A 109353-nucleotide genomic window follows, 5' to 3' on the forward strand; every position below is an offset into this window, starting at 1 on the left:
CTCGCCGCCGCCTCGCGCGGGGCTCTCGCCGTACGGGGCTCTCGCCGTACGGGGCTCTCGCCGTACGGGGCTCTCGCCGTACGGGGCTCTCGCCGTACGGGGCTCTCGCCGTACGGGGCTCTCGCCGTACGGGGCTCTCGCCGTACGGGGTACGAAGGTCCGCGGGGCGTCCGGTCACGGGTCGCCCCCGGCCGGGGGCGGGGACGAATCGGGCCTTCCACCACGAAAAGCGGCCCACCCGAGGGGCGGGGAGTGGCGCCTTCCTTGATCTGGGTGAATCCGCACGCCCCCAGCGTGCCAACTCATCCAGATCATGGAAAATCCCCGATCGTCACCACCACGGCCCCGCCTCCACGCCCGCCATGACCCGCTTTGCCCCCTCCCAGAGCTCCACCGGCCCGCCCCCGGTCACCCACACCCGACCAACGCCCGCCACCACCCCGCACGACGCGTTACCGGTGCGCGGCCCCACACCACTCCACCACCCCCGCCGCGCTTTTGACCTCCCACCCCGCACGACGCGACACCGGTGAGCGGCCCCGAACCACTCCACCACCCTCGCCGCGCTTTTCCCCACGGACGACGCCGCGCTTTTCAACGGCGATCAGCCAGGCGCGACGTAGGTACCGATCTCAAACACTCGTACACCACCTGCGCGGACGCGACCTCTACGGCCCCGCACCGCGCGGTGCTCACCTCGTCTTCGTACCGGCCGCCCGGCCCGTACGGCGCGCCCCTCCATGTCCTTGCCCACCCCATGAAGCGGGCCCGTCCACCGCTGCGAACGACCGGACGGGCCCTTGATCGGATGGAGGTCCAATCAGTGAACGATGCTAAATCCACCGAACCCGAGCCCACCATCCCCGGCTGGCGACTGATCCTCAGCGATGCCGGACGACTGTGGGCCAGCCGGGAGCAGCCCTTCCCCCTGGTCGCGTTCCACGCCGGAGCCGAACGGACCGTCGACGCCGACACCCTGGAGGCCCTGCGCTCCGAGACCGACCGGCAGGAGACCATCGCCCAGCAGGCGCAGGAACAGGCCGCCGGGCAGGTGATCTCATGATCCGCCGCCGCCCACCCGCCACGCGCGGACGCCATCGCGACGGCCAAGCCACCGCCTCGCTCCCGCACTACACCTGGGACCACGAGGCCCGCTCCGAAGCCGCCATGTGCAGATCACCCGGCCGGGCTGGGTCGTGCTCTACGGCACCGGCAGCCGTCTCTTCCAGGCCATCGCCACCTGGCCCACCCCCGAACCGCTGCTGCTCTGCGACCGGACCGCCGAGGGCCTGAAAACCCAGATGCGCGAGGCCGAGGCGACCGCGCTCCTGCACCGCTTGGCCCTCACCTCCACCTCGGCCACTGTCGACCACTTCTGAGCGGGCACGGCGGCCTCCCTTCCCCGGTCCGGGCCGCCGTGCCGTGGCCTCCCTCGCGACGGCGGGTTCTGGGTCGCCGTGGTCGCCCTCTCGCCGCCGAACAGGCTCTCAGCGGTGCCCGTCGCTTCCCGGCGTGTTTGTCAGGACAGCCTTGATGCGGCTCTTCCGGCGGCGGTCACGAACCGACGAGGTTCAACGGCGCTTACCGTCTCCGCCGAACAGGTAACCGATGAAATCGCCGATTCGGCGGAGAACACTGCGATCCTGGCCGGAGTCGGAGGTCTTGCCCTGGCTCTGCCAGCGGTACTGGCCGCGTTGGGCCTCATCGCTCTCACACTTGCGGCGGTCGACGAGCCGGTGGGTGCCGTCAGCCTGACGTGAGCTCGTGTCCACGCACTGAGCGGTCGACCTGTTGTCGCCACTGGCTACGGGCTTCTTCCAAAAGGTGATTCCCACCAGGGCGATCAGGACAACGATCACGACTGTGACGAGTATCGCGGGGATCCGGCGGCAGCCTTGTGGCTCCTCACGCGGTGGCTCCTCACGCGGTGGCTCCTCTGCGGGGTCGGAAAGCCTTCTGGGCACATACGACTCGTGCTCCGACGCGGTCATGTCTCTTCCTGTCACGCGGACGCGGAATCGAGGACCATACGGCCCACGACAGGCCTACCGGCCCCTGTGACATCCAGCCTGGCGACGGCTGCTTGCAATTCGCTTGGACATCGGTGCAGAAGCTGGGCGGACGCTCGACAACCGGTCGTCGACGGTGGACCATGAGCCGTACTCCTCGGGCAGGTCCCGCCACGGGCTGCCGGTGCGAGACCGCCCGTCACCCCGTCGAACCGCCGCCGCGGATGACGTAGGCGCGCAGCTCCGCGGTCAGGCCCGGCCGAACCGCCGCCGCGGATGACGTAGGTGCGCAGCTCCGCGGTCAGGCCCGGCCGAAGGCTCAGGAACAAAAGTCCGCGACGGTGTCGGTGAGGATCTCGGCCACTCGGTGCAGGGAGGCGATGTCGGCCCACTCAGTGGCCGCGTGGGCACCCCCGCCGTCGACGCCAAAGAGCAGACAGGGAATGCCGGCCCGATCCAGCAGCGCGCAGTCGGTCCAGAACGGCTCGGCTCGCACCACCGGCGAATGGCCGAGGACCCTTGTCGCGTGGCGCGTGAGGGTGCATACGACCGCGGCCTGCGGGTCGGCCTCGAAGGGCCGGCGATACAGACCTCGGGACAGCCGGTAGCGGAAGTCCGGAACCACGGCGGCCAGGCGGTCGAGGACCGCGGTCAGCTCCCGTTCCACGGTGTCGGCGTTCTCACCGGGTACGGTGCGACGCTCCAGCGTGACGCGGCAGCGCGCCGGGTAGGTGGACGGCTCCTCCCCACCCTGGATAACGGAGGCGTGTACCGTCCCCGTCCCCAGAAGCGGGTGCGCCGGCCCCTGGGCGAGGCGCTGCCCCAACTCCTCCAGCGCGACGAGGAAGTGACCGGCCTTGACGATGGCGTCGATGCCCAGCTCGGGACGGGACCCGTGAGCCGCCCGCCCCTCGATCTCCACGTCGAACCAGGCGAAGCCCTTGTGCGCGAGGGTCACCTCGAGATGACTCGGCTCGGTGACGATCGCCGCGTCGGCGCTGAAGGACTTGAGTACCTCTTCGGTGCCCAGGCTGCCGTGTTCCTCGTCGGCGACGCAGGCGAGGATGACATCTCCCCGGAGGTGCCCCTGTGCCGTGGCGCGCGCGGCGGCGATCATCATGGCCGCGATACCGCTCTTCATGTCGAAGGCACCGCGGCCGAACATCTTTCCGTCACGGATCCGCGGTTCGAGCGGGTCGCCCTCGTAGCCGGCCAGGCCGACGGTATCGAGATGGCCATTGAGCATCAGTGACCGTCCGCCGCCGGTGCCACGAGCGATCGCGACCAGCGAGGGGCGACCGGCGCGCTTCTCCAGGCGGTGCACCTCGAAGCCACGGGTGGCCAACCATTCACCGCAGAAATCGGCGATGACCGTCTCGCCCACACCGCCGGGCACCAGCTCGGGGTTGACGGAGTCGATGGCGATGAGCCTGGCGAGGAGGGCACCCGGGTCTGATGTGTCGGGAACCGCGGAACTCGCGGGAGTTTCAGAGAGCATGCGGACCTTCCGAAAGCACTGTCGCCTCCCTGGCACGGGAATGGGCGAAACGGCGCGGCCTTGGCCATGCGCCAGATGGTGACGCTGAGTTCAGACATCCGGAGAGGCATGCGGATTGGCCGCGCTCCCCTCGGTGCACAGCAACACCACCGTCGAGGCAAGGCCAAGACCCAGTGTGGTACGGCGCTCGCCGGCGCCGTCACCGGTGAGCACGGCGCGGACGCCGGCGAGCGAGGCCGCACCGCAGGGACCACAGGAAACACCGAGAGCGGCGAGGTCACCGGCCGCGCGGGCGCTGTCGGCATCGGCGATGGCCACGGCGGCATCCAGCCCACCGCGCAGGTAAGGCCAGGCGATACTGGAGGGTGTGCCGCAGTTCAGGCCGACCATGATGGTCTCACCGGTGGTAACGCTGACCGGTTCGCCACGCACGAGGCTCTCGATGACACAGGGGGCGGCCGTAGGTTCCACCGACAACAGCGCCGGAGCCGGCCCGGCCGGACGGCTGCGGTAGTGGGTGACGACGGCCTGGGCCAGCGAGCCCACGCCCACCGGGATGGCGACGAGATCGGGCATCCCAGCTCCAGCGGCCATCAACTGCTCGTCGATTTCGGCACAGAGGGTGGAATAGCCCTCGACGATCCAACCGGGGATCTGCTCATAGCCCGGCCAGGCGGTGTCCTGAACCAGAACCGTATCCAGCGCGACGGCCGCCTCGGCCGCCCGGCGCACCGCCTCGTCGTACGAGCCCTCGACCTGAACCACCTCGGCCTGCTCGGCGGCGATGTCCGCCACAGCCCTCGGATGAACACCCCACGGAATGAAGACGCGGGCGCGCCGGCCGAGCAGACGTGCCATATGAGCCACAGCGCGGCCGTGGTTGCCGTCGGTGGCGGTCACCAACGTGACCGGATCCACCCGCTCGGCGAGGGCGCGGTGCACCGCCCAGGATGCGCCCAGCACCTTGAAAGCGGGCAGGCCCAGACGAGACGACTCGTCCTTGACGAAGACCCGCCCAACCCCCAACTCGACGGCAAGCCAGGGAAGTTCGATCAGTGAAGTAGGGGCGTACCCGGGCAGGGAGGAATGGAACCCCCGCACCTCAGCGGGGGCGGGCGCACAGGTCCAGAACCTGGCGGCGGGCCGCGCGAACCACGGCAGCGTACGGACGGAAGCAGCGATCTCAGACATCACAGTCAGCGTGCGACATACACCTCTAATCGGTCCAGCGAATGTTTCCAACTTATATTCATCAGAAAAACCAACTAATCAAAACTCTCCGCGACGACGAAGAGAACGGTCCGCCGATGTTCGACCTGCACCGACTACGCCTGCTGCGCGAACTCAAACACCGCGGCACCCTCGCGGCCGTCGCCGACGCCCTCTCCTACAGCCCTTCCTCCGTCTCCCAGCAGCTCTCCCAACTGGAGGCAGAGGTCGGCGTCCGACTGCTGGAGCCGATCGGGCGACGCGTGCGGCTGACCGAGCAGGCGGAGATCCTCGTCGCCCATACCGAAGCGGTGTTGAAGCGTCTGGAGCGCGCCGAGGCGGACATCGCCGCCTCCCTGACCGATCTGACCGGGACCCTGCGCATCGCCTCGTTCCAGACCGCCACCCTTGCCCTGATACCCAGGGCACTGAGCATCCTGCGCGATCTCCACCCCGGCCTTCGGCCGCACGTCACACAGATGCCGCCGGAAACGGCCCTGCTCGCACTTCAGGCCCGCGACTTCGACCTGGTCATCGCCGAGGAGTACCCGGGCAACCCCAACCCCCGGCCCGCCGAACTGGAACAAGAAGACCTGCTCGACGACTCCCTCCACCTCGCGCTGCCCGAACCAGCCGATGACGCGGACGGCGCCACGGCGTCGCTGCGCTCACTCGCCGACCGTCCCTGGGCCATGGAACCCGAGGGTACGGCCGCCCGCCACTGGGCCATGACCCTGTGCCGGAACGCCGGTTTCGAACCCGACGTACGGTTCGAGACCACCGACCTCCTGATCCACCTTCGCCTCGTCGAACAAGGCCACGCCGTCGCCCTGCTCCCTGACCTCGTATGGATCGGACAGTCCCCGACCGTCGCACTGCGGCAGCTCCCCCGCGGCCAGCGGACACGCCGCATCTTCACCGCGGTACGCCGAGGCCGCAGCCGACACCCCGCCATCAGGGCATGCCGCCACGCGCTCCGGCAGGCGGTCACAGAGGCGACGGCCCCGATCGATACCTGAAAGGGACGGTACGCAATCGCGACTCTTGTTTGTGGGGCGGGTCTTCAATGAGGTGGCCGTCCTCGCGGGTGCCCGCCGCGACCAGCCATATCCAGATCTCGGTGTCGGCCTCTGCCGCACGCCAGGCCGCCGCACTCCTCCACCGAGGCGTAGAGGTCGGAGGCGTTTCGAGGCTTCGCCGACGGCGCTGTCCAGCCTCCCCTCCGATGCTCCCATCGACGTCGCTTCACCTCAGAATTGCGCTGGGGAGCGCAGCTCACCCCCTGAACCCGCGGATTAAAAGTGGAGGGCTTCCTATGTAACGTTTGGTGTCATGGCCTGCAGCTTCGCGTCTTACCAGGTATGGCAGGCCGAGATCGTTCCGCGCATGTTCCGGATCTTCATGAGCCAAGGGTGTCAGCGGTAGGGGTAGATATGGTCGGTGGATCCGATCAGAGCCGGACTGGCGAAACGGGCGGAAGACAGGTGGACGCCCGTGGCGCGTTCGGCAAGGGCCAGAGCGCTGGAGACGGAATCGTCGGGAAAGCCGAGCTGGTCGCCGTCGATGTCCATGCCGAGGTCCTCGACATCCGCCTGGAGTCGGTCGGGGTCGGCCCCCTCCCGAAGAGAATAGGCGTACAGGCTGAACGTGGTGATCCGCCGGCCGTCGACGCAGTAGGTGAAGCCGTCGTTCTTGATGTTCATGAACACCGAGGCCGCGGCTGTGCCTGCGGACAGTAGATAGGCCTTGTCGTAGATGGTTATCGCCCAGCCGTATTCAATCAGGACGGTTCCGCCGTTGGCCGCGTAGGCCGCGATGCCCTGTCCCGACTCGCTCAGAGGGCCCGGGGTGACGTGGACCCGCCGCAGAGCTTCCCGAGGAGACAGGTCCCGCACGAAGCCGACGCAGAGCCAGGTCTCGTCGGCGTCGTCGGTGAACTCCTCGCAGAGCCATTCATAGGTCACTGCCGTGGCGCCGCCCATTCATCTGCCTTCCATGGAAGTCGTATCGCGATGATCATGGCAGAGGGAGCCGACAACTCCACTCGTTGTCCATGCGCTGCCGGCTTGGGAACCGACTACTGATCTTGCAGTGCTGAGCTGCGAAAACCAGGGTGCAGGTCAGAGCGGACCGGTTGGCCGTGAGTCCTGTGAGTGATCCCGTGCTCGCCGCCACGATGCTGGGCAACGGGCGGCAGGTCAGCGCGCACGACACGGTGCCCTTCACCCTCTGGAGCGCCGCCCGCGAACGCCGGGACTTCGAAACGGCCATGTGGACCACCGCGGCAGCAGGTGGTGACATCGACACCACCTGTGCCATCGTCGGCGGCATTGTCGCGGCCTCAGGGAGCGCCCGTCCGCCTTCGGAGTGGAGAAGGCGATGCGAGCCGCTACCGGACTGGGCAGGCGCCCCGCCCCTTGACCGTGAACCGGACGCCCCAGACGGTTCTCAGACGTGGGCTGAACACTGGAGGAGTGATGATCGATTCTGATCCCGGGGGAGGACACTGGGAAGGATCAGCCGCAAACACCCGGTGTCAGCCGTAGACGGCCGGGCATGAAAAGCCCTCACATTGACAAGAACACCTCAAGATCCATCCCGCGTATATCCCGCGAACACCGGCCGAGAGCCGCTCACGGTGACCTACGGCTACACATCCCGGAAACGATCAACGGCGCCTCACCAGGATTGAATGCCTGGTCAAACGCCGTTTCCGGTGCTCAGCGGAGAGCGTGGGATTCGAACCCACGAGACCGGTCACCCGGCCTAGCGGTTTTCAAGACCGCCGCCATCGTCCACTAGGCGAGCTCTCCTGGTGACACGTCCCAAGAACGTGTCAGATTGCACACTAGTCTCTCATTGGCCCGGACGTGCCCGAGACCCGGCAGGCGCTGCACAACAAAGCGGAACATCAGCCTGCCGGGGGGTGGGTCAGGGTTGGGGACCGGCGAAACCGTCGCCGACCGAGGCGGCCAGGCGAAGGTAGGACTCGCGGGTGGCGGGCTGGAGCCTGTCCAGCTCGATCTCCGCGCCCTCCTCCAGGTGCGTGTCGTAGGGGACCCGGATGACGGCGCGGCAGCGGGCCGCGAAGTGGGCTTCCAGGCGGTCGATGTCGACGGTCGACTTCGACCTCGGCCGGACGCTGCACAGCACCACGGTGGCGGAGCGGACCAGCTCCTCGTAGTGGTGGGCCTCCAGCCAGTCGAGGGTCGCCGAGGCTGCGCGGGCGCCGTCCACGGAGGGGGAGCTGACCAGGACGAGCTGGTCGGCCAGCCCGAGCACGCCGGACATGGCCGAGTGGAGCAGGCCGGTGCCGCAGTCGGTGATGCAGATCGAGTAGAAGTTCTCCAGGACCTGCGAGACCGACTGGTAGTCGGACGCGCTGAATGCCTCGGACACCGACGGGTCACGGTCCGAGGCGAGGATCTCCAGGCGCGACGGGGCTTGGGAGGTGAAGGCCCTGATGTCGACGTACCTCTTGATCTGCTGGCGCTCGTTGAGCAGGTCTCGGACCGTCGCGGAGGTTTCGAGCTCGACCTTGTCCGACAGGGTTCCCCGGTCGGGGTTGGCGTCGACCGCGATGACCCGGTCTCCGCGTACCTGGGCGAGGGTGGCGCCGAGGCCGACCGTGGTGGTGGTCTTGCCGACACCGCCCTTGAGGCTGAGCACGGCGACGCGGTGGTGGCCGGTGGCCACCGGGGTACGCGCACGGCCGACCAGTTCACGGCGGCGACGTACCTCAGGGGACTCGCCCGGCTTGATCAGCCCCGCCGACGCCTTGTAGACCAGCTTCCGCCAGCCCCCTGCGGGCGCGTTGCGACGCCCACGGAGCAGCGACTCCGGGTCCAGGCTGTCGGCCGACTGCCGAGGGGCCGTGCCCGGGGGTTGCTGCCTGGCCGTCGTGCCGAAGGCGGCTGCCGAAGCCGTCTGGCGGCGGCGTGCCTGGTACGGCTCCCGCACCGGTTCGGCCGTGTCCCTGCCGGGCGCGAAGGGGTTCTCCCGCTCCATGCGCTCCTGGGCCGAGGCTGCCTCCCGCCCGGGGGCGGCAGGCGCGTCCTTGCCGGGCGTGAAGGGGTCCGTACGTTCCTGGGGTGAGCCGCTCTCCCGGCCGGGTGCGAAGAAGTCCTCCCGTTCCGTGTGCTCCCGGCCGGAGGAGGGGTCCGAGAAGGCCGAGAAAGTGGAAGGGGAGGACGCCGCGGAGCCGAAGGAACGTTCCGGTGACACGGCCGGCTCCGGCCTGTCGGTGCCGAAGGACTCGGGGGCCCGGAACGGCTCGACGTGCTCGGGATCGGGCGCGTGGGAGGACGGGGGAACGGGCGCCTGCCTGGGGGACTCCTTCGCCGCCGGTGTCACCGCGGATTCGCCACCGGTGGGGAACCGGTCGGTTTCCACCGAACCGAACGTGAAGCGGTCGCCGCCGTCCGCGGTGGCGGACGTGGACAGGTCACCGCCGACCTCGGCCGCAGGCCGGTCGGACCCGCTGCTCTCCACGGAGAAGTCTCCGCTTCCGAAGGAGAAGGCCGTACCTCCTGCGCGATCCTGGTCGCCACCGCCGAAGGAGAACCGGCCGGGGTCGGTGCCACCAAACTCGTTACTCCCGAAGGAGAACCGCTGGGTCTCCGAGGACGTCGAGGTGGCCGGCTCCGGGTCTGCGGACTCGGTAGGGGCAGGGGAAGGGGCGGGATCGGAGGACTCCGCCTGGCGCTGGGGTTGCTCGAACAGGCCGCGGGACGGCTCGTGCGCGGGCGCCGCGAACGGGGTGCGGATGTGCGGCTCGGTGAAGTCTCCCAGACCGCCGTCGTCGGACTCCTGGCGTGGCAGAGGCTTGAGCTGCGCGAGAAAGCCGTCGTTGTCCTGCTTACCGGATGCCGGGGCGGGCACGGTGAAGGAGCTCACCGTGTCGGATGCCTCCATCCACTCGGCCGCGTCGGCGTCCTCGGCCGGCGGTTCGGTCGCCGACGAAGTCACCGACGGAGTCACCGACGAGTTCGTGGCCGGGTGAGCCGAGTCGACGGCCGCGCGAAACAGCGGCGAGGACGCCGTGTCGGGCTCGGCCGGGACCAGACTCCAGGGATCCTTCGGGTACGGCGAGATGACGGTGTCGTCCACCGTGGTGGCCTTCACCGCCAGGGCCGGCGCCTCCTCCTGCTCCTTGATGGCGTCAAGCCATGCGAGCTGTTCCTCGAGAGATTCCTCACGATCGTGTCTTGCCACCGTGTTCCCCCTCGGGATGGGCATAAAAGGGCAGCAAACACATAGCAGGTTAACGCCCTGTGTTCTTGTCAACGCGAGCAACCACCAAGTTGGCTCGGCGGATACCTTTGCTCACATGCGCGCCATCGTGATCGATAAACCAGGTGGACCGGAAGTTCTGACGTGGCGGGAGGTTCCCGACCCGTTACCAGAGCGCGGCGAAATCATCATCGACGTGGTGGCCTCCGCGGTCAACAGGGCCGACGCGCTACAGCGGCAGGGTTTCTACAATCCGCCCGCCGGCGCCTCCCCGTACCCAGGGCTGGAGTGTTCCGGCGTGGTCAGTGAGGTGGGACCGGACGTCGAGGGATTCGCGCCGGGTGACCGGGTGTGCGCGCTGCTCAGTGGCGGCGGGTACGCGGAGAAGGTCGCCGTGCCCTGGCAGCAGGTCATGCGGGTGCCCGACGGCGTCGACCTCGTCGAGGCGGCCGGCCTGCCCGAGGTGGCCTGCACCGTCTGGTCCAACGTCTTCATGACCGCGCGTCTGCGGAAGGGCGAGACCCTCCTCGTGCACGGCGGCGCCAGCGGGATCGGCACGATGGCCGTCCAGCTGGCGAAGGCGTTCGGCTCGCGCGTGGTCGTCACCGCCGGGTCACCCGAGAAGATCACCCGCTGTCTGGAGCTGGGCGCCGACGAGGGGATCGACTACCGGCGGGAGGAATTCTCCGAGAAGGTCAGGGCCGATGTGATCCTCGACATCATCGGCGGCAGATACCTCCCGGGGAATATCAAGGTTCTCAAGACGGGCGGGCGGCTGGTCGTGATCGGCCTGCAGGGCGGCGCGAAGGGCGAGCTGGATCTGGGAGCCCTGCTGGCGAAGCGGGCCTCGGTGCACGGCACCACCCTGCGTGCCCGGCCCGTCGACGAGAAGGGCGTCATCGTGCGCGGAGTCGTGGACAACGTCTGGCCCCTGATCGATGCTGGGGCGATCCGGCCCGTGGTGCACGCCCAGGTGCCGATGAGCGACGCGGCCGAGGCCCACCGGATCCTGGACTCCGGGGAACACACCGGGAAAATCCTGCTAGTAGGTTGAGGCTATGAACACTGAGGAGAGCACTCCGCACATCGTGGTCGTGGGTCCCCAGGGCTCTCAGGAAGATGAGAACTCCGAGGGTCGGTCGATAGCCGACCTGGTCGAGCAGCCCGCCAAGGTGATGCGCATCGGCAGCATGATCCGTCAGCTCTTGGAGGAGGTCCGGGCGGCTCCGCTGGACGAGGCCAGCCGTAAACGGCTCAAGGAGATCCACCAGAGTTCCATCAAGGAGCTCGAGGACGGTCTGGCGCCGGAGTTGGTCGAAGAGCTGGAACGGCTGTCACTGCCGTTCACCGAGAACGTCAACGGCACCCCGCCGAGCGACGCGGAGCTCCGGATCGCCCATGCGCAGCTGGTCGGCTGGCTTGAAGGGCTGTTCCACGGCATACAGACCACGCTCTTCGCCCAGCAGATGGCGGCCCGCGCCCAGTTGGAGAACATGCGCAGGGCCCTGCCCGGTGGAGTCTCCCTCCAACAGCAGCAGGAGGGCCACCCGGGCGGCAACCCCGGCCCCTACCTGTAGGGGATCGCGGAAGCTTTCGAACGCCGTGTCAGGGGCCCGGGTGGACATCCCCGGGCCCGCGGAGCCCCGTCACGATCCGTAGAGCCTCTCAAGGACTCCGGCGACCCCGTCGTCGTTGTTGGCCGCGGTCACGTGATCGACCGCGGCCAGCACCTCCGGGTGGGCGTTGGCGACGGCGTACGAGGTGCCGGCCCACCGGAGCATCGGAAGATCGTTGGGCATGTCACCGAAGGCGATCACTTCGTGCGGCTCGATGTCGCGCGTCATGGCGAGATGGGCCAGCGCGGAGGCCTTCGTGACGCCGTGCGCGCTCATCTCGATCAGTGCCCGGCCGCTGGAGTGGGTGGGAGTGACCAGGTCACCGACCAGCCCGCGGACCGCCGCGTGGAGAATGTCGGGATCCATCGCGGGGTGAAGTGCCAGGAGTTTGGCGCAGGGCCGCGAGGTGAGCGTGGCCGTTCCCACGCGGAGTCCGCCGACCGCCCTGTTGTCCCACCCTCCGAGACGAAAGTCCGATTCGTGGGCGAATCCGCCTTCGTATTCCACTGAGAAGGCAAGGTCGGGAACCTTTTCCCTGAGTCGTCTCACCACCTCTTCAAGCACGTCCGGATGGATGAGATGGGATTTGACGATCTGCTCGGTGTGCAGGTCGTAGACGAGGGCTCCGTTGGCGCATATGGCCAGCCCACGATGGCGCACGGCGCCCGCGACAGTGTGCATCCAGCGGGGTGGCCTGCCGGTCACGAAGACCAGCGCGGCTCCGGCGTTCTCCACAAGCGCAAAAGCGGCGGCTGTACGGGGGGAGACGGTGCCGTCCGAGCGCAGAGCAGTGCCGTCGAGGTCGGTGGCGACCAGCCTGGGGCTTCGCATAACAAGTCCCAGTCTGCACTGTGATGGCCGAGGTGTCGGCCCCCAGGATCCTGTCCTAGGAATCTTCCTGATGGCGGGAACACGCATGCGCCGGATAGTGTTAGATGTGATGGCGTTGTATTAGCTGAATCCCGTTGTGAAAACCAGTTTGACTGAGCCACCCCGGGGCCCGCTGTACGACACATGGGGTTCATGAGGTGTGAATCCCAAAGTTTCAAATCCTGAGGGAGAGCTTTAATGGCTCAGGGAACCGTCAAGTGGTTCAATGCTGAAAAGGGCTTCGGCTTCATCGCACCGGATGGCGGTGCACCGGACGTGTTCGTGCACTTCTCCGAAATCCAGGGCAACGGCTACCGTAGCCTCGAAGACGGCCAGCGGGTCGAGTTCGAGATCACCCAGGGCCAGAAAGGCCCGCAGGCCTCGCAGGTCCGCGCCGTCTGACGCATAGACCTCTTGGTTGAACCTGTTTGACCGGAAGGCGGGGTTCGCTCTTCGCGAACCCCGCCTTCCGCATTTCCAGGGCACCTCGGAACGCCCGGCCGATCGACCATTCGGCCTTCCGTGTGGCCGTCCGTGTGGCCTTCCGTTGGTCCCGTCGCCCTCGCCTGCTGACACCGTTCCACCGGCAGACACCGCCCTCACCGGCGGACTCCCCCGGCGGTCCCGCCTCAGACTCGGCGGTGTGGCGGCCCAGATCCGCCTGCCCGCCGCTGAGAGCGATCGTGAGGGCCTGGGCCGGGGCGTGGCGTTCCCGGATTCCGGCGTTCATTCCCTGCCCTCCTGCGGAACTGTGGAGGTGTGCGGCGTCACCACCTTCGTGTTGCTTCACGGGACGGTGGAACCAACCGGAACACCGTGTCGGAGCCAGAGCGTCCTGGTCGGCTGGGCGGGCACGAGGGAAGTGGTGGAACGTCCGGCGTGAACGCGACAGGGCCCCGCCTGGCGGCGGGGCCCTGTCGCGAACGGGCCTACTTGACGGGTTCGAGCACGTCGAGGCCGACGTACGGGCGCAGAGCCTTGGGGAGCACGACGGAACCGTCGGCCTGCTGGTGGTTCTCCAGGATCGCGACGATCCAGCGGGTGGTGGCCAGCGTGCCGTTCAGGGTGGCCACGTGCTGGGGCTTGCCACCGGATTCACGGAAACGCACCCCGAGGCGGCGGGCCTGGAAGTCGGTGCAGTTGGAGGTCGAGGTGAGTTCGCGGTAGCGACCCTGACTCGGCACCCACGCCTCGCAGTCGAACTTCCGGGCGGCCGAGGTGCCCAGGTCTCCGGCCGCGGTGTCGATCACCCGATAGGGCAGCTCGACCTTGGCCAGCATCTCCTTCTCCCAGTCGAGCAGGCGCAGGTGCTCGGCGTGCGCATCCTCTGGCCGGACATAGGAGAACATCTCCACCTTGTCGAACTGGTGAACCCGGATGATGCCTCGGGTGTCCTTGCCGTACGAGCCGGCCTCGCGGCGAAAACACGAGGACCATCCCGCGTAGCGGTACGGGAGCGCGGAGCCGTCGAGGATCTCGCCGCCGTGGTAGGCCGCCATCGGCACCTCGCTCGTGCCGACCAGGAACAGGTCGTCGTCAGGCAGGTGGTAGATCTCGCCGGCGTGGGCGCCGAGGAAGCCGGTGCCCTTCATCGACTCCGGCTTGACCAGCACGGGCGTGATCATCGGGACGAAGCCCGCCTCGATCGCCTGCTGCATGGCCATGTTGAGCAGCCCGAGCTGGAGCCGCGCACCGACGCCCCTCAGGAAGAAGAACCGCGAGCCCGACACCTTCGCGCCGCGCTCCATGTCGATGGCGCCGAGCAGCTCGCCGAGCTCCAGGTGGTCCTTGGGCTTGAAGTCGAAGGACGGCTTCCCACCGATCTCCTCCAGGACGACGTAGTCGTCCTCGCCGCCCTCGGGAGCCCCCTCCTCCACCAGGTTGGGCACCGTGTAGATCAGCTCATCGAGCTCGGCGGCGAGCTTCTCCGCCTCGGCCTCGGCCGACTTGACCTGTGAGGAGAGGTCCTTCGCCCGCTCCAGCAGGGTCGCCTTCTCCTCTCCCGAGGCGCGGGAGACCGACTTGCCGACGGTCTTCTGCTCGGCACGGAGCGTCTCGAAGCGGCTCAGCGCACCACGCCGGCGCTCATCGAGGTCGAGCAGCGTTTCGACGACAGAGTCGTCCTCACCGCGGGCACGCTGCGACGCCCGTAGCCGGTCGGGATCCTCACGAAGGGTACGCAGGTCAATCACAGTCACAGGCTACCGATGTACGGCTCGCGCCCGCGCCCGGATTAACCCGCCCGGCCCGATAACGGTCGGTGATCAGCCCTGGCCGGTACGGATCCTGCCGAGCCAGGCGGCGGCCTCGGCGAAGTCGTCGTCGTTTGTACCGGGCTTGATCTGCGGGACGAGAGCGTCGGCGCGCGGGTAACTGCCCAGGAAGCGCACCTTGGCGGAGATCCGGTGGAGACCGGAGATCGCCTCGCCGACCCGGGCGTCGGCGACGTGGCCCTCGAAGTCGAAGTGGAAGAAGTAACGGCCGATGCCGTCGCCGGTGGGCCGCGACTCGATGCGGGACAGGTTGACGCCGCGGACGGAGAACTCGGTCAGCATCTCCAGCAGCGCGCCCGGATGGTCGTCGGCCAGGAAAACGACCAGCGAGGTGCGATCGGCACCGGTCGGCTCGGGCAGCGGTCCTGGACGTGACACCCGGACGAACCGGGTCACGGTGTCGGTGCGGTCACCGATCCCGGTCGCGAGCGGGACGAGGCCGTAGTGCTCACCGGCGATGCGCGCGGCGATGGCGGCGTCGTACGGCGAGCCGGGGGTCGCGACCTCCTGCGCCGCCGCCGCTGTCGACGGGGCGGCGACCACCACGGCGTCGGGCAGCTCACGGGCCGTGAAGTTGCGGCACTGGGTGATGGCCGCCGGGTGGGTGAAGACCCTCTTGATGTGCCCCATCTCGGTGCCTGGGCGCACCAGGAGCGAGAACTCGACGGGGAGCAGCAGCTCCGCGGTGATGAGCAGCGGCTCGCCTTGGGCGAGCTCGTCAAGTGTCGTGGTGATGGCGCCTTCGAGCGAGTTCTCCAGCGGGACGACTGCCCCCTCCGCCTCGCCACGCCGGACCGATTCGAGGGCCGCGGTGATGTTCGGGCTCGGCAGACGCTCGGCCTCCGGCGCCAGGATGCGCAGGGCTTCCTCGGTGAAGGTTCCCTCCGGTCCCAGGTAAGCGAGTTTCGGCATGACCTCAGGCTATCCGGCGACTGTCGGAAAATGTGCCCAGGATCGCACGCTCGGGCCGTCCGCCCTCCCCGCGACCGCCCGGGTCGCTCCGCATTGGGTCATTTCACGCCATAGATCACATCAAATCTGGTTATTTCACACCGCAGGTCGCTTCACCACCGGCCGCTTGACGCCACAATTCACCTCACGTCAGCGGAGTGCCCGAAATGTCGCTCTCCGTCTGGGCAGCCACACCCCCAGCAGCCAGACCAGGGCCAGCGCGCCCAGCCCGAACCCGTTCTGCACGATCTTGCCCAGCACGGGACTGAGCACCGGGATCTCCGCCGCCTTGATCGTCACCCCCCACCAGGGGATCGGCAGCACGTAGTAGAGCCAGACCCCGGCGGCCACCCGGACCCTGACCGGGTCGCGCCCGTCACCGACCAGCGCCCCGAGCACCACGACCACCCAGGCCAGGTGGTGGATCCAGGCGACCGGAGAGAGCAGCACCGCCATCAGCCCGACCAGGGCGACCCCGGCCACGAGGTGCCCGTCGAGCAGCGCCCTGCGGGCGTGACGGAAGCCGTACCAGGCGACCACGGCGACCAGCGCCACCCAGAGCACGCTCGTCAGCACGTCGGGCAGGTAGAGCCGGATGAGCATGCCGCGCATCGACTGGTTGGTGGTCGCGGCGTTGGCACCGAGCCGCTCGGGGTCGAGCAGCGCGCGGAACCAGAAGTCGGCGGCGTCCGCCGGGATCACCAGGAACGGCAGCAGGGTCAGCAGCGCGGCGGTGAGCGCGGCCATGAGGAAGGTGTCGCGCTGCTCCCGCCTCGCCCCGGGGCCGAAACCGGTGATGAGGAGGTAGATCAGGAAGACACCGGGAGTGAGCTTGACCGCCGTGGCCAGGCCGATCAGCATGCCGCGCGGCCACACCGGACGCCTGGCCACACAGTCGGCCAGGCAGAGCGCGACGAGCAGGATGTCCACCTGGCCGAAGCGGACCTGGTCCCTGACCGGCATCAGGTAGGTGCACGCGATCATCAGGACGGCGAACAGCAGCGGCGCCCACAGCCGGTCCATCCCGCGCAGCCTCTCCAGGCCGCCCATCCCGCGTGACCGGGTACGCGCGCCCTCCGGTGGCACGCCCGCCCGTGCCGGGTCTCCGGCAGGCGTACCGGGAACGGCCCCCGGCGAGGCGGACACCGCGCCCTGCGTGCCCGTCGTGGCCGGTACGGTGCCCGGAACCGGGGTGTCCGTCCCCCCGAGCACGGCACGGAAGGAGAACCCGACGGTGACCGCCAGCGTCAGGAAGATCAGAGCTGTCCAGGCCCACTGCGCCGCCGGCCACGACACCGCCGCCAGCGGCGTGGCCAGCAGCGCCGCCACCGGCGGGTAGGTGAAGGGCAGCAGCTGCGGCGCGGCCGTGACGAATCCGTAGACGGACCTGCCCTCCAGGACCGCTTCTCCGCCGGTACGGTACACATCCAGGTCGACCAGGCGCTGGTCGTCCACGTTGCCCAGCCAGTAGAGCACCAGCGGGGCCACCGCCGCGGCGACGAGCAGCAGCGCGGGCAGCCACGGCAACCACCTCGACCACGTCGGCCACGTCGGCCACGTCGGCCACGTCCACGTGCGCCGTTCGGTCGTGGTCACCTCGCCAGTCCTCACGACCAGGCAGGCTACCGTGGGGCCGGGGAAACGGCTGCCCGACGGATACGGACAGGGGAACGGATGGCTTCGACACCGCGCGGTCGCGGGCCCGCGCTCCCGGCCGCCACCGGAACGCCCGGCGCCGCGACACGGCCAACGGGGTTCTCCAGGACCGTTCTGATCACCATGTCCCTGCTACTGGCCGCGGTCTGCGGGCTGCTCGGCGCCTCGGGGGCCCTCGGCGTCCTCGGTGCCGGTACGGCGAGCGCCTCGGTGGCGAGGGCGCTCCCCGAGAGGGTCGTGCTCGTCGGGGTACCGGGGCTGGAGTGGAGCGACCTGGACCGGGAACGGACCCCGAACCTGTGGAGGCTCGCGGGCGAGGGCGGGTCCGCGTCCATGTCCACCCGGGCGGTTCCGCCGCCGGACCGGGGGATCACCTGCCCGGTGGCGGGCTGGTTGACGATCTCCGCAGGCCAGCGGGCGGGCGCCCCCGGCACGGGCTGCGAGTTGCCGCGCACGCCGGAGGCGACCTCCGACGGCGGGGCGAGCGTGCCCGGCTGGGCTGAGCTGTCCGCTTTCAACGCCACCACCTCCTACCGGCCGGTTCTCGGGCAGCTGGGCCGGCTCGCGGCCGAAGCGGGCCTGAAGGTGGCCGCCGTCGGGCCGGGGGCCGCACTCGCCGCCGCCGACGAATCAGGAAAAATCGCGAAATACGCGGCGAACATCGAGGAACTCGGCGAGCTGTCCCCGTACCGGCTGATCGTTGTGGAGGCCGACGACCTCGCCAGGGCCTGGATCGGCGGCGGCCTCGCCCCGGACGGCGTCCCGGTCTCGATGACCGGCCAGGCCAGGCGGGAGGCAGTGGCCAGGGCCGACCGCGCGGTGGGCACGGTCCTCGATCGCCTGCCCCCCGCACGCCCGGCCGCCACGGACCCGGCGGCCCCCCCGCTCCCCGCGCAGACCCCGGAAACCACGCAGACACCCGAAGCCGGACAGGCTCCGCCCGCCGCGACGGCCGGCGGGGCCGGGACCACGGTCCTGCTCAGCGGCCTGGCCGACACCTCGATCGCGCCGCACCTGCACGTGGCGATCGCCCGGGGCCCGGCCCCCGGCGGTGAGCCGTACCCGCGTGGCTACCTCACCGCCACCTCCACCCGCCAGGACGGCCTGGTCACCAACACCGACCTGACCGCCACCGCGATCGACCTGCTGGGCCTGCGATCCCCGAACGGAGTCGTGGGGCGCGCCTGGCAGGGCGAGGGACCGAGCGGGGAGCCGGTCGCGGCGACCGTGGAGAGGCTGGCGGACGACGACCTGGCGAGCCAGGTGCTGCGCGAGGTGAGAGGGCCGTTCTTCGCGGTGTTCGTGGCGGTACAGATCCTGTTTTACCTGCTGGCCGCCGTCGCGATCCGGCGCGGCTGGGGCGGCTCGCGAGCCCTGACCGCCGTCCAGGCGGTCGCCGTGGTCAGCGGAGCGATCGCGGTCTCCACCTTCCTGGCGCAACTCGTTCCCTGGTGGAGCCTGCCCGCCCCGATGGTCTCGGTGATCGTGACGATCCTCGGGTTCGCCTGCGTGATCGCGGGAGTGGCGTTCGCCGGGCCGTGGCGGGCGCACCCGCTGGGCCCGCTGACCGTGGTCGCCGCCATCACCTCGATGACGCTGCTGGCCGACGTGATGACCGGCTCGGTGCTCCAGGTGAACGCGGTCACCGGCTACGAGCCGGTCACCGGCGGGCGCTTCTACGGTTTCAGCAACATCGCCTTCGCCGTCTACTCCGCCGGTACGATCCTGGCCCTGGCCGGGACGGCCCAGTGGCTGATCTCACACGGCCGGCGCGGGCTCGCGCTCGCGGTGTGCGCGGCGTACGGAGGGCCGGCGGTGTTCGCCGACGGCTGGCCCGCGTGGGGCGCCGACTTCGGCGGGGTCCCGGCGTTCCTGGTGGGGGTCGCCGTCTTTGTGATCCTGCTGTCCGGTGGGCGGGTCTCACCGGTCAAGCTGGGTCTGGCCGCCTTGGCGGGTGGCCTGCTGATCGGCACCATCGCGGTGGTCGACTGGCGCAGAGCCGCCGACCAGCGCACCCACCTGGGTGCCTTCGTCCAGCAGGTGCTGGACGGGGAGGCGTGGACCGTGGTCGGCCGCAAGTTCGGCGCGATGATCGGGGTCACGGTCGGCAACTGGTCGCTGTCCCTGCTCACGCTGGTCGCACTGGCGTTCCTGTTCCTGGTGCTCGACCGCCCGTCGCGATGGGGGGCCTCGGCCCTGGGCCGGGCCTACGCGCTCGCGCCCGCGCTGCGCGCCGGGCTGATCGGCGCGCTGGCCTGCGCGCTGATCGGCTTCCTGATGAACGACTCGGGCATCGCGATCCCGGCGATGGCGCTCACGGTCGCGGTTCCGCTGACGCTGGCCGCCTCCGTGCGCGCCCTGGCGCTCTCGCCGCCCACCACGCCAGGGCGATCGTCAACGCCAGCAGCGTCCACGGCACCACCCGCTCCCTGAGCAGGGTCTTCATCCAGAGCAGGTCCTCGGGCCGCAGCGCCTCCCTGGCCGGAAGGTAGCCCAGCGACAGCACGACGACCCTGGCCACCATGAAGCCTTCCAGCGCGGGCCAGGACGCCATGGCCAGCAGCGCGAAGGCCAGCCCGTCGTACCAGGGCAGCGCGTACGGCGCGGCGAACAGCCAGGCGACCACCATCACGGCGGCGACCGCGGGCGCGCTGTCGGCAGGCAGTGCCCGCAGCACCAGCCAGGCCAGACAGACCATCAGCAGCAGGGAGCCGATCTGGATCCAGGCCGAGTACGCGCCCGGCCCGAAGAGCGACTGGAGCCCCACCTTGACGAGCTGCCAGGGCGTGGCGAGCGAGACCTTCCTGCTGGCGGCGCTCACCTGGTCGAGCACGTGCGGCCCGGCGACGGCGTAGATCGCCACCACGGTGGCCGTCGCGGTCCCCGCCACCACGGCGAGCCTGCCCGGCGAGCGGCGCAGCTCCCATGCCGGGCCGAGGGCGACGAGCCCCGTGTTGAGCTTGACCCCGATGCCCACCCCGAGCAGCAGCCCGGAGGCGGCCCCGCGAACCGTGAGCGCGGCGACCATGCAGGCGATGGCGAGGGTGTCGATGTGCATCCCCGCGGCCAGGTGATAGATCATCAGCGGGTTGGCCGCCCAGAGCAGCGCCGCCCGCCGCTGCAGGCCCGCGTCGCCCCTGGCGAAACGGTGCAGCAGCAGCGCCGTACCGATGAACGCCGCGGCGTTGACCGCGGCCATCACGAAGATCGTCAGCCTGACCGAGTCGCCGCCCACGAGACTCGCCAGCGCCTGCACGGCGGTGGCGACCGGGCCGTAGACGCTGGTCACCCCGGCCCACTCCTCCACCGCGCCGGTGACCGGATCGTGGGGCAGGAGGGCCGGGGTGATCGCGTAGGGGTCCTGGCCGAGCGTGACCAGGCGGCCGTACGCGGCGTAGTTGAGATGGTCGGCCGAACCCGAGGGCGGCAGGAAGGCGAGCAGGCCCGCGGCGGTGCAGCCCGCCATGAGCAGCCATCGCGGTTCCGGCCTCCACCGGGACCTGAGCGCGGCGGCGAGACCGAGCCCGCCCAGGACGATCGCGGCGGCGCCCATGGCGATGACCAGATGGGCGCTCACGTGGGCGTCCAGCGAGTACGGTGGCTGCCAGGACGGCCCGGGCAGCCTGGGGACCATGGCAGAGGGCCCCAGCAGCCCGATCAGGACCGTGACCGCCACCGAGAGCCCCATGGCCCCGAACGCGGCGATGTCGAGCCTCCGCGGCATGCCGCCGGCGGGGCCCCGCCTCCTGTCGCCGACCGGCGCCTCCAAGCTCACCCGCAGATTCCAGCACATCCCACAGGTGCCCGGTGCGGCGGCGGACCGGGCGGTGCCGCGAGGAACGGCGGGCGACCTGCCCTCCCGGCGGACCGGGCTATCCCCGCATTCCGCACATGACCTCGATCGGCCCGCGCTGACGCCCCGCACCGCCGACCCTCGCATGGCGCCTGACCTGCAAGGGCGTCGCACATGCGGAGACCGCGAATCCTCGCCGGACCCGCGACGACCACTCCGGCCAAGCCCGTGGCCGGAGGTCGAGGATCACTCAACCGAGTGAACGTTCCCGTGCCCGGCGTCGGACCAGGAGGGCGCGGGCGACATCGCGGAACTGCCTGGCCCGATGGAGCTGGGCCCTCCAGTCGGTGCCGGTGGCCCGGTGGGTCATCTCCACCGGGACCTCGCGCACGCGAAAGCCCTTTCTGAGCAGATCGATCGTGAGACCGGTCTCCACACCGAAGCCGTGTGCCAGTGGCCGGGCGGCTTCGAAGGCCGCCCGGGTCAGGCAACGCTGGCCGTTGAGCGGCTGGACGGGCGTCCATCCGGTGGCACGCTCGACGCCCTCGCGGGCGAGCTTCACGACGAACCCGTGCCCGCCGAGCTTCACGCGGGTGACGAAGGCGGCGATCGTCATGTCGACCTCGCCCGCCGCGACCGGCTCGATAAGCGGCGCGGCCGCGCGTGCGGTCTCGCCCAGGTCGGCGTCGAGGAACAGCAGGTGCCGAGACTCCTCGCCGTCGAACAGGCGCACTGCCTCGGCACCGCTCTCCATGGCGGCGGCCTTGCCCCGGTTGCGGCTGTGCCGCACGACGTGGGCCCCGGCAGTCCTGGCCACCCGCCCCGTCTGGTCGGTCGAGCCGTCATCGACGACCACGACGAGATCGACGCCGGGCAGCGCCAGGGCCGCGGCCACGGTGGCCCCGATCCGATCGTCCTCGTTCTTGGCGGGAATGATCGCCGCCGTGCCGGTCATCGAACACCTCCAACGTGGAAACCCCAGGCCTCAGCCATGGGGAGAGGGTCATCCCTGGGATTCGGAGGTCAGCAGCTTCTCCGGCAGGGTCTCGTGCACGACAAAGACCGAGTCTAGGCCCGTAACCTGAAGGATCTTGCGTACGGCAGGCCGGGGCGCCGCCACCTCCAGCGTGCCGCCGCGCTCGCGCAGCCGCTTGAGCGCGGAGAGCAGCACGTTCATGCCGGTGGAATCGCAGAACTCCACGGCGGACATGTCGAGGACTACGAGCATGGTCTGGCTCTGCCCGAGCAACCGGGTGAACTCGGCCTGCAGGCGAGGCGCGGTGTATAGGTCGATTTCACCAACGATGGTCACGACGGTGTGCCCGGCATGAGATCGAGTTGAGACTTTTAGCTCCACAGCGGGCACACTAGCGGCGCGGGGGCCGCCGGTCACGTTCTCTTGAACAACCCGAGTCGTCCGCCCTTTGTCCCCCGTTTCGGCCTCACGGAAACCCTGAGTGCGGGAAGCTTGACACTGCGCAACACCGGCTTGGCCGAAAAAGGGAGAAGACCCGACACCTCCCGATCGTCGCCGCGCTACGGCAGTGACAGCCGTTGAGTTACAGGAAACGGGCTCGAACGCACTCATGAACACCGACCTACCCGAGGATCTCCAGCGGCAGCGGCTCCGGGAGCACCTGGAGTCCATGATCACTCGCACCGACAAGGCCACCTCGTGGCGCGACGCGGCGAGTTCGCTGCGGAAACTAGTGAACCACGAGGGACACGTCCCGATCAGAACCAGCCTGTCGATCGAGGACCTCGACTTCCTCGAAGGGGCACGCGAGGAGCTCCTCGACTTCGCCACGTTCGGCGTCAGGCTGCTCGACCTGCACCAGCCGCGTGACGCGGGTGGCATCACCAGCGACGCCGCGCACCCGATCCTGCGCTGTCGCAGCTGCATGTGGCGCTGGCCGTGCCCGACGTTCCGGGCGATGGTGGAGTCCCTCGGCACCACCAGGAGGCTGACCTCCTGCCAGCATGTCGAAACCGACACCGGGGACGACGAGTGCGCGCAGATGACCCTCATGGTCTCCGTGAAACCCGAAAGCGACGCCACGACCGCGCCGACCTCCAACGGCACCGGCCCGAACTGACGGCTCGCCGGATCCGGACCGGAAGAACCCGGACTGCCCTGCGCCGGATCGAGCGGATTCAGACCGGTGCTGCCGCCCAGGCGGCGATGAGCACCGTACGCGCCTGTACGTCGCGGACGTCGCACACGTCGCGGACGTCGCACACGTCGCGGACGTCGAAAACCGGCGCCGGGCCGGTGCTGCCGACCAGGCGGCGCCCCCGCGACGACGGCCGGGCGGTGCCGTTCATGCGGAGAGCGGCAGACGGATCTCGAAGCGGCAGCCCGGACCGGAGTTGACGACGCCGATCGCTCCCTCGTGGGCCTCGACGATGCCGCGCGCGATCGCCAGGCCGAGGCCCGCGCCGGCGCCGGCGCCGTCGGCGTTGGGGGTACGGGCCGCCTCGCCACGGAAGGCGACGTCGAAGACGCGGGGCAGGTCGTCCGCCGGGATGCCGCCGCAGCAGTCGGCCACGGACAGGCAGGCGATCCGACCCTCGACCGAGGCACGGACCAGGACGGTGCCGTCGCCGGGAGTGTGCCTGATCGCGTTGACCACCAGGTTGCGCAGCGCCCGGGAGAGTTCGGCCGCGTCGGCCTGGACGGGGATCACCGGGTCGACCTCGCCGGCCAGCAGCACCCCCTTGGCCCTGGCAAGTTGCTCCACCCCGGCCAGCGCGTCGGCGACCAGATCGCTGAGGCCGATCCTGCTGCGTGACAGGCGCAGCGTCCCCGCGTGGATCCTGGACAGCTCGAACAGGTCGTCGACCATTCCCGACAGCCGGTCCACCTCCAGGCGGATCTGCCGGTGGTAACGGCCTACGGTCTCCGGGTCGGCGACCACCCCGTCCTCCAGGGCCTCCGCCATGGCCCGCATACCCGCCAGCGGGGTGCGCAGGTCATGGCTGACCCAGGCGACGAGCTCGCGGCGCGCGCTCTCCAGGGCGCGCTCGCGCTCGTGGCCCAGGCGCAGTCGCCGGTAGGCCTGATCCAGGCTCCCGGCGATCGTGCCGAGCTCGGCGGGAAGACCTCCGGGCGGTGTGAACTCCCCCGAGGCGGGCACCGCGTGCACGGCGTCGACGAGCCTGCGGCTGGCCGCCACGACCCGGCGGGCGAGCACCGTCGCGACGCCCAGCCCGACCAGACCGCCCACCGCGACCACGCTGATCACGATGTCCCTCGACGTACCCTCAATGATCATTTTCAGGGTGATGGCGACCACGCCGCCCACCGTCGCCACCACGGTCACCACGACGACCACCGCGAGCATCGCGCCGATCGACCGCTCGCGCAGCAACCACATCGCCCCCAGCCCGGCGACTGCGACCAGCAGGCCGAGGCCGGCGGTGACCACGACGATCAGCAGTATCTCGGGGGTCACGGCTCCACCAGCGGCTCGTAGCGGTAGCCGACGCCCCACACCGTGACGATGCGCCTGGGAACGGTCGGATCGGGCTCGATCTTCTCGCGGAGGCGGCGGACGTGGACGGTCACCGTGGAGGAGTCGCCGAAGGACCAGCCCCAGACCTGGTTGAGCAGTGCGGAGCGGCTGAAGGCCTGGCGGGGGTTGCGCATCAGGTGGGCCAGAAGATCGAACTCGCGGGCGGTCAGCATGATCTCGTCATCTCGGAACCGCACCTCGTGGGCACCGACGTCGACGGTCAGATCACCGTCCCTGAGCACCCCGGTGCCGGTCGGCAGTGCGGCGCCCCGCGCGCGCCGCAGCACCGACTGCACGCGCAGAGCCAGCTCCCGGGGGCTGAAGGGCTTGGTGACGTAGTCGTCGGCACCGGTCTCCAGGCCGACGACCCTGTCCATCTCCTCGCCCAGCGCGGTCAGCATGATCACCGGAACCGGCCACCGCTCCCTGAGCTTCCTGCACACCTGGAGCCCGTCCATCTTGGGGAGCATCAGGTCGAGCACCATCAGGTCCGGCGGATTGGACAGCGCGCGCCTGAGCGCCTCGGCGCCGTCTCCGACGCACTCGACCACGTGACCGTCGCGTTCCAGGTAGCGGGCCACGACCTCGGCCACCATCGGATCGTCGTCGACCACCAGAATCCGCGCGCTCATGGTCACAACGGTAGGCCCGAGAGGGAGTGATCCCTAGCCGTGTCACCGGTCCGTAAGCACTCGATCGTTACGATCAAGGCGCCCACCCCCTTCTCTGCCAGCGTACGGTGGAGTACATGAGTCGTATCGTGCTGGCGGTCCTGGGCGCCCTGCTCGCGCTCTACGTGGTGTTCGGGCTCGTGCTGCCCGCCCTCTTCGGGCTGCTGAAGTTCGTGATCGTGCTGGCGGTCGTGGCCTTCGTGGTCGTCGCCCTGGTCACCGTGGTGTCCAAGTCCAAGAGGTGAACCTGCTCCTCGCCGTCCAGACACTGGCGGTCTGGATGTTCGACGGCGGTGGCGTCCTGACGGCGACCGCCGTGGTCGGGCTGGGTGTGCTCCTGCTCGCCTGGGCACTGCGCCCGGCGCCCATCACCTCCGGTGCACGGGCGCGGTCGCCGCTGTCGCGGCGTGATCGGGCCAGGCGGACGATGTTCGTCCGGCAACGCGACCCCGACGCGGCCGGGAGGTCCCGGCCCAGAGCACCCTCCGCGGGCCCGGCGCCCGCGTAACCCCCCGCGACCACCGTGTGCCGCGTGCACGCGCCATGAAAAACCTCCGCGATGCGCGGGCGTCCTCTGAGCCGTCTCCACTCCGGTCAGAAGGGCCCCAACCATGTTCGACCCCGTCATCGGGTTCACCGCCGACCTCATCACCGCGCTCGCGGAGCCGCTGGGCTCCACCGCGCTCGCGATCGTCGTGTTCACCGTTCTCGTCCGGCTCCTGCTGCTTCCGCTCAGCGTCATGCGGGCCAGGGGCGAGCGGGCCAGGATCCGCCTCGCGCCGGAGGTCCAGAAACTCAGGAAACGCCACGGTCGCCATCCTGAGCGGCTCCAGCGGGAGCTGGCAGCCCTCTACGCCAGGGAGAGGACCTCACCGCTGGCCGGTTGCCTGCCGTCCGTGGCACAGATGCCGTTCCTCATGGTGACGTACCAGGCGTTCGTCTCCTCGACGATCGCCGGGCAGGCCAACGCGCTGCTGACCCACGGGCTCCTCGGAGTGCCGCTCGGCCAGCAGTTCGCGGGCACGGTGGCCGGGTTCGGGCTGCTCAGCGGTCCGACCCTGGTCTTCGCCGGGCTTTTCCTGCTGCTCGTCGCCGTGGCGTGGGTCATGTCCCGCCAGGCGCGGAGCACGATGAGCGAGGATGTCCAGCCCGCGGCGCTGCGCCGGGTGCTGCCCCTGCTGCCGTATCTGACCGTTCTGGTCGCGGCGGTGCTGCCGCTCGCGGCCGGGATCTACCTGCTCGTCACGACGGCCTGGAGCGCCGGGGAGCGGGCGGTGCTGTATCGGCCCGCGTTCGCCGGAGGCTGACGGCGTTCCGGGCGGCGACGGAGGAGGTGCCGTCCCGCTTCATGACAGACGAAGCGGGACGGCACCCGACGGAAGAACTATCCGCATTCCCTGAGGGCAGGCTCGGGGGTGGAAACATGGCCGTTACCTACCGTGTTGACCGCCGTTACCACCGCCCAGACCGTGGTGATGTCTCCCTCGTGTCTGACTCCCCATGTTGAGGCCAGATATTCGACGATTCCGAGGCCTCGCCCTCCCAAGGAGGAGAGCGTCGGGCGCCCTGCCCTTGGTTCGGTGGCCGCGCCACCGTCACTCACTGCAACCTCGACCTGCTCTTCGGTCCAGTGCCATGACACCCTGATCTGCCCCGACGGCAACGGATGCGCGTGACGCAACGCATTACTCAGCAACTCGCTGACCACGAGCACCGCGTCATCTATGGCGGTCTCGTACACACCCCGTTCCTGCAGGTCAGAGCAGAGGCGTTGGCGTGCGACAGCGACGCTGGACGGTGCATACGGCAACAACACGACGCTCGACGCACTCACCTCCCCGTATGCCTTTCCCCCCTGAGGAACTCACCCCAGTACGACCGAAATGCCCCGTTAGATAGCCTCGGAAACCGGGCAGCAATTACAGCTTGTGCACATTCGACAATAGATCAGCGGATCCGTTACCGACTCGTTACCGGCCTGGCGTGTCGATCAGGTAAGAGCGCCCGGCGTGTCGGCGATACGGAGAGCCAGCCTCATCCGGGTGCCGCCCGCGGGGCGTGGATGCGCCGACACCTCTCCTCCCTGGGCCCGCGCCAGGCTCCGCACGATGTAGAGGCCAAGGCCGACTCCGCCGAACCTGCGGCGGTCACCACTGTCCGCCTGGACGAAGCGGTCGAAGACGCGCTCCCTGCTGGCGTGGTCGATTCCCACACCCTCGTCGTCCACGACCAGCACCACCCGGTCACCATCCACCCATGCCTCTACCCTGATCAGACCACCGTCCGGCGAATATTTGAAAGCGTTCTCCAGCAGCTGGGCCAGCAGGATATCGGTGGCCAGCGCGTCGCCGGAGACCAGGGGCAGGTCATCGGGGACGTCGACCTCGACCCGGTGCAGATCCGACAGGATCGGCAGGCCCAACGTGGCGCCCCGCACCAGCTCGGCCAGGTCGAAGCCCTCGATCCTGAGCGTGAGCTCGCCGGCCCCCGCACGCGCCCCCAGCAGCAGGTGGTCCATGAGCTGGCCGAGGGAACGGGCCCGCTCGGCGATGATGCGCACCGCGGCGCGGCGCTCGGCGTCGGTCATGCTGTCCCAGCGGGCGTCGAGGGTACCGGCGAAGCCGCGGACCACAGTGATCGGGGTGCGGAGCTCATGGCTGGTGGTGGCCAGGAAGAGATCCTTGGCCTCCTCCAGTTCCTTGGCGCCGGTGACGTCGCGAAAGTCGACCACGATCTCGCCCGTCTCCACGATCTCCGCGCAGAGCACGTCCAGCCAGGTGCCCGACGGCAACTGGATGGTGAGCTTTTCCCCGGGCCCTGGAAGTTGGAACGGGGGCGGCCCGCCGATCACCTCGGCGGCGTGGAAGCCGGTCAGCTCGCCGGCGGCCGGGTTCCACTGGACGACCTGGCCCAGCTCGTCGAGAACCGCTATGCCGTCGGCGCTGGCGTCGATTACCGCCCGCTCGTGGGCGCGCTGCCTCAACGCCTCCTGGTAGGCCATCGCGTTGCCCACGGCGATGCCCGCGTGACCCGCGAGGAGCTCCAGCAGCTCCAGCTCCAGATGCCCCACCTTGCGCTTGGCGAAAAGCGCGTACAGCGCGCCGTACGGCCGCCCGCCCATGGCCGCGAGACCGAGCGCGATGGTGTGCAGGCCGGGCAGCTGCGACCAGATCAGCTTGTCCAGCCGCCCCTGGTCGCCGGTCTCCAGCAGGACGGTTCTACCTTCACGCAGCAGCTTGCCGACCAGGCTGCTGCGGAGGTCCGCCGTGGAGTTGCGCATCGAGCCGGGAAGGTTGTGGCGGGCCACGAGACGGAGCCGGTCACCCTCGATGAGCACGAAGCCGCCCGCGTCGGCCCCGGTCAGGTCGGCGAGACTGGCCGCGATCCGGTCGAGCACCGCGGGCAGCTCCAGCTCGGCGTTGATATCGGCGACCACGTCGGTGAGCCGGCGGACGAGCTGTGCCCGGCGGGCGTTGCGGTCGTTGGCGCTCTCGTCGTCCCGGGCCAGGTGGTAGACGCTGACGTAACCGATGAGGGTGCCGTCCCGCGAGCAGAGGGCGCCGGTGTCGACCCGCAGGTCGAGCAGGCTGCCGTCCCGGTGGAACCGCTTGGTCCGCAGCGACACCTGGCCGCCGGTGCGGACCTTCTCCAGGACCGCGTTGTGCTCGGCTGTCAGCTCCTCGGGAACCACCGGAACCCGCCTGCCGATCGTCTCGGCGTCCGACCAGCCGAAGAGGCGCTCGGCGGCGGGATTCCAGGCGATGACCGTCTGTTCGCGATCGACGGCGACGATCGCGTTGGGCGCGTCGGCGACGACCGCTCGGCCGATGCCCTTGTCATTGTCGGCCGTGTAGTCCACCACACACCCATAGTGCCGTCTCAACCGGTCTGATCTTGGCACTTTCGTCCCGCACGTGTTGCCACTGGCCGGGCGATCCGTCCGATACTCTGCGGTCACCACACACCTGGATACGAAAGGGTGGGGCCATGTCATCCGGCGACATCGATGCATTGCTACGGGTGACCTCGCCCGACTATGTCGGCACGAGCCATCCCGACATCGCGTTCGGCACGCTCGACGGACCGCTGGGGCGTCTCACCCTCGCCGTTACGGGCCGGGGTGTGGTGGCCTGCAGTTACGAGGACGAGAACGTCGTCTTCGAGCGGATCAGCAGGGAGGTCGGCACCTTCATCGGGCCGGACCCCCGGCGGCTCGACCCGGTCCGCCGGGAGCTGGACGCCTACTTCTCCGCCCGGCTCCGCGCCTTCACCACCACGGTCGACCTGCGCCTGGCCACCCAGTTCTCCAGGACCGTGCTGCAGATGATGCTCTCGGTGCCGTACGGGACGGTGACGACCTACCGTGAGATCGCCGAGCGGATCGGCAGGCCGCGGGCGCTGCGGGCGGTCGGCAACGCGCTGGGCAGCAACCCGGTGTGCGTCATCGTGCCGTGCCACCGGGTCGTCGAGAGCGAGGCGGTCCTCGGCGGGTACGCCGGGGGGGCGGCCGCCAAGGAACGCCTGCTGCGCATCGAGTCCCGCGCGTAGCGCGCTTCCACCAGGTCAGGGGCGGCGCCGGAGCGCACCGATGCCCAGGGTGAGGAGACCCGCGGCGAGGAACGCGCCGACGGCCGCGCTCATCCACGGCTGCGGGACGAAGCCGAGCAGGTCGCGGGCACCGGTCCAGAACGAGGTCCACCAGGCCAGCTCCGGAGCGACCGGCAGCACGGCGAGCATCCACCAGGCCGCGAAGCCCAGCACCCACGGGATCACCATGAGCCAGCGCGAGGGCGCGCTCTCGGAGGTGTCCCAGCGCCTGGAGGCGCCGAGCAGGAAGTAGTCCACGGCGAGCACCGCGAACATCGGCACGAAGACCGCTCCGATCAGGCTCAGGAACGCGGTGTAGGTGTCGACCTTGACGAAGATCGCGAGCAGGGTGACCAGCACCCCGATGACCACGGAGATGACCCGGCGGTCCAGCCTGGGCATCAGGTTCTGCAGCGACATGGTGGTGGAGTAGACGTTCACGAACGACTGGTCGGTCTCGCGCAGTACCAGGATGCCGAAGAACAGCGGGCCGAGCGCCGCGGCCACGAAGGGGTCCCAGACCCGTTCGGTGTCATTGCCGACCAGGGCGAGGGCCGCGATTCCCAGGACCAGGCAGGCGACCTGGGCGATCGTGTAACCGCCGACGACGCCGGTGAACGTGGCCCTGCCGGACCTGGAGAACCGGGCGAAGTCCGCCGCGACCGGCACCCACGAGACCGACAGCGCGATCACGTAGTCGACCGAGGGCGCGAACGCCTCCCACGATCCACCACCGATGGACGGCTCCCTGCTGAACAGGGCGACCGTGAACCAGATCATCGAGACGACCACGCCGGCGGTGACATACCGGCGGAGCAGCCGGACCGCTCCCAGCGGCCGGATGGTCAGCGCGGTGGTGATCACTCCTCCGATGACCACCCAGACCGCATACGGCACCTCGACTCCGAAGGATCCGGCGATGGCCTGGGCCCCCTGGGCGATGACCCAGAGCTCGAACGCGCCCCAGCCGAGCATCTGGATGATGTTCAGCACGGTCGGCAGGTACGAGAGCCTGGCACCGAACAGCCCGCGGAGCAGGACCATCGCCGGAGCACCGGTTCGCTGTCCGGGAATGGCGGCCAGGCCGACCATCGCGGTGCCGATGACGCTGCCCACGACGGCGGCCAGGATCGCGGCCACGAAGCTCAGCGGCCGGTCGCCGAGCGGATTGATCAGCGCGATCGCACCGGAGAATCCAAGCAGGCTGACGCCCAGGTTGGCCCAGAGCGCGCCCTGGTCGAGCACGCCGAGTTCCTTGGGCGGAGCCTCGTCGAGGGTGAGGGGGGCCTCGGCTGACTTGGAGTCAACGACGGCAGACGACATCACACGCTCCCTACGCCGGCATTACCCGGACAGGTTCATGCGGTCGGCGGCGCGTCAGAGGGTCTGTGAGACCCTCTGCGTGGTTCCGCCCTCTCAGCCCGGTCACGCCCGAGCTCCCGCGGTAGATAATTCGCCCTGATTATGCCATTTTTTCCTCTCCTGGCAAGGACCGTCCCTGGCAAGGACCTCTCCTGGCAAGGGCCACCCTCTCGACGGGCGCCCGCTCAGACCGCGCTCAGGTCATCCGAGCCGATCGGGATCCGTCCAGGCCACCGCGGTCGCCGAACCACTGAAGCCACTCAGGCCACTCAGGCCACTCAGGCCACTCAGGCCACTCAGGCCACTCAGGCCACTCAGGCCACTCAGGCCACTCAGGCCACTCAGGCCACTCAGGCCACTCAGGCCACTCAGGCCACTCAGGCCACTCAGGCCACTCAGGCCACTCAGGCCACTCAGGCCACTCAGGCCACTCAGGCCACTCAGGCCACGAACGGGTCCCGACCGCTCTCGGCGACCATCGAACGCCCCGCGATCTCCCAGGACTGCATACCGCCGCCGACGTTGATCGCGTCCCAGCCCACGTGGTTGAGCCAGGCGGTGGCGTTCGCGGAACGGCCGCCGACCCGGCAGACCACGTAGACGGGCGCACCCTTGGGCACCTCGTCGACCCGGGACTGCAGCTCACCCAGCGGGATGTGGACGGCCCCCGGCGCGTGCCCGGCACGCCACTCGTCGTTCTCGCGTACGTCGAGCAGGAACGCGTCATCCGGCACGGCCTGTGCCTCGACCTCAGGAACACTCATGCGTCCATTGTCCCAACTCCCGCATCTGCTGGGGCGCAAAGCCCATCGGACGCCCTCATCCGGACTCTCAATTTCCCCTGATAGTGAGCCAATTCACCACAACTGACCGGCTGGGCCGCCCGAGCCGCAGCGTCCCCGGCCGGGGGCCGGCCAGACCGGTGACGGGGAGAACGGGACCGAAGGCCCGGGAGACCGAGAGCCCGGGAAAGGCGAAAGGCGGCGGGCACGGGGAGACGGGTTCAGGGCACGTCCCAGAAGGCGAGTTCGTGGGCCATTCCCTCGGTGAACAGCTTCTCCGCCCTGCCGGGGTCGGGTGCCGCCTCGTCGATCATCACGGCGATGCGCTCGGTCAGCTCGGCGAAGGCCGGGTGGGCGTAGGTGTCGACCCAGGCGCGGTAACGCGGCTCGTCGGGCGGGTTCTCGGCCAGGACCCGACCGAGCGTGGAGTAACCCCACATGCAGGGGTAGAGCGCGGCCAGGCCATCGGCGTAGACGGCCGCGGAGTCGAGCAGGAAAGAGGTGTAGGCCACACAGGCCGGCCCCTTTCTCACCCCGCCGAGGTCGGCACCGAACTCCGCGGACAGTGAACGGTGCAGGTTCAGCTCCTCGTGGAAGGTGGCATGAGCCAGGTCCACCAGGTCGCCCAGGTGCCCGTCCGGGGCCTGCCACGCGAGTCGCGAGAAAACGCGGACGTAGTCGAGCAGGAACAGGTAGTCCTGCTCCAGCCAGGACCGGAACACCGGCTCGGGCAGGTCTCCTCGCGCGATGCCCGCCACCGTCGGGTGTGCGAGTTGCACCTCGACGAGCGGGCGGCCAATGGCATGCAGTTCCTCAGAAACCCTCATAGCTCGGGCATTGTGTCAGGTGAGGGCGGCGGCACCGAAGGAGACACCGAAGCGCTTGCACCAGATGGTGACGGTCTTCAGGCCGTCGAGATCGGCCCCCGCGGGGATGGCGTAGTTGGCGTTACCCCGGTTGCCCTTCAGCTCGCCGAGTTCGAGGTGCTTGCCGTCGTCCAGGTTGAACCATCCGGCCCTGCCCTCCTTGACGGGCTGGTCGCTCAGCCGGACCCGCAGGTCCGGGCCATCAGAGGTGTTCAGGTCCTCGATCCGGAGGACCCGGCTCCCATCCGGGAGCTCCAGCACCCGCACCTCGCCCCTGGTCTCGTGCTCGTGGGAGATGAACGTGCCCTTGGCCAGGCTCTTCGGCTCCCGAGGTGCTTTGGCGGGCTCGCTCGCCGTGTCTCCCACCGAGGTCGGCTCCGGCCCGGAGGTCACGACCACGGTCGGCAACGCCTCGTTCACCTCGACCGTGGTGAACAGGCGCCAGGGCTGGAACAGATAGAGGGCGACGCCGAACGCGACGGCACCGAGCGCCAGAACGCCCCACGTGACGGGGTGTCGGAGCAGTCTCTTGATTCTCATCGAATACCTCCGGTGTGGGGCCCCGGTGTCGGTCCCGGAGAGGGGGCCTAGATCTCCCTCCGGCTTCGGAGCCGACGCTACCCCCGCCGCGGTCGCGCGCCGCTTACGGAGTGCTTACGACCGCGGAACGCTCACGGCGTGGTGGGCGCCTACTTGGCGAGGACGTCCTTGGGGACGGGCTTGTCCTGGGCCAGCGCCTCGAACATGCGCAGCGCCTTGGCCCGATCCCACTTGACGACCGCCTGACCGTTGATGGTGGGCAGGGAGCCGACGGGGACAACGGTGGTGACCGGGTTGTCGCCCATGGCGAGACCAAGGGAGAGCAGGTCGAAGGCGCCGGTCTCCTCACCCACGGACACCGAGTCGGCGGCGCTCAGCGCGAGCGGAATGGAGGTGAAGGGGTTGATCAGAACCCCGGGGCTGGCCGCCTTCTTCACCACCGCGGAGAAGAACTGACGCTGGCGCTGGGTCCGGTCGAGGTCCGGAATGGCACCGGTGGCGCGGGTGCGGACGTAGCCGAGGGCCGTCCCCCCGTCCATGAGCTGGAGGCCCTTCTTCAGGTTGATCCCGGCCTTGGGATCCTTGATGGCCTGCTTGACATTGATCTCAACCCCGCCGATGGCGTCGACGATGCCCACGAAGCCGCCGAAGCCGATCTCCATGTAGTTGTCGAGCCGCAGCCCGGTCACCTTCTCCACGGTCTTGGCCAGCAGCTTGGGGCCGCCGTCCTGGAAGGCGTAGGCGGCGTTGAGCTTGTCGCTGCCGTGGCCGTCGATCGGCACGTAGGAGTCGCGCGGCAGGCTGACCAGGGTCGGACGGCCGTCCCCGTCGGGGATGTGCAGCAGCATCATCGTGTCGGTCCTGCGGCCCACGGCCTTACCCGTGGCGAGCTTCTTGCGCTGGGCCGCGGTCAGGCCCGCCCGGCTGTCGGAGCCGACCAGCAGCCAGTTGGTGCCGGGGGTGTCGGCGGGGCGGCCCTCGTAGTCGGTGAGCGCCTCGATCCGGACCAGTCGCGAGTTAATCATGAAATATCCGCCGATGGCCACGACCAGCAGCACGACGAGCAGCCCGGCGAGGATCCGCACGACCAGCCTGCCGGGGCGTTTCGGGCGCCAGCCCCGCATGCGCGGCCCGCCGCCGCCCGGACCGCCGGAACCCGCGCGCGAGGCGTCGGGGGAGGCACCCCGGGGCTGCGCGGAGGAGGCGCTCAACGGCCTGACCGGGCTGGAGCCCGACCTGGCCTTGCCGTACACCCGCGAGCTTCCCCGAGGACTCGGCACCTCCCGCTGCGCGTTCTCCTGGACGCGTGTCTCCTCTTCGGCGGATGCCCCCCGCCGTCCTGACGCGGCCGACCCTCCCGGCGAGGGATGGGCGGGCTGCCCGGCCGCTCGCTGCGGCACGGACCCGGGCGTGGGCGACCGCAGCGCGCGAGTGCGATCGTCATCTTCGGGCCAGTCAGCCACGTCGTGTCCCGCCACTTCTTGATCTCATGGTGAAAACGTCATTATCGACGCTACGTCGCGGTTCACGTGCATGCCGCAGAGTCCCCAAGGTTTCCCTATGTAAAAGTACTCAGACAGGTTGTTAGCGACCAACAATGCGATCGTCGGCTGATCCGGAAACATCAACCCCTACCCGGATCGTTACGGTAGAGAACTACCTCTGCTCGAAAGGATGATCGTGTCCACTCCGGACTCGTGGAGTACCTGCCCGTGCAAACGCACGGGAACCGCTGAACCGACCGGGAGAGCTACCCGGTGAACACGGCTCTGGGCCTGTTGTCCATACTCCTGCTCACCCTCGCCACCGGCTATTTCGTCGCCCAGGAGTTCGCCTTCGTCGCGGCGGACCGCGGTGTGCTGCGTGAGCAGGCCGACTCGGGCGACGTGGCCGCCGAACAGGCGCTGAAGGTGACGGGACGTCTGTCGTTCATGCTGTCGGGCGCGCAACTCGGCATCACCGTCACCGCGCTGCTCGTCGGCTTCATCTCGGAACCCGCCATCGCCACGGTCGTCCGCCCCTGGCTGGAGGCAGCAGGAGTCCCTTCGGCGGCCGTACCCGGCATCGCCGTGGCACTGGCCATCGTGGTCGCCACCGTCATCCAGATGGTTCTGGGCGAGCTCGCCCCTAAAAACCTTGGCATCGCCCGTCCCGAGCCGGTGGCGAAGTTCCTCGCCCGCTCGACGCTGATCTACCTGCGGATCGCCGGGCCGGTCATCCGGCTGTTCGACTCGGCCGCCACCGGCCTGCTGCGCCGGGTCGGCGTCGAACCGGTGGAGGAGATCGAGCACGGCGCCAGCCCCGAGGAGCTGTCCCGGATCATCTCCGAGTCCGCCACCACCGGCGACCTGCCGCCACGGCTGTCGGAGCTGCTTGAGCGCGCGCTGGAGTTCGGCGACCGTACCGCCGAGGACGTCATGGTGCCGCGCCCCCGCGTGGTGCTGCTCAGGGAGGAACGCCCGATCTCCGACCTGCTTGACGCCGTCCGCAGGAGTGGTCACTCCCGCTATCCGGTGCTCTGCGACCGGAACGGCGACGACGTGGTCGGCGTCACCGGCGTGCGCGAGCTGCTCAAGTCGGGGCTGACCGACGGGACGCTGGAGAAGATCACCCGTCCCGCGCTCCTGGTGCCCACCTCCCTGCCACTGCCCGCCGTGCTGGAGCGCATGCGCGCCGCCCGCGACGACATGGCGTGCGTCATCGACGAGTACGGGGGCCTGGCCGGCGTGGTCACCGTCGAGGACCTCGCCGAGGAGCTCGTCGGCGAGCTCATCGACGAGAACGACCCGGAACCCGCGGGGGTCGTCGCGGGTGAGGATGGCACCTGGGACCTGCCGGGCACGCTCCGGCTGGACGAGATCGAGCGGGCCACCGGGCTGCAGCTTCCGGAGAGCGACGACTACGACACCGTCGCGGGTCTCGTGCTCGCCACCCTCGGCCGGATGGCCGAGCCCGGCGACCAGGTGACCGTCACGCTGACCCTGCGGAACGACCCCCTGGAGAACGACGGCGCCGACGAGAAGGACGCGATGCTCACCGTGCTGTCGGTGAACCGCAGGGTCCCCGAGTGGGTGCGGCTGTCGCTCGCCGTACCTCGGGAGGCCGGTCCGGCGGAGGACGAGACGCCGAGAACGGCGGGGAGAGAGAATGATCCGGCGATGCCCCCGCCGCAGATGATCGAGCGCGCCCCGGAGACTCCCATGATCGAGCGGAGCGAGGTGAGGCGACGATGAGCACCACCGCCGCCCTGCTGATCGGCGTGGCCCTGCTGATCGGCAACGCCTTCTTCGTCGCTGCCGAGTTCGCGGTGATCTCAGCTCGCAAGCACCGCCTGGAGGAGCTCGCGGGCAAGGGAGGCCGGTTGACCCGGATCGCCGCCCGCGCCGCCGTACGCGGTGGCAGGGAGCTCTCCCTGATGCTGGCCGGCGCGCAGCTGGGCATCACGCTCTGCTCGCTCGGTCTGGGCATGGTGACCGAGCCGGCCGTCGAGCATCTGCTGGAACCGGTCTTCGGCGCGGTCGGTGTGCCCGAGTCGCTGCGGGTCCCCATCTCGCTGATGATCGCGCTGGCGATCATCACCTTCCTGCACATGGTGGTGGGCGAGATGGCTCCCAAGTCGTGGGCGCTGACCCACCCCGAGAGCGCCGCGATGGGTCTGGCCCTGCCGTTCCGCGGCTTCACCTGGGTCGTCAGGCCGGTGCTCGCCTCGCTCAACGGTCTGACCAACGGGATCCTGAAACTGTTCGGCGTGCATCCCAAGGACGAGTTGGCCACCACCAGGACCCCTGTCCAGCTGGCGATGCTGGTCGGTGAGTCGGGCCGGATGGGGCTGCTCGACCGTGACGAGCACGACCTGCTCACCCGGGCTCTGCGAGTCCACCAGCAGCCGGTCGAGCGGTTGATGCTGCCGCTGGCGAAGGCCACCTCGGTGCCCGGCGACGCGACGGGCACGCACATACGCGAGGTGGCCGCGCGCGACGGGCACCTGCGCCTGCTGGTCACCTCCGGCAAGCCGGGCGACGTCCTGGGTGTGGTGCACGTCAGGGACATCCTCATCCGGCCGGAGGCCAGCCCCGCGGAGCTCGCCCGGCCGGTGCCCCGCCTGGACAAGGCCACCACGATCCCCGACGCCGTCTCCGCTCTCCAGGACGCCCACGCGCACCTGGGCCTCGTCACGGACGGCGGAGGCGAGGTGATCGGCATGGTGAGCCTCACGGACCTGCTCGGCGAGATCCTGGGCGTCCGGGTGCTCGCGACCCGTTAACCCGGTATTTCGGCGGGCCTGCGAGCGCCACGGGCCGGGGGAGATCCCTCCCCCGGCCCGTTTTCTCTGTCAGCGTAATCAGTCAGCCGGTAAACCGGTGCAAGTCATCCGAATTTTGGGCTCGCCTTGGCCGGCCCCCGGGTGTGTCGTCACGTGCGTTCGGGGTGGCGGGGTTTCGGGCGGCGTCCCGGTGGCTGCCGGGGCTCGGGGCGGGGCGGCAGAGGTGGTGTGGGGTGTTGTTGCGGATGCCGGCCGTTGAGCGTGACCGGCCGCTGGTAGTGCCGGATCGTCAGATCGGCTCCGTTGAGCAGGCGGTAGGTGGTGCAGGTGCAGGGCGGTCTCCCGCAGACTCCACGGCTCGACCGCGTACGAGGGATGGCTGATCATCACTCCTCCCGAAGCAGCTCGGCCAGGTCCCTCACCACGACGTCCGCGCCGTGCGCGCGCAGCGCGTCCGCCTGATCGGCCCGGTCGACCCCGACGACGTAGCCGAATCCGCCCGCCCGGCCGGCCTCCATTCCGGCCGGCGCGTCCTCGAAGACCGCCGCGCCGGCAGGTGGGACGCCCAGGTCGCGCGCCGCCGCGAGGAAGGTGTCGGGGTGCGGTTTGCCCGCGAGCCCCCGTTCGGCCGCGACCACGCCGTCGATCCGGGTGTCGAAGAGCCGCTCGATGCCCTGTGAAGTGCTACATCGTGCTGTGGATCGTCGATGACCCCGAGGCGTGGGCGGCCAGGATCGAGGCCGACGCGGACGCGCTGGTGGCCAGGTATGCGCCGCCCCTCTCGCGCCGGCCAGGAAGAAGTACTGACATGAGTCCCTGGTCAGAAGGGGATTAGGACTCTGGGCGGGACAGCAATCGCGATGGAGGCTCGGATCGTCTTCCAATGCCCGGGCGGGCCGTCTGAGTAGAACCATCAGGGGAGAACCATGGCTCGGTTGCACGATTTCCTCGGCCGGTTCCGCCCGGCTGGGGCACCTGGGGCGGCGGCGCCGGCGGGGGTGCCGGCCGACCCCGAGGCGGAACGTGCCGCCGAAGCGGCGCCGATCTTCGCCGCCCTGGCGGATGTCCACACCCGATGCCGGGAGATTCAGGTGCGGGCGGAGCGGGACGCCGAGGAGATGCTCGCCCAGGCCCGTGAGCAGGCGACGGCCATCGTGGCGACCGCGCGAGGCGGAGCGGGGGCGAAGCGCGCAGAGGCCGCTGCCCGCGCCCGTGTCGCGTTGGACGTGGAAGGCACCGAAGTGCTCGACGCGGCCCGCCGTGAGGCGGAGGCGATCCGCGAGCGAGCGGCGCGACGTATGCCGGGCGAGATCGATCGGGTGATGGGAATGATCCGATCGCTGGCGGGCGGTCGATGAGCGCGGCATGGGTGGCCGGGACGACGCGAGCACGGGCGCTGGCTCGGCGGCGCCTGGGGAAGGCCGGGGCACGGCGGGTGGCACTGGCCGGCTCGGCCCAGGAGGTGGTGTCCGCGCTCGCCTCCACCCCGTACGGACACGACGTGCGCGCCGGGCAGAGCCTGGCCGAGGCCCAGCAGTCCGTCCTGGCCTGCCTGCTGTGGCACCTGCGGATCCTGGCCGGATGGCTGCCCTCGGAGGGCACCGTCATGATCCGACTGCTGGCGCGGTGGTTCGAGATCGCCAACGTCGACGAGATCCTCGCGGGGGGCGGCCGGCGGTTCAGCCTCGGAGCGCTGGCGACGGCCTGGCCCCGGGTGCGGGCCCTCACCGCGCCGGCCGACATCCGTGCCGCGCTCGCCGCCTCCCCCTGGGGCGACCCGGGTGGCGCGCGTCCCCGGCAGATCCAGATCGGCATGCGGCTGTCGTGGGCCTGTCAGGTCAGCGACCGTATCGGTTCCGCCTCGGCGTGGGCGGCGGGGGCGGCCGCCCTGCTGGTCGCTCGCGAGCACTTCCTCGAAGGGCGAGGTGTCGAGCCGCCGATCAGAGGCAAGGCCGAATCCCTGCTGGGCCGGCGCGCTCTGGACGCCACCTCGTTGCCCGGCATGACCGCCTGCCTGCCTTTCCCCGCCCGCTGGGCACTCACAGGGCTGGAGCGGCCCGAGGATCTGTGGCGGGGTGAGCCGCGCTGGTGGGAGCGCGTCGAGCGGGACGGTACGGCGATGTTGTTCGGCTCGAGTTTCGGGCCTTCGCCGGTTCTGGGCACGGTCGCGGTGCTCGCAGCCGACGCCTGGCGGGTGCAGCGGGCCGGTGAGACGGCCGTACACCAGGGGGATCCAGATGAGCTGGCGTGAGGCGCTGGCGCCGGTCCGCATGCGGCGGATCGCGGTGGCGGCCCCCCAGGACGCGCTCGGTGACGTGCTCGCCTTGGTGGCCGATGCAGGATGCGTGGATCTTGACGGCGCGGCCGGCATCGAGGAGTGCGCGGACCACGCGGTTATCCGGGACGGGGTGGCGGTCGTCGCGGGATGGACTCCGGCACAGGCGGTCGACGCCCTGTCGCTGACGCTCGCCACTGCCGGAGGCGCGGTGGTGCCGCTCCCCCACCCTCCTGGCGCGGAGGCGCCGTCCCTGCTCCGCGGCCAGGGGCTCAGAGGTTCGGTCAACCCGCTGGTGGAGACGTACGGAACGGTGCCGTACGCCGACGTCGACCCGGCCCCGCCGGCGGCACTCGCCTACGTGCTGATGTTCGGGATGATGTTCGGCGACGCGGGTCACGGGTTGATGCTGCTGGCCGTGGCGGCGATGCTCCACGCCGGGTGGCCGGCCCGCCTGACGCGGTTCCGCGGGGCGTGGCCGTTCGTGGCCGGTGCGGGTCTGGCGAGTATCCTGTTCGGCCTGCTGTACGGGGAGTTCTTCGGCCCGACGGGGTTGGTTCCAGTGCTCTGGCTGGACCCGATGTCACATCCCGCCTCGCTGTTGCTCCTCGCCCTCAGCGTGGGGGCCCTGCTTCTCGGCGGCGCCTACCTGCTCGGCGGTGTCAACAGGTGGCGGGAAGGAGGGTTGCCGCTCGCCTTGTATTCGCCCGCCGGGATCGCCGGAGGTGCGACGTTCATCGGCATGGGTGTGGCGGCCGGTGGGTGGTACCTCGCCGAGACATGGCTGACGGCGGCAGGGCTGGTGACGGCCGTCACCGGTCTCGGATTGATTCTCACGGGGTTCCTCGCCGAAGGCGGCGGCCTCACACAAGCGGTGATCCGGTCGGCCGACGTGGTCATCCGTATCGGCGCGAACGTCGCGTCCTTCGCCAGGCTCGCGGCCTTCGGCCTCACTCACGCCGCGATCGGCTGGATCGTGTGGAAGGCCACCCTCGGCCTGTGGCCGACGGCTCCCGCCTTCGCGGCGCTCGTCTTCACTGCGGGCACCCTGCTGGCCTTCGCTCTGGAGGCGCTGGTGGCGGCGGTCCAGGCCCTGCGCCTGGAGTACTACGAGTTGTTCTCCCGGATCTTCCAGGCGGAGGGGCGTCCCTTCCGGCCTTTGCGCATCCCGCTCCCCGCTAAGGAGGCACCGCGATGTCCATTTCGGCACGGCGAGGGATCATCGCCTTCAGCGCGCTTGTCCTCTTGACTGCTCTCGGCGTCCTCATCGTGGCCGCGCTCGGCGGGCCGGCAGGGGCGAACGGCGGCCCAGTGGACGCTCACGCCACCGCGGGGCAGGCGAACTGGGCGGCGCTGATCGGCGCGGCGATCGCGGTGGCGGCCTCCTCGATCGGCGCGGGCGTGGCCGTCGCCTACACTGGCGCCGCCGCACTTGCGGCGATGAGCGAACGCCCGGAACTGTTCGGCCGCGCGATCGTCATCGTCGGCCTGGCGGAAGGGATCGCGATCTACGGGCTTGTCGTCGCCGTCATCCTCATCGGGCGGGCGTGACCATGGGCGGCGTCGTGGCCATCGGCGAGCCTTCCCGGCTGGCGGGCCTCGCCCTGGCGGGCGCCATCGTGCTGTCGGCCGAGGATTCCGCGGGCATCCGTCGGGCCTGGAGGTCCTTGCCGGAGGGCGTCGATGTGGTGATCCTCACCGCGTGGGCGGCCGAGATCCTCGGTCCCGTCGACGATCGGCTCACAGTGGTCATGCCCGGCGCACTGTCCGCCCGGCGGGCGGTGCGCGAGCCGTGACCGGGACCGCGGTCGAGCAGGCTCTCGCCCCATTGGAGGCGGAGCTGCTGCGCCGGGCCGGGGAGCAGGCGGCACGGACGACCGCGCGGGCAAGGGACGAGGCGGCGTCCGTCATGGCAGCGGCCCGGCGGGAGGCGGAGGCCGTACTGGCCGAGGCGGGCGCGCAGGGATTGGCGGAGCACGCCGCCTACGCCGCCACGGTGCGGGCGGACGTCGGGCGACGGCGACGGCGGGTCGTCCTCGCCGCGCAGTGCGAGATGCTGGAGGAGTTTCGCCGCCGGGCGCGTGAAGAGGCCAAGGATCTCCGCCACGCCCCTTGCTACCCGGCCCTGTTGCGCCACCTGTCGGAGACGGTCAGACGGCGCGGCGGGGATGACCTGGTGATCGACGAGCATCCGGACGGCGGCGTGGTGGCGCACGGTCCGGGACGGCGCCTGGACGCCACGCTGCCCGCTCTCGCAGACCGGATGATCGACACCCTCGCCGGGGAGGTGCAGTGCCTGTGGCTGTCGTGACCCGCGTCAATGGCCCGCTCGTCGAGGTGAGCGATCTGAGGGGCGTCGCCATGTTCGATCAGGTGACCGTGAAAGGACTTCCCGGCGAAGTCGTGTCCCTGCGCGGCGAGCGGGCGACCGTCCAGATGTACGAGTACACGGGCGGCCTGATGCCGGGACTCCCGGTCGAGGCGACGGGGATCCCGCTGTCGGCGCCTCTCGGGCCTCACCTGCTCGGCGGGGTGTTCGACGGGCTGCTCCGGCCGCTGGAGCAGGCGTCCATGTGGCTGGATCCCCGATCCCGTGAGGGCGCGGAAACCCGTTCCTGGCGGTTCACCCCGCTCGTCGCCGAGGGGCGGGCTGTGGAACCAGGCGCCCCGGTCGGTGCCGTCACCATGGCCGGCGGGCTGTCCTACCTGGTCCTCGCCTCCGGCGGCACCGTCGGCTCGATCCGGCCTGCCGGAGAGTACCCTGCCGAGGCCCCGATCGCCACCGTCGGAGGCCACGAGATGACGATGGTCAGGCGGTGGCCGATCCGCCGGGCCCTGCCCTACCGGGAGCGTCTCGCAGAGCCGGTACCGCTCATCACGGGGCAGCGGGTACTCGACCTGCTGTTGCCCGTCCAGCGAGGCGGAACGACCGCGGTGCCCGGGGGATTCGGCACCGGCAAGACCGTACTGCTCCAGCAGATCGCCAAATGGTGCGACGCCGACGTCGTCGTCTACGTCGGCTGCGGCGAGCGCGGCAACGAGATGGCCGACGTGATCTCGGAACTGGGGCAGCTCGGCGACCCGCGGACGGGCGGGCGGCTGGCCGACCGTACCGTAATGATCGCCAACACCTCCAACATGCCCATGATGGCCCGTGAGGCGAGCATCTACACCGGGGTCACCGTGGCCGAGCACTTCCGTGACATGGGGTATGACGCGGTGCTGATCACCGACTCAACGTCCCGGTGGGCCGAGGCCAGGCGCGAGTTCGCCTCCCGCAGCGGGGCGCTGCCCGCCGAGGAGGGCTACCCCGCCGATCTCGCCTCCGCGATCGCCGCCTTCTACGAGCGAGCGGGACGGGTGACGACGCTCGGTGGGCGGACCGGGTCGGTGACGATCCTGGGGGCGGTCTCCCCGCCGGGCGGGGATATGACCGAGCCCGTCACCACCCACACCCAGCGGTTCGTACGCACGCTCTGGAGCCTGGACCGCGACTTGGCCTACGCACGCCACTACCCGGCGGTGTCTTGGGAGGCGTCCTTCTCCCGCGACGATGAGTCCCTGGCCCAATGGCACGACAGGACCGGCCGGGAAGGCTGGGCGGCGACCCGCGCGCGCATCAGCGCGCTGCTCGCCGAGGCGGACCACCTGTCCGGGATCGCCGAACTGGTCGGCACGGCGGCGTTGCACGCGCGCGAGCGCGTCGTCCTGCTCGGGGGGCGCCTGCTGCGCGAGGGCCTGTTGCAGCAGAGCGCGCTCAGCCCCACGGACGCCTACTGCACACCTGAGCGCACCATCGCGCTCGCGGGCACGGTGCTCGCCGCGATCGACGACTGCCTGGCCCTGGTCTCCGGTGGCGTGCCGGCCGACGAGATCGAGAGCCGGGATTTCTCCGCCGTCCTGCGTGCCAAGGAATCCGGGTGAGGCCGAGCCATGATCGAGTTGGAGTACACCGACGTGGCCGAGCTGCGAGGCCCACTCATCGTCGTGCGGGGTGTCGGCGGCGTGGGGTGGGACGAGTTCGCGTCGATCCACCTGCCCGGCGGCGACGTACGGCACGGGCTGGTCCTGGAGGTCGACGGGGATCTCGCGCTGGTCCAGGTCCTCGAAGGGACCTCAGGCATGACGCCCGGAAGGATCGGCGTGGCGTTCTCGGGGACCCCCTTCCGAGTGCCCGTCGGCCCCGGCTGGCTGGGGCGGGTCTGCGACGGCCTCGGCAGCCCGCTGGACGGCGGACCGCCGATCTTCGGTTCGACGACCATGCCCGTCAGCGGACTTCCGCTGAACCCGGCGTGGCGGGTCCCGCCCGCCGAGCCGATCCTCACCGGTGTGTCGGTGATCGACGCCCTGACCACGCTCGTGCGCGGTCAGAAGATCGCGGTGTTCTCCTCGCCCGGTTTGCCGCACCTCGATCTCGCCGCCCAGATCGCGGCACAGGCTCACGCCTCCGGAGGACCGTTCAGCGTGATCTTCGCCGCCATGGGGCTCACGCACGCGGACGCACTCGGAGTACGCGACGCGCTGGAGGCGCGAACCGCGGCCGCAGAGCTGGTGCTCCTGCTCAACCTGGCCGACGATCCGGTGATCGAGCGGATCTTGACTCCGCGGATCGCGCTCACCGTCGCCGAACACCTCGCCTTCCATCTCGGCCGGCACGTTTTGGTCGTCCTGGCCGACATGACCAGCTACTGCGAGGCACTGCGGGAGGTGTCGTCCGTAAGGGGGGAGATCCCCGCCCGCAGGGCGTATCCCGGCTACCTGTACAGCGACCTCGCCTCGATCTACGAGCGCTGCGGGAAGGTACGGGGCCTGCCGGGCTCGGTGACGCTGCTGCCCGTGCTGACCATGCCGGCCGGGGACATCACCCACCCCGTACCGGACCTCACCGGATACATCACCGAAGGGCAGATCGTGCTTTCTCGCGATGTTCCCGGCTATCCGCCGGTCGACTCGCTGGCGTCGATCTCGCGGCTGATGCGACATGGGGTGGGGGCCGGCCGTACCCGGCGGGAGCACGTCGACCTGGCGGCACAGCTCCTCGCAGCCCTGACGCGGGCCAGGCAGGCGAGGGAACTGGCCGAGTTCGTGGGTACCGACGCGCTCAGCTCGCTGGACCGGCGGTATCTCGACCTGGCCCGCGCCTTCGACGAGCGGCTGGTCGCCCAGGGCCGGGAGGAGTCTCACGGCCTGGAAGAGACCTTCGACCGGGCATGGCAGGTGCTCTCCACGCTGCCACGCACGGAACTGACCATGCTCGACGCCGCCGCCGTGGACGCCAACTACCGGGAGGCGCGATGAGGATCTCCGTGCCGCCCGGCCGCGCGGGCCGCCTCTGGCTGCGGCGCCGGCTGGCCACCGCTGAACACGGCCTCGACCTCCTCGACCGCAAGCTGCGCCTGCTCCGCCAGGAACAGGACCGTCTCGCCGCGGTCGCCGCCCAGACCGGGGAGCGCTGGGCGGAAACGATGGCCGAGGCGGAAATCTGGACCTTCCGCGTGGCGACCCTCGGCGGGGAGCGGGCGCTGCGGCTCGGCGCCTCCGCCGGGCAGATTCACGTCGAGATCGACTACGCCGACGTGATGGGCACGACCTATCCCTGCAGCGTAGCTTGCCACTTCCCCGCCGCCCCGGAACAGCCGGCGCTCACGGCCGCCCTCACCCCGGCCAGATCGGCCTGCCAGAGGGCCCTGGAAGCAGGAACACGACACGCCGTAGCACTCAGGGCCGTCCGCATCGTGGAGGCAGAGGTCCTCTGGACGCGGCGCCGGATCCGTGCCCTGCGCGAGCGCTGGATACCCGGCTTGGAATCGGCGCTCGCCGAACGCGAGCTGGCCCTGGAGGAACAGGAGCGCGCCGACTGTGCCCGGGTACGGCGTGCGACCAGGGACGGAAGCCTCCATTACCGGTGACCTTTGGCCATGTTCAGAAGAGTCGCTTTTGGAAAGGGATGAGAGGGGATATAACTCCCGCCGTCTGAAGCGTGAGGGGGAACGCCGATGGACGCCCTTGTGACACCGTCGCTGGAGCCGCTGATCGAGGCCCTGCGATCGGTCGGCTATACCGTCGTCGGCCCCACCGTCAAGGACGGAGCCGTGCGGATGGCCGAGATATGGTCGGCCGAAGAGCTACCCGCGGGTGTGGGAGACGCACAGGAGCCCGGCGGCTACCGGCTGACCGAGCGCGACGACGACATGGTGTTCGGCTTCGCGGCCGGCCCGGACTCGGCCAAGCGCTACACCCAGCCGCCCCGCCAGACGCTGTTTCGAATGCGTGACCAGGAGATCGAGGAGGTCGAACCCGAGGCGCCCCGCGTCGCGCTGCTCGGGGTACGCGCCTGCGATCTGGCCGCGATAGCCGTCCAGGACAGGGTCTTCCTCGGCAGACATCCCGACAGCGCCTACCGCCGCCGACGCGAGGCGCTGTTCCTGGTGGCCGTGAACTGCGCGGTTCCCGGCGGCACCTGCTTCTGCGCCTCCATGGGGACCGGACCGAAGGCCACCGCCGGCTTCGACCTCGCGATCACCGAGCTGGCCGCACCGCACCGGTTCCTGATCGAACCGGGCAGCGAACGCGGCGCGCAGATCCTCACGGCGATCCCGCACCGCGCGGCCGAGGAGGACGACCTGGCCGCCGCGCAGGAGGTGTCCCGCACGGCCGCGACCCGGATGGGGCGGCAGGTGGACACCACCGGCATCCAGGACTGGCTGCCGGCGGCACACGACCACCCCCGGTGGACCGACGTGGCCTCCCGCTGCCTGAGCTGCACCAACTGCACCATGGCCTGCCCCACCTGCTTCTGCAGCACCGTCGAGGACATCACCGATCTCTCCGGCGACGTCGCCGAACGGTCCGAACGGTGGGACTCCTGCTTCACGCTGGACTTCACCGAACTCGGCGGCACACCGGTGCGCGGCTCGGCCCTGGCCCGCTACCGCCAGTGGCTGACCCACAAGTTCGCCACCTGGTACGACCAGTTCGGCGTGTCGGGCTGCGTGGGCTGCGGCCGGTGCATCACCTGGTGCCCCACCGGCATCGACGTGACCGAGGAACTGTCGTGCATCCGATGACGCCCGCTCCGTACCGGGTGCGTTCCCGCCGTCCGGACCGCGCCGACACCGTCACCTTGACCCTGGAGCCGGTGCGGGGCCGGTGCCCGGCCTTCCTACCAGGCCAGTTCAACATGATCTACGCCCGGGGAGTCGGCGAGATACCGATCTCCCTCAGCGGCCGGGCCAGGTCAGGGGCGCTCATGCACACGATCCGAGCGGTGGGCGCGGTCAGCCACGTCTTGTGCGATGCCAGGCCCGGCGACGTCGTGGGGCTCCGCGGCCCGTACGGCACCGCCTGGGACGTGCCTGCCGCGGCCGGGCTGGACGTCGTCGTGGCGGCCGGCGGCCTGGGACTCGCGCCGCTGCGCACCGTCCTTCGTGAGCTGGCCGCGCACCGTTCCCGATACGGCCGGATCAGCCTGATCGTCGGCACCCGTACCCCGATGACCCTGCTCTACCCGCGAGAGCTGGCCCGGTGGCGAAAGTCGCACGACGTCGACGTCCAGGTCATCGTCGACCATCCGGACCACGCCTGGCAGGGCCCGGTCGGACCGGTCACCAGGCTGATCGACCGGATCGTCTTCCAGCCGCGCCGTACCGCCGCCTTCGTGTGCGGACCCGAGGTCATGATGCGCGCCGTCGCCGACAACCTCGTACGGCGCGGCGTCCCGGCCGCACGGGTGGCGCTGTCGCTGGAGCGCAACATGAAATGCGGCGTCGGCCGCTGTGGGCACTGCCAGCTCGGCCCGCTGCTCCTTTGCTTGGACGGCCCGGTGGTGGACTACCAGCGGGCGGCCAGGCTCCTCGCGGTGCGGGAGCTGTGATGGGCGCCCCCAAACCCGCCTCCCGGCCGCGGCTCGCGGTCTGGAAGTTCGCCTCATGCGACGGCTGCCAGCTCACCCTGCTCGACTGCGAGGACGAGCTGCTGTCCCTGGCGGCCAAGGTGGAGATCGCCTACTTCCTGGAGGCGTCGAGCGCCCCTGGTCCCGGCCCGTACGACCTGTCGCTGGTCGAGGGGTCCGTCACCACCCCAGAGGACGCCGAGCGCATCCGGCACGTACGCCGGGTCTCCAAGCACCTGGTGACGATCGGGGCCTGCGCCACCGCAGGCGGGATCCAGGCCCTGCGCGACTTCGCCGACGTACGCGAGTTCGCCTCCGTCGTCTACGCGCGGCCCGAATACATCGCCACCCTGGAGCGGTCGACGGCGATCTCCGCCAACGTGCCGGTGGACTTCGAGCTGCGCGGCTGCCCGATCGACAAGCGCCAGCTTTTGGAGGTCATCACGGCGTTCCTGACCGGTCGGCGCCCTGTCGTCCCAGGGCACAGCGTGTGCGTGGAGTGCAAGGCCCGGGGCAACGTCTGCGTCTTGGTGGCGCACGGCACGCCCTGCCTGGGCCCGGTCACCCAGGCCGGTTGCGGGGCGCTCTGCCCGGCGTTCAACCGGGGCTGCTACGGCTGCTTCGGCCCGTCCGAGACCACCAACTCGGCCGCCCTTAACGGCCGGCTGCGCGAACTCGGGATGAGCGACCCGGAGCTGGTGCGAATCTACCGGACCTTCAACGCCACCGAGGAGCCCTTCCGGCGAGCGTCGGAGGAGGCCGAGGGTGACGCATAAGACCATCCGCATCGGCGGCCTGTCCCGGGTCGAAGGCGAGGGAGCACTGCTGGTGCGCGCCCGCGACGGCCGGATCGTCGACCTTCAGCTGAGGATCTACGAGCCGCCCCGGTTCTTCGAGGCGCTGCTGCGCGGCCGCTCGTACACCGAACCTCCCGACATCACCGCCCGCATCTGCGGCATCTGCCCTGTCGCGTACCAGATGAGCGCCTGCCAGGCCATCGAGGCGGCCTGTGGGGTGGAGGTGACCGGACCGCTGCGGGACCTGCGGCTGCTCCTCTACTACGGCGAATGGATCGAGTCACACGCCTTGCACATCTTTCTGCTGCACGCGCCGGATTTCCTGGGCTACGACAGCGGTATCGCCATGGCCGCCGACCATCGCGTCCACCTGGAGCGCGGCCTGGCGTTGAAGAAGGCGGGAAACGAGCTGGTGGCCGACCTGAGCGGCCGGGCGATCCACCCGGTCAACGTCCGGGTAGGCGGCTTCTACCGGATCCCGCGCCGCCAGGAACTCGCCGGTGCGGCCGAGCGGCTGCGCCTGGCACGGGAGCACGCCCTGGCCACCGTGACCTGGGTCGCCGGATTCGACTTCCCCGACGTGGAACACGACTACCGGTTCCTCGCGCTGCGGCACCCGGACGAGTACGCCATCCTCTCCGGTTCCGTCGCCGTCAGCGACGGAACCGGGTTTCCGGTCTCGCACTGGCCCGAACACGTTGTCGAGGAGCAAGTGCCCGGCTCCACGGCGTTGCACGCCCGGCTCGACGGAACCGGCGGCTACCTGGTGGGCGCCATGGCCCGATACGCCCTCAATTCCGGGCTGCTCTCCCCGCTGGCCCGCTCGGCGGCGCGCGACGCCGGGCTCGGCGAGGTGTGTCGCAACCCCTTTCGCAGCATCGTGGTCCGGGCGGTGGAAATCGTGCACGCCTGCGACGAAGCCCTGCGGATCATCGACTCCTACGCCGAGCCCGACGCGCCCGCCGTCCCCGTCGAGCCGCGGCCCGGCGTCGGCCACGGGGCGTCGGAGGCCCCGCGCGGCACGCTCTACCACCGCTACCGCATCGACGATGACGCGCTGATCGTCGAGGCGGACATCGTGCCGCCGACCTCTCAGAACCAGGCCCGCATCGAGAAGGATCTGTGGGATCTGGTCGAGCCACGGCTCGCCCTGCCGCAGGAGGAGCTGGCATCGCTGTGCGAGCGGGCGGTACGCAACCACGACCCGTGCATCTCCTGCTCCACCCATTTCCTGGATCTTCGTCTCGATGCGCGCTGACCGAGTCGTGATCGGGGTGGGCGGCGACTCCCGCGGTGACGACGCGGCGGGCCTGGAGGTGGTACGGCTACTCCGCGGCACGCTCCCGCCCTCGGTGGTCCTCACCGAGAGCTCCGGGGATCCGATGCATCTGGTCACGGCCTGGAGCGGCGCGCGGCTGGCGATCGTGATAGACGCGGTGTCCTCAGGCGCGGCACCGGGGACCATCCACACGGCTGTCCGGCCAGGCCCCGCGCCCGCCTGGCGGGCGAGCTCTCATGCCCTTGGCCTGCCCGACGCGATGGCGCTCGGTGAGGCGCTCGGCCTGCTCCCGGACGAACTGGTCGTCTTCGGCGTCGAGGGCGGCGACTTCGGCCTCGACACCCCGGTCACCCCACCGGTGCGCGCGGCGATCCGCGAGACGGCTGAGGCTGTCCGGCAGCGGCTGGATGATCTCCGTCAGCAGGAACAGTGACAACAGGCCCTGACTTCGAGGGGATTAGGCCCCTGGGTCGAGCATCATCGGTGACGCACGCTCGGGTCATGCTCCGCTACGTGGACGACGAGTGCGACGTGCTGCTGCGTGACGGCGGAATCGCGCATGTCCGGCCGTTGCGCGTTTCCGACCGGGACGCCATGCACGCCCTGGTCGACCGGTCATCCGAACGCTCGGTGTACCTGCGGTTCTTCACCGGCGGAGCCGACACGGCCCACGCTTACGTGGACCGCCTGACCAGCCCTGGGTACCAAGGTCATGCACTGGTGGCACTCGCCGCCGGCCGGGTGGTCGGCGTCGCGGAGTACATCCCCGACGCTCAGCGCCCCGAGGCCGACATCGGGATCCTGCTGGATGACCGGATACATGGCTGTGGACTCGGCACCCTGCTGCTGGAGCACATCGCTCTCGACGCCGCCCAAAGGGGGATCGAGCAGTTGACGGCCACCGTCCTCGCGGGCAACCGGCAGATGCTGCAGGTACTCGGCGATCTGGGCCTGCCGGTCGAACGGCGGTGCCGGCAGGGCGAGATCGAATCGCGTATCGCCCTGCGCCCCACGGCTCATCTGCTGGAGCAGATCGAGAAGCGGGCGCACGAGGCCGAACGCAACTCCCTGGCCCACATGTTCTCCCCTGGTTCGGTCGCCGTCGTAGGGGCTGGCCGGAACCCGGCAAGTGTCGGACACCGCATACTGCGCAACCTGATCACCGGCGGTTTTCCCGGGCCTGTGTATCCCGTGAATCCCAACGCCACGCAACTGTGCGGCCTCCCCGCCTACCCCACCGTGGCTGCCATACCGGGACCGGTGGAACTCGCCGTGATCGCCACCCCGGCCGACACAGTGCCAAAGGTCGCCAAGGACTGCGCGCGACACGGTGTCCGAGGGTTGGTGGTGGTGAGCGCCGGATTCGCCGAAGCCGGGAAAAAGGAGCTGGAAGCCCGGCTACTCAAGATCTGCCGGGAATCAGGAATACGCCTGGTAGGTCCCAACTGCCTGGGTATCGCGAACACCGCCGCTTCACTGAACGCCGGCTTCATGCCCAGCCTGCCCAGTGAAGGCAGGCTCGGGCTGATGTCGCAGTCGGGGGCCGTGGCGGTCGCCCTGATCGAACGAGCCGGCGAACTGGGGCTCGGCGTCTCCTCGTTCGCGTCAGTCGGCAACAAAGCCGACGTCAGCGGCAACGACCTGCTCGAATACTGGGAGGACGATCAGGCCACCGCAGTCATCGCCATGTACCTGGAGTCCTTCGGCAACCCGCGCCGCTTCGGCCGCATCGCCTGCAGGGTCAGCACGCGCAAACCGATCATCGTCGTCAAGAGCGGGCGCAGCGTCTCCGGCGGCCGTGCCGTCCGCTCACACACCGCCGCCGCCGCGACGCCCGACAGGGCGGTGGACGCGCTGCTGCGGGCATCAGGCGTGATCCGCGAGGACAGCGTCCAGGACATGCTCGATACCGCCAGGCTGCTCGCCTCCCAGCCCCTACCCACCGGCCGGCGGGTCGCGGTCGTGGGCAACTCCGGCGGCCCGGAGGCCATCATGGCCGACGCCTGCGAGCAGCGAGGGCTCAGTGTCCCGGAACTATCCACCGTCACACAGAACGCCCTGCGAACCCGTCTTCGCGCGGCAGCCGCCGTCCCCAACCCAATCGACCTCACCGCCGACGGCGACGCCAGGGAATTCGCCGCGGCGATCGAGATCGTCCTGGCCGATCCGGGGATCGACGCCCTGTTCGCCGTATACACGCCCCCGTTCGGCTCGGGCATGGAAGCGACGCGAGATGCCATCGCGGCCGCCACCGTGGGGTCGGCCAAGACAGTGCTCGCCTGCGTCATGGGACAAGACGGGATCATCGACGGCCGAATCCCCTGCTATGCATTTCCCGAGCAGGCGGTCCACGCCTTCGGCCGCGCCGCCGACTACGCCGCTTGGCGAAAACGGCCCCTGGAGCCGCCGGAGGAAACCAACGGAGCGGACGTCAAAAGGGCTCGGGCGATCGTCGAACGGGACCTCGCGGCGCACCCCCAAGGACGCTGGCTGGACATCTCTCTCGCGACCGCTCTGTTGTCCTGCTACGGCATCTCGGTGGCCGAGTCCGTGACAGTCGATGGCCCTGAGAGCGCCGCCGAGGCCGCCGCCCGGGTCGGCTTCCCGGCGGTCGTGAAGGCCACCGGCCCGCAGATCGTCCACAAGACCGACCTTGGGGGCGTCCGGCTCGGCCTGCGCACGCCGAAGGAGGTCCGGCAGGCCTACCGGGACTTGACCGAGCGGGTCGGCCCTGCCATGTCCGGTGCGATCGTGCAGCACGTGATGACCGGAGGCATCGAGATGATCGTCGGTGGCGTCGCGCACGAAGCGTTCGGGCCCCTCATCATGGTCGGTCTCGGCGGCACCATCACCGAGCTTCTCTCCGACCGCGTCTTTCGGGTGCCGCCGATCAGCCACGCCGAGGCCGCACGAATGATCGGAGAACTTCGATGCGCGCCGCTGCTTTCCGGCTATCGGGGAAGCCCTCCCACAGACGTGAAGGGACTGGAGAATCAGATCGTGCGGCTCGGTCATCTCATGGACGACCTGCCGGAGATCGCCGAGATCGACCTCAACCCCGTCATCGTCACACCGACCGGTGCCACAGCCGTAGACGCACGCGTCCAGCTAGCGCCCGCCACCGCCCGGCCGTCTCTGCTCCGCCGCAGACTACGCTGAGCCGCGACCGCACCCATGCATCGGCTGGGAGATCACCCCAAACCGCTTCCGATGGCCCTGCACGGATGATCACTTCCGGTGAGGTTCCCCCAAGGCCAGGTAGTTAGCGTTTTCGGGTGCCTGTCAAGGGTGTCAACGGACACGCCGTAGTCTTGGTGGGCGGTCGGTAGTTCTCCGGGCTGACGGTCAGCGGAATTCCAGGCCGATGGCCAGTTGATCTATGGTGGGTGGTCAGGTCAGCGGGACGACACCGCGACCGGAGAGGGCCTCGGCGAGGCGGTGGCTGTCACCGTTGGTCTGGACGAGGTGGGCATGGTGCAGGAGCCGGTCGACCGTCGCGGTGGCGAGATGCGAGAGATCGCTTTGACGTTCACTTACCCACGGGTTAACGGATCGCTCTCAGGGGGAGCGCGAGAAAGGTGTTTCGCAAAGCCGGAATCGAGTCCAAGGTGGCCGATAATTAGAGACAGCAAAAGGCTGACATGGATTCCACGACGGGAAGTCGGCTGCTAATCGCTGCACGTCGGGATCGGCGCAGGCAGGAGTGGAATTTGCTTCGACACGCTGCTTTATCTTCCGGGTGCTGCCTCACTGCGAATGCAGTGCCGTCTCATGCGGGATCAGTACGGCATCCAGGAGGCCGCTCCTGTTTTTCTGCACGCACTCCATCATGCACGCGGCTGCTGGGAGAGGGCTCATCATGCGCTAGCCAAACTTGAACGTGATATTGACCGGGCGCGCGAGGAGATCACCAAACCGGAGACCACCATGCATGCTCTGGAGCACTGGGAAAGCGCGGCGGCCTCTCACACACCGCTCCCGGAAACCTCCCAAGGTCAGAGCGCTGCCCAGCCCAAAGCAGCCGACACGGCGACACCGCGCAGAAGAGGCAGGCCCGCCAGCCCACGAATGATCAAAGTCCTGGACCTACTGAACATGAAAGCTCGACGTGACACGCGATCATGCCTCTGACCTGCAGTGACAGGCACGTTCCGGGTAACGTCGACCTTTGATCATCAGTACTCAAGCAGGACCCAGCCAGTCGGTGGAAAAACCGTCAGATCGCCGACGCCATCGGCGAAGACCCACGGCTCCTGCGAATGACACTCAGCTACCTGGTTGACGACGGGCGTCTTCTCAAGAATACAAACGCCTGCTATCGATACAGCGGCGAAAATCAGAAAGCCGAGCAGCACTGAGCAGACAACCGCCATGTGAACACGATTTCCCCGCATGTGCGAGGAGAAAGAAGGGCCGCCGTCGAGAAGCAGCTCGACGGCGACCACAACGACAATCCCAGATACCCATCTGACACGGCCCCGGCATCTTGGAGCTTTGACCGGGTTTGATTCCTTGTGTGTGGCTGGTAACGGCGTTCACTTCAGGGGACGGCCAGGCCACCTATCTGTTTCGACCCGGCCATCACGCCCGCGGCAAGAACACCGTCACCGGCTTCCTGTCTCGCACCCACGACGCGCCCGGCACCCCCGCGCTGAAGATGGGACGGCTGCGGTCCGGCCGGCTGGTGGAATTGATGGAGAGCGGCGTTCCACTGACCACCATCGTGGCCGCCGCCGGTGTCGACTCCCTGCACGCCCTGTCACGGGTGCTGCCCTTCGTCCGCGGCGTCAGCGTCGACCAGGCGGTGTTGCCCAGACCGCCGCGATCACCGACCTTTACCGGCGCCAGATCGCCGCCAGGACCGCTTATGAGCTCGCGCCGAAAGGCAGACCCGACAGCGAAGGTCACGAGCGCCTCACCTGCCCTGCGGCGGCCGGGAAGGTCCGGTGTCCGATCAAGCGCACCGGCATCGGCACCAACCCGCGTCTGCCGCTTGTCCATCCAGCACCCAGCCCGGTCGGCCCACCGAAGATCTGCCGCCAGCACAGCATCACCATCGCCCCCGAGCACGGCGCCAAGCACACCCAGGCACTGGCCTATGGAACCACCGACCAGCAACGGGTCTACCACCGGCTGCGTAACAGCACCGAAGGCTTCAACGGCTATGCCAAGGACGACGCCCACGAGGCCATCGAGCGCTCCCAGGGGCGCCGCATCCGCGGCATCGCCGCCCAGAGTCTGCTGCCGGCCTTCCAGCTCGCCCACGCCAATTTTAGAAAAATTTTTAGCCGACTTGACTCGCTGCCCCGTGCCAACGGCCGGCCCCGCAGGCGCATCCGACGCAGAGCCACCAAGCCTCTGGCCGATTGGAAGCCCTGAACGATCACCATTGCAGGTGAGAGCCGTACAGCACCGCTAGACCGGTGCCAGTAGGCCTGGCGGCCGTCTCAGCCGTGGGCGTAATGCACGCAAGCCAGACGAAAGTGATCTGCAAGCCGGTCGGGATAGACATCTCCGCGTGTCCAAACGCCGCGCGGAACCCCGTACAAGCAAAAAAGCCCCGGCTCTTGCGGAGCGGGGCTCTCTTTCGTCACTGTGGAGCCACCAATTTCGTCGGTGACCCCTTGTGGGCGAGGAGGGATTTGAACCCTCACGTCCTTTCGGACACACGGACCTGAACCGTGCGCGTCTGCCGTTCCGCCACCCGCCCTTGTTGGGTGCGGTCGAAACATTAGCACGTATCAGCCGGTACCCACGAACCCGGATACGATCCTCCTAGATGCGAAAGCGGAGCAGCTGGGTGCGAGAGAGCGAGGACCGAGCCAACGAGCCCCCAAGCGGCCGCGACCACATAGACGGAGGAGGGGAGGTACCCGGTGGGAGTCCTTCAGCGTTTCGAGCGGAGGCTCGAAGGCTTGGTTGAAGGGGCCTTTGCGCGGGCGTTCAAATCTGACCTTCAGCCGGTAGAGGTCGCCAGTGCGGTCCAACGGGAGATGGACGAGCGGGCGGCGATCGTCGCCCAAGGGCGCACTCTCGTGCCCAACGACTTCGTGGTCGAGCTGTCCACGACCGACAGCGAGCGGCTGGAGGTCTACGCGGACAGCATCGGCCACGAGCTGGCCAACCTTGCCAGGGAGTACGCCAAGGAACAGGGCTACTCCTTCGTGGGGCCGGTCAGGGTCCGCTTCGAGACGGCCGACGACCTCGCGGTCGGCCTGTTCCGCATCCGCTCGGGCGTGATCCGCGGCGCGACGGTCGAGCAGGACGAGATCCGCCAGCCGGTGAGCGACGTGCCCACCGCGAAACCACACGCGTTCGGAGGTCGCCCCCGCCTGCTGGTGTCCACCCAGGACGACCCGCAGGGCCAGCGGTCCTTCGACCTGACAACACCGGTGACCCTGCTCGGCAGGGGCACCGACTGCGATCTACGGCTGGTCGACCCGGGTGTGTCCCGGCACCACGCCGAGCTGCGGGTGGAAGGCCCCCAGGTCGCGCTCGTCGACCTCGGCTCCACGAACGGCACCTTCGTCAACGGCCAGCCGGTTCGCCGGGTCGAGCTCCAGAACGGCACTCGCGTGACGCTGGGGCGAACGACTCTGGTTTTCCGGCGCGATTAAAGGTAAATAGACGGTCCATGTCCGAGCTCACGCTGCTGCTGATCCGGCTCGCTTTCCTCGCGGTGCTGTGGTTCTTCGTGATTGCCGCGGTCGGCGTGATCCGGACGGACTTGTTCGGATCACGCACGGCCGCCACCGTCCCCGCGCGCAAGGTTCCCAAACCGGCGAAGCCCGCGGCCAAATCCAAGAAGGGGGAACCACGGCAGATGGTCGTCACCGGTGGCCCCCTGCAAGGCACCACCATTACCCTCTCGGAGACGCCCATCACCATCGGCCGGGCGAACGACGCGACGCTGGTAGTCAGCGACGACTACGCCTCCAGCCGGCACGCCCGGCTCTTCCCCCAGGACGGTCAGTGGATCGTGGAAGATCTCGGCTCGACCAACGGCACTTATCTCGACCGCTCAAAAGTCACCCGTCCGACTCCGGTGCCGCTCGGTGTTCCGATCCGCATCGGCAAGACCGTCATCGAATTGCGCAAATGACCATCGCACTCCGTTACGCCGCCCGCTCTGACGTCGGCCTCCTCCGCGAAGGCAACGAGGACTCCGCCTACGCCAGCGGCCGCCTGCTCGCCGTCGCGGACGGCATGGGCGGCCACGCACACGGCGAGGTGGCCAGTTCGGTCGCCATCGCCGCGCTGTCCTCACTCGACGCGGACGCCCAGGGAGGTGACCTGCTCAGCGCCATCGAGGCAGCGGTACGCGACGCCAACCGCAAGCTCCACGAGATGGTGGGCCGCGACCCCGGCCTCAAGGGCATGGGCACCACCCTCACCGCCATGCTCTGGTCCGGGACGAGGGTCGCCCTGGTCCACGTCGGCGACTCCCGGGCCTACCTGCTGCGTGCGGGAGAGCTCTACCAGATCACGCACGACCACACGCTGGTGCAGTCACTGGTGGACGACGGCCGGATCACCGCCGAGGAGGCCGCCACCCATCCCCAGCGGTCCATCCTGCTGCGGGCGCTCGACGGCAGCGGCGAGGTCGATCCCGACCTGTCCCTGCGCGAAGCCCAGGTCGGCGATCGCTACCTGCTCTGCTCCGACGGCCTGTCCGGGGTGGTGAGCGCGGAGACCCTGCACCACACGCTCTCCACGATCGAGGATCCCGACGGGGTGGTCCGCACCCTCATCGACCTGGCCAACCGGGGCGGCGGTCCCGACAACATCACCTGCGTCCTCGCCGACGTGCTGGAGGTGGCCGAGACCTTCGTGCCACGTACCGAGGCCGCCGTGGTCGGCGCCGCCGGCTCCGGCATGCCGAGGTCACAGCCACCGGACACCCCGGCGGGGCGCGCCAGCGCGGTCACCATGCCGCAGCCGGTCATCCCCGACGACGATCCCGACGAGCCGATCATCAGGTCCGTGGCCCGACCGGCCAAACGTCGCCGGCTGTGGCCTCTTGTCGCCGTGGCGGGCGGCGTCGTCGTCATCGGAGGCGGCCTAGGCTGGTACTTCGGGGGACAGTGGCTGGATGATCAGTACTTCGTCGGGGCCAAGGGTAACGAGATCGTGGTTTTCCAGGGTGTGAAGACCAACCTCGGCCCCTTCGAGCTTTTCGACGTCGCCCGGAGCACCACGGAATCGATTTCGACCCTTGGCGCGTTCCAGCAGGGCCAGGTCCGCGACGGCATCCCCGTCCCCACCGTCGAGGCGGGCCTGGAGAAGATCGAAGAGCTGAAGTCGTCCGCGGCCAAGGCCGACGAGAAGGCCGACGAGAAGGCCGAGCCGACCACATCGCCGAGCGCCTCCGCGTCCTCCACGCCCCCCGTCCCCAGGGCCCCCGAACCCACAAGGACACAGTGAACACATGAGCACCCCTAGCGCCGAGCCTGTCCCGCTTCCCGCCAAACGGCGGGTGGCCCAGCTGGCGATGCTCGCGTTCGCGGTCGCCATCGTGATGCTGGCGTACGCCAATGTGGGGTTGGCCCTCGACAAGCAGGTCCCCGCGGGAATGCTCACCTACGGCCTCGGCCTGGGCGGCCTCATGCTGGCCGCCTACCTGGTGCTGGCCAAGTTCGCGCCCTGGGCCGACCCGCTGATCCTGCCGCTGGTGACATTGATCAACGGCCTCGGGCTGGTGATCATCTACCGGCTTGAGGCGTCCGGCATGGACGGAGCCTCGGCCACCAACCAGCTGCTGTGGACCGCCGTCGGGGTTGTCATGTTCTCCGTGACGCTGATCGTGCTGCGCGACCACCGCGCGCTACAGCGTCTGACCTACACCGCGGGTGCCGTCGGCCTGGCCCTGCTGGTCTCGCCGCTGCTGCCGTTCATCGGCCAGGAGATCAACGGCGCCCGCATCTGGATCGGCATCGCCGGCTTCACACTCCAGCCGGCCGAGTTCACCAAGCTCGCCCTGGTCGTCTTCTTCGCCGGTTACCTGGTCGCCAAGCGCGACGTGCTGGCCCTGGCCGGGCGTCGGCTGCTCTTCATCGATCTGCCCCGGGCCCGCGACCTCGGTCCGGTCCTCATCACCTGGGGCCTCAGCCTGGGCGTGCTGATCCTGCAGAAGGACCTCGGCTCCTCGCTGCTGATCTTCGGCACCTTCATCGCGATGCTCTACATCGCCACCCAGCGCACCTCGTGGGTGCTCATCGGCATCCTGCTCTTCGTCGGCGGGGCGGTGCTGGCGGGGCTGATCTTCGATCACGTCGCGGCCCGCTTCGAGGTCTTTCTCAACCCGGAGGACCCGGAGCTGTACGAGCGCACGTTCGGCGGCAGCTACCAGCTCATGCAGGGCCTGTTCGGCATGGGCCAGGGCGGTGTGCTCGGCACCGGGCTCGGCCAGGGGCATCCCGACCTGATCCCGCTGGCCTTCTCCGACTTCATCTTCACCGCCGCCGGCGAGGAGCTCGGCCTGACCGGGCTGATGGCCCTGCTGATGGTCTACGCCCTGCTGGTGGAGCGCGGCCTGCGCACCTCGATCGCGGCCCGCGAGCCGTTCTCCAAGCTGCTGGCGGGCGGCCTGTCGTTCATCCTGGCGTGGCAGGTCTTCATCATCGTCGGCGGCGTGACCAACCTGATCCCGCTGACCGGCCTGGTCACCCCGTTCATGTCCCAGGGCGGATCGGCGCTGCTGGCTAACTGGATCCTTATCGCGCTGCTGGTACGCATGTCGGATACGGCGAGGAAGCCTCCGCCCCAGGCCATCCAGGACGAAGGAATGACGCAGGTGTTCCAGCGATGAACGGTCCCCTCAAGCGCGCCGCCTTTGCCTGCATGCTCATGTTCGGCCTGCTCATGATCAATGTGAACTACCTGCAGGCCGTACGGGCGGAGGATCTGCGCGACGACTCGCGCAACACCCGCAACTTCTACGCGCGCTACGAGGTCGAGCGCGGCCGCATCACCGCGGGCGACAAGGTCCTCGCCGAGTCGGTCGACACCGGCGACCCCGAGTTCCGCTTTCAGCGGCGCTATCCCGAGGGCAAGATCTACGCGCCCATCACCGGGTTCTTCGCGCCCGAGAGCGAGCGCGACATCGAGCGGGCCGAGAACAGCCTCCTCGACGGGACGAGTGCCGACCTGCTGATCCGGCGCAGCATCGACCTGTTCACCGCCAAGCAGACCAAGGGCGCCAACGTCGACCTGACGATCAACCCCAGGGCGCAGGAGGCCGCGTACAGGGCGCTGGGCGCCAGCGGCAAGAAGGGCGCGCTGGTCGCGATCGAGCCGAAGACCGGGGCGATCCTCGCGATGGTCTCGATCCCCACCTACGACCCCAACCCGCTCTCCAAGCCCAGCAAGCCCGACGTCAACAAGGCCTACAACAAGCTGGACGAGGACGAGGACAAGCCACTGGTCAACCGGGCCATCGAGCGCACCTACCCGCCGGGGTCGACCTTCAAGGTGGTCACCATGGCGGCGTACCTGGAGAGCGACGACAGCATCGGCCCGGAGACCCAGGTCGACGCCCCGCAGGTGCTCGACCTGCCCAACACCACCGCCGACCTGCCCAACTACGGTGGCGCGGCCTGCGGTGCCGGGCGCGTGACGCTCTCGTTCGCGCTGGAGAAGTCCTGCAACACCCCGTTCGGCAAGATCGCCATGGAGCTCGGCTACGACGCGCTGCGCGACCAGGCCGCCAAGTTCGGCATCGGTGGCGAGCCGTTGTCGATCCCGCTGCCGGTCGCGGGGAGCGGGATCGGCCCCGAGGAGGACCAGGCGGCCCTCGCCCAGGCGTCGATCGGCCAGCGCAGCAACCAGATGACCACGCTGCAGATGGCCATGATCGCCGCCGGTATCGCCAACAACGGCGTGGTCATGAAGCCGTACCTGGTGAACAAGATCGCGGATGCCGAGGGCGGCGAGATCGAGGCCGCCGACCCCGACGAGCTGGACACCGCGATGAGCGAGGACAGCGCGCGCAAGCTCCAGGAGATGATGGTCAACGTCGTCAACAAGGGCACGGCGAGCGCGGCGCAGATTCCGGGCGTGACGGTCGGCGGCAAGACCGGCACCGCCGAGACCGCCAGGGGCCAGGACCCGCACGCGTGGTTCATCTCCTTCGCCCCCGCCGAGGACCCCAAGGTCGCCGTCGCACTGATCGTCGAATCCGGCAGCGCCGGCAGCGACGCCTCCGGTGGTCAGACCGCCGCCCCGATCGCCAAGAGCGTGATGGAAGCGGTGCTGGGTAGATGACCGCGTTGCTCGGGGGCCGATACCGCCCGCTGGGGCGTATCGCGTCGGGCGGCATGGGCGAGGTATGGCGGGCCAGGGACGAGTTGCTCGGCCGCGAGGTCGCGGTGAAGCTGCTCCGCGCGCACGTGGCGGAGGATCCCGCCTTCCGGCTGCGCTTCCGCTCCGAGGCCCGCATCGCGGCCGGGCTGTCCGATCCGGGCATCGCACAGGTCTTCGACTACGCCGAGACCGACGGCGTCGCCTACCTGGTGATGGAGCTGGTGCCCGGCGAGTCCCTGGCCGGCATCCTGGCCCGGGACGGCTCGCTGAGCCCGAAGGTCGCCCTCGACGTGGTCCATCAGACCGCCAGGGCCCTGCAGGCCGCGCACCGTGCGGGAGTCATCCACCGGGACATCAAGCCCGGCAACCTGCTGGTGACCGAGGCGGGCGTGATAAAGATCACAGACTTCGGCATCGCCAGGGTGCTGGAGGCCGCGCCGGTCACCCAGACGGGAGTCCTGCTCGGCACCGCCCAGTACGTCAGCCCCGAGCAGGCGTCCGGCGACCCGCTGACACCCGCCACCGACATCTACTCGCTCGGGGTGGTCGCCTACGAGTGCCTGGCCGGCCGGGCGCCGTTCCTCGCCGAGACGCAGGTGGCGATCGCTCTGATGCACATCGGCGAGCCCCCGCCGCCGCTCCCGGCGAGCATCCCGCCCGCGGTCCGTGACCTGGTCATGGCGTGCCTGTCCAAGGACCCGCTGCGGCGCCCGGCCGGTGCCAGGGAGCTGTCGGAGCGGGCGGACGTGCTGCTCGACGCGCTGGCCGCCACCGACGTCACCGGTCTTGGCATGCTCACCGACCCCTCGGGCTGGCGCGCGGAGCCCGCGACCGAGTGGCCGCAGGAGATCACCTCGGCCATGGCCGCCCCCATCGCCCCCGGGCCGGTCCCCGGTTCGGGCTCGTACGCGGACGCGGGTTCCGGCTCGTACGCGGACGCGGGTTCCGGCTCGTACGCGGACGCGGGTTCCGGCTCGTACGCCGGTGCGGGAAGAGGTCCTGGTGAGGGCGCCGGCGGGGGTGCCGGAGCAGGCGGGACGCCCCCGGGTGCCGTACCGGCACCTCATCGGCGCCGTCGCCTGCGCAGGACGACGGCGATCGTCGCCGCGGTCGCGGGATGCGCCGCCGCGGTCGGGTTGGGCTCGCTGGTGGCCCGTGAGCTGGCGAGCCAGCCCGGCGGCAGCGCGCCGGAGAAGCCGGTCGTACGGTCGAGCCCGGCCACCAAGCCGCCGACGGCCAGACCGAGCGGGAGCACGCCTGCGGCGAGCAGACCACCTGCCCCGCCGACGAGGACGGTCCGCCCCTCGGCCACGCCGTCGGCTACGGTAAGCACATCGGCCACGCCCACCGCAAGGCCGAGTACGCCGCCACCGCCCAGCCCCAGCCCGAGCCCGACGATTCCCACCCCTACGCCCACCACCACGACGGTGACACCGAGCCCCACACCGAGTACGACTCCCGAACCCGGCGATACAGACCAGCCGAATGAGGAGACGTGATGCGGCAACGGGTCGATGATGGACACCGGTGGCCCAAGAGCTCACCGGCACCCAAGATGAACGGTAAGGGACAGTGCAGGAAATGACTCAGCCCCGACGCCTCGGCGATCGCTACGAGCTTGACGGCGTCGTCGGGCGTGGCGGCATGGCCGAGGTCTATCGCGCCCGAGACATCCGGCTGGATCGGATCGTCGCCATCAAGACCCTCCGCGCGGACCTGGCCAGGGATCACATCTTCCAGGCGCGTTTCCGCCGGGAGGCTCAGTCCGCCGCATCGCTGAACCACCCGTCCATCGTCGCGGTCTACGACACCGGCGAGGACGTCTCAGAGGGTGCGCCTGTTCCCTACATCGTGATGGAGTACGTCGACGGCCGCACGCTGCGCGACCTGCTCCGGGCCGACCGGCGGCTGCTGCCCGAGCGTGCCGCCGAGCTGGTCGACGGGATCCTGCGGGCACTGGACTACAGCCACCGTGGCGGCATCGTCCACCGGGACATCAAGCCGGCGAACATCATGATCACCCGTAACGGCGACGTCAAGGTCATGGACTTCGGCATCGCCCGCGCGATGGCCGATTCGGCCGCGACCATGACACAGACCGCCCAGGTGATCGGCACCGCCCAGTACCTCTCGCCGGAGCAGGCCAGGGGCGAGCGGGTCGACGCCCGCAGCGACCTCTACTCCACCGGTTGCGTGCTGTACGAGCTGCTGACCGGACAGCCCCCGTTCACCGGCGACTCGCCTGTCGCGATCGCCTACCAGCATGTGCGCGAGGAGCCGATCCCTCCGTCGCAGATCGACCCCGACATCCCCCCGTGGGCCGACGCCATCGTGCTCAAGGCGATGGCCAAGGACCCGGCGCACCGCTACCAGAGCGCCGGGGAGATGCGGGCCGACATCCAGCGGGCGATGTCCGGCATCCCGACGGACGCCCAGACCATGGCCATTTCCAACAACTACGGCTCGGCCACCCGGACGATGCAGGCTCCCGGGCCCGGAGGCCCGGCCACCCAGCGCACCACCGCCGTCCCGGCGTACGAGTACGGCGAGGAGGGGGGCGGGCGCACCGGCGAGCGCGGTCGGCGCCGGCAGCAGAGCAGCAACACCGCGGTCAAGACCGCGGCGTGGATCCTCATCCCCCTGCTGGTCATCGGCGCCTTCATCGGCGTGGGCTACATGTTCCTCAGCTCCCCCGGCACCCCCGTCGCCTCGGGCAAGGTGAAGATCCCTCCGCTGGCCTCGCAGACCGTGGAGGCGGCGACCAAGGCGCTGACGGACCTCGGCCTGAAGGTGAAGACGCTCCAGGCGTTCGACGAGGAGATACCGAAGGGTTCGGTGATCGACACCGAACCGGCGGCCGACACCGAGGTGGACAAGGACTCCGAGGTGACGCTCAAGGTCTCCAAGGGCATTGAGAAGGTCGAGGTGCCCTCCGTGCTCAACATGACCGCGGAGGACGCCAAGAGGGCCCTTGAGGACGCCGGCTTCGAGGTCAGCCTGCAGAGCAAGCCCTCCAGCCGGAAGCAGGGCGTCGTCTTCGAGACCCTGCCCGAGGCGGGTAAGAAGGCCAACAAGGGCAGCACCGTACGAATCTACGTCCCCAAGGAGGCGGTGGAGGTTCCGGGCGTGGTCAACCTCACGGTCGGGGACGCCAAGAACATGCTCAAGGAGGCGGGCTTCAAGTGGAAGGTCGTCGAGCAGCCGAGTGACCTTCCCCAGGACACCGTGCTGAGCCAGTCTCCCGAGGCGGGTGGCAAGTACCAGCCGGGGACGACGATCACGCTGATCGTGTCGAGCGGGCAGCCGCCCGAGCCGACCGAGCAGCCGACCTATCCGTCCGAGGAGCCGACCATTCCCGAGGAGCCGACGGAGGACATGCCCACGGAGCCCGACGACGGCACCATCTTCGATGAGTCGCCGCCCGACGGGACCTGACCCGGAGCACATGAGGAAGGCCCCCGCGCGATCACGCGGGGGCCTTCCTCATTCCCGTGATCTTCCGGCATCACTCGTGCGAGAGGTCTGGAAATCACCCGTGCGGGAGGTCCGGAGTTCGCCTGTGCGAGAGGTCTGGAAATCCCCCGTGGAGAAGCCTGGAAACGGGGAAGAGCCCTTCCGCCACTCGGGGGCGATGGCGGAAGGACTCTCACTGGTCAATCGCCCAGGAAGGGCGCCGCGTTACAACAATCTTTCAAGCCAGTTCCCAAGTAGCCGATGACCGTGCTGGGAGATCACCGATTCGGGGTGAAACTGCACCCCCTCGACGGGGGCCGTACGGTGGCGCAGGCCCATGATCACGCCGTCACCGGTGGTCGCGGTCACCTCAAGGATCTCGGGAACCGTCCCGGGCAGGACCGCCAGCGAGTGGTAGCGCGTCATGGTCGCCGGCGACGGCAGGCCGGTGAAGACCCCGCGCCCGTCGTGCGTGATCGCGCTGGTGCGACCGTGCACCAGTTCGGGGGCCCGCGACACGGTCGCGCCGTGGGCGACGGCGATGGCCTGATGCCCCAGGCAGACACCGAGCAGTGGGATGCCGTGGGCCTCGCAGTAGCCGACGAGCGGGACGCTCACCCCCGCGTTCTCCGGGGTGCCGGGGCCGGGACTGATCAGAACCCCGTCGAAGCCGGAGGCGTCCTCGACCCTGACCCGGTCGCGCGGGCGCACGTCGCAGGTGGCGCCGAGCTCACGGAGATACTGGACGATGGTGTGGACGAAGCTGTCGTGGTTGTCGACGACGAGGACACGGCTCATAGGCCCACGCCGGTCAGGTCGAGGGAGATGCGGGGTTCGATCCAAGGGAACACGACATACCAGAGTACGGCCGCGACCAGGCCGACCAGTACGGCGGCGGTGAACACCCTGACCGCGAGGTTTCCAGGAAGCAGCCGCCAGATCCAGCCGTACACGAGACTCCTTCTCCGGGTTGTCGGGGTTGGTTGTCGGGTTCTCCGGGTTGTCGGGGTTGGTTGTCGGGTTCTCCGGGTTGTCGGGGTTGGTTGTCGGGGCTATTCGGGGCGTTCGAGGCGGTTCTGGCTCCTGTCCAGCTCGCCGAAGACGACGAGCCGCTGGGCTGCCGAGTACTCCGGGTGGCAGGTGGACAGGGTGATCGTCGCCTTGGTCGGCGCCTTTCCCGGTCGGTCGGGGACCGGGGCGATGACGTCGACCTCGGTGGGGTCGACGACGCGCCTGCCGGTGACGCGGTAGGTGTAGCGGGCCTCGCGGGCGTCGACCACGATGCGATCGCCCCACCGGAGCTCGTCGATTCGGCCGAAAGGAGCGGCATAGGTGGTCCGATGCCCTGAAAGAACAAAATTACCGATTTTTCCTGGCATGGCGGTGCCGGGGTAGTGCCCCGGCCCCATCATCAGCCGGTCCTGGTCGACGCCCTCCACGACGGCGTACCGGTAGTCGTCGCCGAGCCTGGGAATCGACAGCAGCGCCACCGCCCCGCCCAGCCGGACCGGGCCTGGCCCATGCCCGGGACCATGCCCGGGACCGGCCTTAACACCCTCGATGAGCTGCCTTTGCAGCAGCACCTGCTGCTCAGCGGTGTAGGAGCCGGTGCCCCACAGCAGGTAGGCGCAGAAGAGCAGGACGACCAGACCCGTGGTGACACTCAGATCGCCCATGGCCCTCAACACGGCTCTCACGGAGTCAGGCTAACGAGCGGGACACCCGCCCGGCGGGAGCGGATCACGGGCCCGGCAGAACATTTGCCGCAGGATGGTGCCTCACGGAATCGCCATGGCCCACCTGCGCGGACTATCCTTACACGGGACTTCACTCACCAGCGACTACGCTAATCGACATGGCCTGCGCACGGTCCGGATCGCGCAGGGTTGACGCAGGAGAAGAACCCCAGTGCCCAAGCCCAAGACTCGCAAGAAGCCGGTATACACCCCGCCGCAGACATCACAGCAGATCAAGATCAGCCCGCGTTGGCTGGCGCCGGTCATGGTGACCTGCTGGATCGTCGGCATCCTGTGGATCGCCGTCTACTATGTGGCGCCCACCGCACCCGTTCTCGGCACCCTCCAGAACTGGAACCTGCTGGTCGGGTTCGCCTTCATCATCCTCGGGGTGATCCTGTCCACCCGCTGGCGTTAGCCTTTTCCACAGGCATTATCCACACCCTGGGGAAGCATCAGGGTGTGGATCAACCGTAGATGCCGAGTTGGGCCTGGAGGGCGAACGGCGGCAACGCCAGCACCAGCACGACCAGAACGACCAGCATCGCCGCGCAACCTCCCCACTGGACGGCATCGCGGCTCCTGGCCGGGGCGAAGGCGAACACCGCCGCGACCAGGGAGCCGGCGATCAGGCCGCCGAGGTGCCCCTGCCAGCTGATGCCGGGGACCACGAAGGTGATCACGGCGTTGATGCCGATCAGCCAGAGCACACCCTGGACGTTGTAGCCGAGCTTCCTGCCGAGTACGAACAGCGCGCCGAACATGCCGTAGATCGCACCCGAGGCGCCGACCGCGGCGATGCCGAACAGGTAGATCGCGACGGACCCGCCGAGCGCCGCAAGGAGATAGAGCGCCAGGAACCTGGCCGAGCCGAGGCGCCGCTCCAGCTCCGGGCCGATGGCGTAAAGGGCCCACATGTTGAACACGATGTGGGTCAGGGCCCAGCCGCCACCGCCGAGCGGCATGTGCAGGAAGGCCCCGGTGATCAGGCGCCACCACTCGCCGTTGTAGGCGACGGCGTAGGAGTTCATCGCGAAGTTGTCCAGCACCCAGTCGGTGCGCACGGTCTCGGCGAAGTAGGCCAGGACGTTGAGAACCAGCAGCGCCCAGGTGACCCGGGGCGTGACGACCGCCCGGCCGCCGAACACGGACTGTGCCTGCCGCATGCCCCTGTTGCCCTCCGCCACGCACTCGGGGCACTGGAAGCCCACCGAGGCCTCGCGCATGCAGTCGGGGCAGATGGGGCGCTCACAGCGCTGGCAGCGGACGTAGGTCTCACGCCCTGGATGCCGGTAGCAGTTGGGGACAACGGTGTTGGGGTCGCTGGACGGCTGGGTGGTCATGGTCTGTGGCTGGCCCCTTCGCGCGTTCTGTTATCCCCAGACTGCCAGCCTATTCACGATCCCGAGTGCCCGTACACACACAAACAGTGGCTGAGCGGCATCGGCCGGAAATGCGAACGGCGGCCTCCGGGGGAGGCCGCCGGGCGAAAGGTCAGCTCTGAACGCGCTCGATGGTCACCGACTCCAGGACCACGGGCTCGGTGGGGCGGTCCCGGGCGTCGGTATCGGTCTTGGCGATGGCGTCGACGACGTCCTGACCCTCGATCACCTCACCGAAGATGGTGTGCTTGCCGTTGAGGTGAGGCGTGGGCACCACGGTGACGAAGAACTGGGAGCCGTTGGTGCCGCGGCCCATCTGGATGCCGGCGTTCGCCATGGCGAGCAGGTACGGGCGGTTGAAGTAGAGGTCCGGGTGGATCTCGTCGTCGAACTTGTAGCCGGGACCACCGACCCCCTGGCCCAGCGGGTCGCCACCCTGGATCATGAAGCCCGAGATGACCCGGTGGAAGATGGTGCCGTCGTACAGCTTGTCGGTGGACTTCTGGCCGGTCTCCGGGTGCACCCACTCGCGGGTGCCCTCGGCGAGCTCGACGAAGTTGCGCACGGTCTTGGGCGCGTGATCCGGGAAGAGCTGGACCTTCACGCTACCGCGATTGGTGTTGAGGTTCGCGATCAACTTCTCAGCCATGATCGGACTGCCCCCTTCAGGTTGTGGCAATGCCTATGCAACGTATTGCTTTTGTAGCGCTTTGACGATTTCGGCCGGAACCGATCCTCATGCCATCCTCCCACGGGCCGTCATGATTGAGCCGCCTTCGAGCGGGAAGGGGTGGCGACGGGGCCCCAACGAATGGGGAGGTTGTTGTGCCTCTAGCACTGTTTGGAAAGCGCCACATGAAGATCGTGGCTCCGGAAAGGCGGCTGCGCCACGCGAAGGCTCAGGCTGTCCTCGTCGTGGATCGGGTCAGCCCGCTGGCCGGCCAGGCCCGCGACGTGGTCTACCAGGCCCGTGACATGGCCGGCCAGGCTCGTGACATGGCCGGTGATAAGATTATCGTCGCACGCGGGTGGGCGGCACCGAGGCTTGACGCCGCCGCGCACTCGATCGAGGAACAGCTCGCGCCGAAGCTCAGCGCCGCGCTGTCCCAGGCCGCCGCGAAGATCGATCCCAAGCCCACCAAGTCCCGCGGATGGCCGATGGCCCTGCTGGTCATCGGCGTCGCGATCGGAGCGGCGGGCTACGCGCTGTACCGCAAGAACGCCGACCAGTGGGCGGACACCCTGAAGGAGAGCGCCTCCGACGCGTCCCATTGGGTGGGACACAAGATGGAGACGGTGACGGGCAAAGCCTCCAACGTGACGGACGACGCCACGTCGAAGGCCGACGAACTGGGGGGCAAGGCCGACGCCAGGGCGGAGCACACGTCCAGGAAACTGCCCTAGCGGTACGACATACGCCGGTCGGCCGACCACGGCGTACGTCACCTGTCAGCGGTGGGGCCCGCACCTTCGAAGGTGCGGGCCCCACCGCTGTGCGGGCCGGCGCCATGGTCGGCCGCTTCGAGTACGACGGCCACGTCGGTCACGGCCTGTACGAGTACTGGACCCTGGACCCGCACCCGACCTTCCCCGAGGGCCGGGACTCGACCGGGAGCCGAGTCACCGAGGACTGAGCCGCACCGGCCCCTACACGGTGCGGCCTGCCAGGTCGGTCCGGCACCGGTTGGCTGCGAACCGGCCGGAGTCACTCCCGCACGGGTTTCCCCGGCCGGTTCGCAGGTCTTCAGGGCCGCCTCCGCGAGGCTACTCCTTCTTGAAGCAGGTGACCTTGGGCTCGTCACCGGAGAGCGCGCTCATGACCCTGACCGCGGCATCCCCGGCCCCCTCGCCCCCTTCGGCCCCCTCGGGAACGTCCTCGGAGAACACGGTCACCATCCCTGCCTCCGGAGCCCCGGGCCCCGCGGTCCCCGCAGTCACCGTGGGAGCGGCCATGACCTTGATGTCCTTGCCGGGAGTCACGCCTTCGGGGAGAGGGGGAAGCTCCTTCGCGTCCCCCGCTTCCGCCGGGACGCTCCTGACGATCGTGACGTGGGCGGCCGGCACCCCGGCCTCCCCGGCGATCGTGACGTGGGCGGCCGGCACCCCGGCCTCATCGGCCCGTCCCGAGGGCGCGGTGGACACGAAGGGCAACGATCCGGCCTTCTCCAACTCCTTGATCTCGGCTTCGGTGAGCCGGTGCGTCGTCAGGGTCACATGGCCGCCGCCATCGCACTGGATATGCTCGGTGCCTTCCTTGGGGGCGGGCGTGGGCGTGTCGTCGGCGCTGGCGGCCCCGGTCAGGGTGGCCATCAGTGCCCCCGCGGTCACCACGGCGGCGGCGAGCATGCGGATGCGCATGGGCGTTCTCCTTGTCAGGCGGATCTATCAGGCGGATCTATAGGCGGACCCGTCAAGCGGACCCGTCAAGCGGATCTGGAGATCACAGGCTCCCGCCCGCTGCCTGAACCCAGCCTGAAGACGACAGAAATCATCTTCAGGTTGGCTTTAGGCACGGTGCGGCACGCTGGGCGGTATGCGCGTGCTGCTGGTTGAGGACGAGAAACGTCTGGCCCATCTACTGAAGGAGGGGCTGGCGGGCGAGGGGTTCGCCGTCGACGTGACGTACGACGGGCGCGACGGACTCTGGATGGCGACCGAGAACCCGTACGACGTGATCGTGCTGGACGTCATGCTGCCCCGGATGAACGGCTACACCGTCTGCGCCAGGCTCCGCGACGCGGAGAACTGGACGCCGATCCTGATGCTCACCGCCAAGGACGGGGTGCACGACGAGGCCGAGGCCCTGGACACGGGCGCGGACGACTTCCTGTCCAAGCCGTTCTCCTACGTGGTGCTGCTGGCCCGGCTGCGCGCACTGGTACGCCGGGGCGGCCACGCCAGACCGGTGTCCATCGCGGTCGGCGACCTGACCGTCGATCCCGCGGGGCTCCGCTGCCGCCGTGGGGAGGTGGACATCCCCCTCACCCCCAAGGAGTTCGCGGTGCTGCACGGCCTGGCGCGCAGGCAGGGCGAGGTGGTCTCCAAGAGCGACCTGCTGGCCCAGGCTTGGGACTTCTCCTACGACGGCGACCCGAACATCGTGGAGGTCTACATCAGCGCGCTCCGCCGCAAGATCGACTCTCCGTTCGGCCGCTCGTCACTGGTGACGGTGCGCGGCGCCGGCTACCGGCTGGAGGCCTGAGATGGCGTCACGCCTGTCGGTAAGGCTCAGGGCGACCCTCGCCGCCACAGCCATCGTCGCGGTCGCGCTGGGCGTGGCGGCGGCGGTGCTCATCGGCGTGCTGACGGGGAGCCTGACGCGGAGCGCCTCCAACGAGGCCGTCCGTCGCGCCGACGCCACCGCCGAGGTGCTCACCGGCGGCGTGGCGCTCGCCGGAACGGCCGCCGACGGTCTCAGCCTCTCGAAGACGACCCTCCTCGACCCCGACGTCAAGATCTTCACGTACCCCGCACCACCGGCGCTCTTGGCCCGGACCTCGACCGCCGTCCCATCGACCGGGGGAGAACCCCCGGAAGTCGTGAAGGTCTTCCAGGGCGGCACCGCGTCCCAGTCCACCGAGGTGGCGCAGTGGGCGCCCGGCGACTCCTTCGCCCTGGCCACGATGCCCGTGGACACCGCCGACGGCATGATGTTCGTGCAGGCCCGGGCGTCGCTGGAGCCGACGGGGGACGCGCTGCGGGCACTGTGGGGCCTGTTGCTGCCCGGCATCCCCGCGCTGCTCCTGCTGGTCGCCGTCCTGACCTGGCTCGTCGTCGGCCGGGCACTGGCACCGGTCTCGGCCATTCGCACCGAGATGGCCGACATCACCGCGAACGACCTGCACCGGCGGGTTCCCGTACCGCGGTCGCGCGACGAGATCGCCCGCCTCGCCGAGACCATGAACCGCACGCTCGACCGCCTCGAACTGGCGGTCGGCCGGCAGAAGCGCTTCGTCGCCGACGCCGCCCACGAACTCCGCAGCCCGCTGGCCATCTTGCGGACGCGCCTTGAGCTGGCTCCGCCGGGGCCGCTGGCGGCCGAGGCGCTGACCGACGTGGAGCGGATCCAGGCACTCACCTCCGATCTCCTCCTGCTCGCCCGCCTGGACGCGGGAGAGCCCACCTGCCACGAGGAGGTGGACCTCGGCCAGGTGACCGCCGAGGAGGCGGCCAGGTCTCGGCCCAGATCGGAGATCAGGGTGGCGCTGGAGGTGGCGGCCGACACCGTGGTCCTCGGCTCGGCCGGGCAGTTGCGGCGCCTGGTGGCCAACCTGGTGGACAACGCCGTACGCCACGCGAGCTCCGCGGTCACCGTCCGGCTGTCCACGGACGGCGGCGAGTCGGTGCTCGACGTGTGCGACGACGGCCCCGGCATCCCCGCCGAGCACCACGAGGCGGTCTTCGACCGCTTCACCCGGCTGGACGAGGCCAGGGACAGGGACGCGGGCGGATCGGGCCTCGGTCTGGCCATCGCCAGGGACATCGCGGTACGGCACGGCGGCAGCCTGCGCATCGTCGGGGAGGAGCGCGGAGCCTGTCTGCAGGCCCGCTTTCCTGTGATATGAACCACACACGTGATCCATTCGCCCCCCAGGAGGCCCGCCATGCCCACCCCCACTCGTCGATTAATGATCTTCCGCGGTCTCGCGGGCGGCGCCGCCGCCGCGATCGCGTCGGCCGTCGCATGGGTACGCCCGGCCGAGGCGGCCGAGGAGGCCGGAGAGACCGCCGGTCCCGTGCTCGCCAAGACCAGCGGCATCCCCGTCGGCGGTGGCCGGATCATCAACGGCAAGTGGGTGGTCACCCAGCCCGTCAAGGGCACCTTCCGTGCCTTCAGCGCCAAATGCACCCACCAGGGCTGTCCGGTCTCCACCATCCGCGGCGGGACCATCAACTGCCCCTGCCACGGCAGCAGGTTCCGGATCGCCGACGGCTCGGTGGCCAGGGGGCCGGCCACGCGGCCACTGGCCCGCAGGAAAATCAAGGTCTCCAAGGGCGTCATCCGGCTCGGCTGATCGGCCGATGCTCCCCTGGATCCCGTACGGGATGTCTTCGTGACGTCCGCGAGCATCCCGCACGCTCCAGAGGGGCACACCCGGCGTTCTCCGGATAGAGACACGCCGCGAGCCGTACAAGACCGTGCGGTCCGGTACGGCTCGCGAGCGGGAGATCAGCGGGGTGCGACATGTCGCACGAGACCAGAAGGCGCGCCCGTGTGCGCAGGTGAGGTCGGGAGCCGAGCACCAAGGACCGGGGGAGGCCGGGGGGCCGGGGGGCCGGGGAAGGCCGGGGGGCCGGGGAAGGCCGGGGGGCCGGGGAAGGCCGGGGGGCCGGGGAAGGCCGGGGGGCCGGGGGGGCCGGTGCGTGGCAACGCATCGTTCACACTCAATGGCCCCGAAAATATCATACATATATCCCTGAAATCACCATATCTCGCCGCCTTAAAACACATATCTACTTTCTCGGGAAAGCCTCTTCACATTAACCGTCGGGTCACACACGGCGGTATAAGTCTTACTTTCTGGCAAGTGGCATTAGAGGGTTAATAATCACTGCCAGCGGATAGACGTCACATATGCGAAGCACCGCCCACCGCTCCCTGATCGCAGGAACCATCTTCGCCCTGGCCACAACCCTGCCCGCCGGCGTCGCGCACGCCGCGATCGACCCCTCCCCGGATTTCCAGCAGGCCCCCCTTCCCGACCAATTCACGATCCTCAAAGTGGGCAGCAGGGGAATCGAGGTCCATAATGTGAAAAAAAGGCTTAGAGATCTGGGTTTCACCCCGGGAAATCTCAGCTTCACGTACGATTCCGCGCTGCGCATGACCGTATGGGCCTTTCAGAAGGCCAACGGGTTGAGGCCCGTCGACAGAATCGACCTGCCGACCTGGCAGGCCCTCCTGCGTCCCAGGCGCATCAGGCCCCTGGTGGGGTACGGAGGGCCGGAGAGGACCGAGATCGATCTACGACGCCGGCTCCTCACCGTGTGGAAGGGCGGGAAACCCGTGCTGGTGACCCACATCTCGACCGGTGCTCGCAGGTCGTACTGCGAGAAGGGCCACTGCGGATTCGCCGACACCCCGGTCGGTGACTACTGGGTCGGGGCACGGGTCCCCGGCTGGTCCACGGGGATCCTGGGATCGATGTTCTACTCCGTCTACTTCAACGGTGGCATCGCCGTCCACGGTTCCACCCTCGTTCCCCGCTTCCCCGCCTCCCACGGGTGCGTCCGGGTCCCGCTGCACAACGCCGTCCCCATCTACCGGCTCCTCCAGCCGGGTGATCCGGTATACGTCCGCCGCCCCGAGGTCCGCGCCGAACGCCGCCCGGAGGCTCACCCGGAACGACGTCGGCGAATCCCCAGGGCGCGGCCCCCCGAGACCCCTCGGGACTCCCCCGGGCACTCCTCCCCTTCGCACTCCAGCGGCAGTTCAGCAGGCCGCAAAAATCATCGATGAGATCGGGAGTTGCATCCTGTACCTCGGTACAGGCTTACCTTCGGGGTGTGGGGGTCGCTCGCGGCGGAGACAGGCGGCCTTGGCGCTGGGGAGAACATGGTGGTGGACGGGTTCCGGCCCGACCGCTGGGACATCATCGGAGCCGCCATCTGCATGCTCGGCGTGCTGGTCATCATGTACGCCCCGCGTGGATGATGACCGTGGTCATCTGGCGGCGTCGGCCAGGGCGATCGCTCGCAGAAGCCCGCAGAGATGAATAAGGTCATGCCACAGGATCACGGGTTCATCCGGCGAACGGGCGAGCAGGGCGTGAATCTCGTCGAGGTCGTCACTTACCTGGCCGACCCCGATATCCGTGGCCGGATCACTCGACATGTCGAATGCCCCCGCGAAGGGAAGATCCCAGTAGTGGTCCGCCGCGATTGATTCCAACTCAACGTGTTCGCCGTGATGCTTTTCCGCCGCGTCGAGCAGCAGGGCGCATGCCCGACGGAGGTCGGCAAGGCTGATGACCATGTCGCTCATGTGGGTCATCGTCTCAAAAAATATACTAATTACAGTGCGAACACTCCCCAAGTGAAGCTCTCGTTGACTAGTGCCCGCTTTTCCGTCAGGTGCACCAATCACCCTGGTGACCGTCAACGGCCCGAAGTAAACCGGTGCCAGGGCCGATGACGCGGGCCTGGCGTCCGGGCTGTTCAACACCACCCAGCAGGTCGGTATGGCCACCGGCGTCGCGGTGCTGTCCACGCTGGCCGCCTCGCGTACCGAGGAGCTGCTCTCCGCGGGCAGAAGCGAGGCGGCCGCGCTGACCGGCGGCTACCAACTGGCCTTTGGCGCCGCCGCCGCTCTGCTCATGGCCGCCTTCACCGTCGCGCTCATCGTGCTGCGGCGGCCCAAGCCGGACACCGCCGCCCAGGACGAGCCCTCCACCGGGCCGACGGTCCAGCCCGGGTCGTCTGATCACCGGTCCGGCCGTGACCTCTGAAGAAGTGAGTGCCACCTGGCTTTACCCTCTCGCGAAACCTTGACGTGTGCCTGGAAGGTCGATGCTTGGCTTCCGCGTCGCCGCTGGTCACGCTGGGAGCATTGAACATCGCGTGAGCTGGGGGACGATCTGGATGAAGCAGCTTGCGGAGCGGATGATTTTTGGTGTGGCGTTCCTCGGTGCGATGACCACGCTCAGTGCGTTACCCGCCGACGCTGATTCGCTCGGTGAGCCTATGCCGAGTGTGTCCGACGTGCCTGGTGTGTCCGATAGACCGGATATGTTCGACGTGCCCGGTGTGTTCGACGTGTCGGGTGAGCTGTCGGCTCGGGCGCTGGTGCTGACGGCCAGTCAGGGGCCGGTCATTCTGCCACCGGCTCGGGCGGTGGTGTTGCAGTGCTCACCGATCGGCGGAGGGACGCACCCGAACGCGCGGGAGGCGTGCACGGCTCTGGAACCTGCAAATGGTGATGTGCGTAAGCTCAAGCCTTCGCCGGGAAGTCTCTGCCCGCTGAACTATGAGCCGGTGACGGTGTCGGCGGTCGGTGTGTGGAACAGCCGATTCACCATGTCGTCTCGGACCTTCGGGAACAGCTGCCAGATGCACAATGCGCTCGGGGTCGTGGGCAGCTTCTGATATCCAAGGCGGCCCCTTCATCGGGATCCGGCCGGCGGGCCGCAGGCCGCAGGTCACCGATGTCGAGGGCGGGCGATGCCGAACGCGGACCGGAAGAAGGCCGAACGAAGATCAAAGCTCAGGTGACGGCGACCATCCCCAACCTGGACTTTTTCCTGTCCGTCCGCCGACGTACGACGGGCGGCCCGGCGGTCAGAAGAGGGTCAGTGGCTCGGTCGGCATGGGCTCGGGCAACGGCTCGATCCCGGGCAGCCGGGCCCGCACGTCGTCGTGAAAACGACGGGCGAGCATCGGCGCATCGGCGTTGTCGGGGGTATGGATGAACACGGTCGGCGAGCGACCTTCGCTCAGCCATTCGGCGACCGTGTCGATCCAGTACCGCCAGCCCTCGATCGTGCGCTCCGTGGCGTCCCGGCCGAGGTAGCGCACGATCGGCCGGTCGGTGAGAGCGAACGACCGGCGCGGCACGCGCGGTTTCTTCGTCCACGCATCTCGTTCGGAATCGCTGGTCGGAGGGCTCTGGAAGAGGACGGTGGTGTCGAAGGGGACCCACTCGGCACCGACGTCGGTGAGAACCCTTTCGAGAAGCCGTGCGGATCGCGCGTCCTCGAAGAACGCGCGGTGGCGGACTTCGACGGCGTACCTGTGCGAGCGGGGCAGACGGCGAAGAAAGGCCGCCAGGGTGCCGAGGTCGGTCGGAGCGAACGATCCCGGCAGTTGGACCCAGAGGGCGTGAGTTCGCGGCCCCAGTGGCTCGATCGCCTCCAGGAACGAGCGAAGTTCCTCGTCGACGCCGGTAAGGCGGCCCTCGTGCGTGATCGACTTGGGCAGCTTGACCACCAGGCGGAAGTCCGGGGTGGTCTGCCGCGCCCACGACTCCACTGTGCTCCTGGCCGGTGTCGCGTAGAACGTCGTGTTGCCCTCCACCGCGTTGCACCAGGTCGCATAGGCCCGCAAGCGCTCCCCGACAGGAAGCGGATGGGGCAGAAAGCGCCCCTGCCATGACTTGTGAGTCCACATCGCGCATCCCACATGAAGCCGCATGACCTCGACGTTATCCAAGGTCGGCAGGAGAGAGCACCGAGGGCCTCTCAGGCGGAGCACTTCCGTTTCCCGCCCCGTCGAGCACGTTGTCCAGAGCAGGCCCCCTCAGTCGGACACGCCGCACTGTCCAGCCCGCCCATCCGGAGCTCGGGAGCCCTGTGGCCTGGAAACTCGCACGGGCGGCGAAGATCATAGCGACGCCTTCAGCCTCAAGGCGTCGGGCCGCGAACACCAGCGCGTCGATGGACGCCTGGTCGAACCACTGCGCGTCGTCGATGAGACAGAGCAGCGCGCCATCCCCCACGAGTTCAGAGAGAAGGCTCAGCGTGGCCAGCCCGACCAGGAACCGGTTTTCCGGAGCGATGTCGCCCAGGTCCAGGGCTCCACTGAGCGCGGCGGCCTGTGCGTCGGGCAGTGCGAAGATCGCCGCCGCTACGAAGACCCACCAGCCGGTCGACGCCTGGAATCCCCGCTCGACGTAGGTGGTCGCGGCATCACCCTGAGGACGTCCAGGTCGGCCGGCGCGGGCCGACCTGGACATCATGATCAGGCGAGGTCGAACCGGTCGAGGTTCATCACCTTGTCCCACGCCGCGACGAAGTCGTTCACGAACTTCTCCTTCGCGTCGTCACTCGCGTAGACCTCCGCGAGCGCGCGCAGCTCGGAGTTCGACCCGAAGACGAGGTCGGCACGGCTGCCGGTCCACTTGCCCTCGCCCGTGGCGGCGTCGCGCCCCTCGAACGTGTTCGCGTCCTCGGACGTCGCCTTCCACGTCGTACCCAGGTCGAGCAGGTTGACGAAGAAGTCGTTGGTCAGAGACCCGGGGGTCGTGGTGAAGACGCCGAGCGGCGACTGCTGGTGGTTCGCGCCCAGGACGCGGAGGCCACCGACGAGGACCGTCATCTCGGGGGCGCTCAGGGTCAGCAGGTTCGCCCGGTCGATCAGCAGGTACTCAGCCGGCAGCCGGTTGCCCTTCCCGACGTAGTTGCGGAACCCGTCGGCGACCGGCTCGAGCGCGGTGAACGACTCCACGTCGGTCTGCTCCTGCGAGGCGTCCACGCGGCCCGGCGTGAAGGGGACCTCGACGTCGAAGCCGGCGTCCTTGGCGGCCTGCTCGACGGCCGCACCGCCGGCGAGCACGATCAGGTCGGCGAGCGAGACCTGCTTGCCGCCGGTCTGGGCGGCGTTGAAGGCCTCCTGGATCCCCTCCAGGGTGCGCAGCACCGTCGCCAGCTGGTCGGGGTCGTTGACCTCCCAGCCGCTCTGCGGCTCAAGGCGGATGCGCGCACCGTTGGCGCCGCCGCGCTTGTCGCTGCCGCGGAAGGACGAGGCCGACGCCCACGCGGCGGACACGAGCTGGGACACCGACAGGCCCGAGGAGAGGACCTGGCCCTTGAGGGAGGCGACGTCCGCGGCGTCGACGAGCTCGTGCGTCACCGCGGGGAGGGGGTCCTGCCACAGCAGCGTCTCGGCCGGGACCTCCGGGCCGAGGTAGCGCGCGACCGGGCCCATGTCGCGGTGGGTCAGCTTGAACCACGCGCGGGCGAAGGCATCCGCGAACTCGTCGGGGTTCTCGTAGAAACGCCGCGAGATCGGGCCGTAGACCGGGTCGAACCGGAGCGCGAGGTCGGTGGTCAGCATGGACGGCGCGTGACGCTTCGACGGGTCGTGGGCGTCGGGCACCGAGTCCTGACCGGCGCCGTGCTTCGGCCGCCACTGGTGCGCGCCGGCCGGGCTCTTGGTCAGCTCCCAGTCGTAGCCGAACAGGTTCCAGAAGAAGTTGTTGGTCCACTTCGTCGGCGTCGAGGTCCAGGTGACCTCCAGACCGCTGCCGATCGTGTCCGCGCCCTTGCCGGTGCCGTAGGTGCTCTTCCAGCCGAGTCCCTGCTGCTCAAGCGGGGCAGCCTCGGGGTCGGGGCCGACGTGGTCCGCCGGGCCCGCGCCGTGGGTCTTGCCGAAGGTGTGACCGCCCGCGATCAGGGCGACCGTCTCCTCGTCGTTCATCGCCATCCGGCGGAACGTCTCACGGATGTCGCGGGCCGAGGCGAGCGGGTCCGGGTTGCCGTTCGGGCCCTCCGGGTTGACGTAGATGAGGCCCATCTGGACCGCGCCGAGGGGGTTCTCGAGCTCCCGGTCGCCGGTGTAGCGCTTGTCGTCGAGCCAGGTGGACTCGGGACCCCAGTAGACGTCCTCCTCGGGCTCCCAGACGTCCTCACGACCGCCGGCGAAGCCGAAGGTCTTGAAACCCATCGACTCCAGGGCGACGTTGCCGGCGAGGATCATGAGGTCGGCCCACGAGAGCTTCTGGCCGTACTTCTTCTTGACCGGCCACAGCAGGCGGCGGGCCTTGTCGAGGTTCACGTTGTCCGGCCAGCTGTTGAGGGGGGCGAAGCGCTGCTGGCCGGCCCCGGCGCCGCCGCGGCCGTCGCTGATCCGGTAGGTGCCCGCGCTGTGCCACGCCATCCGGACCATGAACGGGCCGTAGTGGCCGTAGTCGGCCGGCCACCAGTCCTGCGAGGTCGTCAGCACCTCAGCGATGTCCTGCTTCACAACCGCGAGGTCGAGGGTCTTGAACGCCTCGGCGTAGTCGAACTCCTCGCCGAGGGGGTTGGCCACGGCGGGGTTCTTGGCGAGGATCTTCAGGTTGAGCCGCTCCGTCCACCACTGACGGTTTCCGCCGCCCTGGGTCGGGTGCGGGGCGCGCTCGTGCGCGACCGGACAGCCACCTCCGCCCTCCGTCTTCGCGTCTACGACGATTGCATCATGGTTCTCAGACATAAGAATCCTTCCGGATAAGGCAGATCATGGTGCTCAGGAACTGCTGGCGCTGGAACAGCCGGGGCATAAGCCCCAGTAGATGACCTCGGCCTCGTCGATCGAGAAGCCGTGGTCACCGGACGCGGCCAGGCAGGGCGCCTCGCCGACCGCGCAGTCGACGTCGGCGACGACGCCGCACGACCGGCACACGACGTGGTGGTGGTTGTCCCCGACGCGCCCCTCGAACCGGGCCGGGCTGCCGGCCGGTTCGATGCGGCGTACGAGGCCCACCGCGGTGAGCGCGTGGAGAGCCTCATACACGGCTTGAAGGGAGACATGGCCTACGCGATCGCGTACCCCGGAGGCGATCGTCTCGACGTCGAGGTGGTCACCGTCCCGGACGGTCTCGAGCAGTGCGACGCGGGCGGCCGTCACCCGCAGGCCGACACCGCGCAGTTCCTCGGCGGTGGTCGGGGTCCTGGGTGCGGTCATGGCGCCAAACCTACTGTCATAAACACGAATAGTACAAGACAGCGAACAGTACAAGTCTAGTGCCGTGCCAGGCAACCCTTGTCCCGTTGTGGCGTGACGCACCGTCCGGACGGTGGGCTTGGGGGGTGGCGCGTCACGGTCAGGCCGTCTTGGCGGCAGAACGAGTACGCGTACGCGAGATCGATGACGAAGAGGGGCAGCGGCTGCTGCGGAGTGCGTCACGAGGCGCTGCGTGACCGGGTGGAGGTGAAAGAATCCACCGATTGGCTGTCGCAGCAGTGGCAAGCGGAGCCAGGCTGCCCTCGGGTGACGGCTTGACACACAGGTCCGCGTCGCCCACGATCACCAACGTCGATTACCAACGTCGTAAGGGCTCGCGGGAACCGGAGCCCCGTCCCCGTTCGTCACTACCCATGTCGACTACACCCATCAAAGGGAGCCTCATGCGCAGCGCGCTCTTCGGGAACCTGGACTCCCAGCAGGTTCCCGCCAACTTCGCCCTGCAGAACTCCAAGATGCTTCGCGTCCGGCTACCGCACGAGGTGCTCGCCAGGCAGGGCTCGATGGTCGCCTTCCAGGGCCAGATGGATTTCGACTACGAGGGATCGGGCGGGGTCGGAAAACTGTTCAAGAAGATGGTGACCGGCGAGGGCGCCCCGCTGATGCGCGTCAGAGGGCAGGGCCTGCTGTTCCTGGCCGACAACGCCGACGACATCCACCTGTTCTACCTGGAGAACGAAGCTCTCACCGTCAACGGCCGCAACCTGCTGGCCTTCGATCCCCAGCTCACCTGGGACATCCAGCGCGTGCAGGGCGCGGGTATCGCCGCGGGCGGCCTGTTCAACATGACGATCAAGGGCACCGGCTGGGTCGCGGTCACCGCGCACGGCACGCCGGTGCTCCTCGATACCTCCCAGATACCGACCTTCGCCGACGGCCAGTCCGCGGTCTGCTGGAGCGCCGGCCTGCACGTGGGCGTCAACCGAACGATGAAAGTCGGTGCGCTGATCGGCCGTGGCAGCGGCGAGGCCATGCAGCTCGCCTTCCAGGGCCAGGGGTTCGTCCTCGTCCAGGCGAGCGAGGGCCCACCGGTGGTGCAGGCACAGTAGGCTCAGCTTCCTCCCTTGAAAATCTTGCTCCATGTTCCTCCATGTTCGGGAGCAACCTCTCCCACCGCGGGCGCCGCGCCTCCCCGCATGGGTACAGCTTGGTACGCCGGGCCGTAGGCGATCGGGCAGGACGCCGAGGTTGCTGGATAGCACCGAAGGCCGTCACCCTGCATGCCAGGAAAATGAGCAAATGCTCACATAGTACGCGGGTGAGCAGTCATAGGCTTCGACCTGGCCAATGAGGTGAGGTGGGCAGCGTGCGGGCAAGGTTACGAAAGCTGTATGCGAGCGGGCGAGAGTTCGTATGGATGTGCCGGATCAACCACCTGGCCGGTGAGCGTGACTGTCACAGGTGTATTCGCCTGCGGGTTTGGGGCGCCGGGAAGAACAGCCGTGTGCTCCAGGCGGATCTGTTGTCAAAGGCGGTCTTGCCGTGGGGCTGTGCGACCGATTGCACCTATTCGACCCCCGAGGACGTGCGGAGGGTCATCAACTACGCCTTGACACATGGCTGGGATCCCGACCTCGTTGGCTCGGAAACGTGCAGGATCTCAGCTGTCTAGCGTTGCTTGAGGCGGAGCGCTTCTTTGCGGGCCTCGGCGTAGCTGGACTGCTCGCGCTCCAGCCACGCCGGGTTCTCCGCTTTCAGCGCATCGATCTCAGCGGTGGTGAGCGGTCCGGTGATCCCACCTCTGATCAGGCCGGCAATGGAGACCCTGAGCTTCGCGGCGATGACCTGCTTGGTGTGCGGGCCGTTGCGGCGCAGGTCAGCGAGCCAGGCAGGTGGCGTCGACTGCAACTCGTTCAACTCGTCCCTGGAGACGACACTCGCCTGGAACTCGGCGGGAGTGGCCGAGAGGGGGACACCCAGCTTCTTGGCCGCGGTCGCGGGCTTCATTGTCTGGATGGTCTTCGGTTTGGGCGAGGTCATGGCATCAAGAGTAGTCAGCCGGAACAGGTTCCCTTGACATCGGTACCCTGAGGAAGTGACTGATGGAGAGACCGGCAGGACGTTTCGACTGGCGTACGTGCCCGGGGTGACACCTGCGAAATGGGTCAACGTCTGGACCGAGAGAATGCCCGGCGTGCCGGTCACCCTGGTCGCGGTTCCCGCCGACGAGGTGGTGGGACTCCTGCGGAACGGCGGCGCCGACGCCGGATTCGTCAGGCTGCCGGTCGACCGGGACGGACTCAGCGTGATTCCTCTCTACCTGGAGACCATGGTGGTCGTGGTGCCTAAGGACCACGCGATGGCCGCCGCCGACGAGGTGGCCATCGCCGACCTTATCGACGACGAGGTGTTCCATCCTCTGGACGACACCATCGAGTGGACCGCCCGGCCCGGGCTGCCCGCGTTCACCCGCCCGGCCACAACGGCGGACGCGGTCGAGCTCGTAGCGACCGGCACTGGGATTCTCCTGGTTCCGATGTCGCTGGCACGCCTCCACCACCGCAGGGATCTCACTTACCGGCCGGTGCCGGACGCGCCGCGGTCTCAGGTTGCGCTGGCCTGGCCCACGGACGCGACCACTGACCTGGTGGAAGATTTCATCGGCATCGTCCGCGGCCGGACGGTGAACAGCTCGCGGGGCCGTACCCCCGCCTCCCCTGTGGAGAAACCGGCACAGCGGCAGGCACAAAAACCCGCACAGAATGGCTCCGGTCGCCGGGCCGTGCCAGCCGGCCGTAAGAAGAAGGGCTACCGGCCTCGGTGACCTGCAGACGGATGCGCCAATCACCCTTGGTAAGGATATGAACACTTAAGGTGTCAAACTGGGGCGGTAGGCATGATGTCGCCGCGTGTCCGATGAATTGCGCGTTCCCATCTCAGTAGAAGGCTTCCTGGACCAAGTTCGGCGGCTCGGCCACGATGAGGGCATGACGGAGAACGGACCAGCGCAGCCGCCGACGGCGGGTGCAGGAGCAGGTTTACGCCCGAACTGGGCGGCGACGAGCGCTCTGACGGGTGCGGTAGCCGCCGTGGTCGCGCTGGTCGCCTACCTGGTACCGCCGGGACCACCCGCAGCGGCCAGGCAGCCGCGGCTCGCCAGACCTACCTCGACCTGATGGGCGCGGTCCTCGACGCGCAAGGAGCGGTGGGGGCGACGATCAGTCGACTGGCCGCCGAATTCCAGGAAATGAACTTCCGGCTGACCGGCATGACCGGCATGACCGGCGGCGATCCCAACCAGGTGATCGCGGACATCAACACGGACCTCGCCGAGCTCAAGAGGCTGTGCGGATCCGGCTGACCTGACGACACGTCACAGCCGGATAGGAGATTCGAACTCCTGACTTCCTGGTTGCAAACGGGAGCCAGTCACCACCTGGCGAACTCCTCGGCCTGCTCGGGCGTGTGGCGGTGGGTGTCGGAGTGAGGTGTTGTGCGGCCCTGTTGCTGTACACAGCACCCCAGCCGACGACCAGCCCAGGATGACACCGAGCATCACGGCGATCATCCAGCAGGACGCGCTTTCCCTCGCCGGCCAATGTCTGGGACTGCTCGGCCGCCGGACCGAAGCGATCCCAAGCTCACTGAGGCGATCGCTCTCATGGAGCAGTTCCAGTTGTCCAACTACCGGCATGCCCACACCCTGGAGATACTCGCCGCGCTGCTGAGGAAGACCGGACTGGCGAGAGCCGTCAAGCCTACGTGCGAGCGGCCGAGGTGTTCGAGACGATCCGTGACACCGACGCGAGCAGTCGCTCGCTCGCGATGCAGGTGAGGGTAGAAAGCCCGGCAGCCGGTGGACACGGGCGGGGGTGTCCACCGGACCTCCTGCAAGCCGTTCGCTCAGCCGCCGGCAGCCGCCTTCTTGATCAGCTCGGCGACGGCCTCCGGCTGGGAGACGTAGATGGCATGGCTGCCGACGGCTTCCACCACTGTGGCGCCCGCACGCTCGGACATAGCCCGCTGAGCCGGTGGCGGGATCATCCGGTCGTCGGTGGCGACCAGGTACCAGCTGGGCTTGGTGCGCCAGGCGGGTTCGGTGACGGTGCCGCTGAGCGCGCCGACGCCCCACGGCACCTGCGAGTCGGCGAGGAACTCAGCCTGCGAGGCCGGCAGGTCGCCCGCGAAGGAGGCGTGGAACTTGTCCCGGTCGAGAAAGAGGAACCCGTTGACCGGGGGCAGGATCGGTGGCACCGGCGCGCCCGGCAGCGGGTCGGCGATGAGCGTGTTCACGGACTCGCCCTTGTCGGGCGCGAACGCGGCGATGTAGACCAGCGCCGACACCCGCGGGTGGTTACCGGCCTCGCTGATGACCGCGCCACCGTAGGAGTGTCCGACAAGCACGGTGGGACCGTCCTGGCGGTCCAGGATCAGCTGGGTAGCCTCAGCGTCCCCGTCCAGCGTCAGCGTGGGGTTCTGGACGATGCTGACCCGGTAGCCGTCCCGCTTGAGCAGGTCATAGACGGGCTGCCAGCCCGACCCGTCGACGAAACCACCGTGCACGAGCACAACGTTGGCCGCAGTGGAACTCATGATGCTTCCTCCTCGCGTACTGGTGTGATGCAGACGTGAAGAACAGTAGGCAACCGTAGGCCATACTCGATTGCGTCAAATGACTGGCGTCCTCAGGGGATCGCGGGCGGCGGCGCCTCGTCGTCGAGGCCGGCCAGCGCGTCGCGCAGGGCGGCGCGTGAGGTGATGCCGAGCTTCGGGAAGAGCTGGTAGAGGTGGGTCCCAACGGTCCGGGGCGACAGGAAGAGCCGTTCGCCGATCTGCTTGTTGGTCAACCCGGCGGCTGCGAGTTCGGCGATCTCACGCTGCTGCGGGGTAAGGGATCCCGGACCAGCGGGGGCGAGGTGGCCGATGCTTTGCCCGGTCGCGCGCAGCTCACTCGCGGCCCGTTGGGCCCATGGCCGGGCCTCCAGCCGCTGGAATGCGTACAGGGCATCGGTGAGGTGCCGACGGGCCTCGATAGCTGCTTTGTTACGCCGTAGCCTCTCTCCGTAGGCGAGGGCGATACGTGCGCGATCGAACGGCCAGTGCTCGCCGTCGGCCATGGAAAGCGCCCGCTCGAACAGGATGACCGCGTCCTCGTCGCCCGCCACCAAGGCAGCCGCGGCGTCCACGGTCATGGCCAGCCGCGGCGACAGCGCGGCAACCTCGCAGGCCCGTACCGCCTCGACGTGCGCGACCGCTTCCGTCGTTCGCCCGGTGCGCACCGCCGCCTCGACGACATCCATGATCACCCACAACGCGTGCGGCACATGGCCGGCCAGCTCGCCGGCGGCCGTGATCGTCATCGTGTGCCGGTATGCCTCCTCGAAGTCCCCGCGGCCCAGCGCGTCGAGTATCAGGGCCTGGGCCGCGATACGCCGCACCATCCCGGCCCGCCGCGGCGTCGCCCACACCATCATCCGATCGGTCAGCGCCTTGGTGGCCTCATGGTCGCCACGGGCAGCGGTCAGCATCGCCAACAGGCACAGCCCCAGGCATTCCAGCAACCGATAGTTGTGCAGCCGGCACAGCTCGACGTGCTCCTCGGCCAGAGCCCGCAGCTCATCCCACTCACCGGTGATGAGTTGATCCAGCCCGAGCAACGACCGGGCGTGCAGGGTCAGCGTCACCGCGGTGCCATCACGATGGTCGCGCAGGATGCGCCACAGGGCGGCCCGGCACGAGGTCAGCCGATCCACGAACATCGCGGCCAGCCCCACACGGACGCTCCAGACCGGGTCACCGTGCCCGTCCAGATCGGCGATCGCCGCCTCGATCCGGGCGAGCAGCGCGGACGCCGTACGGGCCGGATCGGCGAAGGTACCCACCAATAGGGTGAGCAGCTCCGGAACCGGCGCGGCCAGCTGAGCGAACGCCGCGTGGAACGGCGCCCACAGCTCAGCCCGCCCGCCGAAGTAGCAGACCCAGCCCAGGGTGTAGAACGCTTCGACGAGCGTGTCGTCCCCGCTGTCGTAGGGCGTGGGCTGCATCTCAATAGCGCCGACCAGCAGCCGGTGCGCGGTGTCGACGTCTCCCTCGCCGCTGAGCAGCAGGTGATGGGCGGCCGCGACGGCTGAGGCCAGCGATCGGGCGCTCCCGCTCTCGCCCTGCAGGGCGTCGGCAAGCAGGCGCGGCACCTCCCGCAGGTCGCCGGTCATCACCGCCCCGAAGTACGCCGCCTGGGCGAGCCGACGACTCCGGTCGGTGCCGACCGGGCTGAGATCGGCAGCCCGCAGCAGAGCGGTGACCGAACCAGCCGCGTCGCCGCGTGCGCGGACCGTGTGAGCCGCCTTCTCCAGCAGCTGCGCCACCCGCTCGTCCGTACCGACCGTGGCGTGGGCCAGATGCCAGGCTCTGCGCTCCGGACTGTCCGACTGCCGCTCGGCGAGCATCGCGTGCGCCCGCAGCCGTTCCTCCGCTGTGGACAGGTTGACGACCGCCGAACGCGTCAACGGATGCCGGAACCTCACCCGGCCGGCCCCCTCTTCAACGGAGACCAGCCCCGCCCGCTCGGCCGGGGCCAGCGCCGTCGCATCGGCGCCGAGCGCCGCCAGCGCGCGCAGGCTGCCCGTGCCGTCCAACACCAGCAGCAGCAGCACCTGCCGTGCCGACAACGGCAGCCCGCTGATCCGCGACTCGAACGCCGCTTGGAGACGACCGCTCAACGGCAGCACCTCCGGCAGACGCGCGACACCGGATCGCTGCCGGCCCGACAGCGTGAGGGGAAGCTCAAGCAAGGCCAGCGGGTTCCCCTGCGCCTCCGCCAGGAGACGTCGCCGCACCGCGGGCACGAGCGCGGGCAACCAGTGCGCCGCCAGCGCGTCCGCGGCCTCGTCCGCAAGCGACCGCACCTCGTGATCGGGCAGGCCGGCACGGTCGAAGAAGCTTTCGTCGCCGGACCGGTAGGCGGCCAGGAAACCGACCCGCCTGCCCGCCACCCGGCGGGCGACGATCGCCAGGACCATGGCGCTGGCCCGATCGAGCCACGGCAGGTCGTCGACGACCACCAGTATGGGCCGGGTCACCGCCGCGTGGGACAACAGCGCCAAGGCCGCGTTCGCGATCACCAGCAGGCCCGGCGGGGAACCGTCTCGAAGACCCAGCGCGACGCCGAGCGCCCTGCGGTGTACCGGGTTCAACGCGTCGAGATCGCCCACCAGTGGATACAAGGCCTGATGGAGCGTGGAGAAGCTGTGAGCCGCCTCGAACTGCGTGCCTGATGCCCGCAAGACGTGCGTACCGGCTGCCTCGGCGTACGCGCTCGCCGCGTCCAGCAGCACCGTCTTTCCGACACCGGGCTCGCCGAACAACAGCAGCGCTCCGCCATCATGCCGGGCGCGCTCCACCAAGGAGCGGAGTACGCGGAGATCGCCGTCGCGCCCGAATAGACCAACATTGCCAGCGGCGTCGCCGACCGTCTTGGATCGGTCGACTGGCGAATCGGCCACCTAGCTCCTCTATCTGCCCGGAATGGCACAGCCCGGTGCTTCGTCATCTTATGGGATCAGCAGGCGGCATGAACTTAAATCATCCCGGTTTGAGACATACGACATGCGCTTACCCGTACCCCCAATTGACCGTCCTCATGAAGCGCAGCCAACCGTTGCCCAAGTGACCTCTTCATAGGTGATCACCTATGAAGAGGTGATTCGACCGCCGTTTCTGAACCAAGGCGCTCACGAAGACCGGCGTCCCGAAGGTCCACTTTGACGATCTCCAACACACGGGGAACACCCTGGCGGCCAACACGGTCGCTGCTGTTGTGGTACCTCCACCAGCCGCCGGCGGGAAAGACAGCGAGCACGCCGCAATCGGCAAGCTCAAGGGCTGTGCCACGCCAGATATCTCCATGCAGCGACCCTCGGTCCCGATTCCTTTGACCGACCAGCCAGTCCTTGTCGGTGTCAAAGGGACGACTGGTGGTACGGGCATCGTCCTCGGCCTGGGCGTTCTCGGCGATGCGTTGCTCGAAGGCAGCGACAGACTCGGCGACGAGGCCGGCAGGACGTGCATGTGGAGACAACGGATGAGGAATCGCGGTGGTTCACGCCTAACCAGGCGTTGACCATCGCCGAGCGGGTCGGCCTACTGGCTGGCCGATGGGATGAGGCGCTGATGTTTCTCCTCGCCGCGTACACCGGGATGCGGTTCGGCGAGGTGCGCGGCCTGGAGCGGCAGTATGCGCGGCTCGGCGCGATCCGGGTGCAGTGGCAGCTGCGAGAGGTCAGGGGTGTGTTCATCCAGGCGCCGCCGAAGCACAACGGCCGCCGGACGATCCCGCTGCCTCCGTTCCTGGCCGAGCTGATGTCGGATCAGCTGCGCCGCACCAAGCCGGGTACGTGCGGATGTGAGGGGCATCAGGGCGACTACCTGTTCCGGCCGACGAGCAGGCCGGGCAGCCTGGTGGCGGACCACTACAGCCGGACCGGGTTCGCCAACCAGTTCTTCCGGCCGGCGGCTGACGGGCGGCTTGTCAAGAAGGGGGAGCGCGAGCGGTCTCGGATCATGGTGGACGCGGATGGCCGGTATGTGCCGCGGCGGCGGGGGGGACGTTGGAGCGGACCGCGGCGCGGGCGGTGACGACGTGGTGCCCGGTGGTGGAGGGGCTGACGTTTCACGACAGCAAGCACAGCCACAAGACGTGGATGATCGGCGACGGGGTTCCGGAGGTGGCCCAGTTCGAGCGGCTCGGGCATCGGATGGGGGATCCGTGGCGTCTATTCACACGTGGATCCGGTGTTCCGTCAGCTGATCGTGGATTCCCTGCAGGAGCGGTGGGAGAAGTCGCTGAGGTGGCGGGCCCGATTCGGGCCTTCACCCCTGCCCGAATTGCAGGCCCTGTTGGAGCCCCAGCTCGGCCCGTGGAAGTTGATCTCCCAAATTCCTCCCACTGGGGGCGCGAAGATCATCAGAATGAGAAAAGGCCAGGCTGTTTAGCCTGGTCAGAGGGGTAATTTTGGGTGGAGCCTAGGAGATTCGAACTCCTGACTTCCTGCTTGCAAAGGGGAGCCGGTCACCACCTGGGGAGCTCCTCGGCCTGCTCAAGCGTGTGATGGTGGATGTTGACGTGAGGGGTTGTGCGGCCCTGTTGCTGTACTTCCGTGCTGTACGGCACGCCTCCTCGGGGCTACGGCACAGCCGCTCGATCACCGCTCGGCGTGCAGGATCTCCAGGGCCTGGAGCACGTCAGTGACGACATGATCAGCGTCGTGATCGTGGTCGGGCCACGTGCCTCGGTCGACCCAGATCGTACGCAGACCGGCTGCGCGTCCTCCGCCGATGTCGGCAACGAGGTGGTCACCGACCATCCATCCCCCGTCGGCCAGAACCGCGCCACAGCGCTTGGCCGCGATCTCGAACAGCCCGATGTCGGGCTTACGGATACCTTCGAGTCCCGAGAGCGCGTAGGCGTCGACGGCCTCGGCCAGCCCCGTCCGCTGAATCTTCCCGAGTTGGTTGTCTGCGGTGCCGTTGGTGACGATCGCCACCTTCCAGCCTGACTCGCGGAGTCGAGACAGCCCGTCCATCACTTCGGGTCGACAGTGGACGAGGTACGGCATGCGCTGGCGGTAGCGGCTCCACAGCTCGTCGACCGGCTCGGACAGGGCGAAGCGGTCGCGGACCTTGGTGAAGAAGATCTCACGGTGCGGGTAGCCGGCTCGGTCGAGAGCGATCAACCAATCAACCGCCTCACGGCCTAAGTCGTGTTCCTCGGCGAACTTCCCGGCCCATACCTGGAACGCCTCGTCCAGGTTGACGAGTGTGTTGTCCAGGTCGAAGAGCGCGAGCCGCTGCACGGCACCCCACCTTATGAGGAAACGTCTGGTTCTGAGACACCCACATTAGGAGAGGGGGTCGTATGACTGGCTTATGCGATGTGAGCTACGCGAACGCCCCGCGCCCAGAGAGGCCGGCCACCACGCCACTCGGTGGCAAGCCGACCCGGAGCGCAGGGCCGCCAAGGCCCGAGCACCGGAAGCGGCGCGGCAGTGCAGTTATATGATCGCAAGGAGATACTGAGGCGATCATAAATATTGAGATTTTCCGGAGGTCCAGGTGGTCCGCCTGCCACTCCAGCAGGGCCGACGCGCCTTCCGATCTTCTCAAAAGTCCCAGAACTTATGATCGGCTCAGTAACTACCACTGAGAATTGTTGCGCACGTCGCATGACAAGAGTGCGACCTCTAAAGATTAAGCGTGCGAACTCTCGAAAATATGTGTTGAGGACTACTCTCAAGACTGTTTGGCGTTAGTTTTTTCCACTCGTCGCTCTCTGACCACGCGCGCAATCGTTTCTGCCGCTACCTGAAGATCTTCATGCTCCCATACAACGATTAACTGCCATCCAGCCTCGGCCAAAATACGCTCTAGCCTGAGATCGCGTTCCCGATTCCGTTGGATCTTGCCAGACCAATATTCTTGATTCACCCTAGGCAAGCGGAAGTGCTCCCGGCATCCATGCCAGTAGCAACCGCGCACCTCCACACAAACCCTAGCTGGACGAAACAGCACGTCGACTGTTCGGCGCACGCTGGCGATGGGTCGGGTGCACACGCGGTAGCGCAACCCGAGGGCGTGCAGCGCGCGTCGAAGCGTGAGCTCCGGTCGGGTGTCCCTGCTCTTGTTTGCTTGCATCAGCTTGCGAGTGTTTGCCGAAGTGGCCCATGAGTCAGACACATATTGAATCTAGCTGCTGGGTCCGCTCCTCACCCTCAGCAGGGTGAGTCACCTGCGCTCGGACGCACGCTGCAGCAGGGTCAGCCACTTGAACCCTCCCAAGAGTTCCGCAGGGAGCTAGCCCGAACCTCTAATCGTGATCGTTCGCCGCTATGTCTCGGGGGTCCAGTCGATCATCGTTGCCGTCACTCGTCTGGGCCTTGCTCAGCTCCGCCGCCACCAAAAGATCATAAGAGGGTGGAGACTGTCGGTTGCTGGGCCGCTGGCAGCGTGGTCCGAGTCTTGGGTCCTGGCGAACGCGGGAAGATGTCGCACCTGTGGCCTAGGATACTGAACATGCTTTCTGTTCTTGATCTCTTCGCCGGAGCTGGTGGCCTGTCCCTAGGCCTTGAAGAGGCCGGGATGGAGATTGTTGCGGCTGCAGAGTGGGACGAAGACGCTCTAGAAACTTTCGCGCTCAATCATTCTGCGGCGAAAATATTCCCAGGAGATGTCGGGAAAATTAACTTTTCCGACCTCAAGGGCTCGGTAAATGTCGTCGTCGGAGGCCCGCCGTGCCAGCCATGGAGTGACGGCGGGAAGCGGCTGGGCCATGAAGATCCGCGGGACGGCTTCCCAAAATTCCTCCAAGCCATAAAGGAGATAAGGCCTCAAGCTTTTCTTATGGAAAATGTCCCGGGGTTAACTCGGGGTATTTCAATAAAAGCCTTTGAGGGGCTTATCGATAAATTCAGAGGCCTAGGATATGTCGTCTTGTATGAAGTGCTTAAGGCGGGGGACTATGGTGTACCGCAGCGTCGCCAGAGGCTCTTTGTGGTTGGAAGCCTAGCGGATGGTTTTAACTGGCCTGAGCCTTCGCATGGACCCGGCAAGGATTGCCCATTAGTTGTTGCTGGCGATATCATCAGCCCAACAAAAATTATTGGTGATCCTAACTTCTCGAAAATCACCTATGCCAAGAACCCTGATCTGCGGCCTAGCCCGTATGACGGGTTGCTATTCAATGGTGGAGGCCGACCAATTCAACTCGACAGACTTGCGCCGACAATGCTTGCATCGATGGGGGGAAACAAAACTCCCTGGCTGGATGTCGCAAATATCGTTCCCAGCTATCATAAATATCTAATGGATGGCGGGACCCCAAAGACGGGAGAAGTTCCCGGGGCGCGAAGAATCACCGTAGAGGAGGCAGCGGCCCTTCAGACATTCCCGCCTGATATGAAGTTTGTCGGTCGTCGGTCTTCCCAATATCGACAGGTGGGGAACGCGGTTCCGCCTAAGTTGGCACAGGCGGTCGGTAGGGCGCTTGTAGACCACATAAAGGGCTCAGCCCCGCGTGTAATTATTTAGTGGTTCTGGTGAGGAATGAGAAACATCCCCTCTCATTCCTCATCTTCAACCAGGCCAGCAGATTCCAACGCTTCTACGTAAGAAATCACAAGCGCGTCGTCGGGCTGCTTGACCTTGAGGTACTCATATAGAGTTTCGAGGGCCGTGCGTCGACCAGGGCGACTAAGCCTAGCAACGAGCGATCGACTCTCGTGGCGGACATCCAAGACCGACAGGTCTACGTTCTTGCTCAGGCTGCTCTCGGATAGCGCCTTCTCGATTTCTCCTTCGGAGATAGAATTAACGCTAGCGATAATGTGAACCCTGTGAAGGTCTCGGTCCTGACGAGCCTCAGCGGCTTGCTTGATCTTGGTTCGCCAATTATTGGCGGTCACCTCGAAGGCTTCTTCGAGAACCCCTCTGCGCCATACTTGTATGTCTGCGGTAGTTCCTGCACTGGCGTCCGAGGCGTTAATGTTCTTCGTCTCTACCCTAAGGCTCCCCTCTTCCGAGGCCACAGCGCTGAGCAGAGCCGCAACGATGAGCTGCTCGTAGGCCCCTTTGGAACCTTTGCTGAGCAGCTTCTCAAGTAGAGAAGTTACGCGAGGGAAAGTGAGGTTTCTCGTCGCGAGGGATGGCATTGGAGGCAGGGGGCGTGCAAGTAGCGCAACACCCTCAGCGAAGTAGGTGAAAGCCTCCTCCACCTGACGAATATCTGCATCTTCCGAAGCCCATTTAAGCAGATTTTTCCAGGAGCCCCTATCTAGTCCATCCAGTCGAGCGTTTCCTTTCCCGAGAGTTTGAAATGCATCTTTTTTGCACGGGATTGAAAGCTCTCGACAGACGGATGTAATCCTTTCCGTGACACCTCGCCTAGAAGGTGGAGAAATCCCTATATCGATTATTTTTCCTGCTGCAACGGGAAACGCGATGATGGCCAGGGTGGCGTCCCGGTACGTGTCGTTCTTACTGAGCAGGTCATCCAACCATACTTGCGCTTCAGGGGCCACCTCTGTCCGAGTGGCGAATGGGTTTGAGACAAGCTCGCGCAACTTGCTCTCAACTAGGTTGCTCGCCTTCTGGGCGAGCTCTCTATCTTCCGGGGTGGCCATCGGCGCGACCTTGCTCCTTGGTTAGATGCATCTTCCTGGATAGATAGAACTTTACCTTGCTTGCGTTCGCTTGGGCCTGATCCGCGTGGGCGGCGCGGGCCGCGACCGGCCGAAGAGCCGCAGCGCGGCCAGCGACCGCCCACGCGCGGCGAGACGCCGTAGGCGGATCGCCTTTAAAAAGACGTATGGAAAGTTCTCATTCGGCTAGGTCTTGACTGGTTGACCTGCGGATAGGGCTGTAGCCCTGGGGTAGCCGGCTACTCGGCTGTGGGGGCTTCGTCGTGGTCGGCCTGGCTATCCGGGGCGCTGACGAAGGTCCCCTTCTGCGGCAAGGTGTAGAGAACTCCGGCGTCACGTAGGTGTGCGACTGCTTTGCGGACGGTTCCCTTGGCTACACCGAGCTCTTCGGCCATGCGGATCTCGGAGGGGATCGGAGCGCGCGGGCGATATTGACCGTCCTTGACGCGCTGCCGGATGACGTCGGCAACCTGCTTCCACACGTACTCACCCGGATCCCAATCCATGCTCTAAACCGTAGATGAGCTGGGAAGACACCGTAGCTTTGGGTTGCAGCATGCTGCACTATAGAGAAGGGGGTAGCAGCGTGTACCAGAGTGATGCAGTATGGAGAGAGGTTGAACCACGCAGCTCTTCCCCTGCTCCGGGCGGGCTCGCGAACCCAGACAGACGAAGCGAGGCTTCCATGGCCCTGCAAGAACCCACACAGCGTCTCCCCTGCTGGCCAATCCGGCGTAGACAGACCTCGGCCGATACGCCATACGGAGCGATAAGCACGGCAGGAGGCGGGACATGACCGTGCTCTCTTCCGGTGACACGGCGCTGAGAGCTGCCGAGGAGCTTCGTGAAGCCCTGGCTTACTACGGGATCGTGGCTGATGTGCATGACGGGTACGGGCTGGCGCTCATGTCGGTCTGGGTCGACTTGATCGTGTGGTGTCGCGGGGATCAGTTCTGGTGGCGTACCGGCTGGAATCCTCGCCAGCGTCGCCCCGTCTACGCCCGTCACCCGCTGGCCGAGCCTGACCAGGCCGCGCACCGTGTTGCCTTGCGGTACGCGGAGTTGCGGCAGACTCACCCGCTGCCGGAACCGGAGTCAAGAGCGGCGTATCCGTCATGACGGCGCCTGACGGATGTGCGGGGTCTCTGATGCTGCCGCCTCGTTCGCCTGGGGTGGCTGTCGGGGAGTTGGTGCGGCCTGCGGAGGATCTCCGCCTCGGGGATTACCTGGCCTTCGAGCGTGATCGTGACCAGCCCTTCCGGATCACTCCGGTACAGGGCGACGAATACGGGCGCGGACATCACTACGTCGACCTCGTGTGGGGACAGGTCACCCAGCTTGGCCGCCTGGGTAGCGGCGGCGGCTGGTGGAGGCCGCCGACGTTTCTGCTCTCGGTCTCCTGCTCGTTCGCCTCGGACGCCTCCCTGATCACCACCCTGTTCAACCATTCCCCCGTGCTGCTTCGGCCGTCGTGGAACGGGTTGATGATCCCTTGAACGGGCGTGGCGGCGTTGGCCTTGGAGGGTGGCGCCGTCACGCCTCACCACACCGGTCACGCTCGAAACGGAATGAGGACGCGATGTCTGAACGAGGTGCCCAACAGCTTCCGACCCGGTGGCCACTGCCTCCGGTAGCCGGTGGGCCGGTGATCGAGGGGTGGCGGACCGAACAGAGCGGGTGGGGCGTCTTCTCCGCCCGCCGGGATCCCGAACTCGTACTGACCGAACAGGAGATGCTCGCCGGGCTCACCGGACACCTGGTCGCCGAAACGGCCGAAGAACTCCGCCAACTGGCCGACGAACAGCACCGCATCGCAGACCGGCTGAACAGGACACCGCCGGTGTGCCCGCACTGCGGGCGCGGCCAGGGAGACGCGCCGCTGATCGTGACGGCGGATGAATCATCGGTCACAGCTGAGCAGTGCGCCCGAAGCTACGCGACCGGGACGGACTGCCTTCACCATGAGGTGGAGTGGACCCGCCCGAATCCCCTGCCCGATGGTGCCCATTGTCGACAGTGCGGCACCTGGTGGCGGCTGGACCTGATCCCGGCAGAGGTAGAGGCTCGTCTCAAGGGCGGCACTCCTGCGACTGAGGACACCCGGCTGGCCGTAGTCGATCGTAGGCACCTCTGATCTCGCGCGCTGCGGCGTCGGCTCCGAGACGGTCAGTGTGGAGGCGTAGGTGAAAGAACCCGGCGTCGCTGTTCGTCTCCAGATCGGTGAGCGTCTCCTCCCATGCGGCAAGGCGCTTGCCGGTGTCGACGTCACCGCGGCTTCGGGATCGCTGTTCGGTGACCTCGCGCGGGACCCACAGCAGCACGCGGAGCCAGGAATCCGGGGTTCGGCCAATCAGGCGGCGCAGGTCGCCGAGGTTGCCCATGTGCACGACGGGGACATAGCCGGCGGCATGACGGTCTTCGATCGTCTGGCGGTCGATGGCGTAGACGTTACCGTAGCGGTGGGTCTCGGCAACCAGTCGGCCCGCCTGGCGGAGCTTGTCCAGGTGCTCGGCGCTGACGAACTCGTAGCCGTCGGCTCGGCCGGTGCCGACCTTGAGCTTGGGCAGCAACGCGAACCGCGAATCCAGCCGAGTAAGGGCGGCGGTGATGGTGTCCTTGCCGCTGGCGGGTGGGCCGTAGATGACGATTCCCTGCGGGCTCACGTCAGGATCCGCTTGAGGGCTTCGCGGGTCTGGTCGGCAAGGCTGATCGCCGCGCCGAGCCGATTGTCGATGGTGACGTGTGCGGTGGGAGGGCTGGCCTCGACGTTCAGGCTGTCGGCGTAGGTTTCCCAGTTGCTCAGCTTCCACGCATCGCGGGCGGCGCCGCGGAACTCGATGTACTCGCGCATCGACTCGGGATCGCAGCGAACCCAGATCGCCGCGACGTCGATCCCCTTGGCCGCACATCGGTTCTCCAGGCGGGCGAACCACGCCTCGTCCTTGAGCTCGGCGATGAACGGGGCCGCCAGGATGGCCGAGGTACCGACGTTGAGGTTGTCCCACGCGGTCTCCATCAGACACCGGTACTCGAAGGGACGGACCTCCTTGAGATACAGGTCGGTGTGACGGTCGTTGGGGTCGCCTCCCAGGGAGACGAGCAGCCGCTCGACGATGGAGCGGGTCAGGGAGTCCTTGTCCAGGAACGCCCACCCGGTGATGTCGGACAGGAAGCGAGAGAACTCGGTCTTGCCTGATCCGGCGTATCCGCCGACCAGGGCGAGGATGGGGCGGGGGCTGCCTCCGCCGTGGCGTCTGCGCCAGGCGTCGACCACTCGGCTGCGCAGAAGCCCCGGCGGGGAGTCACTGGACTCGATGCCGCCGACGGAGACCTTGGTGAACGTCTCCTCGATGACCAGAGCGGCGGCGTTGTCGGCGGCGGGGTCGGTGGGTGCGGGCAGGTCGGAAATCACGATTTCCGCTTTCTGTGATTCACCGGGCAGAGGGGGGCGAAACCCTAGTTCGGGTTCGGTGGCCTGGTAAAGCAGGCAGTAAGCACGCCGATAATGCGGGCCGGGGAACACGGTTCCTTGCTCGTGCCCCCACAGCGTTTGGAAGTTGGCAGCCGGGACGCTCAGACCGTGGCCGCTGGCCGCCTCGCGCAGACGCTCGCCTGCGCTCTCCAGGGTCAGGCCGTGGGCTTCGCGGTGTTCGCGCAGGCGGGAGGGGGTCCAGCCGGGTCGCTGGGTCGTCTTCAGTTGCATACTTTCGCCTTCACGCTTCGGGGAGGTGGCGCGGTGTGCGGTCGTGCATATGAAAACGCTTGTGTAAATGGGTGTTGAGGAGAACTGAAGAAGCTTAACTAGATCGGTGTGATACCGGAAACCCCCAGCTCGCGGTGAACTTAAGCCATCCCGAAAGGCGAAACGCACCGCAGAGCAAGGGAGGAACCCGTGAACGTCGACCCGCAGCGGATTAGCTGGGAATTGGCCGCGATTCGGGCAGAGCTGGACGAGTTGGCGTGCCGGATCGGTGAGATCACTGCGGCTCTGCGAACACTGCCGCCTCTAGAGCGGCGAGTCGATCACCCAGCTCCTTGACGCTCTGGCGCGTCTGGGCAAGCTGGTCCAGGATCTCGGCGTTCACGTCCGGCGCCTCGGGCTTGGAGGTCTCGGTGGGGGGTTGGCGGACGAACACGCCCTTGCCCTGCTGGCCGATCACCAGGCCCTCGGTGCGCAGCACGCTGATCGCGGCCTTGACCACGCTGGCGGAGACGTCGAAGCGCTCGCCTAGCTGGGCGATGGAGGGCAGCGCCATACCGGGGGCGAGTGAGCCGGTGCGGATCTGGCCGCGCAGCTCGTCGACGATCTGCAAGTAGGCCGGCTGGCCGGTCTTCTCAACCATCCGAACTCGTTTCGACTAGTCATAACTACTTTTCACTAGTTGCCAGTTCAGCACACCCCCGCAGAGAAACCAACCAAGCCGCCGAAGAACTCATTGACAACTTAGAACTCCAAGTGTTCTATGTATTCTAGGCATCCCGTCTAGCAAAGGAACGATCATGCGCGCCATCCCCATCCCCGTCGACGTCACCAAGCTTCAGATCACCTGCGTCAAGGCCGCCAAGCCTCGCCTCGTCAACAAGGACACCGGCGAGATCAAGCGCGACAAGGACGGCAACGTCATGTACGAGCTCACCTTCCTGTTCGAGGACGACCTCGGCCGGATGGAGCTGGTCAAGGTCACCACCACCCCCGAACCGCAGATCACCCCCGGCGAGGAGGTCGTCCCCGTCGGCCTGGTCGGCTACGTCTGGGAACAGGGCGGACGCTGGGGCATCTCCTACCGGGCCGCCTCCTTCGTCCCCGCCGGTTCCTCCCTCTCCGCCGGGATGGGGGCGGACCTGTGATCGACCTCGGCCACCCGTTATTCAAGGTCCTCGCCGTCGTGCTCATGCTGCTCGCCTGGCGGCGCTGGGCTCCTCTCTCCTACTGGTACGTCCTGGTCTTCCCGCGTAAAGCCGTCTGGTTGCGCTGGTCCTGGCGTCACGTCGCCTCCGGTTGCGGGCTGACCAAGAAGCGGCACCGGTGGTGGTTCACCACCGTTCCCGGTCTGGTCGCCTCGACCGGCGTCGTGCAGGTCAAGCGGCGCTTCCAGCGGGTCGCGGTCGACACCAAGCCCTGGATGGGCCTGCCTCGCCCCGTGCGGCACGGCTTCCGCATCACCTTCCACCTCCTCGACGGCCAGGTGCCCGACGACTACGCCAAGGTCTGCGAACGGCTCGCGCACGCCTGGCGCATCGAAGCGGTTCGCGTCATCGGCTCCCGGCCTGGCCGCGTCACCCTCCAAGGAATCACCCAGGACCCTTTAACCCACGTCGCCCCCGCCTCCCCTCCTGCTGAGCCGCGTGACGGCTGGCGGGCCGAGGACCTGCTCCGGCCGATCGTCGGAGTACTGGAGACCGGCGCGGCCTGGCGAATGGACCTGCGGCTCATCCCGCACTGGATGAACGCGGGCGCCACCCAATCGGGCAAGTCCAACCTGATCAACGCCCTCATCGTCGGCCTGGCCCCGCAACCGGTCGCCCTGGTCGGCTTCGACCTCAAAGGCGGCGTCGAACTGTCGGCCTACGCCGCTCGGCTGACCGCGCTGGCCACCAGCCGCGCCGAGTGCCTCGACCTGCTGAGCGACCTGATCGCGGTGATGGGCGCTCGGATGCTGGCCTGTCGCCGCTACGGGGTGCGCGACATCTGGCAACTCCCCGATGCCTCCCGACCGATCCCCGTCGTGGTCCTGGTCGACGAACTCGCCGAGCTGTATCTGACCGCTGACAAGGCCGAGAAGGATCAGGTCACCCGGACGGCCACCGCGCTGCTGCGCATCGCCCAGCTCGGCCGCGCGTTCGGCATCCACCTGATCCTGTCCGGGCAACGGATCGGCTCCGATCTCGGTCCCGGCGTGACCGCGCTGCGTGCCCAGATCGGCGGGCGGGTCTGTCACCGGGTCAACGATCCCGAAACCGCCGTGATGACGCTGGGCGACCTCGACCCCGACGCTCTGGTTGCCGCCCGGTCCATCGCGCCGGAACTGCCCGGCGTGGCCGTGATCACCGGTTCTGACGGCCGGTGGTACCGGGCGCGGTCCGGCTACGTCTCCACCACCGCCGCCGAGCAAGCCGCGGGCGCCTACGCCGAAATGGCCCCGTCGTGGAACCAGGTAGCTGCCTCCGGCCTCGGTCACGAACTGCCCGGCGTCGACACCCCCGAACTCATCGCCTGACCTCTCGGAAGGAGAACCGCCGTGACCGCGACCGCGCCTCGCCTGGCCGTACGGCTGGCCGACTCCGCACCGGTGCTGATCCTCGCCGCGATCGCCGGGGCCGGCAGCTTCACCCACATCCGCGACACCGCCACCGAACACGGACAGGACGGCTGGATGGCCTGGGCCGTGGCCGTCTGCATCGACCTCACCTGTGTCATGGCCGCACGGGAACGACAGCGCGACAAGAAGAACGGACGCCAACGCAACGGCTGGATCTCCTGGCCGACCCTCGTCCTCGTCGGCGGGATCGCCCTATCCCTGGCCGCGAACCTCGCCCAAGCCGAACCGTCGGCCTGGGGATGGATCACCGCCGCGACCCCGGCAGGGGCGTTCCTGATCGCGGTCTCCATGCTGGAGCGACGCTCCACCGACCCTCGTTCTGAACCGTCCCCGGCACCCGTTCCCGTCCCGGACGCCGTACCGCAGACCCCGGCCGAACCAGCCGCGCTCGCACCGTCGCCCACTCCCGCCGTACCCGGCCAGAACCGCACTGAGAACGGCCAGAACGGCACCGGGCCAACGAGTGAGCTCCTCGACTACGCGCGCCGCGTCGCCGACGAACACCACGCCCGGCACGGCAGACCCATCACCCGCGACACCCTGCGCACCCGCCTCGGGGTGTCCAGCCAACTCGCCTCCGACCTGCTGCGCACCCTGCGCGACAGCCCCGAACCCGCCTGAACACAGAGGAGAACCCCATGCCCGGCACCACTCCCCGCGCCGCTCTCATCAAGGGCTTGGTCGACCTGGCCACCTTCCTGGAGGCCAATCCCACCGTCCCCGTCCCCTCGTTCGCCGGGCTCACCTACTTCGCCCGGGGGACCGACCTCGACATCCGCTCCGAGGTCGACACCATCGCCGCTCTCCTCGACACCGAAGCAGACCCCGGCGACTCCGAGCACGACCACTACCGGGCCTGCCGCACCTTCGGGCCGGTCGAGTACAAGGCCGTGGGCATCTTCTCCGCCGCTCGGGCTCGCCACCGGGCCAACACCTCCTACGAGGGGTGCATCACCCCCGACCCCGTCCCCTCGCCCCGTACCGCCTGACCAGGAAAGAGACCCCATGCGCATCCGCCTCGACGGCACTTACGCCGAACTCGCCCACGCCATCAACAAGATCCGCACGATCCTCCCCGTCGGCTCGGTCTCGCAGATCCTGCCGCTGCATGAGCGGCCACACACCTGGCGCGTGTTCCTCGATACCGCGCCCAAGCGCACCGGGGGGAGGTGGATCACGTGACCGACGACCAGGACTCCCCGCTCGTCGACATCGCGCCCAAGCGCTGGCTGTGCTGCCACTGCGGCGGGACCGGTGTCGACAGCCACGGCCAGACCTGCGAGCACTGCGAGGGCCTCGGCTTCAGCTGAGAGTCCTTGGCGCCCCCGGCGTGACCACACATCCGCCAAGACGTCCGCCACGTCGGGGGCCATCCCACACCGAACCTCACAGCCCGAAAGGGACACCCCCATCATGCCAACCACCCACGCGGTAGCCGGGATGATCACCCGGCTCCACGACCCCCAATACGCCCGCTGGGCCTCCCAGATCCGCCGCACCGGCGGCTGTCGACAGCCCATCCACCTGCGCGGCCACGTCCACCACCTCGACCCCGCCACCGGCAACCGACTGCACAGCTACACCACCGCGACCGAACCAGACGGCATCCTTCGCGTCCCCTGCAAAACCCGACGCGCCTCGCGCTGCCCGTCCTGCGCCGAGACCTACCGGGCCGACACCTACCAACTCATCCGCGCGGGCCTGGTCGGCGGCAAGGGTGTCCCGGACTCGGTCACCGCGCACCCCTGCCTGTTCGTCACCCTCACCGCTCCCTCCTTCGGCACCGTCCACACCCGGCGAGAGAAGAACGGCACCGTCCTGCCCTGCCACGCTCGACGCGACGCGGCCACCTGCCCACACGGACGTGTCATGTCCTGCACCGCGCGGCACGGGGCCGACGAAAGCCGCCTCGGTGAACCGCTCTGCCCGGACTGCTACGACTACGCGGGAAGCGTGCTGTTCAACGCCATGTCCCCGGAACTGTGGCGGCGCCTCACCGAAGCTCTGCGCCGACGCGTCGCCAAGAACGCCGGACTGACCCAGCGGGAGCTACGGGAACAGGCCGTCATCTCCTTCGCCAAGGTCGCCGAGTACCAGCGGCGCGGCGTCGTCCACTTTCACGCGGTCATCCGCGTCGACGGCCCCGAGGGGCCGGCTACCCCTCCACCGGCCTGGGCGACAGCCGACCTGCTGACCGACGCCGTAGGGCATGCCGCCTCGGCCGTCGCGGTCACCGTCCCTGCGGTATCCGGCGAACCCGCGCGGTCTTTCGGCTGGGGCACTCAGCTCGACGTCCGCGAGATCACCATGACCGGTGACCTCACCGAACAGGCCGTAGCCGCCTACATCGCCAAGTACGCCACCAAAGCCGCCGAATGCGTTGGCACTCTGGATCGTCGTATCAACCCCCTCGACGACCTGGAAGCCTTCAACCTCCGCGATCACCCCCGGCGGCTCATCGCCGAATGCCTGCGCCTGGGCTCCCTCGACGAGTTGGCCGACCTCCGGCTTGTCCAGTGGGCTCACATGCTCGGCTTCCGGGGCCACTTCTCCACCAAGAGTCGCCGCTACTCCACCACCCTCGGTACCCTCCGCGCCGCTCGCACCGAGCACATGCGCGGGGAAGCGATCACCACCGGTCGCCTGCCGCTCTTCGACGAGGACACCGTTCTCGTCGTCTCGCACTGGGAGTACGCCGGACAGGGTTTCTCGGCCGGTGACGCCCTTTTGGTAAGCGCCCTTACCGGAATTCGCTCCGTTGATCCGGGAGATCGCCATGAGTCCTAAATTACTCACCGTTCCGCAGGCCATGGCCGCTCTCCAGGTCAGCCGGTGGACACTCTACGCCCTCATCCGCTCCGGCGAACTCGACTCGATCGTGGTCAACGTGCGCTGCCGCCGGATCCCGGAATCCGCCCTGAACGACTACGTGACCCGACTCTGCGAGGAGGCCGCCTGATGGGACAGCGCGCGAACGGTGAAGGCTCGATCTTCCCCTACAAGAACGGCTATGCCGGTTACGTCTGGGTCGTCACGCCGGAGGGCAAGAAGACTCGGAAATGGGCCTACGGCAAGACCCGCGAGGAGACTCACGAGAAGTGGATCAAGCTCCACGAGCTGGCTCGCAAGGGTCCCGTGGTCACCAAATCGCCGAAGGTCTCCGACTATCTGGCGTACTGGCTCAAGAACGTCGTCGAACCGAATCTTGCGCCCAAGACGGTAGCGAACTACGAGATGTTCTCCCGGCTCTACATCGTGCCCGCACTCGGTGCGAAGCGGCTCGACAAGCTGAGCGTGCGAGACGTGCAAGCCTGGGTGAACAAGATCCGCACCCTGTGCCAGTGCTGTGCCCAGGGAAAGGACAAGGCACGTCCTGAGAAGCACAGCGACCCCAAGAAGCGGCGTCACTGCTGCGCGGTGGGGAAGTGCTGCAAGCAGACGGCCTCCGAGTGGACCGTCCACGATGCTTACATGACGCTCCGGGCCATGCTGAGCAACGCCGTACGGGAAGAGACCCTCTCCCGCAACGTCGCGGCCAACGTGAAGATGTCGGTCCCTCGCAAGCGCAAGGTCAAGGCGTGGAGCGTCGACGAGGCGCGTGCCTTCCTGGAGTCAGCCCGCACTCGGCAGGACCCGATGTACCCGGCTTACGTCCTGGTCCTGGTCCTCGGCCTGCGCCTGGGCGAAGCGCTCGGCCTCCGCTGGGAAGACGTCGACCTTAACGAGGCAGAGATGACGATCGGCTGGCAACTCCAGCGGGTCGGCGGCAAGCTCCACCACCGGGAGACCAAGACGGAAGCCTCTGACGCCGTGCTGCCTTTCCCCGACATCGTGACCACCGCCCTTCGGGCTCGGCAGGCTGAGCACCGGGCGGCACGTGAAGCCGCGGGGGAGTCATGGCAGGAAACGGGGCTGGTGTTCACCACCGCCAGCGGGCGCCCTGTAGAACCGTCGAACTTCCGGCGGAGCTTCACCAACGCCTGCGCAAAATCGGGGGTTCGCAGGGTCCACGTGCACGCTACCCGGAAGACCTGCGCGTCTCTCCTCGTCGCGCTCGACGTTCACCCGCGCGTGGCGATGCAGATCCTCCGGCACAGCCAGATCTCGGTCACCATGAACATCTACAGCGAGGTCTCGTCTGCGGAGACGCGCAAGGCGCTCAAGCGGCTCGGTGACCACCTGGACGCGTAGAAGTAGCGGTATACGACCGCACAGGCCACTTCCCGATCAGGGGAGTGGCCTTCGGCTTGGGTCGATCCTCGGAGATTTTATTAAAATAGCGATGGCTGATCCGCGTCGCTATCGAGCCCTAGATGGGCTAGACGATAACCCATAGCAGCGGCACTTACATGAAATTCTTTGGCCAACACTTTGGTGTTGTTGTTGACGGCATGTCTGGCTCGCACAAGCGATGCGGGCATAAGAATGTTTGCCGCGAATTCGTTAGCGGCTCGCTCTGCACGCCAGTCGTAGCTCGGATGTCCACCCGTAACACTCGGGGACAGATCGCCACCGAAGTCAATATGGAACTGGTCTATGTGGCGCAGCAAGTAATGGCCGAGCTCATGGGCGAGCGTAAAGCGCTGCCTCACCTCTGCCTGGTTACGATTCACCCAGATCACAGGGGTCGTAGATAGCTCCACTATCAGGCCATCTATATCACGGAAATCCCATGACAAGATTTGTACACCGCAACCGTAGACAAGTTCTTCGATCGGCACTGGATATTTCGAAACCCCTGAAGCTTCTAGAAGCGCTTCCGCCGTATCTCGCGGTGATGCAGGAGCGACACGCCACTTAATCGCCGGGCGTTCAAGTCCTTGGGCGGCTTCCGTGAATCTCTCAAGCTCGTCGGCAAGCTTGGCGGCATCAACTCTTTCCGCCACCGCCCGAAGCAATGTCGGCGTGACGGGTTTCGCCGGCGCCTCGGGCAAGAGCTCTGCCGTAGGAACACTGAGAACGCGAGCAAGATCAATTAAGTCGTCGACCCCTAAGGCCCGTCGCCCTGACTCCCAGTAGCTGATCGCAGTCTGAGTGCGGTCAACGCGGCGCGCCAGCTCACCCTGCGACCATCCCAGCGCTTCGCGGGCGGCGCGGATACGTTCGCCGACCCTTGCGGCGTTGCTGCTCAACAGACTCCCCTTCTCGGCACACCAGCATCATGCCTCTCTGGTATCTTCTCATGCCAGAGCGGTATACGGCCTTCGTAGCTGCTTCAACAGTTTAGGGCTCGGCATGCTTCCAGCCCTAGGAAGGGGTCCAAGTGGCCATCAAGTTCACGCACCGGCGCATGAGTGGCGGCCAGCAACACGAGCACATCGCCCGCCTCTGGTGGATCAACCCGAGCACCGGTAAGACGGGAGACAATAGCCGCGAAGACTTGGTGAAGTGGATCGAGGAAGGTAACAAGGCGTACTGCGAGGACGCTGCGGGCCACCGTGCGGACGTCGCTGTGCGGACTTCCGTCCGTGGAGTGAAGTACCTGCAGACTCACGCTGACAAGGTGTGGACCAACAACCTGCTCGCCCTGCCGCTCAAGTAGTCCGATGCCGGTCCGCGGCGCCCCTTCGGCCTAGTGCAGGGGCGCCCGGGGGCGTGACAAGCTTCGAGGGCGGCCGTTGCTGTATTTCACTGCTGTACGAGGTCGAAAAGGCCACTTCTCGATCATGGGAGGTGGCCTTTGACGTGGGGTGGAGCCCAGGGCCCCGGCGTTCCCGGGTTCTGATGCGGTATGCCGACGTTGAGCGTTTGGCCAGGTGGAACGCGAAAGAGCGCGACTTCTGCTGATCTTTCGGGTGTCGAAATCCGGAGATCATCGCAGGAGTCGCGCTCGTGTCCCCATCTTCTCTGACCAGTTCCCCGCATGTCTCGTGTCTTGACCAGCTCGCCGACTTGGCATTGTGGGAGTCCGAACTGGCACCCGATCCGGTCGTGGTGGAATCGGCGTTGATGCGCCGGTTGGCGACGGTTCCCGATCGGCGGTCTGCTTGCGGTCTGCGCCATCCGCTGGTGGCCATCTTGACGTTGGCCGCGTGCGCGACCCTGGTCGTCGGCGGCGACAGCGTCGCGGCGATCTGGCAGTGGGCCGCCCGAAGCCCGCAAGCGGCGCTGGAGCGGCTGGGCGCCTACCGTGATCTGTTCACCGGGTTGTTCCTCGTGCCCAGTGAGCGTACCTTCCGCCGTGTTCTGGCGGAGCTGGACGCCGATGCGCTGGACGCCGCGATCAGCGGCTATGTCGCCGAGGTGATACGGCAGGAGGCTCTGACGCCACAACTGCCCGACACTCCCGGCCCCGCCGAACGGGAACAGCGCCGCGCGGCACGACGCCGGCTCAGCCATCCCGCCCCGGCCGGGCTGCTGCCCGCAGCGGCGCTGGACGGCAAGGCCCTGCGCGGGGCACGCACCAGCGAAGACGGGAGGGTCTTCCTGGTCGGCGCGATCAGCCACGAGCACGGCGTGATCCTGGGCCAGTGTCAGGTCGCCGGCAAGAAAGGCGAGGGTCCCGCCGCCCGCGCGATGCTGCCCCACCTGCGGGTGGCCGGGATGGTCTTGACCTTGGACGCCCTGCACACCACCAAGACCACCGCCCGTCTGATCACCCAGCTGGGCGGCCACTACGTCCTCATCCTCAAGGGCAATCAACCGCTGGCACGCGCCGCCGCGCACGCGCTGTTGTCCGGGCCGGATGCCGACTGGACGCAAACCACCGCGGTCGATGACGATCACGGGCACGGCCGCAGGGAACGCCGCACCATCCGCACCGCCTCTGCCGATGACGGCCTCTTCCCCGGCGCCCGGCAAGCCTTCCGGCTCCGCCGCGACGTCGGCGAATTGGATGGCGCCTGGACCAGCAAGGAGATCGTGTTCGGCATCACCAGCCTGCCCGTTGAATTGGCAGGCCCCGCGCACCTCAACCACTACGAAAGGGCGCACTGGGGGGTGGAAAACCGGCTGAATTGGGTCAGGGACGTCACATTCGCGGAGGATCATTCCCAGGTCAGGACGGGTACCGCACCCAGAACCCTAGCCAGCCTCCGGAATCTGGCGATCAGCACCATCCGTCTGGCCGGCCGGGCCAACATCGCCCACGCTCGCCGCGATCTCCTCGACCACGATGCCGCATTCGCCGTCTACAACATCTGATCAACAGGACGGACTTGGACATAACAATTCAACGCCGGGGCCCTGGGGTGGAGCCTAGGAGATTCGAACTCCTGACTTCCTGCTTGCAAAGCAGGCGCTCTGCCAACTGAGCTAAGGCCCCGAGATCCAAGCCGGTGCCTTGGAGACGACCCGCTTCAGTCGTACACCGTAGCAATAGGAGCCGCCCCTACGCCAATTGGATTCGCGGGCAACGGCGTGTCGGGTGGCCTCGAGCGGACGGGCTTCGAGCGAGACGGTTTTCAGTGGGCGGTGGCTGCCAGGGGGGATTCGACGGGCGCGCCGTCGAAGAGGAGGGCGGGAAGGTCCACGATGGAGTCGAGGATGTGGGTGGCTCCGCCGTTGAGGAGACGTTCCCTGCTGTGGACGCCGGTCAGGACGCCGGCGATCACCGCCGCGCCGGCGCGGCGACCGCAGAGCATTTCGCTCTCGGAGTCCCCGACGACGGCGACCTGGCGTACGTCCTCGATACCTAGTCGCATGACCGCGGCGAGCACCAGGTCGGGCATCGGACGGCCACGGCCGGTGTCCTCGGGGCACAGGGCCAGATCAAGCCTGTCGGACCAGCTCAGGGCAGCCAGCACGCGGCCGAGCGTGACACGGCTGAAGCCGGTGGTGAGGCAGATCCTGACGTCGGCACCACGGAGCTTGTCGAGTGCCTCGACGATTCCGGGCAGTGGAACCAGGCCGGCGCGTCCGATGGCGCCCTCGTAGGAGCGTTCGAAGGTCAGGTTGGCCGCCTGGGCCTGGGCCTCGTTGTCCGGGAAGATACCCCTGAAGACATCGATCTTGGAGCATCCCCGGGACCGGTGCACGTGCACCATGGCACGAGCGTACGCACCGGTCCCGGGCACGATGCCCTGCGTGGCGATCGCCTCGGCGAACGCTCGCTCGACCATGGCGACATCACCGATCGTGGTGCCTGCCAGATCCAGGCAGACAAGCCTGATGGGCTTTACTCCATCTTGGACAAGGACCATGAAAGCACCCGAATCGGTAGCCGCGTCTGTCAGTTCTCGCTGCCGGTGGCTTCGGTCCACAGGTCGAGCTCGGCGCGGTCGGCCTGCACCTTGCGCCAGACCAGCAGCCCCCCGAGGGCGACGAGCGCCAGAACGAGCAACTTCTTCACGGTGTGACCCCACTTCTTGAGAAGTCTCACCTGCCGGGGTGAGACAACGCCCGGTTCGAACGGTTCCCTGCAGCCTAGCAAGGGATCGGGCCATGACTCGGTCCGCATGACAAGCGTCACAGCCGATCTACGCTAGCCGGGTAATCGTCACTATCATCCCGCACGACTCGCGATCTGATGATCACAATCTGCCATGAATCCTGTTGCGAAACCGCCCGCGTCATTACGATAACCCCCTTGACGGACCGCTCCATCCGCCCGAAAGTTCCGGTCACCGGCCGCCGAGGATGTTTCCACCCGGTCATCACGGTGACCAGCGTGTCCGCTCGCTCCGGCGCGGCCACCCGGAGCGCGAATGCCCCAAACCATCTCGTTATGGATCTCTGAGGCCACGGGTCGATCAGGCACCCTGGACAAGATCGGCATAGTCGGGGTGACGGTCCATCCATTCCTTGACGAACCAGCAGAGAGGCACGACCTTGGCCTTCTCGGCGCGGGCCGCGTCCAGTGCGGTGCGGACGAGCGCGGATCCCACCCCGTTGCCCTCGTACTCCGGCTCGACCGTGGTGTGGGGATAGACGATGGCCCCGTCACGCCGGACGAGTTCCAGCCGCCCCGCGCGCCTTCCGTCCACCTCCGCCACGAAGAAATCGCCACCTGGGGAGAGCTTGACGTCCACCTGCATGGGGGTTCTCCTTTGCCGGACCGCCGTACGGCGGTTCCTTGGTCAGCCGATCCCGCGAGGCGTTCATTCCCGCGCGTGCGGATTCTCGGTGGATGGGCAGGTCTGGCGGGTGCGACGACTCATCGGTTTCTGCGCACTAGAACATGAAACCGGCAAACCGTATCAAAGGGCGCCTGACTGAAGGATGATGAGAACAGGTACCCGCGCTGCCGGTACCTCATGGCGATCAGCCGACATACCTGTGCATCGCGACGGACGTCGACTGCCCCTCATGCCCACCTAGAAGGTGATCGCAATGGTAGGTGAGGTCAACCACGGCTCACTGCGCATCCTCTTCACCGACCTGCCGACCGGCGTGCGCTGCGAGGGAGACATCGACCTCTGTACGCGGCACGTCCTGGTACAGGCCCTTGCCATGGCGGCGGAGCGTACCGGCGACGATCTGCACGCCGATCTCCACGGTGTCGACTTCGTCGACGTGGGCGGCCTGAGAGTGCTGGCGGAGGCCGCGTTCGGGATGGCGAGCGACCGCAGGCTGGTCGTCGGAGGTCTCCGGCCGCACGCGTGGCGGATCGCCGAGCTGTGTGGCTGGGCGGAGGTGCTCGCAACAGATCCGGAGAACGTGTCCAGAAGTACTCACAGCAGGTCCGGAGAACGTATCCATTAGTGGTATAACGCAGGA

At 68.2% G+C, this 109353-nt stretch carries 118 protein-coding genes, 3 tRNA genes, 3 pseudogenes and 1 riboswitch; of the genes and pseudogenes, 67 read left to right on the plus strand and 57 right to left on the minus strand.

Annotation, left to right across the window (positions count from 1 at the left end):
* The first annotated feature begins 823 nt into the window (after positions 1-823).
* A complete protein-coding gene (locus OIE13_RS30005) occupies positions 824-1063 on the plus strand; it encodes a hypothetical protein (RefSeq protein ID WP_326646338.1) in 240 nt (79 codons plus the stop codon).
* Between the two features lie 106 nt (positions 1064-1169).
* Positions 1170-1379: a hypothetical protein gene (locus tag OIE13_RS30010; protein ID WP_326646337.1), complete on the plus strand. Its 210-nt coding sequence runs from the start codon at positions 1170-1172 to the stop codon at positions 1377-1379.
* Positions 1380-1571: 192 nt separating this feature from the next.
* Here the strand turns inward: OIE13_RS30010 and OIE13_RS30015 are convergent, their stop codons facing one another.
* From OIE13_RS30015 to OIE13_RS30025, 4 genes and pseudogenes are all read right to left on the minus strand, one after another.
* Positions 1572-1991, minus strand: coding sequence for a hypothetical protein (locus tag OIE13_RS30015; RefSeq protein WP_326646336.1), 420 nt, complete (start codon positions 1989-1991; stop codon positions 1572-1574).
* Between the two features lie 150 nt (positions 1992-2141).
* Positions 2142-2225: pseudogene (locus OIE13_RS36850) on the minus strand (IS5/IS1182 family transposase); the annotation flags it as partial.
* A gap of 103 nt (positions 2226-2328) precedes the next feature.
* Complete coding sequence (locus OIE13_RS30020; RefSeq protein ID WP_326646335.1) at positions 2329-3507, minus strand: ArgE/DapE family deacylase; 1179 nt, start codon at positions 3505-3507, stop codon at positions 2329-2331.
* Positions 3508-3597: 90 nt separating this feature from the next.
* Complete coding sequence (locus tag OIE13_RS30025) at positions 3598-4698, minus strand: pyridoxal-phosphate dependent enzyme (RefSeq protein WP_326646334.1); 1101 nt, start codon at positions 4696-4698, stop codon at positions 3598-3600.
* A 116-nt stretch (positions 4699-4814) separates the two neighbouring features.
* On the opposite strand from OIE13_RS30025, the gene OIE13_RS30030 reads away from it, so the two are divergent.
* Positions 4815-5735: a LysR family transcriptional regulator gene (locus OIE13_RS30030; RefSeq protein WP_326646333.1), complete on the plus strand. Its 921-nt coding sequence runs from the start codon at positions 4815-4817 to the stop codon at positions 5733-5735.
* 396 nt (positions 5736-6131) lie between these two features.
* On the opposite strand, the gene OIE13_RS30035 is transcribed toward OIE13_RS30030, so the two are convergent.
* Positions 6132-6698: a DUF6461 domain-containing protein gene (locus OIE13_RS30035; protein ID WP_326646332.1), complete on the minus strand. Its 567-nt coding sequence runs from the start codon at positions 6696-6698 to the stop codon at positions 6132-6134.
* A gap of 194 nt (positions 6699-6892) precedes the next feature.
* Between OIE13_RS30035 and OIE13_RS30040 the strand changes: the two genes are divergently transcribed.
* Positions 6893-7207 (plus strand): ADP-ribosylglycohydrolase family protein, encoded by a 315-nt coding sequence (locus OIE13_RS30040; protein ID WP_326646940.1) that lies wholly within the window; start codon positions 6893-6895, stop codon positions 7205-7207.
* Between the two features lie 233 nt (positions 7208-7440).
* On the opposite strand, the gene OIE13_RS30045 is transcribed toward OIE13_RS30040, so the two are convergent.
* Together OIE13_RS30045 and OIE13_RS30050 are read right to left on the minus strand one after the other, a co-directional pair.
* Positions 7441-7529, minus strand: a tRNA-Ser gene (locus tag OIE13_RS30045).
* 118 nt (positions 7530-7647) lie between these two features.
* Positions 7648-9930 (minus strand): nucleotide-binding protein, encoded by a 2283-nt coding sequence (locus OIE13_RS30050; RefSeq protein ID WP_326646331.1) that lies wholly within the window; start codon positions 9928-9930, stop codon positions 7648-7650.
* A gap of 115 nt (positions 9931-10045) precedes the next feature.
* Here OIE13_RS30050 and OIE13_RS30055 point away from each other — a divergent pair, with 115 nt between their 5' ends.
* Together OIE13_RS30055 and OIE13_RS30060 are read left to right on the plus strand one after the other, a co-directional pair.
* The gene (locus OIE13_RS30055) at positions 10046-11002 is read left to right on the plus strand and encodes an NAD(P)H-quinone oxidoreductase (RefSeq protein WP_326646330.1); all 957 of its coding nucleotides are present in this window, start codon (positions 10046-10048) and stop codon (positions 11000-11002) included.
* Between the two features lie 4 nt (positions 11003-11006).
* Positions 11007-11525, plus strand: coding sequence for a bacterial proteasome activator family protein (locus tag OIE13_RS30060; protein ID WP_326646329.1), 519 nt, complete (start codon positions 11007-11009; stop codon positions 11523-11525).
* 69 nt (positions 11526-11594) lie between these two features.
* Here OIE13_RS30060 and OIE13_RS30065 read toward each other — a convergent pair whose 3' ends face one another.
* Positions 11595-12395: an HAD family hydrolase gene (locus OIE13_RS30065; protein WP_326646328.1), complete on the minus strand. Its 801-nt coding sequence runs from the start codon at positions 12393-12395 to the stop codon at positions 11595-11597.
* 237 nt (positions 12396-12632) lie between these two features.
* Between OIE13_RS30065 and OIE13_RS30070 the strand changes: the two genes are divergently transcribed.
* Positions 12633-12836, plus strand: coding sequence for a cold-shock protein (locus OIE13_RS30070; RefSeq protein ID WP_012886943.1), 204 nt, complete (start codon positions 12633-12635; stop codon positions 12834-12836).
* On the opposite strand, the gene OIE13_RS36855 is transcribed toward OIE13_RS30070, so the two are convergent.
* The 4 genes from OIE13_RS36855 to OIE13_RS30085 form a co-directional block, all read right to left on the minus strand.
* Positions 12787-13224: an FAD-dependent monooxygenase gene (locus OIE13_RS36855; protein ID WP_442811697.1), complete on the minus strand. Its 438-nt coding sequence runs from the start codon at positions 13222-13224 to the stop codon at positions 12787-12789. The genes OIE13_RS30070 and OIE13_RS36855 overlap by 50 nt on opposite strands.
* 139 nt (positions 13225-13363) lie before the next feature.
* A complete protein-coding gene (gene serS, locus OIE13_RS30075) occupies positions 13364-14626 on the minus strand; it encodes a serine--tRNA ligase (protein WP_326646327.1) in 1263 nt (420 codons plus the stop codon).
* Between the two features lie 72 nt (positions 14627-14698).
* Positions 14699-15619: a prephenate dehydratase gene (gene pheA, locus OIE13_RS30080; RefSeq protein WP_326646326.1), complete on the minus strand. Its 921-nt coding sequence runs from the start codon at positions 15617-15619 to the stop codon at positions 14699-14701.
* A 189-nt stretch (positions 15620-15808) separates the two neighbouring features.
* Positions 15809-17254, minus strand: a complete 1446-nt coding sequence (locus OIE13_RS30085) for a glycosyltransferase 87 family protein (RefSeq protein WP_326646325.1) — start codon at positions 17252-17254, stop codon at positions 15809-15811.
* Positions 17255-17332: 78 nt separating this feature from the next.
* Between OIE13_RS30085 and OIE13_RS30090 the strand changes: the two genes are divergently transcribed.
* Positions 17333-19747, plus strand: a complete 2415-nt coding sequence (locus OIE13_RS30090) for a hypothetical protein (protein WP_326646324.1) — start codon at positions 17333-17335, stop codon at positions 19745-19747.
* Here OIE13_RS30090 and mptB read toward each other — a convergent pair.
* The 3 genes from mptB to OIE13_RS30105 all read right to left on the minus strand — a co-directional run bounded on the left by mptB (position 19629) and on the right by OIE13_RS30105 (position 22464).
* Positions 19629-21089 carry a polyprenol phosphomannose-dependent alpha 1,6 mannosyltransferase MptB gene (gene mptB / locus OIE13_RS30095; protein ID WP_326646323.1) on the minus strand — a complete coding sequence of 487 codons (1461 nt, stop codon included), beginning with the start codon at positions 21087-21089 and terminating at the stop codon, positions 19629-19631. The two genes, OIE13_RS30090 and mptB, sit on opposite strands and share 119 nt — an antisense overlap.
* A gap of 268 nt (positions 21090-21357) precedes the next feature.
* On the minus strand, positions 21358-22062 hold the full coding sequence (locus tag OIE13_RS30100; protein ID WP_326646322.1) for a glycosyltransferase family 2 protein: 705 nt from the start codon (positions 22060-22062) through the stop codon (positions 21358-21360).
* Between the two features lie 48 nt (positions 22063-22110).
* Entirely contained in the window at positions 22111-22464 is a 354-nt protein-coding gene (locus tag OIE13_RS30105; protein WP_326646321.1) for an STAS domain-containing protein, read from the minus strand.
* A 229-nt stretch (positions 22465-22693) separates the two neighbouring features.
* Here OIE13_RS30105 and OIE13_RS30110 point away from each other — a divergent pair, with 229 nt between their 5' ends.
* The gene (locus tag OIE13_RS30110) at positions 22694-23203 is read left to right on the plus strand and encodes a hypothetical protein (RefSeq protein WP_326646320.1); all 510 of its coding nucleotides are present in this window, start codon (positions 22694-22696) and stop codon (positions 23201-23203) included.
* A gap of 58 nt (positions 23204-23261) precedes the next feature.
* On the opposite strand, the gene OIE13_RS30115 is transcribed toward OIE13_RS30110, so the two are convergent.
* Genes OIE13_RS30115 through OIE13_RS30125 form a run of 3 tightly spaced genes read right to left on the minus strand, consistent with a single transcriptional unit; the run spans position 23262 to position 25254 of the window.
* Positions 23262-23432 (minus strand): hypothetical protein, encoded by a 171-nt coding sequence (locus tag OIE13_RS30115; RefSeq protein ID WP_326646319.1) that lies wholly within the window; start codon positions 23430-23432, stop codon positions 23262-23264.
* Positions 23429-24562 carry a sensor histidine kinase gene (locus OIE13_RS30120; protein ID WP_326646318.1) on the minus strand — a complete coding sequence of 378 codons (1134 nt, stop codon included), beginning with the start codon at positions 24560-24562 and terminating at the stop codon, positions 23429-23431. The genes OIE13_RS30115 and OIE13_RS30120 overlap by 4 nt, the downstream gene beginning before the upstream one ends.
* Entirely contained in the window at positions 24559-25254 is a 696-nt protein-coding gene (locus OIE13_RS30125) for a response regulator transcription factor (protein WP_326646317.1), read from the minus strand. The genes OIE13_RS30120 and OIE13_RS30125 overlap by 4 nt, the downstream gene beginning before the upstream one ends.
* A gap of 116 nt (positions 25255-25370) precedes the next feature.
* Here OIE13_RS30125 and OIE13_RS30130 point away from each other — a divergent pair, with 116 nt between their 5' ends.
* The 3 genes from OIE13_RS30130 to OIE13_RS30140 all read left to right on the plus strand — a co-directional run bounded on the left by OIE13_RS30130 (position 25371) and on the right by OIE13_RS30140 (position 26600).
* Positions 25371-25538 carry a hypothetical protein gene (locus tag OIE13_RS30130; protein WP_326646316.1) on the plus strand — a complete coding sequence of 56 codons (168 nt, stop codon included), beginning with the start codon at positions 25371-25373 and terminating at the stop codon, positions 25536-25538.
* Positions 25535-25801, plus strand: a complete 267-nt coding sequence (locus tag OIE13_RS30135; protein WP_326646315.1) for a DUF6412 domain-containing protein — start codon at positions 25535-25537, stop codon at positions 25799-25801. The genes OIE13_RS30130 and OIE13_RS30135 overlap by 4 nt, the downstream gene beginning before the upstream one ends.
* 103 nt (positions 25802-25904) lie before the next feature.
* Positions 25905-26600: a YidC/Oxa1 family membrane protein insertase gene (locus OIE13_RS30140; protein ID WP_326646314.1), complete on the plus strand. Its 696-nt coding sequence runs from the start codon at positions 25905-25907 to the stop codon at positions 26598-26600.
* Between the two features lie 77 nt (positions 26601-26677).
* Here the strand turns inward: OIE13_RS30140 and OIE13_RS30145 are convergent, their stop codons facing one another.
* Together OIE13_RS30145 and OIE13_RS30150 are read right to left on the minus strand one after the other, a co-directional pair.
* On the minus strand, positions 26678-27127 hold the full coding sequence (locus tag OIE13_RS30145; protein ID WP_051753245.1) for an ATP-binding protein: 450 nt from the start codon (positions 27125-27127) through the stop codon (positions 26678-26680).
* Between the two features lie 156 nt (positions 27128-27283).
* A complete protein-coding gene (locus tag OIE13_RS30150; protein WP_326646313.1) occupies positions 27284-29155 on the minus strand; it encodes a sensor histidine kinase in 1872 nt (623 codons plus the stop codon).
* Positions 29156-29280: 125 nt separating this feature from the next.
* On the opposite strand from OIE13_RS30150, the gene OIE13_RS30155 reads away from it, so the two are divergent.
* Positions 29281-29841, plus strand: coding sequence for a methylated-DNA--[protein]-cysteine S-methyltransferase (locus OIE13_RS30155; RefSeq protein ID WP_326646312.1), 561 nt, complete (start codon positions 29281-29283; stop codon positions 29839-29841).
* A gap of 15 nt (positions 29842-29856) precedes the next feature.
* On the opposite strand, the gene OIE13_RS30160 is transcribed toward OIE13_RS30155, so the two are convergent.
* The 5 genes from OIE13_RS30160 to OIE13_RS30180 form a co-directional block, all read right to left on the minus strand.
* On the minus strand, positions 29857-31203 hold the full coding sequence (locus OIE13_RS30160; RefSeq protein WP_326646311.1) for a purine-cytosine permease family protein: 1347 nt from the start codon (positions 31201-31203) through the stop codon (positions 29857-29859).
* A riboswitch (TPP riboswitch) is annotated at positions 31194-31333 on the minus strand. Its footprint overlaps the gene before it by 10 nt.
* Before the next feature lie 349 nt (positions 31334-31682).
* Positions 31683-32006, minus strand: coding sequence for a rhodanese-like domain-containing protein (locus tag OIE13_RS30165; protein WP_326646310.1), 324 nt, complete (start codon positions 32004-32006; stop codon positions 31683-31685).
* Between the two features lie 239 nt (positions 32007-32245).
* Entirely contained in the window at positions 32246-32851 is a 606-nt protein-coding gene (locus OIE13_RS30170; RefSeq protein ID WP_326646309.1) for a TenA family protein, read from the minus strand.
* A 15-nt stretch (positions 32852-32866) separates the two neighbouring features.
* Complete coding sequence (locus tag OIE13_RS30175; protein WP_326646308.1) at positions 32867-33430, minus strand: DM13 domain-containing protein; 564 nt, start codon at positions 33428-33430, stop codon at positions 32867-32869.
* 149 nt (positions 33431-33579) lie between these two features.
* On the minus strand, positions 33580-34830 hold the full coding sequence (locus tag OIE13_RS30180) for an LCP family protein (protein WP_326646307.1): 1251 nt from the start codon (positions 34828-34830) through the stop codon (positions 33580-33582).
* Between the two features lie 357 nt (positions 34831-35187).
* On the opposite strand from OIE13_RS30180, the gene OIE13_RS30185 reads away from it, so the two are divergent.
* Together OIE13_RS30185 and OIE13_RS30190 are read left to right on the plus strand one after the other, a co-directional pair.
* Complete coding sequence (locus OIE13_RS30185; protein WP_326646306.1) at positions 35188-36663, plus strand: hemolysin family protein; 1476 nt, start codon at positions 35188-35190, stop codon at positions 36661-36663.
* Positions 36660-37694: a hemolysin family protein gene (locus OIE13_RS30190; protein ID WP_326646305.1), complete on the plus strand. Its 1035-nt coding sequence runs from the start codon at positions 36660-36662 to the stop codon at positions 37692-37694. Before OIE13_RS30185 ends, OIE13_RS30190 begins: the two co-directional genes overlap by 4 nt.
* A gap of 386 nt (positions 37695-38080) precedes the next feature.
* On the opposite strand, the gene OIE13_RS30195 is transcribed toward OIE13_RS30190, so the two are convergent.
* Together OIE13_RS30195 and OIE13_RS30200 are read right to left on the minus strand one after the other, a co-directional pair.
* The gene (locus OIE13_RS30195; protein ID WP_442816077.1) at positions 38081-38365 is read right to left on the minus strand and encodes an HAD family hydrolase; all 285 of its coding nucleotides are present in this window, start codon (positions 38363-38365) and stop codon (positions 38081-38083) included.
* A gap of 13 nt (positions 38366-38378) precedes the next feature.
* Positions 38379-38504, minus strand: coding sequence for a hypothetical protein (locus tag OIE13_RS30200; protein WP_326829039.1), 126 nt, complete (start codon positions 38502-38504; stop codon positions 38379-38381).
* Positions 38505-38620: 116 nt separating this feature from the next.
* Here OIE13_RS30200 and OIE13_RS30205 point away from each other — a divergent pair, with 116 nt between their 5' ends.
* From OIE13_RS30205 to OIE13_RS30275, 15 genes are all read left to right on the plus strand, one after another.
* Complete coding sequence (locus OIE13_RS30205; protein WP_326646303.1) at positions 38621-39052, plus strand: hypothetical protein; 432 nt, start codon at positions 38621-38623, stop codon at positions 39050-39052.
* Positions 39049-39945, plus strand: a complete 897-nt coding sequence (locus tag OIE13_RS30210) for a hypothetical protein (RefSeq protein ID WP_326646302.1) — start codon at positions 39049-39051, stop codon at positions 39943-39945. Before OIE13_RS30205 ends, OIE13_RS30210 begins: the two co-directional genes overlap by 4 nt.
* On the plus strand, positions 39932-41218 hold the full coding sequence (locus tag OIE13_RS30215; RefSeq protein WP_326829040.1) for a V-type ATPase 116kDa subunit family protein: 1287 nt from the start codon (positions 39932-39934) through the stop codon (positions 41216-41218). Before OIE13_RS30210 ends, OIE13_RS30215 begins: the two co-directional genes overlap by 14 nt.
* On the plus strand, positions 41215-41520 hold the full coding sequence (locus OIE13_RS30220; RefSeq protein WP_326646300.1) for an ATP synthase subunit C: 306 nt from the start codon (positions 41215-41217) through the stop codon (positions 41518-41520). The genes OIE13_RS30215 and OIE13_RS30220 overlap by 4 nt, the downstream gene beginning before the upstream one ends.
* Positions 41517-41765, plus strand: a complete 249-nt coding sequence (locus tag OIE13_RS30225; protein WP_326646299.1) for a hypothetical protein — start codon at positions 41517-41519, stop codon at positions 41763-41765. Before OIE13_RS30220 ends, OIE13_RS30225 begins: the two co-directional genes overlap by 4 nt.
* Positions 41762-42280 carry a hypothetical protein gene (locus tag OIE13_RS30230; protein WP_326646298.1) on the plus strand — a complete coding sequence of 173 codons (519 nt, stop codon included), beginning with the start codon at positions 41762-41764 and terminating at the stop codon, positions 42278-42280. Before OIE13_RS30225 ends, OIE13_RS30230 begins: the two co-directional genes overlap by 4 nt.
* Positions 42262-43893, plus strand: a complete 1632-nt coding sequence (locus OIE13_RS30235) for a V-type ATP synthase subunit A (RefSeq protein ID WP_326646297.1) — start codon at positions 42262-42264, stop codon at positions 43891-43893. The genes OIE13_RS30230 and OIE13_RS30235 overlap by 19 nt, the downstream gene beginning before the upstream one ends.
* Before the next feature lie 9 nt (positions 43894-43902).
* On the plus strand, positions 43903-45267 hold the full coding sequence (locus OIE13_RS30240; protein ID WP_326646296.1) for a V-type ATP synthase subunit B: 1365 nt from the start codon (positions 43903-43905) through the stop codon (positions 45265-45267).
* On the plus strand, positions 45264-45878 hold the full coding sequence (locus OIE13_RS30245) for a V-type ATP synthase subunit D (RefSeq protein WP_326646295.1): 615 nt from the start codon (positions 45264-45266) through the stop codon (positions 45876-45878). The genes OIE13_RS30240 and OIE13_RS30245 overlap by 4 nt, the downstream gene beginning before the upstream one ends.
* A gap of 87 nt (positions 45879-45965) precedes the next feature.
* Positions 45966-47036, plus strand: coding sequence for a 4Fe-4S dicluster domain-containing protein (locus OIE13_RS30250; protein WP_326646294.1), 1071 nt, complete (start codon positions 45966-45968; stop codon positions 47034-47036).
* Entirely contained in the window at positions 47033-47842 is an 810-nt protein-coding gene (locus tag OIE13_RS30255) for an FAD/NAD(P)-binding protein (protein WP_326646293.1), read from the plus strand. The genes OIE13_RS30250 and OIE13_RS30255 overlap by 4 nt, the downstream gene beginning before the upstream one ends.
* Entirely contained in the window at positions 47842-48636 is a 795-nt protein-coding gene (locus tag OIE13_RS30260) for an oxidoreductase (protein ID WP_326646292.1), read from the plus strand. Before OIE13_RS30255 ends, OIE13_RS30260 begins: the two co-directional genes overlap by 1 nt.
* Positions 48626-49915 carry a Ni/Fe hydrogenase subunit alpha gene (locus OIE13_RS30265; protein WP_326646291.1) on the plus strand — a complete coding sequence of 430 codons (1290 nt, stop codon included), beginning with the start codon at positions 48626-48628 and terminating at the stop codon, positions 49913-49915. Before OIE13_RS30260 ends, OIE13_RS30265 begins: the two co-directional genes overlap by 11 nt.
* Positions 49905-50369, plus strand: coding sequence for a hydrogenase maturation protease (locus tag OIE13_RS30270; RefSeq protein ID WP_326646290.1), 465 nt, complete (start codon positions 49905-49907; stop codon positions 50367-50369). The genes OIE13_RS30265 and OIE13_RS30270 overlap by 11 nt, the downstream gene beginning before the upstream one ends.
* 68 nt (positions 50370-50437) lie before the next feature.
* Complete coding sequence (locus OIE13_RS30275) at positions 50438-53095, plus strand: bifunctional acetate--CoA ligase family protein/GNAT family N-acetyltransferase (protein WP_326829042.1); 2658 nt, start codon at positions 50438-50440, stop codon at positions 53093-53095.
* A 231-nt stretch (positions 53096-53326) separates the two neighbouring features.
* Here the strand turns inward: OIE13_RS30275 and OIE13_RS30280 are convergent.
* From OIE13_RS30280 to OIE13_RS30295, 4 genes and pseudogenes are all read right to left on the minus strand, one after another.
* Positions 53327-53437: pseudogene (locus tag OIE13_RS30280) on the minus strand (ATP-binding protein); the annotation flags it as partial.
* Between the two features lie 674 nt (positions 53438-54111).
* Positions 54112-54381 carry a hypothetical protein gene (locus OIE13_RS30285; protein WP_326829043.1) on the minus strand — a complete coding sequence of 90 codons (270 nt, stop codon included), beginning with the start codon at positions 54379-54381 and terminating at the stop codon, positions 54112-54114.
* Between the two features lie 136 nt (positions 54382-54517).
* Positions 54518-55201 carry a hypothetical protein gene (locus OIE13_RS30290; RefSeq protein WP_326829044.1) on the minus strand — a complete coding sequence of 228 codons (684 nt, stop codon included), beginning with the start codon at positions 55199-55201 and terminating at the stop codon, positions 54518-54520.
* Between the two features lie 362 nt (positions 55202-55563).
* A tRNA-Leu gene (locus OIE13_RS30295) sits at positions 55564-55646 on the minus strand.
* Between the two features lie 166 nt (positions 55647-55812).
* Here OIE13_RS30295 and OIE13_RS30300 point away from each other — a divergent pair.
* The 7 genes from OIE13_RS30300 (at position 55813) to pknB (ending at position 64672) form a co-directional block, all read left to right on the plus strand.
* Positions 55813-56553, plus strand: coding sequence for a DUF3662 and FHA domain-containing protein (locus OIE13_RS30300; RefSeq protein ID WP_326646286.1), 741 nt, complete (start codon positions 55813-55815; stop codon positions 56551-56553).
* Positions 56554-56570: 17 nt separating this feature from the next.
* Positions 56571-57038 (plus strand): FHA domain-containing protein FhaB/FipA, encoded by a 468-nt coding sequence (locus OIE13_RS30305; RefSeq protein WP_326646285.1) that lies wholly within the window; start codon positions 56571-56573, stop codon positions 57036-57038.
* A complete protein-coding gene (locus OIE13_RS30310) occupies positions 57035-58360 on the plus strand; it encodes a PP2C family protein-serine/threonine phosphatase (protein ID WP_326646284.1) in 1326 nt (441 codons plus the stop codon). Before OIE13_RS30305 ends, OIE13_RS30310 begins: the two co-directional genes overlap by 4 nt.
* A gap of 4 nt (positions 58361-58364) precedes the next feature.
* The gene (locus OIE13_RS30315) at positions 58365-59744 is read left to right on the plus strand and encodes an FtsW/RodA/SpoVE family cell cycle protein (protein ID WP_326646283.1); all 1380 of its coding nucleotides are present in this window, start codon (positions 58365-58367) and stop codon (positions 59742-59744) included.
* A complete protein-coding gene (locus OIE13_RS30320) occupies positions 59741-61198 on the plus strand; it encodes a peptidoglycan D,D-transpeptidase FtsI family protein (protein WP_326646282.1) in 1458 nt (485 codons plus the stop codon). Before OIE13_RS30315 ends, OIE13_RS30320 begins: the two co-directional genes overlap by 4 nt.
* Complete coding sequence (locus OIE13_RS30325) at positions 61195-62736, plus strand: serine/threonine-protein kinase (RefSeq protein ID WP_326829045.1); 1542 nt, start codon at positions 61195-61197, stop codon at positions 62734-62736. The genes OIE13_RS30320 and OIE13_RS30325 overlap by 4 nt, the downstream gene beginning before the upstream one ends.
* A gap of 82 nt (positions 62737-62818) precedes the next feature.
* Positions 62819-64672 (plus strand): Stk1 family PASTA domain-containing Ser/Thr kinase, encoded by a 1854-nt coding sequence (gene pknB, locus OIE13_RS30330; protein ID WP_326646280.1) that lies wholly within the window; start codon positions 62819-62821, stop codon positions 64670-64672.
* A 243-nt stretch (positions 64673-64915) separates the two neighbouring features.
* On the opposite strand, the gene OIE13_RS30335 is transcribed toward pknB, so the two are convergent.
* From OIE13_RS30335 to OIE13_RS30345, 3 genes are all read right to left on the minus strand, one after another.
* Positions 64916-65488, minus strand: coding sequence for an anthranilate synthase component II (locus OIE13_RS30335; protein ID WP_326646279.1), 573 nt, complete (start codon positions 65486-65488; stop codon positions 64916-64918).
* Positions 65485-65643 carry a hypothetical protein gene (locus tag OIE13_RS30340; protein WP_326646278.1) on the minus strand — a complete coding sequence of 53 codons (159 nt, stop codon included), beginning with the start codon at positions 65641-65643 and terminating at the stop codon, positions 65485-65487. Before OIE13_RS30340 ends, OIE13_RS30335 begins: the two co-directional genes overlap by 4 nt.
* Positions 65644-65742: 99 nt before the next feature.
* The gene (locus OIE13_RS30345) at positions 65743-66387 is read right to left on the minus strand and encodes a class E sortase (protein WP_326646277.1); all 645 of its coding nucleotides are present in this window, start codon (positions 66385-66387) and stop codon (positions 65743-65745) included.
* Between the two features lie 211 nt (positions 66388-66598).
* Between OIE13_RS30345 and OIE13_RS30350 the strand changes: the two genes are divergently transcribed.
* Positions 66599-66844 carry a cell division protein CrgA gene (locus OIE13_RS30350; protein ID WP_326646276.1) on the plus strand — a complete coding sequence of 82 codons (246 nt, stop codon included), beginning with the start codon at positions 66599-66601 and terminating at the stop codon, positions 66842-66844.
* A gap of 49 nt (positions 66845-66893) precedes the next feature.
* Here the strand turns inward: OIE13_RS30350 and OIE13_RS30355 are convergent, their stop codons facing one another.
* Together OIE13_RS30355 and OIE13_RS30360 are read right to left on the minus strand one after the other, a co-directional pair.
* On the minus strand, positions 66894-67769 hold the full coding sequence (locus tag OIE13_RS30355) for a rhomboid family intramembrane serine protease (RefSeq protein ID WP_326646275.1): 876 nt from the start codon (positions 67767-67769) through the stop codon (positions 66894-66896).
* Positions 67770-67920: 151 nt separating this feature from the next.
* Complete coding sequence (locus OIE13_RS30360) at positions 67921-68457, minus strand: peptidylprolyl isomerase (RefSeq protein ID WP_326646274.1); 537 nt, start codon at positions 68455-68457, stop codon at positions 67921-67923.
* A 206-nt stretch (positions 68458-68663) separates the two neighbouring features.
* Between OIE13_RS30360 and OIE13_RS30365 the strand changes: the two genes are divergently transcribed.
* Both OIE13_RS30365 and OIE13_RS30370 read left to right on the plus strand, forming a co-directional pair.
* Entirely contained in the window at positions 68664-69212 is a 549-nt protein-coding gene (locus OIE13_RS30365) for a hypothetical protein (protein ID WP_326646273.1), read from the plus strand.
* Between the two features lie 89 nt (positions 69213-69301).
* Positions 69302-69442 (plus strand): hypothetical protein, encoded by a 141-nt coding sequence (locus OIE13_RS30370; protein ID WP_326829046.1) that lies wholly within the window; start codon positions 69302-69304, stop codon positions 69440-69442.
* A 130-nt stretch (positions 69443-69572) separates the two neighbouring features.
* Here the strand turns inward: OIE13_RS30370 and OIE13_RS30375 are convergent, their stop codons facing one another.
* Positions 69573-70166: a hypothetical protein gene (locus OIE13_RS30375; protein ID WP_326646271.1), complete on the minus strand. Its 594-nt coding sequence runs from the start codon at positions 70164-70166 to the stop codon at positions 69573-69575.
* A 175-nt stretch (positions 70167-70341) separates the two neighbouring features.
* Between OIE13_RS30375 and OIE13_RS30380 the strand changes: the two genes are divergently transcribed.
* From OIE13_RS30380 to OIE13_RS30400, 5 genes and pseudogenes are all read left to right on the plus strand, one after another.
* Positions 70342-71010, plus strand: coding sequence for a response regulator transcription factor (locus OIE13_RS30380; RefSeq protein ID WP_326646270.1), 669 nt, complete (start codon positions 70342-70344; stop codon positions 71008-71010).
* 1 nt (position 71011) lies between these two features.
* Positions 71012-72373, plus strand: coding sequence for a sensor histidine kinase (locus OIE13_RS30385; protein WP_326646269.1), 1362 nt, complete (start codon positions 71012-71014; stop codon positions 72371-72373).
* 39 nt (positions 72374-72412) lie between these two features.
* Positions 72413-72823 (plus strand): Rieske (2Fe-2S) protein, encoded by a 411-nt coding sequence (locus OIE13_RS30390; RefSeq protein WP_326646268.1) that lies wholly within the window; start codon positions 72413-72415, stop codon positions 72821-72823.
* A gap of 560 nt (positions 72824-73383) precedes the next feature.
* Complete coding sequence (locus OIE13_RS30395) at positions 73384-74268, plus strand: L,D-transpeptidase family protein (protein WP_326829047.1); 885 nt, start codon at positions 73384-73386, stop codon at positions 74266-74268.
* A gap of 93 nt (positions 74269-74361) precedes the next feature.
* Positions 74362-74463: pseudogene (locus tag OIE13_RS30400) on the plus strand (YnfA family protein); the annotation flags it as partial.
* A 9-nt stretch (positions 74464-74472) separates the two neighbouring features.
* Here OIE13_RS30400 and OIE13_RS30405 read toward each other — a convergent pair.
* Positions 74473-74793 carry a hypothetical protein gene (locus OIE13_RS30405; RefSeq protein WP_326646266.1) on the minus strand — a complete coding sequence of 107 codons (321 nt, stop codon included), beginning with the start codon at positions 74791-74793 and terminating at the stop codon, positions 74473-74475.
* A 196-nt stretch (positions 74794-74989) separates the two neighbouring features.
* On the opposite strand from OIE13_RS30405, the gene OIE13_RS30410 reads away from it, so the two are divergent.
* Both OIE13_RS30410 and OIE13_RS30415 read left to right on the plus strand, forming a co-directional pair.
* Positions 74990-75256: a hypothetical protein gene (locus OIE13_RS30410; protein ID WP_326646265.1), complete on the plus strand. Its 267-nt coding sequence runs from the start codon at positions 74990-74992 to the stop codon at positions 75254-75256.
* 133 nt (positions 75257-75389) lie between these two features.
* The gene (locus tag OIE13_RS30415; protein ID WP_326829048.1) at positions 75390-75893 is read left to right on the plus strand and encodes an SSI family serine proteinase inhibitor; all 504 of its coding nucleotides are present in this window, start codon (positions 75390-75392) and stop codon (positions 75891-75893) included.
* 192 nt (positions 75894-76085) lie between these two features.
* Here OIE13_RS30415 and OIE13_RS30420 read toward each other — a convergent pair whose 3' ends face one another.
* The 4 genes from OIE13_RS30420 to OIE13_RS30435 are packed head-to-tail and all read right to left on the minus strand — an operon-like array spanning position 76086 to position 80186.
* Positions 76086-76937: a DUF72 domain-containing protein gene (locus OIE13_RS30420; RefSeq protein WP_326829049.1), complete on the minus strand. Its 852-nt coding sequence runs from the start codon at positions 76935-76937 to the stop codon at positions 76086-76088.
* A 10-nt stretch (positions 76938-76947) separates the two neighbouring features.
* The gene (locus OIE13_RS30425; RefSeq protein ID WP_326646263.1) at positions 76948-77481 is read right to left on the minus strand and encodes a hypothetical protein; all 534 of its coding nucleotides are present in this window, start codon (positions 77479-77481) and stop codon (positions 76948-76950) included.
* A 2-nt stretch (positions 77482-77483) separates the two neighbouring features.
* A complete protein-coding gene (katG, locus tag OIE13_RS30430) occupies positions 77484-79715 on the minus strand; it encodes a catalase/peroxidase HPI (protein WP_326646262.1) in 2232 nt (743 codons plus the stop codon).
* A 33-nt stretch (positions 79716-79748) separates the two neighbouring features.
* Positions 79749-80186, minus strand: a complete 438-nt coding sequence (locus OIE13_RS30435; RefSeq protein WP_326646261.1) for a Fur family transcriptional regulator — start codon at positions 80184-80186, stop codon at positions 79749-79751.
* A gap of 443 nt (positions 80187-80629) precedes the next feature.
* On the opposite strand from OIE13_RS30435, the gene OIE13_RS30440 reads away from it, so the two are divergent.
* Positions 80630-81295, plus strand: coding sequence for an AIM24 family protein (locus OIE13_RS30440; protein WP_326646260.1), 666 nt, complete (start codon positions 80630-80632; stop codon positions 81293-81295).
* A 559-nt stretch (positions 81296-81854) separates the two neighbouring features.
* Here the strand turns inward: OIE13_RS30440 and OIE13_RS30445 are convergent.
* Positions 81855-82226 (minus strand): DUF5997 family protein, encoded by a 372-nt coding sequence (locus OIE13_RS30445; protein ID WP_326646259.1) that lies wholly within the window; start codon positions 82224-82226, stop codon positions 81855-81857.
* 55 nt (positions 82227-82281) lie between these two features.
* On the opposite strand from OIE13_RS30445, the gene OIE13_RS30450 reads away from it, so the two are divergent.
* Both OIE13_RS30450 and OIE13_RS30455 read left to right on the plus strand, forming a co-directional pair.
* Positions 82282-83010, plus strand: a complete 729-nt coding sequence (locus OIE13_RS30450; protein ID WP_326646258.1) for a LysR family substrate-binding domain-containing protein — start codon at positions 82282-82284, stop codon at positions 83008-83010.
* Between the two features lie 351 nt (positions 83011-83361).
* Entirely contained in the window at positions 83362-83547 is a 186-nt protein-coding gene (locus tag OIE13_RS30455) for a hypothetical protein (protein ID WP_326646257.1), read from the plus strand.
* Positions 83548-84089: 542 nt separating this feature from the next.
* Here OIE13_RS30455 and OIE13_RS30460 read toward each other — a convergent pair.
* Positions 84090-84779 carry an alpha/beta fold hydrolase gene (locus OIE13_RS30460; protein WP_326646256.1) on the minus strand — a complete coding sequence of 230 codons (690 nt, stop codon included), beginning with the start codon at positions 84777-84779 and terminating at the stop codon, positions 84090-84092.
* A gap of 92 nt (positions 84780-84871) precedes the next feature.
* Positions 84872-87688 carry a helix-turn-helix transcriptional regulator gene (locus OIE13_RS30465; RefSeq protein ID WP_326829050.1) on the minus strand — a complete coding sequence of 939 codons (2817 nt, stop codon included), beginning with the start codon at positions 87686-87688 and terminating at the stop codon, positions 84872-84874.
* A 565-nt stretch (positions 87689-88253) separates the two neighbouring features.
* Here OIE13_RS30465 and OIE13_RS30470 point away from each other — a divergent pair.
* On the plus strand, positions 88254-88820 hold the full coding sequence (locus OIE13_RS30470; RefSeq protein WP_326829051.1) for a hypothetical protein: 567 nt from the start codon (positions 88254-88256) through the stop codon (positions 88818-88820).
* Positions 88821-89386: 566 nt separating this feature from the next.
* Here OIE13_RS30470 and OIE13_RS30475 read toward each other — a convergent pair.
* Positions 89387-90037 (minus strand): HAD family hydrolase, encoded by a 651-nt coding sequence (locus OIE13_RS30475; protein WP_326829052.1) that lies wholly within the window; start codon positions 90035-90037, stop codon positions 89387-89389.
* A gap of 436 nt (positions 90038-90473) precedes the next feature.
* Positions 90474-90917: a very short patch repair endonuclease gene (locus OIE13_RS30480; RefSeq protein WP_326829053.1), complete on the minus strand. Its 444-nt coding sequence runs from the start codon at positions 90915-90917 to the stop codon at positions 90474-90476.
* 336 nt (positions 90918-91253) lie between these two features.
* Between OIE13_RS30480 and OIE13_RS30485 the strand changes: the two genes are divergently transcribed.
* A complete protein-coding gene (locus OIE13_RS30485; protein WP_326829054.1) occupies positions 91254-92267 on the plus strand; it encodes a DNA cytosine methyltransferase in 1014 nt (337 codons plus the stop codon).
* A 32-nt stretch (positions 92268-92299) separates the two neighbouring features.
* Here the strand turns inward: OIE13_RS30485 and OIE13_RS30490 are convergent, their stop codons facing one another.
* Both OIE13_RS30490 and OIE13_RS30495 read right to left on the minus strand, forming a co-directional pair.
* A complete protein-coding gene (locus OIE13_RS30490) occupies positions 92300-93358 on the minus strand; it encodes a restriction endonuclease, SacI family (protein WP_326829055.1) in 1059 nt (352 codons plus the stop codon).
* Positions 93359-93615: 257 nt separating this feature from the next.
* A complete protein-coding gene (locus OIE13_RS30495) occupies positions 93616-93882 on the minus strand; it encodes a winged helix-turn-helix domain-containing protein (RefSeq protein WP_326829056.1) in 267 nt (88 codons plus the stop codon).
* Between the two features lie 286 nt (positions 93883-94168).
* On the opposite strand from OIE13_RS30495, the gene OIE13_RS30500 reads away from it, so the two are divergent.
* The 3 genes from OIE13_RS30500 (at position 94169) to OIE13_RS30510 (ending at position 95510) form a co-directional block, all read left to right on the plus strand.
* Entirely contained in the window at positions 94169-94495 is a 327-nt protein-coding gene (locus tag OIE13_RS30500) for a hypothetical protein (RefSeq protein ID WP_326829057.1), read from the plus strand.
* Between the two features lie 71 nt (positions 94496-94566).
* A complete protein-coding gene (locus OIE13_RS30505) occupies positions 94567-94872 on the plus strand; it encodes a hypothetical protein (protein WP_326829058.1) in 306 nt (101 codons plus the stop codon).
* Positions 94873-94955: 83 nt separating this feature from the next.
* Complete coding sequence (locus tag OIE13_RS30510) at positions 94956-95510, plus strand: hypothetical protein (RefSeq protein ID WP_326829059.1); 555 nt, start codon at positions 94956-94958, stop codon at positions 95508-95510.
* Here the strand turns inward: OIE13_RS30510 and OIE13_RS30515 are convergent.
* The 3 genes from OIE13_RS30515 to OIE13_RS30525 form a co-directional block, all read right to left on the minus strand.
* Complete coding sequence (locus tag OIE13_RS30515; protein WP_326829060.1) at positions 95446-96039, minus strand: guanylate kinase; 594 nt, start codon at positions 96037-96039, stop codon at positions 95446-95448. The two genes, OIE13_RS30510 and OIE13_RS30515, sit on opposite strands and share 65 nt — an antisense overlap.
* On the minus strand, positions 96036-97079 hold the full coding sequence (locus OIE13_RS30520; protein ID WP_326829061.1) for an AAA family ATPase: 1044 nt from the start codon (positions 97077-97079) through the stop codon (positions 96036-96038). Before OIE13_RS30520 ends, OIE13_RS30515 begins: the two co-directional genes overlap by 4 nt.
* 274 nt (positions 97080-97353) lie before the next feature.
* Complete coding sequence (locus OIE13_RS30525; RefSeq protein WP_326829062.1) at positions 97354-97719, minus strand: winged helix-turn-helix domain-containing protein; 366 nt, start codon at positions 97717-97719, stop codon at positions 97354-97356.
* Between the two features lie 157 nt (positions 97720-97876).
* Here OIE13_RS30525 and OIE13_RS30530 point away from each other — a divergent pair, with 157 nt between their 5' ends.
* The 9 genes from OIE13_RS30530 (at position 97877) to OIE13_RS30570 (ending at position 103887) form a co-directional block, all read left to right on the plus strand.
* Entirely contained in the window at positions 97877-98224 is a 348-nt protein-coding gene (locus OIE13_RS30530) for an SCO3933 family regulatory protein (RefSeq protein ID WP_326829063.1), read from the plus strand.
* Positions 98221-99594, plus strand: coding sequence for an FtsK/SpoIIIE domain-containing protein (locus OIE13_RS30535; RefSeq protein ID WP_326829064.1), 1374 nt, complete (start codon positions 98221-98223; stop codon positions 99592-99594). The genes OIE13_RS30530 and OIE13_RS30535 overlap by 4 nt, the downstream gene beginning before the upstream one ends.
* A 21-nt stretch (positions 99595-99615) precedes the next feature.
* On the plus strand, positions 99616-100317 hold the full coding sequence (locus tag OIE13_RS30540; protein WP_326829065.1) for a DUF2637 domain-containing protein: 702 nt from the start codon (positions 99616-99618) through the stop codon (positions 100315-100317).
* Positions 100318-100334: 17 nt separating this feature from the next.
* Positions 100335-100685 (plus strand): hypothetical protein, encoded by a 351-nt coding sequence (locus OIE13_RS30545; RefSeq protein ID WP_326829066.1) that lies wholly within the window; start codon positions 100335-100337, stop codon positions 100683-100685.
* 16 nt (positions 100686-100701) lie between these two features.
* Positions 100702-100878 carry a hypothetical protein gene (locus OIE13_RS30550; RefSeq protein ID WP_326829067.1) on the plus strand — a complete coding sequence of 59 codons (177 nt, stop codon included), beginning with the start codon at positions 100702-100704 and terminating at the stop codon, positions 100876-100878.
* The gene (locus OIE13_RS30555; RefSeq protein WP_326829068.1) at positions 100875-101006 is read left to right on the plus strand and encodes a hypothetical protein; all 132 of its coding nucleotides are present in this window, start codon (positions 100875-100877) and stop codon (positions 101004-101006) included. The genes OIE13_RS30550 and OIE13_RS30555 overlap by 4 nt, the downstream gene beginning before the upstream one ends.
* A gap of 103 nt (positions 101007-101109) precedes the next feature.
* Entirely contained in the window at positions 101110-102483 is a 1374-nt protein-coding gene (locus OIE13_RS30560) for a replication initiator (protein WP_326829069.1), read from the plus strand.
* On the plus strand, positions 102473-102655 hold the full coding sequence (locus OIE13_RS30565; RefSeq protein ID WP_326829070.1) for a helix-turn-helix transcriptional regulator: 183 nt from the start codon (positions 102473-102475) through the stop codon (positions 102653-102655). The genes OIE13_RS30560 and OIE13_RS30565 overlap by 11 nt, the downstream gene beginning before the upstream one ends.
* Positions 102655-103887 carry a site-specific integrase gene (locus tag OIE13_RS30570; protein WP_326829071.1) on the plus strand — a complete coding sequence of 411 codons (1233 nt, stop codon included), beginning with the start codon at positions 102655-102657 and terminating at the stop codon, positions 103885-103887. The genes OIE13_RS30565 and OIE13_RS30570 overlap by 1 nt, the downstream gene beginning before the upstream one ends.
* A gap of 80 nt (positions 103888-103967) precedes the next feature.
* Here OIE13_RS30570 and OIE13_RS30575 read toward each other — a convergent pair whose 3' ends face one another.
* A complete protein-coding gene (locus OIE13_RS30575) occupies positions 103968-104828 on the minus strand; it encodes a helix-turn-helix domain-containing protein (RefSeq protein WP_326829072.1) in 861 nt (286 codons plus the stop codon).
* A gap of 131 nt (positions 104829-104959) precedes the next feature.
* Here OIE13_RS30575 and OIE13_RS30580 point away from each other — a divergent pair, with 131 nt between their 5' ends.
* Positions 104960-105238 carry a DUF3892 domain-containing protein gene (locus OIE13_RS30580; RefSeq protein WP_326829073.1) on the plus strand — a complete coding sequence of 93 codons (279 nt, stop codon included), beginning with the start codon at positions 104960-104962 and terminating at the stop codon, positions 105236-105238.
* 290 nt (positions 105239-105528) lie between these two features.
* On the plus strand, positions 105529-106839 hold the full coding sequence (locus OIE13_RS30585) for an ISAs1 family transposase (protein ID WP_326638736.1): 1311 nt from the start codon (positions 105529-105531) through the stop codon (positions 106837-106839).
* A 48-nt stretch (positions 106840-106887) separates the two neighbouring features.
* On the opposite strand, the gene OIE13_RS30590 is transcribed toward OIE13_RS30585, so the two are convergent.
* From OIE13_RS30590 to OIE13_RS30605, 4 genes are all read right to left on the minus strand, one after another.
* Positions 106888-106960 (minus strand) — tRNA-Ala (locus OIE13_RS30590).
* A gap of 139 nt (positions 106961-107099) precedes the next feature.
* The gene (locus OIE13_RS30595) at positions 107100-107837 is read right to left on the minus strand and encodes an HAD family hydrolase (RefSeq protein ID WP_326646253.1); all 738 of its coding nucleotides are present in this window, start codon (positions 107835-107837) and stop codon (positions 107100-107102) included.
* 29 nt (positions 107838-107866) lie between these two features.
* The gene (locus tag OIE13_RS30600) at positions 107867-107986 is read right to left on the minus strand and encodes a DLW-39 family protein (protein WP_211264163.1); all 120 of its coding nucleotides are present in this window, start codon (positions 107984-107986) and stop codon (positions 107867-107869) included.
* Between the two features lie 400 nt (positions 107987-108386).
* Complete coding sequence (locus tag OIE13_RS30605) at positions 108387-108671, minus strand: GNAT family N-acetyltransferase (protein WP_326646252.1); 285 nt, start codon at positions 108669-108671, stop codon at positions 108387-108389.
* 295 nt (positions 108672-108966) lie between these two features.
* Here OIE13_RS30605 and OIE13_RS30610 point away from each other — a divergent pair, with 295 nt between their 5' ends.
* Positions 108967-109338 (plus strand): STAS domain-containing protein, encoded by a 372-nt coding sequence (locus OIE13_RS30610; protein WP_326829074.1) that lies wholly within the window; start codon positions 108967-108969, stop codon positions 109336-109338.
* The last annotated feature ends 15 nt before the right edge of the window (positions 109339-109353 follow it).

It is taken from the genome of Streptosporangium sp. NBC_01810 (genome assembly GCF_035917355.1).
GTDB lineage: Bacteria > Actinomycetota > Actinomycetes > Streptosporangiales > Streptosporangiaceae > Streptosporangium.

Bases quoted from the DNA above. Each gene is read 5' to 3' on its own strand.
- OIE13_RS30015 (WP_326646336.1), bottom strand. From the start codon at position 1,991: ATGACCGCGTCGGAGCACGAGTCGTATGTGCCCAGAAGGCTTTCCGAC.
- OIE13_RS30020 (WP_326646335.1), bottom strand. From the start codon at position 3,507: ATGCTCTCTGAAACTCCCGCGAGTTCCGCGGTTCCCGACACATCAGAC.
- OIE13_RS30025 (WP_326646334.1), bottom strand. From the start codon at position 4,698: ATGTCTGAGATCGCTGCTTCCGTCCGTACGCTGCCGTGGTTCGCGCGG.
- OIE13_RS30030 (WP_326646333.1), top strand. From the start codon at position 4,815: ATGTTCGACCTGCACCGACTACGCCTGCTGCGCGAACTCAAACACCGC.
- OIE13_RS30035 (WP_326646332.1), bottom strand. From the start codon at position 6,698: ATGGGCGGCGCCACGGCAGTGACCTATGAATGGCTCTGCGAGGAGTTC.
- OIE13_RS30040 (WP_326646940.1), top strand. From the start codon at position 6,893: ATGCTGGGCAACGGGCGGCAGGTCAGCGCGCACGACACGGTGCCCTTC.
- OIE13_RS30055 (WP_326646330.1), top strand. From the start codon at position 10,046: ATGCGCGCCATCGTGATCGATAAACCAGGTGGACCGGAAGTTCTGACG.
- OIE13_RS30060 (WP_326646329.1), top strand. From the start codon at position 11,007: ATGAACACTGAGGAGAGCACTCCGCACATCGTGGTCGTGGGTCCCCAG.
- OIE13_RS30065 (WP_326646328.1), bottom strand. From the start codon at position 12,395: ATGCGAAGCCCCAGGCTGGTCGCCACCGACCTCGACGGCACTGCTCTG.
- OIE13_RS30070 (WP_012886943.1), top strand. From the start codon at position 12,633: ATGGCTCAGGGAACCGTCAAGTGGTTCAATGCTGAAAAGGGCTTCGGC.
- pheA (WP_326646326.1), bottom strand. From the start codon at position 15,619: ATGCCGAAACTCGCTTACCTGGGACCGGAGGGAACCTTCACCGAGGAA.
- OIE13_RS30090 (WP_326646324.1), top strand. From the start codon at position 17,333: ATGGCTTCGACACCGCGCGGTCGCGGGCCCGCGCTCCCGGCCGCCACC.
- OIE13_RS30100 (WP_326646322.1), bottom strand. From the start codon at position 22,062: ATGACCGGCACGGCGGCGATCATTCCCGCCAAGAACGAGGACGATCGG.
- OIE13_RS30110 (WP_326646320.1), top strand. From the start codon at position 22,694: ATGAACACCGACCTACCCGAGGATCTCCAGCGGCAGCGGCTCCGGGAG.
- OIE13_RS30115 (WP_326646319.1), bottom strand. From the start codon at position 23,432: ATGAACGGCACCGCCCGGCCGTCGTCGCGGGGGCGCCGCCTGGTCGGC.
- OIE13_RS30125 (WP_326646317.1), bottom strand. From the start codon at position 25,254: ATGAGCGCGCGGATTCTGGTGGTCGACGACGATCCGATGGTGGCCGAG.
- OIE13_RS30130 (WP_326646316.1), top strand. From the start codon at position 25,371: ATGAGTCGTATCGTGCTGGCGGTCCTGGGCGCCCTGCTCGCGCTCTAC.
- OIE13_RS30140 (WP_326646314.1), top strand. From the start codon at position 25,905: ATGTTCGACCCCGTCATCGGGTTCACCGCCGACCTCATCACCGCGCTC.
- OIE13_RS30155 (WP_326646312.1), top strand. From the start codon at position 29,281: ATGTCATCCGGCGACATCGATGCATTGCTACGGGTGACCTCGCCCGAC.
- OIE13_RS30160 (WP_326646311.1), bottom strand. From the start codon at position 31,203: ATGTCGTCTGCCGTCGTTGACTCCAAGTCAGCCGAGGCCCCCCTCACC.
- OIE13_RS30165 (WP_326646310.1), bottom strand. From the start codon at position 32,006: ATGAGTGTTCCTGAGGTCGAGGCACAGGCCGTGCCGGATGACGCGTTC.
- OIE13_RS30170 (WP_326646309.1), bottom strand. From the start codon at position 32,851: ATGAGGGTTTCTGAGGAACTGCATGCCATTGGCCGCCCGCTCGTCGAG.
- OIE13_RS30175 (WP_326646308.1), bottom strand. From the start codon at position 33,430: ATGAGAATCAAGAGACTGCTCCGACACCCCGTCACGTGGGGCGTTCTG.
- OIE13_RS30190 (WP_326646305.1), top strand. From the start codon at position 36,660: ATGAGCACCACCGCCGCCCTGCTGATCGGCGTGGCCCTGCTGATCGGC.
- OIE13_RS30200 (WP_326829039.1), bottom strand. From the start codon at position 38,504: ATGTCAGTACTTCTTCCTGGCCGGCGCGAGAGGGGCGGCGCATACCTG.
- OIE13_RS30205 (WP_326646303.1), top strand. From the start codon at position 38,621: ATGGCTCGGTTGCACGATTTCCTCGGCCGGTTCCGCCCGGCTGGGGCA.
- OIE13_RS30210 (WP_326646302.1), top strand. From the start codon at position 39,049: ATGAGCGCGGCATGGGTGGCCGGGACGACGCGAGCACGGGCGCTGGCT.
- OIE13_RS30215 (WP_326829040.1), top strand. From the start codon at position 39,932: ATGAGCTGGCGTGAGGCGCTGGCGCCGGTCCGCATGCGGCGGATCGCG.
- OIE13_RS30240 (WP_326646296.1), top strand. From the start codon at position 43,903: ATGATCGAGTTGGAGTACACCGACGTGGCCGAGCTGCGAGGCCCACTC.
- OIE13_RS30245 (WP_326646295.1), top strand. From the start codon at position 45,264: ATGAGGATCTCCGTGCCGCCCGGCCGCGCGGGCCGCCTCTGGCTGCGG.
- OIE13_RS30250 (WP_326646294.1), top strand. From the start codon at position 45,966: ATGGACGCCCTTGTGACACCGTCGCTGGAGCCGCTGATCGAGGCCCTG.
- OIE13_RS30255 (WP_326646293.1), top strand. From the start codon at position 47,033: ATGACGCCCGCTCCGTACCGGGTGCGTTCCCGCCGTCCGGACCGCGCC.
- OIE13_RS30260 (WP_326646292.1), top strand. From the start codon at position 47,842: ATGGGCGCCCCCAAACCCGCCTCCCGGCCGCGGCTCGCGGTCTGGAAG.
- OIE13_RS30270 (WP_326646290.1), top strand. From the start codon at position 49,905: ATGCGCGCTGACCGAGTCGTGATCGGGGTGGGCGGCGACTCCCGCGGT.
- OIE13_RS30275 (WP_326829042.1), top strand. From the start codon at position 50,438: ATGCTCCGCTACGTGGACGACGAGTGCGACGTGCTGCTGCGTGACGGC.
- OIE13_RS30305 (WP_326646285.1), top strand. From the start codon at position 56,571: ATGTCCGAGCTCACGCTGCTGCTGATCCGGCTCGCTTTCCTCGCGGTG.
- OIE13_RS30310 (WP_326646284.1), top strand. From the start codon at position 57,035: ATGACCATCGCACTCCGTTACGCCGCCCGCTCTGACGTCGGCCTCCTC.
- OIE13_RS30315 (WP_326646283.1), top strand. From the start codon at position 58,365: ATGAGCACCCCTAGCGCCGAGCCTGTCCCGCTTCCCGCCAAACGGCGG.
- OIE13_RS30320 (WP_326646282.1), top strand. From the start codon at position 59,741: ATGAACGGTCCCCTCAAGCGCGCCGCCTTTGCCTGCATGCTCATGTTC.
- OIE13_RS30325 (WP_326829045.1), top strand. From the start codon at position 61,195: ATGACCGCGTTGCTCGGGGGCCGATACCGCCCGCTGGGGCGTATCGCG.
- pknB (WP_326646280.1), top strand. From the start codon at position 62,819: ATGACTCAGCCCCGACGCCTCGGCGATCGCTACGAGCTTGACGGCGTC.
- OIE13_RS30335 (WP_326646279.1), bottom strand. From the start codon at position 65,488: ATGAGCCGTGTCCTCGTCGTCGACAACCACGACAGCTTCGTCCACACC.
- OIE13_RS30355 (WP_326646275.1), bottom strand. From the start codon at position 67,769: ATGACCACCCAGCCGTCCAGCGACCCCAACACCGTTGTCCCCAACTGC.
- OIE13_RS30360 (WP_326646274.1), bottom strand. From the start codon at position 68,457: ATGGCTGAGAAGTTGATCGCGAACCTCAACACCAATCGCGGTAGCGTG.
- OIE13_RS30365 (WP_326646273.1), top strand. From the start codon at position 68,664: ATGAAGATCGTGGCTCCGGAAAGGCGGCTGCGCCACGCGAAGGCTCAG.
- OIE13_RS30375 (WP_326646271.1), bottom strand. From the start codon at position 70,166: ATGCGCATCCGCATGCTCGCCGCCGCCGTGGTGACCGCGGGGGCACTG.
- OIE13_RS30380 (WP_326646270.1), top strand. From the start codon at position 70,342: ATGCGCGTGCTGCTGGTTGAGGACGAGAAACGTCTGGCCCATCTACTG.
- OIE13_RS30385 (WP_326646269.1), top strand. From the start codon at position 71,012: ATGGCGTCACGCCTGTCGGTAAGGCTCAGGGCGACCCTCGCCGCCACA.
- OIE13_RS30390 (WP_326646268.1), top strand. From the start codon at position 72,413: ATGCCCACCCCCACTCGTCGATTAATGATCTTCCGCGGTCTCGCGGGC.
- OIE13_RS30395 (WP_326829047.1), top strand. From the start codon at position 73,384: ATGCGAAGCACCGCCCACCGCTCCCTGATCGCAGGAACCATCTTCGCC.
- OIE13_RS30405 (WP_326646266.1), bottom strand. From the start codon at position 74,793: ATGAGCGACATGGTCATCAGCCTTGCCGACCTCCGTCGGGCATGCGCC.
- OIE13_RS30410 (WP_326646265.1), top strand. From the start codon at position 74,990: ATGGCCACCGGCGTCGCGGTGCTGTCCACGCTGGCCGCCTCGCGTACC.
- OIE13_RS30415 (WP_326829048.1), top strand. From the start codon at position 75,390: ATGAAGCAGCTTGCGGAGCGGATGATTTTTGGTGTGGCGTTCCTCGGT.
- OIE13_RS30420 (WP_326829049.1), bottom strand. From the start codon at position 76,937: ATGCGGCTTCATGTGGGATGCGCGATGTGGACTCACAAGTCATGGCAG.
- OIE13_RS30425 (WP_326646263.1), bottom strand. From the start codon at position 77,481: ATGATGTCCAGGTCGGCCCGCGCCGGCCGACCTGGACGTCCTCAGGGT.
- katG (WP_326646262.1), bottom strand. From the start codon at position 79,715: ATGTCTGAGAACCATGATGCAATCGTCGTAGACGCGAAGACGGAGGGC.
- OIE13_RS30435 (WP_326646261.1), bottom strand. From the start codon at position 80,186: ATGACCGCACCCAGGACCCCGACCACCGCCGAGGAACTGCGCGGTGTC.
- OIE13_RS30440 (WP_326646260.1), top strand. From the start codon at position 80,630: ATGCGCAGCGCGCTCTTCGGGAACCTGGACTCCCAGCAGGTTCCCGCC.
- OIE13_RS30445 (WP_326646259.1), bottom strand. From the start codon at position 82,226: ATGACCTCGCCCAAACCGAAGACCATCCAGACAATGAAGCCCGCGACC.
- OIE13_RS30455 (WP_326646257.1), top strand. From the start codon at position 83,362: ATGGGCGCGGTCCTCGACGCGCAAGGAGCGGTGGGGGCGACGATCAGT.
- OIE13_RS30460 (WP_326646256.1), bottom strand. From the start codon at position 84,779: ATGAGTTCCACTGCGGCCAACGTTGTGCTCGTGCACGGTGGTTTCGTC.
- OIE13_RS30485 (WP_326829054.1), top strand. From the start codon at position 91,254: ATGCTTTCTGTTCTTGATCTCTTCGCCGGAGCTGGTGGCCTGTCCCTA.
- OIE13_RS30490 (WP_326829055.1), bottom strand. From the start codon at position 93,358: ATGGCCACCCCGGAAGATAGAGAGCTCGCCCAGAAGGCGAGCAACCTA.
- OIE13_RS30495 (WP_326829056.1), bottom strand. From the start codon at position 93,882: ATGGATTGGGATCCGGGTGAGTACGTGTGGAAGCAGGTTGCCGACGTC.
- OIE13_RS30500 (WP_326829057.1), top strand. From the start codon at position 94,169: ATGACCGTGCTCTCTTCCGGTGACACGGCGCTGAGAGCTGCCGAGGAG.
- OIE13_RS30510 (WP_326829059.1), top strand. From the start codon at position 94,956: ATGTCTGAACGAGGTGCCCAACAGCTTCCGACCCGGTGGCCACTGCCT.
- OIE13_RS30520 (WP_326829061.1), bottom strand. From the start codon at position 97,079: ATGCAACTGAAGACGACCCAGCGACCCGGCTGGACCCCCTCCCGCCTG.
- OIE13_RS30525 (WP_326829062.1), bottom strand. From the start codon at position 97,719: ATGGTTGAGAAGACCGGCCAGCCGGCCTACTTGCAGATCGTCGACGAG.
- OIE13_RS30530 (WP_326829063.1), top strand. From the start codon at position 97,877: ATGCGCGCCATCCCCATCCCCGTCGACGTCACCAAGCTTCAGATCACC.
- OIE13_RS30545 (WP_326829066.1), top strand. From the start codon at position 100,335: ATGCCCGGCACCACTCCCCGCGCCGCTCTCATCAAGGGCTTGGTCGAC.
- OIE13_RS30550 (WP_326829067.1), top strand. From the start codon at position 100,702: ATGCGCATCCGCCTCGACGGCACTTACGCCGAACTCGCCCACGCCATC.
- OIE13_RS30560 (WP_326829069.1), top strand. From the start codon at position 101,110: ATGCCAACCACCCACGCGGTAGCCGGGATGATCACCCGGCTCCACGAC.
- OIE13_RS30565 (WP_326829070.1), top strand. From the start codon at position 102,473: ATGAGTCCTAAATTACTCACCGTTCCGCAGGCCATGGCCGCTCTCCAG.
- OIE13_RS30570 (WP_326829071.1), top strand. From the start codon at position 102,655: ATGGGACAGCGCGCGAACGGTGAAGGCTCGATCTTCCCCTACAAGAAC.
- OIE13_RS30595 (WP_326646253.1), bottom strand. From the start codon at position 107,837: ATGGTCCTTGTCCAAGATGGAGTAAAGCCCATCAGGCTTGTCTGCCTG.
- OIE13_RS30605 (WP_326646252.1), bottom strand. From the start codon at position 108,671: ATGCAGGTGGACGTCAAGCTCTCCCCAGGTGGCGATTTCTTCGTGGCG.
- OIE13_RS30610 (WP_326829074.1), top strand. From the start codon at position 108,967: ATGGTAGGTGAGGTCAACCACGGCTCACTGCGCATCCTCTTCACCGAC.